Origin of the sequence: Rodentibacter pneumotropicus DSM 21403 (assembly GCF_000379905.1) — a bacterium.
Classification (GTDB): Bacteria; Pseudomonadota; Gammaproteobacteria; order Enterobacterales; family Pasteurellaceae; genus Rodentibacter; species Rodentibacter pneumotropicus.
On the sequence record NZ_KB904041.1, the window covers coordinates 115,343 to 230,685 of the forward strand.

The 115,343-nt window shown below is 40.0% G+C and carries 112 protein-coding genes, 1 other RNA gene and 3 pseudogenes (2 of these 116 running past the window's edge); 49 read left to right on the plus strand and 67 right to left on the minus strand.

The genetic code is table 11. The features are described from left to right. Together A3GE_RS0102040 and A3GE_RS10940 are read right to left on the minus strand one after the other, a co-directional pair. Positions 1 to 412: the 5' portion of a hypothetical protein gene (locus tag A3GE_RS0102040; protein WP_018355618.1), read on the minus strand. 275 nt of this gene lie to the left of the window's left edge; only the first 412 of its 687 coding nucleotides appear in the window; it begins with the start codon at positions 410 to 412; the stop codon falls past the left edge of the window. An 8-nt stretch (positions 413 to 420) separates the two neighbouring features. Beyond that, complete coding sequence (locus A3GE_RS10940; protein ID WP_033259633.1) at positions 421 to 1,848, minus strand: basic amino acid/polyamine antiporter; 1,428 nt, start codon at positions 1,846 to 1,848, stop codon at positions 421 to 423. 97 nt (positions 1,849 to 1,945) lie between these two features. On the opposite strand from A3GE_RS10940, the gene yfaE reads away from it, so the two are divergent. Then, positions 1,946 to 2,194 (plus strand): class I ribonucleotide reductase maintenance protein YfaE, encoded by a 249-nt coding sequence (gene yfaE, locus A3GE_RS0102050; RefSeq protein ID WP_026215349.1) that lies wholly within the window; start codon positions 1,946 to 1,948, stop codon positions 2,192 to 2,194. Here yfaE and dapB read toward each other — a convergent pair. The 7 genes from dapB to A3GE_RS0102085 all read right to left on the minus strand — a co-directional run bounded on the left by dapB (position 2,189) and on the right by A3GE_RS0102085 (position 6,678). Continuing rightward, entirely contained in the window at positions 2,189 to 3,001 is an 813-nt protein-coding gene (gene dapB, locus A3GE_RS0102055) for a 4-hydroxy-tetrahydrodipicolinate reductase (protein ID WP_018355621.1), read from the minus strand. The two genes, yfaE and dapB, sit on opposite strands and share 6 nt — an antisense overlap. A gap of 15 nt (positions 3,002 to 3,016) precedes the next feature. Next, entirely contained in the window at positions 3,017 to 3,646 is a 630-nt protein-coding gene (locus tag A3GE_RS0102060) for a homoserine/threonine efflux transporter (RefSeq protein ID WP_018355622.1), read from the minus strand. 3 nt (positions 3,647 to 3,649) lie between these two features. Next, the gene (locus A3GE_RS0102065) at positions 3,650 to 4,138 is read right to left on the minus strand and encodes a phosphatidylglycerophosphatase A family protein (protein ID WP_018355623.1); all 489 of its coding nucleotides are present in this window, start codon (positions 4,136 to 4,138) and stop codon (positions 3,650 to 3,652) included. A gap of 2 nt (positions 4,139 to 4,140) precedes the next feature. After that, the gene (gene thiL, locus A3GE_RS0102070; protein WP_018355624.1) at positions 4,141 to 5,139 is read right to left on the minus strand and encodes a thiamine-phosphate kinase; all 999 of its coding nucleotides are present in this window, start codon (positions 5,137 to 5,139) and stop codon (positions 4,141 to 4,143) included. A 66-nt stretch (positions 5,140 to 5,205) separates the two neighbouring features. Then, complete coding sequence (gene nusB, locus A3GE_RS0102075; protein ID WP_018355625.1) at positions 5,206 to 5,640, minus strand: transcription antitermination factor NusB; 435 nt, start codon at positions 5,638 to 5,640, stop codon at positions 5,206 to 5,208. 3 nt (positions 5,641 to 5,643) lie between these two features. After that, complete coding sequence (ribH, locus tag A3GE_RS0102080) at positions 5,644 to 6,117, minus strand: 6,7-dimethyl-8-ribityllumazine synthase (RefSeq protein WP_018355626.1); 474 nt, start codon at positions 6,115 to 6,117, stop codon at positions 5,644 to 5,646. A gap of 120 nt (positions 6,118 to 6,237) precedes the next feature. Continuing rightward, positions 6,238 to 6,678: a YcgN family cysteine cluster protein gene (locus A3GE_RS0102085; protein WP_026215350.1), complete on the minus strand. Its 441-nt coding sequence runs from the start codon at positions 6,676 to 6,678 to the stop codon at positions 6,238 to 6,240. Positions 6,679 to 6,942: 264 nt separating this feature from the next. Here A3GE_RS0102085 and pxpB point away from each other — a divergent pair, with 264 nt between their 5' ends. From pxpB to A3GE_RS0102105, 4 genes are read left to right on the plus strand one after another with little or no spacing between them, the layout of a single operon-like run. Then, the gene (gene pxpB, locus A3GE_RS0102090) at positions 6,943 to 7,593 is read left to right on the plus strand and encodes a 5-oxoprolinase subunit PxpB (RefSeq protein WP_018355628.1); all 651 of its coding nucleotides are present in this window, start codon (positions 6,943 to 6,945) and stop codon (positions 7,591 to 7,593) included. Next, entirely contained in the window at positions 7,590 to 8,522 is a 933-nt protein-coding gene (locus A3GE_RS0102095; protein WP_018355629.1) for a 5-oxoprolinase subunit C family protein, read from the plus strand. The genes pxpB and A3GE_RS0102095 overlap by 4 nt, the downstream gene beginning before the upstream one ends. Beyond that, a complete protein-coding gene (gene pxpA / locus A3GE_RS0102100; protein WP_018355630.1) occupies positions 8,509 to 9,261 on the plus strand; it encodes a 5-oxoprolinase subunit PxpA in 753 nt (250 codons plus the stop codon). The genes A3GE_RS0102095 and pxpA overlap by 14 nt, the downstream gene beginning before the upstream one ends. Before the next feature lie 21 nt (positions 9,262 to 9,282). Continuing rightward, positions 9,283 to 10,470, plus strand: a complete 1,188-nt coding sequence (locus A3GE_RS0102105; protein ID WP_018355631.1) for an NRAMP family divalent metal transporter — start codon at positions 9,283 to 9,285, stop codon at positions 10,468 to 10,470. Between the two features lie 89 nt (positions 10,471 to 10,559). Here the strand turns inward: A3GE_RS0102105 and glnS are convergent, their stop codons facing one another. Then, positions 10,560 to 12,233 (minus strand): glutamine--tRNA ligase, encoded by a 1,674-nt coding sequence (gene glnS, locus A3GE_RS0102110; RefSeq protein ID WP_018355632.1) that lies wholly within the window; start codon positions 12,231 to 12,233, stop codon positions 10,560 to 10,562. Between the two features lie 248 nt (positions 12,234 to 12,481). Between glnS and A3GE_RS0102115 the strand changes: the two genes are divergently transcribed. The 4 genes from A3GE_RS0102115 (at position 12,482) to A3GE_RS0102130 (ending at position 17,729) form a co-directional block, all read left to right on the plus strand. Beyond that, positions 12,482 to 13,657 carry an efflux RND transporter periplasmic adaptor subunit gene (locus A3GE_RS0102115; RefSeq protein ID WP_018355633.1) on the plus strand — a complete coding sequence of 392 codons (1,176 nt, stop codon included), beginning with the start codon at positions 12,482 to 12,484 and terminating at the stop codon, positions 13,655 to 13,657. A gap of 16 nt (positions 13,658 to 13,673) precedes the next feature. Further along, on the plus strand, positions 13,674 to 15,605 hold the full coding sequence (locus A3GE_RS0102120; RefSeq protein WP_018355634.1) for a MacB family efflux pump subunit: 1,932 nt from the start codon (positions 13,674 to 13,676) through the stop codon (positions 15,603 to 15,605). Between the two features lie 70 nt (positions 15,606 to 15,675). Beyond that, complete coding sequence (gene tdeA / locus A3GE_RS0102125; protein WP_018355635.1) at positions 15,676 to 17,043, plus strand: toxin/drug exporter TdeA; 1,368 nt, start codon at positions 15,676 to 15,678, stop codon at positions 17,041 to 17,043. A gap of 56 nt (positions 17,044 to 17,099) precedes the next feature. Continuing rightward, on the plus strand, positions 17,100 to 17,729 hold the full coding sequence (locus tag A3GE_RS0102130; protein ID WP_018355636.1) for a histidine phosphatase family protein: 630 nt from the start codon (positions 17,100 to 17,102) through the stop codon (positions 17,727 to 17,729). Positions 17,730 to 17,888: 159 nt separating this feature from the next. Here A3GE_RS0102130 and A3GE_RS0102135 read toward each other — a convergent pair whose 3' ends face one another. Further along, positions 17,889 to 18,713, minus strand: a complete 825-nt coding sequence (locus A3GE_RS0102135; RefSeq protein WP_018355637.1) for a PHP domain-containing protein — start codon at positions 18,711 to 18,713, stop codon at positions 17,889 to 17,891. Then, a complete protein-coding gene (pyrD, locus tag A3GE_RS0102140) occupies positions 18,713 to 19,732 on the minus strand; it encodes a quinone-dependent dihydroorotate dehydrogenase (RefSeq protein WP_018355638.1) in 1,020 nt (339 codons plus the stop codon). The genes A3GE_RS0102135 and pyrD overlap by 1 nt, the downstream gene beginning before the upstream one ends. A 389-nt stretch (positions 19,733 to 20,121) precedes the next feature. Here pyrD and A3GE_RS0102145 point away from each other — a divergent pair, with 389 nt between their 5' ends. From A3GE_RS0102145 to A3GE_RS0102165, 5 genes are all read left to right on the plus strand, one after another. Beyond that, on the plus strand, positions 20,122 to 21,789 hold the full coding sequence (locus A3GE_RS0102145; RefSeq protein ID WP_026215351.1) for a class I SAM-dependent DNA methyltransferase: 1,668 nt from the start codon (positions 20,122 to 20,124) through the stop codon (positions 21,787 to 21,789). Then, on the plus strand, positions 21,782 to 23,191 hold the full coding sequence (locus A3GE_RS0102150; protein WP_018355639.1) for a restriction endonuclease subunit S: 1,410 nt from the start codon (positions 21,782 to 21,784) through the stop codon (positions 23,189 to 23,191). The genes A3GE_RS0102145 and A3GE_RS0102150 overlap by 8 nt, the downstream gene beginning before the upstream one ends. After that, positions 23,188 to 23,787 (plus strand): hypothetical protein, encoded by a 600-nt coding sequence (locus A3GE_RS0102155; RefSeq protein ID WP_018355640.1) that lies wholly within the window; start codon positions 23,188 to 23,190, stop codon positions 23,785 to 23,787. The genes A3GE_RS0102150 and A3GE_RS0102155 overlap by 4 nt, the downstream gene beginning before the upstream one ends. 275 nt (positions 23,788 to 24,062) lie before the next feature. Beyond that, positions 24,063 to 25,163: a Fic family protein gene (locus tag A3GE_RS0102160; protein ID WP_026215352.1), complete on the plus strand. Its 1,101-nt coding sequence runs from the start codon at positions 24,063 to 24,065 to the stop codon at positions 25,161 to 25,163. A 13-nt stretch (positions 25,164 to 25,176) separates the two neighbouring features. After that, positions 25,177 to 28,341 carry a type I restriction endonuclease subunit R gene (locus A3GE_RS0102165; protein ID WP_018355642.1) on the plus strand — a complete coding sequence of 1,055 codons (3,165 nt, stop codon included), beginning with the start codon at positions 25,177 to 25,179 and terminating at the stop codon, positions 28,339 to 28,341. A gap of 46 nt (positions 28,342 to 28,387) precedes the next feature. On the opposite strand, the gene aroG is transcribed toward A3GE_RS0102165, so the two are convergent. The 18 genes from aroG to A3GE_RS0102255 form a co-directional block, all read right to left on the minus strand. Continuing rightward, positions 28,388 to 29,473, minus strand: coding sequence for a 3-deoxy-7-phosphoheptulonate synthase AroG (gene aroG / locus A3GE_RS0102170; protein ID WP_018355643.1), 1,086 nt, complete (start codon positions 29,471 to 29,473; stop codon positions 28,388 to 28,390). A 108-nt stretch (positions 29,474 to 29,581) separates the two neighbouring features. Further along, complete coding sequence (gene lolE, locus A3GE_RS0102175) at positions 29,582 to 30,832, minus strand: lipoprotein-releasing ABC transporter permease subunit LolE (protein WP_018355644.1); 1,251 nt, start codon at positions 30,830 to 30,832, stop codon at positions 29,582 to 29,584. Beyond that, on the minus strand, positions 30,833 to 31,516 hold the full coding sequence (lolD, locus tag A3GE_RS0102180; RefSeq protein ID WP_018355645.1) for a lipoprotein-releasing ABC transporter ATP-binding protein LolD: 684 nt from the start codon (positions 31,514 to 31,516) through the stop codon (positions 30,833 to 30,835). Positions 31,517 to 31,613: 97 nt separating this feature from the next. Beyond that, the gene (bioD, locus tag A3GE_RS0102185) at positions 31,614 to 32,255 is read right to left on the minus strand and encodes a dethiobiotin synthase (protein ID WP_018355646.1); all 642 of its coding nucleotides are present in this window, start codon (positions 32,253 to 32,255) and stop codon (positions 31,614 to 31,616) included. Between the two features lie 11 nt (positions 32,256 to 32,266). After that, positions 32,267 to 33,040, minus strand: a complete 774-nt coding sequence (bioC, locus tag A3GE_RS0102190; protein WP_018355647.1) for a malonyl-ACP O-methyltransferase BioC — start codon at positions 33,038 to 33,040, stop codon at positions 32,267 to 32,269. Next, positions 33,031 to 33,675 (minus strand): pimeloyl-ACP methyl esterase BioG family protein, encoded by a 645-nt coding sequence (locus tag A3GE_RS0102195; protein ID WP_018355648.1) that lies wholly within the window; start codon positions 33,673 to 33,675, stop codon positions 33,031 to 33,033. The genes bioC and A3GE_RS0102195 overlap by 10 nt, the downstream gene beginning before the upstream one ends. 6 nt (positions 33,676 to 33,681) lie before the next feature. Further along, on the minus strand, positions 33,682 to 34,824 hold the full coding sequence (gene bioF, locus A3GE_RS0102200) for an 8-amino-7-oxononanoate synthase (protein WP_018355649.1): 1,143 nt from the start codon (positions 34,822 to 34,824) through the stop codon (positions 33,682 to 33,684). An 8-nt stretch (positions 34,825 to 34,832) separates the two neighbouring features. Next, positions 34,833 to 36,122, minus strand: a complete 1,290-nt coding sequence (gene bioA, locus A3GE_RS0102205; RefSeq protein ID WP_018355650.1) for an adenosylmethionine--8-amino-7-oxononanoate transaminase — start codon at positions 36,120 to 36,122, stop codon at positions 34,833 to 34,835. A gap of 33 nt (positions 36,123 to 36,155) precedes the next feature. Beyond that, positions 36,156 to 37,337: a lipoprotein-releasing ABC transporter permease subunit gene (locus A3GE_RS0102210; RefSeq protein WP_018355651.1), complete on the minus strand. Its 1,182-nt coding sequence runs from the start codon at positions 37,335 to 37,337 to the stop codon at positions 36,156 to 36,158. Between the two features lies 1 nt (position 37,338). Further along, positions 37,339 to 38,286 carry a 2-hydroxyacid dehydrogenase gene (locus A3GE_RS0102215; RefSeq protein ID WP_018355652.1) on the minus strand — a complete coding sequence of 316 codons (948 nt, stop codon included), beginning with the start codon at positions 38,284 to 38,286 and terminating at the stop codon, positions 37,339 to 37,341. Positions 38,287 to 38,353: 67 nt separating this feature from the next. After that, positions 38,354 to 39,208: a 3-deoxy-8-phosphooctulonate synthase gene (kdsA, locus tag A3GE_RS0102220; protein ID WP_018355653.1), complete on the minus strand. Its 855-nt coding sequence runs from the start codon at positions 39,206 to 39,208 to the stop codon at positions 38,354 to 38,356. 13 nt (positions 39,209 to 39,221) lie between these two features. Next, positions 39,222 to 40,025 carry a SirB1 family protein gene (locus A3GE_RS0102225; protein WP_018355654.1) on the minus strand — a complete coding sequence of 268 codons (804 nt, stop codon included), beginning with the start codon at positions 40,023 to 40,025 and terminating at the stop codon, positions 39,222 to 39,224. Beyond that, a complete protein-coding gene (gene prmC / locus A3GE_RS0102230; RefSeq protein ID WP_018355655.1) occupies positions 40,015 to 40,902 on the minus strand; it encodes a peptide chain release factor N(5)-glutamine methyltransferase in 888 nt (295 codons plus the stop codon). The genes A3GE_RS0102225 and prmC overlap by 11 nt, the downstream gene beginning before the upstream one ends. Next, positions 40,902 to 41,342, minus strand: coding sequence for an RDD family protein (locus tag A3GE_RS0102235; RefSeq protein ID WP_018355656.1), 441 nt, complete (start codon positions 41,340 to 41,342; stop codon positions 40,902 to 40,904). The genes prmC and A3GE_RS0102235 overlap by 1 nt, the downstream gene beginning before the upstream one ends. Positions 41,343 to 41,395: 53 nt before the next feature. Next, positions 41,396 to 42,478: a peptide chain release factor 1 gene (prfA, locus tag A3GE_RS0102240; protein ID WP_018355657.1), complete on the minus strand. Its 1,083-nt coding sequence runs from the start codon at positions 42,476 to 42,478 to the stop codon at positions 41,396 to 41,398. 177 nt (positions 42,479 to 42,655) lie between these two features. Next, entirely contained in the window at positions 42,656 to 43,192 is a 537-nt protein-coding gene (locus A3GE_RS0102245; protein WP_018355658.1) for an elongation factor P hydroxylase, read from the minus strand. A gap of 41 nt (positions 43,193 to 43,233) precedes the next feature. Continuing rightward, positions 43,234 to 44,301 carry a DNA polymerase IV gene (gene dinB, locus A3GE_RS0102250; protein WP_018355659.1) on the minus strand — a complete coding sequence of 356 codons (1,068 nt, stop codon included), beginning with the start codon at positions 44,299 to 44,301 and terminating at the stop codon, positions 43,234 to 43,236. A gap of 174 nt (positions 44,302 to 44,475) precedes the next feature. Continuing rightward, positions 44,476 to 44,967 (minus strand): hypothetical protein, encoded by a 492-nt coding sequence (locus A3GE_RS0102255; protein ID WP_018355660.1) that lies wholly within the window; start codon positions 44,965 to 44,967, stop codon positions 44,476 to 44,478. 107 nt (positions 44,968 to 45,074) lie between these two features. Between A3GE_RS0102255 and ssrA the strand changes: the two genes are divergently transcribed. The 5 genes from ssrA (at position 45,075) to A3GE_RS0102275 (ending at position 49,081) form a co-directional block, all read left to right on the plus strand. After that, positions 45,075 to 45,439, plus strand: a transfer-messenger RNA (tmRNA) gene (gene ssrA, locus A3GE_RS11660). Positions 45,440 to 45,789: 350 nt separating this feature from the next. Beyond that, a complete protein-coding gene (locus A3GE_RS0102260) occupies positions 45,790 to 47,040 on the plus strand; it encodes an integrase arm-type DNA-binding domain-containing protein (protein WP_018355661.1) in 1,251 nt (416 codons plus the stop codon). A 216-nt stretch (positions 47,041 to 47,256) separates the two neighbouring features. Further along, a complete protein-coding gene (locus tag A3GE_RS11520) occupies positions 47,257 to 48,414 on the plus strand; it encodes a hypothetical protein (RefSeq protein WP_018355662.1) in 1,158 nt (385 codons plus the stop codon). A gap of 151 nt (positions 48,415 to 48,565) precedes the next feature. Next, on the plus strand, positions 48,566 to 48,805 hold the full coding sequence (locus A3GE_RS0102270; protein WP_018355663.1) for a helix-turn-helix transcriptional regulator: 240 nt from the start codon (positions 48,566 to 48,568) through the stop codon (positions 48,803 to 48,805). A 9-nt stretch (positions 48,806 to 48,814) separates the two neighbouring features. After that, complete coding sequence (locus A3GE_RS0102275) at positions 48,815 to 49,081, plus strand: helix-turn-helix domain-containing protein (protein ID WP_018355664.1); 267 nt, start codon at positions 48,815 to 48,817, stop codon at positions 49,079 to 49,081. Positions 49,082 to 49,269: 188 nt separating this feature from the next. On the opposite strand, the gene istB is transcribed toward A3GE_RS0102275, so the two are convergent. Both istB and istA read right to left on the minus strand, forming a co-directional pair. Further along, the gene (istB, locus tag A3GE_RS0102280; RefSeq protein WP_018355665.1) at positions 49,270 to 49,995 is read right to left on the minus strand and encodes an IS21-like element helper ATPase IstB; all 726 of its coding nucleotides are present in this window, start codon (positions 49,993 to 49,995) and stop codon (positions 49,270 to 49,272) included. Between the two features lie 19 nt (positions 49,996 to 50,014). Beyond that, a complete protein-coding gene (istA, locus tag A3GE_RS0102285) occupies positions 50,015 to 51,529 on the minus strand; it encodes an IS21 family transposase (protein WP_018355666.1) in 1,515 nt (504 codons plus the stop codon). A gap of 97 nt (positions 51,530 to 51,626) precedes the next feature. On the opposite strand from istA, the gene A3GE_RS0102290 reads away from it, so the two are divergent. The 5 genes from A3GE_RS0102290 (at position 51,627) to A3GE_RS12255 (ending at position 54,270) form a co-directional block, all read left to right on the plus strand. After that, the gene (locus A3GE_RS0102290; RefSeq protein WP_018355667.1) at positions 51,627 to 52,292 is read left to right on the plus strand and encodes a MuF-C-terminal domain-containing protein; all 666 of its coding nucleotides are present in this window, start codon (positions 51,627 to 51,629) and stop codon (positions 52,290 to 52,292) included. Positions 52,293 to 52,334: 42 nt separating this feature from the next. Continuing rightward, positions 52,335 to 52,550 carry a hypothetical protein gene (locus tag A3GE_RS0102295; protein ID WP_018355668.1) on the plus strand — a complete coding sequence of 72 codons (216 nt, stop codon included), beginning with the start codon at positions 52,335 to 52,337 and terminating at the stop codon, positions 52,548 to 52,550. A 2-nt stretch (positions 52,551 to 52,552) separates the two neighbouring features. Next, positions 52,553 to 53,434 carry a hypothetical protein gene (locus A3GE_RS0102300; RefSeq protein WP_018355669.1) on the plus strand — a complete coding sequence of 294 codons (882 nt, stop codon included), beginning with the start codon at positions 52,553 to 52,555 and terminating at the stop codon, positions 53,432 to 53,434. A gap of 101 nt (positions 53,435 to 53,535) precedes the next feature. Continuing rightward, a complete protein-coding gene (locus tag A3GE_RS12005) occupies positions 53,536 to 53,907 on the plus strand; it encodes a hypothetical protein (protein ID WP_136122831.1) in 372 nt (123 codons plus the stop codon). Positions 53,908 to 53,919: 12 nt separating this feature from the next. After that, the gene (locus tag A3GE_RS12255; protein WP_018355670.1) at positions 53,920 to 54,270 is read left to right on the plus strand and encodes a hypothetical protein; all 351 of its coding nucleotides are present in this window, start codon (positions 53,920 to 53,922) and stop codon (positions 54,268 to 54,270) included. Positions 54,271 to 54,342: 72 nt separating this feature from the next. Here A3GE_RS12255 and A3GE_RS12260 read toward each other — a convergent pair whose 3' ends face one another. From A3GE_RS12260 to A3GE_RS0102320, 3 genes are read right to left on the minus strand one after another with little or no spacing between them, the layout of a single operon-like run. Next, complete coding sequence (locus tag A3GE_RS12260; protein ID WP_078060896.1) at positions 54,343 to 54,606, minus strand: helix-turn-helix domain-containing protein; 264 nt, start codon at positions 54,604 to 54,606, stop codon at positions 54,343 to 54,345. Positions 54,607 to 54,616: 10 nt separating this feature from the next. Beyond that, positions 54,617 to 54,928 (minus strand): helix-turn-helix domain-containing protein, encoded by a 312-nt coding sequence (locus A3GE_RS0102315; RefSeq protein ID WP_018355671.1) that lies wholly within the window; start codon positions 54,926 to 54,928, stop codon positions 54,617 to 54,619. A gap of 2 nt (positions 54,929 to 54,930) precedes the next feature. Next, the gene (locus A3GE_RS0102320) at positions 54,931 to 55,290 is read right to left on the minus strand and encodes a type II toxin-antitoxin system RelE/ParE family toxin (RefSeq protein ID WP_018355672.1); all 360 of its coding nucleotides are present in this window, start codon (positions 55,288 to 55,290) and stop codon (positions 54,931 to 54,933) included. 80 nt (positions 55,291 to 55,370) lie between these two features. Between A3GE_RS0102320 and A3GE_RS12505 the strand changes: the two are divergent. From A3GE_RS12505 to A3GE_RS0102335, 3 genes and pseudogenes are all read left to right on the plus strand, one after another. Beyond that, positions 55,371 to 55,532, plus strand: a pseudogene (locus A3GE_RS12505) (phage antirepressor N-terminal domain-containing protein); the annotation flags it as partial. 208 nt (positions 55,533 to 55,740) lie between these two features. Continuing rightward, entirely contained in the window at positions 55,741 to 56,067 is a 327-nt protein-coding gene (locus A3GE_RS0102330; RefSeq protein WP_018355674.1) for a hypothetical protein, read from the plus strand. Continuing rightward, positions 56,067 to 56,399: a hypothetical protein gene (locus A3GE_RS0102335; protein ID WP_018355675.1), complete on the plus strand. Its 333-nt coding sequence runs from the start codon at positions 56,067 to 56,069 to the stop codon at positions 56,397 to 56,399. Before A3GE_RS0102330 ends, A3GE_RS0102335 begins: the two co-directional genes overlap by 1 nt. Before the next feature lie 386 nt (positions 56,400 to 56,785). Here the strand turns inward: A3GE_RS0102335 and sfsA are convergent, their stop codons facing one another. The 3 genes from sfsA to yedE form a co-directional block, all read right to left on the minus strand. Next, positions 56,786 to 57,502: a DNA/RNA nuclease SfsA gene (sfsA, locus tag A3GE_RS0102340; RefSeq protein ID WP_018355676.1), complete on the minus strand. Its 717-nt coding sequence runs from the start codon at positions 57,500 to 57,502 to the stop codon at positions 56,786 to 56,788. Between the two features lie 178 nt (positions 57,503 to 57,680). Next, positions 57,681 to 57,950, minus strand: coding sequence for a sulfurtransferase-like selenium metabolism protein YedF (yedF, locus tag A3GE_RS0102345; protein ID WP_018355677.1), 270 nt, complete (start codon positions 57,948 to 57,950; stop codon positions 57,681 to 57,683). 33 nt (positions 57,951 to 57,983) lie between these two features. After that, on the minus strand, positions 57,984 to 59,207 hold the full coding sequence (yedE, locus tag A3GE_RS0102350; protein ID WP_018355678.1) for a selenium metabolism membrane protein YedE/FdhT: 1,224 nt from the start codon (positions 59,205 to 59,207) through the stop codon (positions 57,984 to 57,986). Between the two features lie 260 nt (positions 59,208 to 59,467). Between yedE and ppk1 the strand changes: the two genes are divergently transcribed. Beyond that, entirely contained in the window at positions 59,468 to 61,534 is a 2,067-nt protein-coding gene (ppk1, locus tag A3GE_RS0102355; protein WP_018355679.1) for a polyphosphate kinase 1, read from the plus strand. A gap of 100 nt (positions 61,535 to 61,634) precedes the next feature. Here ppk1 and A3GE_RS0102360 read toward each other — a convergent pair whose 3' ends face one another. Further along, positions 61,635 to 62,468 carry an FkbM family methyltransferase gene (locus A3GE_RS0102360; protein WP_018355680.1) on the minus strand — a complete coding sequence of 278 codons (834 nt, stop codon included), beginning with the start codon at positions 62,466 to 62,468 and terminating at the stop codon, positions 61,635 to 61,637. A gap of 342 nt (positions 62,469 to 62,810) precedes the next feature. Here A3GE_RS0102360 and A3GE_RS11385 point away from each other — a divergent pair. The 5 genes and pseudogenes from A3GE_RS11385 to A3GE_RS0102390 all read left to right on the plus strand — a co-directional run bounded on the left by A3GE_RS11385 (position 62,811) and on the right by A3GE_RS0102390 (position 67,285). Continuing rightward, a pseudogene (locus A3GE_RS11385) lies at positions 62,811 to 63,622 on the plus strand (D-hexose-6-phosphate mutarotase). A gap of 177 nt (positions 63,623 to 63,799) precedes the next feature. Next, positions 63,800 to 64,297 carry a translation initiation factor IF-3 gene (gene infC / locus A3GE_RS0102370; protein ID WP_026215354.1) on the plus strand — a complete coding sequence of 166 codons (498 nt, stop codon included), beginning with the start codon at positions 63,800 to 63,802 and terminating at the stop codon, positions 64,295 to 64,297. Between the two features lie 221 nt (positions 64,298 to 64,518). Then, positions 64,519 to 64,716: a 50S ribosomal protein L35 gene (rpmI, locus tag A3GE_RS0102375; protein WP_005596065.1), complete on the plus strand. Its 198-nt coding sequence runs from the start codon at positions 64,519 to 64,521 to the stop codon at positions 64,714 to 64,716. A gap of 65 nt (positions 64,717 to 64,781) precedes the next feature. Further along, positions 64,782 to 65,135: a 50S ribosomal protein L20 gene (gene rplT / locus A3GE_RS0102380; protein ID WP_005596075.1), complete on the plus strand. Its 354-nt coding sequence runs from the start codon at positions 64,782 to 64,784 to the stop codon at positions 65,133 to 65,135. Between the two features lie 215 nt (positions 65,136 to 65,350). Continuing rightward, positions 65,351 to 67,285, plus strand: a complete 1,935-nt coding sequence (locus tag A3GE_RS0102390) for an ABC transporter ATP-binding protein (RefSeq protein WP_026215355.1) — start codon at positions 65,351 to 65,353, stop codon at positions 67,283 to 67,285. Positions 67,286 to 67,320: 35 nt separating this feature from the next. On the opposite strand, the gene A3GE_RS0102395 is transcribed toward A3GE_RS0102390, so the two are convergent. From A3GE_RS0102395 to malQ, 13 genes are all read right to left on the minus strand, one after another. After that, positions 67,321 to 68,694, minus strand: a complete 1,374-nt coding sequence (locus A3GE_RS0102395) for a sodium-dependent transporter (RefSeq protein ID WP_018355684.1) — start codon at positions 68,692 to 68,694, stop codon at positions 67,321 to 67,323. A gap of 44 nt (positions 68,695 to 68,738) precedes the next feature. Continuing rightward, the gene (gene nth / locus A3GE_RS0102400; RefSeq protein WP_018355685.1) at positions 68,739 to 69,374 is read right to left on the minus strand and encodes an endonuclease III; all 636 of its coding nucleotides are present in this window, start codon (positions 69,372 to 69,374) and stop codon (positions 68,739 to 68,741) included. 1 nt (position 69,375) lies between these two features. Beyond that, a complete protein-coding gene (locus A3GE_RS0102405) occupies positions 69,376 to 70,089 on the minus strand; it encodes an electron transport complex subunit E (protein ID WP_018355686.1) in 714 nt (237 codons plus the stop codon). A gap of 10 nt (positions 70,090 to 70,099) precedes the next feature. Beyond that, on the minus strand, positions 70,100 to 70,717 hold the full coding sequence (gene rsxG, locus A3GE_RS0102410) for an electron transport complex subunit RsxG (protein ID WP_018355687.1): 618 nt from the start codon (positions 70,715 to 70,717) through the stop codon (positions 70,100 to 70,102). Further along, a complete protein-coding gene (gene rsxD / locus A3GE_RS0102415; protein ID WP_018355688.1) occupies positions 70,717 to 71,793 on the minus strand; it encodes an electron transport complex subunit RsxD in 1,077 nt (358 codons plus the stop codon). The genes rsxG and rsxD overlap by 1 nt, the downstream gene beginning before the upstream one ends. A 3-nt stretch (positions 71,794 to 71,796) precedes the next feature. Continuing rightward, positions 71,797 to 73,989 carry an electron transport complex subunit RsxC gene (rsxC, locus tag A3GE_RS0102420; RefSeq protein WP_018355689.1) on the minus strand — a complete coding sequence of 731 codons (2,193 nt, stop codon included), beginning with the start codon at positions 73,987 to 73,989 and terminating at the stop codon, positions 71,797 to 71,799. Then, positions 73,990 to 74,571 carry an electron transport complex subunit RsxB gene (rsxB, locus tag A3GE_RS0102425; protein ID WP_018355690.1) on the minus strand — a complete coding sequence of 194 codons (582 nt, stop codon included), beginning with the start codon at positions 74,569 to 74,571 and terminating at the stop codon, positions 73,990 to 73,992. A gap of 98 nt (positions 74,572 to 74,669) precedes the next feature. Next, the gene (gene rsxA, locus A3GE_RS0102430; RefSeq protein ID WP_018355691.1) at positions 74,670 to 75,248 is read right to left on the minus strand and encodes an electron transport complex subunit RsxA; all 579 of its coding nucleotides are present in this window, start codon (positions 75,246 to 75,248) and stop codon (positions 74,670 to 74,672) included. A 108-nt stretch (positions 75,249 to 75,356) separates the two neighbouring features. Further along, positions 75,357 to 77,510 (minus strand): YccS family putative transporter, encoded by a 2,154-nt coding sequence (yccS, locus tag A3GE_RS0102435; protein WP_018355692.1) that lies wholly within the window; start codon positions 77,508 to 77,510, stop codon positions 75,357 to 75,359. 65 nt (positions 77,511 to 77,575) lie between these two features. Beyond that, positions 77,576 to 78,241, minus strand: coding sequence for a curli polymerization inhibitor CsgI-related protein (locus A3GE_RS0102440; RefSeq protein ID WP_018355693.1), 666 nt, complete (start codon positions 78,239 to 78,241; stop codon positions 77,576 to 77,578). 377 nt (positions 78,242 to 78,618) lie between these two features. After that, complete coding sequence (locus A3GE_RS0102445; protein ID WP_018355694.1) at positions 78,619 to 80,283, minus strand: PTS transporter subunit IIBC; 1,665 nt, start codon at positions 80,281 to 80,283, stop codon at positions 78,619 to 78,621. 10 nt (positions 80,284 to 80,293) lie between these two features. After that, on the minus strand, positions 80,294 to 81,085 hold the full coding sequence (locus A3GE_RS0102450) for an endonuclease/exonuclease/phosphatase family protein (protein ID WP_018355695.1): 792 nt from the start codon (positions 81,083 to 81,085) through the stop codon (positions 80,294 to 80,296). A 12-nt stretch (positions 81,086 to 81,097) separates the two neighbouring features. Then, the gene (gene malQ / locus A3GE_RS11675) at positions 81,098 to 84,871 is read right to left on the minus strand and encodes a 4-alpha-glucanotransferase (RefSeq protein ID WP_018355696.1); all 3,774 of its coding nucleotides are present in this window, start codon (positions 84,869 to 84,871) and stop codon (positions 81,098 to 81,100) included. Between the two features lie 181 nt (positions 84,872 to 85,052). On the opposite strand from malQ, the gene A3GE_RS0102460 reads away from it, so the two are divergent. The 6 genes from A3GE_RS0102460 to cspD all read left to right on the plus strand — a co-directional run bounded on the left by A3GE_RS0102460 (position 85,053) and on the right by cspD (position 87,841). Then, a complete protein-coding gene (locus tag A3GE_RS0102460; RefSeq protein WP_018355697.1) occupies positions 85,053 to 85,784 on the plus strand; it encodes a UTRA domain-containing protein in 732 nt (243 codons plus the stop codon). A 149-nt stretch (positions 85,785 to 85,933) separates the two neighbouring features. Continuing rightward, positions 85,934 to 86,203: an acylphosphatase gene (locus A3GE_RS0102465; protein ID WP_018355698.1), complete on the plus strand. Its 270-nt coding sequence runs from the start codon at positions 85,934 to 85,936 to the stop codon at positions 86,201 to 86,203. Positions 86,204 to 86,292: 89 nt separating this feature from the next. Next, positions 86,293 to 86,607 carry a YqcC family protein gene (locus A3GE_RS0102470; protein WP_018355699.1) on the plus strand — a complete coding sequence of 105 codons (315 nt, stop codon included), beginning with the start codon at positions 86,293 to 86,295 and terminating at the stop codon, positions 86,605 to 86,607. Then, positions 86,607 to 87,317: a tRNA pseudouridine(65) synthase TruC gene (truC, locus tag A3GE_RS0102475; protein ID WP_026215357.1), complete on the plus strand. Its 711-nt coding sequence runs from the start codon at positions 86,607 to 86,609 to the stop codon at positions 87,315 to 87,317. Before A3GE_RS0102470 ends, truC begins: the two co-directional genes overlap by 1 nt. A 4-nt stretch (positions 87,318 to 87,321) precedes the next feature. Continuing rightward, complete coding sequence (locus A3GE_RS11680; RefSeq protein WP_018355701.1) at positions 87,322 to 87,480, plus strand: YoaH family protein; 159 nt, start codon at positions 87,322 to 87,324, stop codon at positions 87,478 to 87,480. Between the two features lie 151 nt (positions 87,481 to 87,631). Beyond that, positions 87,632 to 87,841, plus strand: coding sequence for a cold shock domain-containing protein CspD (gene cspD / locus A3GE_RS0102485; RefSeq protein ID WP_018355702.1), 210 nt, complete (start codon positions 87,632 to 87,634; stop codon positions 87,839 to 87,841). Between the two features lie 85 nt (positions 87,842 to 87,926). Here cspD and matP read toward each other — a convergent pair whose 3' ends face one another. Further along, positions 87,927 to 88,373: a macrodomain Ter protein MatP gene (gene matP / locus A3GE_RS0102490; RefSeq protein ID WP_018355703.1), complete on the minus strand. Its 447-nt coding sequence runs from the start codon at positions 88,371 to 88,373 to the stop codon at positions 87,927 to 87,929. A gap of 128 nt (positions 88,374 to 88,501) precedes the next feature. Here matP and A3GE_RS0102495 point away from each other — a divergent pair, with 128 nt between their 5' ends. Then, on the plus strand, positions 88,502 to 90,265 hold the full coding sequence (locus tag A3GE_RS0102495; protein ID WP_018355704.1) for an AAA family ATPase: 1,764 nt from the start codon (positions 88,502 to 88,504) through the stop codon (positions 90,263 to 90,265). A gap of 185 nt (positions 90,266 to 90,450) precedes the next feature. After that, positions 90,451 to 90,984: a bifunctional 3-hydroxydecanoyl-ACP dehydratase/trans-2-decenoyl-ACP isomerase gene (fabA, locus tag A3GE_RS0102500; protein WP_018355705.1), complete on the plus strand. Its 534-nt coding sequence runs from the start codon at positions 90,451 to 90,453 to the stop codon at positions 90,982 to 90,984. A 103-nt stretch (positions 90,985 to 91,087) separates the two neighbouring features. Here fabA and ybaK read toward each other — a convergent pair whose 3' ends face one another. Then, a complete protein-coding gene (gene ybaK, locus A3GE_RS0102505) occupies positions 91,088 to 91,567 on the minus strand; it encodes a Cys-tRNA(Pro) deacylase (RefSeq protein ID WP_018355706.1) in 480 nt (159 codons plus the stop codon). A 57-nt stretch (positions 91,568 to 91,624) separates the two neighbouring features. On the opposite strand from ybaK, the gene A3GE_RS0102510 reads away from it, so the two are divergent. Genes A3GE_RS0102510 through A3GE_RS0102520 form a run of 3 tightly spaced genes read left to right on the plus strand, consistent with a single transcriptional unit; the run spans position 91,625 to position 94,306 of the window. Then, positions 91,625 to 92,578 carry an oxidoreductase gene (locus tag A3GE_RS0102510; RefSeq protein WP_018355707.1) on the plus strand — a complete coding sequence of 318 codons (954 nt, stop codon included), beginning with the start codon at positions 91,625 to 91,627 and terminating at the stop codon, positions 92,576 to 92,578. A 15-nt stretch (positions 92,579 to 92,593) separates the two neighbouring features. After that, positions 92,594 to 93,889, plus strand: coding sequence for an NCS2 family permease (locus A3GE_RS0102515; protein WP_018355708.1), 1,296 nt, complete (start codon positions 92,594 to 92,596; stop codon positions 93,887 to 93,889). A 60-nt stretch (positions 93,890 to 93,949) separates the two neighbouring features. Continuing rightward, complete coding sequence (locus tag A3GE_RS0102520) at positions 93,950 to 94,306, plus strand: DsrE/DsrF/TusD sulfur relay family protein (protein ID WP_018355709.1); 357 nt, start codon at positions 93,950 to 93,952, stop codon at positions 94,304 to 94,306. Between the two features lie 28 nt (positions 94,307 to 94,334). On the opposite strand, the gene A3GE_RS0102525 is transcribed toward A3GE_RS0102520, so the two are convergent. After that, positions 94,335 to 94,538 (minus strand): YnbE family lipoprotein, encoded by a 204-nt coding sequence (locus A3GE_RS0102525; protein ID WP_018355710.1) that lies wholly within the window; start codon positions 94,536 to 94,538, stop codon positions 94,335 to 94,337. Beyond that, positions 94,522 to 97,243, minus strand: a pseudogene (locus A3GE_RS11390) (YdbH family protein). The gene A3GE_RS0102525 and the pseudogene A3GE_RS11390 overlap by 17 nt, the downstream one beginning before the upstream one ends. A gap of 134 nt (positions 97,244 to 97,377) precedes the next feature. Between A3GE_RS11390 and recB the strand changes: the two are divergent. From recB to grxB, 3 genes are read left to right on the plus strand one after another with little or no spacing between them, the layout of a single operon-like run. Next, positions 97,378 to 100,992 carry an exodeoxyribonuclease V subunit beta gene (gene recB / locus A3GE_RS0102535; protein ID WP_018355711.1) on the plus strand — a complete coding sequence of 1,205 codons (3,615 nt, stop codon included), beginning with the start codon at positions 97,378 to 97,380 and terminating at the stop codon, positions 100,990 to 100,992. Continuing rightward, a complete protein-coding gene (gene recD / locus A3GE_RS0102540) occupies positions 100,992 to 102,932 on the plus strand; it encodes an exodeoxyribonuclease V subunit alpha (RefSeq protein WP_018355712.1) in 1,941 nt (646 codons plus the stop codon). The genes recB and recD overlap by 1 nt, the downstream gene beginning before the upstream one ends. 1 nt (position 102,933) lies before the next feature. Then, positions 102,934 to 103,581, plus strand: a complete 648-nt coding sequence (grxB, locus tag A3GE_RS0102545) for a glutaredoxin 2 (RefSeq protein ID WP_018355713.1) — start codon at positions 102,934 to 102,936, stop codon at positions 103,579 to 103,581. Between the two features lie 47 nt (positions 103,582 to 103,628). On the opposite strand, the gene A3GE_RS0102550 is transcribed toward grxB, so the two are convergent. Further along, positions 103,629 to 104,111: a Dps family protein gene (locus A3GE_RS0102550; RefSeq protein WP_018355714.1), complete on the minus strand. Its 483-nt coding sequence runs from the start codon at positions 104,109 to 104,111 to the stop codon at positions 103,629 to 103,631. Between the two features lie 294 nt (positions 104,112 to 104,405). On the opposite strand from A3GE_RS0102550, the gene cdd reads away from it, so the two are divergent. Continuing rightward, positions 104,406 to 105,284 (plus strand): cytidine deaminase, encoded by an 879-nt coding sequence (cdd, locus tag A3GE_RS0102555; protein ID WP_018355715.1) that lies wholly within the window; start codon positions 104,406 to 104,408, stop codon positions 105,282 to 105,284. 26 nt (positions 105,285 to 105,310) lie between these two features. Here the strand turns inward: cdd and A3GE_RS0102560 are convergent, their stop codons facing one another. The 10 genes from A3GE_RS0102560 to purE form a co-directional block, all read right to left on the minus strand. Further along, complete coding sequence (locus tag A3GE_RS0102560; protein ID WP_018355716.1) at positions 105,311 to 106,132, minus strand: urease accessory protein UreD; 822 nt, start codon at positions 106,130 to 106,132, stop codon at positions 105,311 to 105,313. Positions 106,133 to 106,227: 95 nt separating this feature from the next. After that, entirely contained in the window at positions 106,228 to 106,863 is a 636-nt protein-coding gene (gene ureG, locus A3GE_RS0102565) for an urease accessory protein UreG (protein ID WP_018355717.1), read from the minus strand. Between the two features lie 154 nt (positions 106,864 to 107,017). Then, the gene (locus tag A3GE_RS0102570) at positions 107,018 to 107,725 is read right to left on the minus strand and encodes an urease accessory protein UreF (RefSeq protein ID WP_018355718.1); all 708 of its coding nucleotides are present in this window, start codon (positions 107,723 to 107,725) and stop codon (positions 107,018 to 107,020) included. Continuing rightward, positions 107,710 to 108,273, minus strand: coding sequence for an urease accessory protein UreE (gene ureE / locus A3GE_RS0102575; protein ID WP_026215358.1), 564 nt, complete (start codon positions 108,271 to 108,273; stop codon positions 107,710 to 107,712). Before ureE ends, A3GE_RS0102570 begins: the two co-directional genes overlap by 16 nt. Before the next feature lie 217 nt (positions 108,274 to 108,490). Then, a complete protein-coding gene (gene ureC, locus A3GE_RS0102580) occupies positions 108,491 to 110,209 on the minus strand; it encodes an urease subunit alpha (protein WP_018355720.1) in 1,719 nt (572 codons plus the stop codon). A 10-nt stretch (positions 110,210 to 110,219) separates the two neighbouring features. Then, a complete protein-coding gene (ureB, locus tag A3GE_RS0102585) occupies positions 110,220 to 110,525 on the minus strand; it encodes an urease subunit beta (RefSeq protein WP_018355721.1) in 306 nt (101 codons plus the stop codon). 124 nt (positions 110,526 to 110,649) lie between these two features. After that, complete coding sequence (gene ureA, locus A3GE_RS0102590) at positions 110,650 to 110,952, minus strand: urease subunit gamma (RefSeq protein WP_018355722.1); 303 nt, start codon at positions 110,950 to 110,952, stop codon at positions 110,650 to 110,652. A gap of 233 nt (positions 110,953 to 111,185) precedes the next feature. Further along, on the minus strand, positions 111,186 to 112,376 hold the full coding sequence (locus A3GE_RS0102595; protein WP_018355723.1) for an amino acid aminotransferase: 1,191 nt from the start codon (positions 112,374 to 112,376) through the stop codon (positions 111,186 to 111,188). A gap of 139 nt (positions 112,377 to 112,515) precedes the next feature. Next, a complete protein-coding gene (gene purK, locus A3GE_RS0102600; protein WP_018355724.1) occupies positions 112,516 to 113,604 on the minus strand; it encodes a 5-(carboxyamino)imidazole ribonucleotide synthase in 1,089 nt (362 codons plus the stop codon). Positions 113,605 to 113,676: 72 nt separating this feature from the next. Next, positions 113,677 to 114,174 carry a 5-(carboxyamino)imidazole ribonucleotide mutase gene (gene purE / locus A3GE_RS0102605; protein ID WP_018355725.1) on the minus strand — a complete coding sequence of 166 codons (498 nt, stop codon included), beginning with the start codon at positions 114,172 to 114,174 and terminating at the stop codon, positions 113,677 to 113,679. 160 nt (positions 114,175 to 114,334) lie between these two features. On the opposite strand from purE, the gene pepN reads away from it, so the two are divergent. Continuing rightward, positions 114,335 to 115,343, plus strand: partial view of an aminopeptidase N gene (pepN, locus tag A3GE_RS0102610; RefSeq protein WP_018355726.1) — the 5' portion only. Its footprint extends 1,601 nt past the window's final position; only the first 1,009 of its 2,610 coding nucleotides appear in the window; it begins with the start codon at positions 114,335 to 114,337; its stop codon lies beyond the right edge, outside the window.

The window sequence follows — 115,343 nt, forward strand, 5'->3', positions numbered from 1 at the left end:
GCCCTATTACTTGACTAAATCCGGTATTTTCCGCCACTGTCGCCTTTGGCAAATTCAATACATACAGTGCGGTAATTAAACGATTTTGTCCACGATAAAACCATTTCACCGCCTCATCACGTAATCCAAAATCATAAGCACGGGCCGCCAAAGTAAACATTGTCATAGGCGAAATACGTGCCGGATTTTCTTGCACAAATTTAACCGCACTTTGATACCCGTTTATGCTATTTTCCCGCAACATCGGATCAAGCTGCTTATGTACAAATACATTTTTCGTCTTACCTTTTTCTGCGGAATAATAAGGTTTTACATAAATATCAATGGATTTCACTGGATCTCTGCTCACAGAGGTACAAGCTGCACAGCAAAGTGCGGTAAATATCACAACAATTTTTACAGAAAATTTCACGATTCCCCCTAAATGGAAAGCAAACCTTGAGACAGCTCCCAACACGCTATTAAAAATACACCTATTAATATTATTAATAACGCCCATTCTTTTTTACTCAGATCAAACTTGCCTTTTTGCTGATATTGGGAATATAAGTAAACCGTTACCCCGGGAACATATAACACAACGGATAAAAACAAATAATCCATACCGGCAGCATAAACAATCCACAACCCATAAAGGGTTGCCATTAAACCGGTAAGTTGAATATACCATTTTGCCTTGCTTTGTAGGGCTAATTTAAATAAATACGCACCAATAAGAATGTAAGGAACCAAAATCATCGAAGTGGCAAGAGAAATTAATTTTGTGTAACTTTGACTGGTAAATAGCACCAAAATTAAACAAAGCTGAATGACAATATTGGTAAACCAAAGGGAATTAATGGGCGTGTTATTTTTATTGAGTTTACTCAACATACGTGGAAATGCCCCACTCTCTACACCTCGATAAGGCACTTCGGTACAGTACATTGTCCAGCTGATATATGAACCGAGCACAGAAACAATTAAACAGAAAGTAATGATAATTTTCCCCGTCTTTCCAATCATTGATTCTAAAATCGGCGCCATAGAGGGATTTGACATGGTGCTAATGGTTTCACGTGGCAGCACGCCAAGTGCCAATACGGTAATCGCCACATAAAGTACCAAGGTAATACCAATGCCGAGCACAGTTGCCGTACCAATATCACGCTGTCTCCTTGCATGTCCTGATAAAATTGACGCACCTTCCACTCCAACAAAGACCCAAAGAGTTATCAACATCGTATTTTTCACTTGTGTGATCAAATCCACCGATTGATTTTGATTCATCACACTTTCACCGTTAAAATCAGTAAAAAACTGTGTTGGTGAGAAATAAAGTGCGGCTAAAATAATGAATAAAATTAATGGAAAAACTTTAACGACCGTTGCCAGCATATTCACAAATGCCGCTTCTCTGACACCACGGGCAATAAGCCAATGCACGAGCCAAACCACAAGTGAAGCACCCAAAATAGAATAGAGGGTGCTGCCCGTGCCAAAAATGATCTGCTCTTGCATATCCACAAAAGTGCCGATGCCTTCAAAAGCCACAACGAGATAGCTCACACTGCCGATGCCGGAACAAAGCCAATATCCCCAAGCGGAAAAAAAGCCGACTAACCCGCCAAATCCCTCTTTAGCATAAGTATAGACTCCGCCATTGAGATCAGGGCGAAGACGGGATAAAAAGAAAAAAGACAGACCTAGAAAAATAATCCCAACACCGGTGATCGACCAACCTATCAATAACGCCTTCGCACCGGCTACTTCAGCCATATTTTGCGGTAAACTAAAAATCCCCGAACCAATCATGGAACTGAGTACCAGTGCAGTTAACGCAAACAATCCTATTTGTTTATTGGACATACACACCACATTACAACCAAAAAGAGCGGTGAATTTTAACAGAGTTTTCGCTTTTTCCTATATAATTATGCAACAAATCAAATATTATATGCAAAATATGAAAATCCACTTAATTCGTAGCCAAACCACTCTTGATTTCAATAATGAAACGAGCCTACTCGACCATCTCGAACGCCATAATATTCACCACGAATACCAATGTCGTAACGGTTATTGCGGTTCGTGTCGGGTGAAGATCAAAAAAGGCAAGGTGTCCTATCCGGAAACGCCCCTTGCCTTTGTTCAGCCTAATGAAATTTTATTATGTTGTTGTCGTGTGGAAACAGATCTTGAATTGGAATTATAAATTATTCAAATCCAATACATCCGTCATATCAAATAAACCATAGGGCTTATTTTCCAACCATTTTCCTGCCCGCACTGCACCGTTTGCAAAGGTCATTCGGCTTGAGGCTTTGTGGGAAATTTCCACCCGCTCGCCAATGTCCGCAAACCATACGGTATGCTCGCCCACCACATCAGAGGCTCGGATTGTGGAAAAACCGATTTCATCCGGTTTACGTTCGCCTGTAATGCCTTCACGGCAAAATACACCATGGGTTTTCAAATCACGTCCTAAGGTTTTCGCAATATGTTCTCCCATTGAGAGCGCTGTGCCTGAAGGAGCATCCACTTTATGGCGATGGTGTGCTTCAATAATTTCAATATCGCAATAATCCCCCATCACTTTGGCAGCTTTTTCCAAAAGTTTGAACACCAAATTCACTCCAACACTGAAATTAGAGGCAAAAACAATGGCGATTTTTTCAGCGGCAGATTGAATGGCAGCTTTACCTGCGTCATCAAATCCTGTTGTACCAATCACCATTTTTTTATTATTTGCTACACAAAATGCGATGTGTTCAAGCGTACCTTCCGGACGAGTGAAATCGATCAATAAATCAAACTTGTCTTTTTGAACGACTAGATCCTCAGATACTGTAACCCCAAGATTCCCAATCCCCGCAAGTTCCCCAGCATCCGCTCCCACTAATGATGAACCTTTGCGTTCAAAAGCCGCCCCCAATTCAACGCCTTCCGTAGAATGAACCGCTTGAATTAATTGACGCCCCATTCTTCCACCGGCACCGACAATCGCAATTTTCAATGTCATAGTTACTTCCTTCTTTTAATGAATCATTTCCATGATGCCGCTGTAAATTAACACGCCACCAAAGAACAAAAATACCACGCCTGCCATATTATCAATATAACGGCTATATCGGCTATAAAACTGTTTCGCAATACTACGCGAAAAAATAAAAGAAATCAGGTAAAAGTAAAAAAATGTCACTAATACAATTAAACCGAATGCCACACCCATTTCCCATATTTCCGTCATTTTGGCTAACACAAAAGACATCACACTGGAAAAATAAACCACGGCTTTGGCATTGGATAAATTAACCAACAAACCTTTTAAAATTTCTTTTTTCGCATTGGTTTGTTGGTTTAACTCCTCGGCTAAAAGCGGTTTAAATTCGGCATTTTGTTTGCTGCGAACCAATAAAAAACCGAGATACGCCAAATAGCTCCCGCCCAATATCATTATCACACCGTGCAATGCCGGCATGGTGGCAAATAGTACCGTCAGTCCGAGCATTGAAACCGCCGCCCAAAATGCCACGCCCAATGTAATACCAATAATGCCATAAACCGTGTTTCGACGAGAATTACTTGCCGCCATTCGGCTCACATAAAAGAAATCCGGCCCCGGTGTCATTAAACCAAATAAATGAACGATTAATAAATTTAGCACGCTTTATCTCCAGATCTGAATCAAGAAAATCACCACTACCGCATAAATCGCTGCCAATACATCGTCCACCATAATACCAAAACCGCTTTCTAATTTTTTATCAAAAAATCGGATCGGGAAAGGTTTGAGAATATCAAAAAAGCGAAAAAGCACAAATGCCGTTACGATCCACAGCAAAGATAAAGTCGGAATAGCGGCAAGCACAATAAATACGCCGACAAATTCATCCCACACAATCGCACCATGATCGTGCACGCCCATATCATCTGCTGTTTTTTGACATAAATAACAGCCTAAAACAAAACAAAGTGCGGTCAAAATTAAGAAAGTTTTTGTGCCTAAAAGCACGAGTAAAATCACGCCTAATAGGGTACCAAGGGCACTGCCCCAAGTGCCCGGTGCGGGACGAAGTAACCCCGAGCCCAAGCCCACGGCAAGCAAATGAACGGGATTTTTTAAAGAAATTCGTTTTAACGGATTATTTTCTATCATATTTATTCCTTGAAATGATCAAAGCCGATATTTGGTGAATATTCCATCGGCTGACCGTCACGCAAAAAACGGATGGAAAACCGACCGCACTTTTCCTTCTCAAATGCCGGAACAACCCGCCCAATACAGGTGCAAGGCACATCAAGATTTTTTAGCCGTGCCTCAAGTATGGTTTGATTTTCGGGGGGAAGGGTAAAACATAATTCGTAGTCTTCCCCACCGCTTAGCGCAAATTGCTCTGCTTGTGTGCGCTCATAAAGGTTTAATAAGGACGAGGAAAGCGGCAAGCTGGAAAGCTCAATTTCTGCCGCACATTGACTTCGTTTAAGAATATGCCCGAGATCGGAATTTAACCCATCAGAAAGATCAATGGCCGCATGAGCAATATCCACTAATGCTTGTCCAAGGGCGATTCGTGGCGTTGGGCGAAAATGGCGTTGCTGTAAAAATTCTTCGTCAAAACCCACCGCACGTTTGCCCGATAAAATTTGTTGCAAACCGGCGGCACTATCCCCCAAAGTACCGGAAACATAAATCAAATCCCCCACTTTTGCTTGATGTCGGCATAATGCTTTTCCTTTCTCCACAATGCCCTGTGCGGTAATAGTAACGGATAGCGTGCCTTTTGTCGTATCGCCGCCAATCAATGTGACGTTGTAGTTTTTTAATGTTTGTAACAAACTTTGACTGAACCGCTCAAGCCAACTTTCATCGACTTTCGGTAAGGTTAAGGCAAGGGAAATCCACTTGGATTGTGCCCCCATTGAAGCTAAATCACTTAAATTGGTCGCAACTGCTTTATAAGCCAAATCTTCCGGTGAAATGGAAGGCAGAAAATGGGTATGTTCCACCATGCTGTCGGTGGTAATGGCAAGCCAGCTATCATCCGGTACAGAAACTAGTGCACAATCATCACCAATTGATAAAGAAACGGAATCATCCCCTTGAATTTGTGGCTGCTCAAAATAGCGTTTGATTAAATCAAATTCACCCATTGCCATTGGTTATCCTTACACAAAAATAAAAAAGCACGCGTAAACACGCGCGCCATTTCTACAACACTAAATTTATTTACGCCCTAATGCAGGGGCAATTTTGTCTAACACACCATTAATATATTTATGGCTATCGTCCGAACCGAACACTTTTGCCACTTCAATGGCTTCATTGATCACCACTTTATATGGCACATCAAGCTCAAAACGTAATTCATATACCGCTAAACGTAAAATAGCTTTTTCGACAGGATCAAGTTCCTCAAAGGCACGATCAATATAAGGCGTAATAGAAAAATCAACGGTTTCCATATTTTCCACAGCTTGACTGAATAATTTACGAAAATAAGGTTTATCCACACCGTTCATATCTTGATCAAGCATAAAGGCGAGTTCCACCTGTTCCGCCGAATTGCCGGAAACAGCCCAAGAATACAAGGCTTGCACAGCACATTCACGAGCCCGACGACGGGCTGATGGTTTTTTCACTTGTTTTTGTTCTACCATTATTTATGCCGCATCAATTTGTTGAAGGAGATTGATCATTTCAAGTGCTGTTAAAGCGGCTTCCGATCCCTTATTGCCTGCTTTTGTACCTGCACGTTCAATGGCTTGGTCAATATTTTCAGTGGTTAAGACACCAAATGCCACCGGAATTTCCGATTCCATCGCCACTTTACTTAAACCGCTACTTGCCTCACCCGCTACATACTCAAAATGTGCTGTACCACCACGGATAACCGTTCCCAATGCCACAATCGCATCAAACTTTTTGCTTTCCGTTAAACGACGAGCAACAAGTGGAAGCTCATAGGCACCCGGTGCGCGAACAAGAGTAATATTTTCGTCTTTTACTTGACCGATACGCTTTAACGTATCTACCGCACCTTCTAATAAACTTTCATTAATAAAACTATTAAAACGGGCAATGACCACTGCCACTTTGGCATTAGGTGCAGCAACGACGCCTTCTAAAACTTTCATATATTTTCCTATGTTATTCGTCCTAATAAATCGGTGGCAGATTCTAGCATAAAAATTACCGTCTATCAGCATTTATGTTGGGGCGGTGTAAAAGTAAGTGCGGTCATTTTTCTGTGAGTTTTATTCCTCATCAATGACAAATTCAAACCAATCTATCACTTCATTTTCGTGCACACCATTAGCAATGAAAATACCGGCATTTTTCACCGATTGTTCATCACCTGAAATTAACGGATGCCAGTCAGGCAAGGATTTACCTTCATAAAGAAGCCGATAAGCACAGGTGTCCGGCAACCAATGAAAATCGGGCAAATTCTTTTTAGTGAGTTTTGTGCAATCCTTTTCAATACTAAAACGTTCCGCATAATGACCGCACTTTCCGGTTTCTAGGTTCAACAAATTGCAGGCTATACGGGTGTAATAAAGTTTCTGCCGTTTCCCGCGCCCTTGAATATACTTGCGATAACAGCATTTTCCACAACTATCACACAACGCCTCCCATTCAGAATCAGTCATTTCAAGAAGGGATTTGGTTTGCCAAAAATTAGGAGATAAATTCATCATTTTAATACTTTCAAACATAAAAAATCTAACGTCATTCATCAAGAACCATTCTATTATATTCAATGATTTTGATAGAACAATGTTACCATCATCCCCCTAAAAACCTAAATATCCCGACCTTATTCCCACCAAATACAGTAAAAAACCTTGATATTGCTCACAATTTTGAAAATATTCCATCATTTTCATAAGCCTTTTTATTGACTAGACAAAAAAATAGGAGTAAAAATTTTTAACAAAAAAGCAACGTAAGGACAACATATGCTCACTATCCATCATACTAGCGAATATTCCTTGATTTGCTCACTTCCTCCCCCTGCAGAGTTATCAAAACAGCAGTCTCTTTGGCAATTAGCCGAACTGGCACAAAATCTCTCAAACGTTGTTGAAAGTGTCGTAGGAATGAATAATCTCACGCTCTTTTATCATCTTCATACCGATCCCCTAGCACTTATCAATGAAGTACATCAACTTTGGGAAAATGTTCAAACACAGAAAACGCATTTTCAAGGAAAATTAGTTGAGATTCCCGTTCATTACGGTGGGGAATTTGGCGAAGATTTATATGATGTAGCGAAATTCCACCACACCACCGCACAAGAAATTATTCATCGTCACACTGCCCCTACTTACACGGTTTTTATGATGGGCTTCCAACCCGGTTTCCCTTATTTAGGCGGATTGCCAGAATCACTTCATACCCCACGCCGCGATGCACCAAGAACAAGAGTTCCTGCGGGTTCTGTCGGAATCGGAGGAAGCCAAACTGGAATTTATCCGTTTACTTCCCCCGGCGGATGGCAATTATTAGGTAAAACTGACATTCAACTTTTTGATGTAAATCAAAACCAGCCTGTTTTACTAAAAGCAGGCGATCAAGTCCGTTTTGTTGTGAAGGAGATGACTTTATGATCTATATTCAACACCTTCAAGCCTTTGCTCATCTACAAGACTTAGGCCGCTTTGGCTTGCGCAGCCTTGGAATTGGACATTCCGGTGCAATGGACAGTCTTGCCTTACAAGCAGGAAATTTATTGTTGCAAAATGCCAATGATTTGCCCGCACTTGAAATTGCCTTAGGAAGTCTAACAGTAACCTTTGATTGCAACACGCCGTTTTGCCTAACGGGCGCATTATGTGAGGCAGAACTCGATGGACTCCCTATTTTCCCTTACTGGCGTTATACGGCAAAAGCACGTCAAACCTTAAAAATCAAAAGAATTATCCAAGGAAATTATGTCTATCTTTGCGTTGCCGGAGGATTTAGTGTGCCGAAAGTATTAGGCTCTTGTAGCACTAACTTACAAGCAGGCTTTGGAGGATTTCAAGGGCGCTTACTCAAATCAGGTGATCATCTTGCAACTGGACGAAGAGACACCGAAATGAGCCCATTGGGTATTGAACCTATTCCCTTTACAAGAAAAATCTATGCCACTGCATCATCAGAATATGAAGCATTTAGCCCAGAATCCCAAAGATTATTTTGGCAACAAAGCTGGACATTGCAACGAAATAGCAACCGCATAGGCTATCGCTTTTCCGGCTCTCAAAAATTAACACTCAATTCCCCTCTTGAAATGCTCTCTCATGCAGTTCCAATCGGCACAGTACAAGTTCCCCCGGATGGTCAGCCCATTGTATTAATGGCAGATTCGCAAACAACAGGGGGGTATCCTAAAATCGCCTGTATTATTCAAACAGATATTGGTAGATTGGCACAAATCCCTTTTGGAGAAGCTGTTTGTTTTGAACTGGTTAGCCATCAACAAGCGAGAGAATTATACCAACGAGATCAAGATTATTTGACATACGTAAGGAGAAAAGCAAATGAAGTGCGTTGATTTAAATGTTGATTTGGCTGAAGGTTGCGTTAACGATGAAGCATTATTGCAATTAATCAGCTCCGCCAATATTGCTTGTGGCTTGCACGCCGGAGATTACAATGAAATGCGTAAAGCCATTTTATGGGCGAAAGAAAATAACGTAACGGTTGGTGCCCATCCCGGCTATCCCGACCGAGAGAATTTCGGTCGCCTGAATATGGATTTAATCGATGAAGAACTCAAAGCCAGTTTACTTTATCAGCTCGGCGCAATTAAAGCCCTATGTGAAGCAGAGGATGTCGCATTAAGTTACGTTAAACCTCATGGGGCATTATATAACCAAGCTGCAAAAGATCCTGCCCTCGCTCGTTTAATCGTACAAACCATTAAAAAATTTGATCCTGATTTAGCCCTAATGGGTTTATCGGGAAGTGTAATGCTTCTGACTGCCCAAGAAGAGGGAGTTAAAATCATTTCTGAAGTTTTTGCTGATCGGCATTATCTCACCGATGGGTCATTGGTACCGCGCAGCCGTGATGATGCGTTAGTCGAAAATGATCAAGAAGCCGTTGCGCAAGTGCTACAGATGGTACTGGAGGGAAGCGTTCCTTCTGTCGAGGGAATCAATGTTCCCATTCAAGCCGACAGTATTTGCTTACATGGTGATGGTAACCACGCCATTGAATTTGCGAAAAAAATTCGTGCCGCATTACAAGCTGAACAGATCACCATTTCTGCAAAATATTCATCATTTTAGTGACAAACTATAGAGGTCAATATGGCAAATAATAACCGCAATGCTTTACTCGGGGCAGCATTTTTAATGGCAACATCCGCCATTGGACCGGGATTTCTCACCCAAACCGCAACTTTTACTCAGTCTTTACTCGCTAGTTTTGGCTTTGTGATTTTACTCTCTATTTTGCTTGATATAGGAGCTCAATTAAACATTTGGCGGATTATTGCCGTTTCAGAAAAAAAAGCCCAAGATATTGCAAATGTGATCCTCCCCGGCACAGGATATTTTCTCTCATTACTTATTGTTATGGGCGGATTGGCCTTTAATATCGGGAATGTGGGCGGCGCAGGATTAGGCTTGAATATTCTCACAGGCGTATCACCTGAAATTGGGGCAATAATTAGCGGATCAATTGCCGTATGTATCTTCCTTGTAAAAGAAGCAGGTAAAACCATGGATCGTTTTGCTCAAATAATGGGATTCGTGATGATAGCTTTAACCATTTACGTTGCAGCCCAAACAAATCCGCCCATTGGTGAAGCCGTATTCAGAACATTCATACCGGAGAAATTAGATGTGATCGCAATCGTTACCCTTGTGGGGGGAACTGTAGGTGGTTATATCACCTTTGCTGGAGCACATCGTTTATTAGATGCGGGCATCAAAGGCAAAACTTCTCTAAAAGAAGTCAGCAAAAGCTCCGTGTCAGCAATTTTAATTTCCTCCGTAATGAGGATTGTACTTTTTTTAGCCGTTTTAGGCGTAGTCTCACAGGGTATTACTCTCGATCCAAAAAATCCTGCCGCTACCCCATTTTCATACGCTGCCGGTAATATTGGATTAATGATTTTCGGTATTGTTATCTGGGCTGCGTCTATTACCTCGGTTATCGGTGCAGCTTATACTTCAGTTTCCTTTATTACCAGTTTTTCACCGAAAATAGAAAAACACAAAAATTGTTGGATAGTAGCTTTTATTGTTATCTCGACAGCCGTTCTTGCGACTATTGGACGTCCCGCCCAAGTATTGGTCTTTGTCGGAACATTAAATGGTTTAATTTTACCGATTTCTCTCGGTTTAATTTTGCTCGCAGCCTATAACACGAAAATTATTGGCGATTATAAACACCCGATGTGGATGACTATTTCAGGTGCTATTGTTGTGGTTTCCATGGCAATATTAAGCTTAATCACGCTTGTGAAATATGTTGGTAATTTATTGGCTTAGAACCTAATTAAACATTGCCTAAGAGCGATTAAAGAAAAAAGTGCGGTCAAAATCAGAATTGTTTTTGACCGCACTTACATTGATGAAAACTAAAAGCTTTCTTTTAGGCTGACAGTAAGATTAAACACCAGATGTTCAGAGTGGCTGTCTTTACTGTCTGCACAAAAATAACCCTCACGCTCAAATTGATACCCTTTTTCCGCTTCCGCATTGCCAAGGCTTTGTTCTACAAAGCCGTGTTTTAGCACAAGGGAATTTGGATTAACGACCGAGCAAATATCTTCCTCAGCCCCCGGGTTGGCAACCGTAAAGAGTTTGTCGTAAAGACGGAATTCTGCCGGATGGTTATGCACAGCGGAAACCCAATGGATCACCCCTTTCACTTTACGGCCGTCCGCCGGATTTTTGCCTAATGTGTCGGGATCATAGGTACAAAAGACAGTGGTGATTTCACCGTTTGCATCTTTTTCCACACGCTCTGCTTTGATCACATAAGCATTACGTAAACGCACTTCTTTGCCTAGCACAAGACGTTTATATTGCTTGTTCGCTTCTTCACGGAAATCCGCACGATCAATATAAATTTCTTTGCTGAAAGGTAATTGACGCTCACCTAATTCCGGACGATTCGGGTGACTTGGTGCTATCAACATTTCTTCACCTTCAAAGTTTTCAATCACCACTTTTACCGGATCAATTACCGCCATTGCACGGCAAGCATTTTGGTTGAGATCATCACGAATACAGGCTTCTAACGCACTATATTCCACTACGTTATCTTGTTTGGTGACCCCAATACGGCGGCAAAATTCACGAATTGATGCCGGCGTATAACCACGACGACGTAAACCAGAAATAGTCGGCATACGGGGATCATTCCAACCGTCCACAATGCCGTCTTCCACTAATTTCAATAACTTACGTTTAGAAGTTAGCGTACCTTCTAAATTTAAGCGTGAAAATTCATATTGGTGCGGTAATGGACGTTCAATCGAAATATTATCCAATACCCAGTCATATAAACGGCGGTTATCTTGGAACTCTAATGTACATAACGAGTGTGTAATACGTTCAATCGCATCGGAAATACAGTGGGTGAAATCATACATCGGATAGATACACCATTTATCACCGGTTTGGTGGTGCTTGGCAAATTTAATCCGATAAAGCACCGGATCACGCATCACCATAAAAGGCGAAGCCATATCAATTTTCGCCCGTAAACTGGCTTTTCCTTCGGCAAATCCGCCATTTTTCATTTTTTCAAATAAAGCCAAGTTTTCTTCTACACTACGATCACGATAAGGGCTGTTTTTACCCGGCTCCGTTAAGGTGCCACGATATTCACGCATTTCTTCCGGTGAGAGCTCGTCCACATAAGCCAAGCCTTTTTTAATTAATTCAATGGCATAGTCATGGAGCGTATCAAAATAATCCGAGGCATAATGCACCTCTCCTGCCCATTTGAAACCCAGCCATTCTACATCTTGTTTAATGGAATCTACGTATTCCACATCTTCTTTCAAAGGATTGGTATCATCAAAGCGTAAATTACATAAACCGTTATAATCTTTCGCAATGCCAAAGTTTAAGCAAATGGATTTCGCATGTCCGATATGCAAATAACCATTGGGTTCAGGTGGAAAACGGGTGTAAACCTCTTTATGTTTGCCACTTGCTAAATCTTCATCAATAATTTGGGTAATAAAATTGTGCGGACGTGTATTTTCCGCATTTTCTAAACTATGCTCTGTATTGCTCATAACTTTCTCAAATCAATAGAAAAATAATCCCGTTATTCTATACGTTTTGCGGTCAAAAAGCGAGATATGAGAAATTGAGTCAATTCCCTTTCTAATTTTCAGCTAATTTTGTTATGTGAAAATTCACAATCAAGGAAAACCTATTGAAAGATAGCTTGTCTCATACCCAAATTTTTCGTGCAAAACACGAGATTTATCATTAGAATACGCAAACTGAACAAACGTTCATTAATTGGAATTTAATCTCAATGAAGAAAATTTTCGTTACACTCGGACTCTTAATCGTAGGCGGGCTCGCCTACTATTTTTTTGTAGGCAATAACAATCAACAATCCACTTATCTGACTGAAAAAGTCACTCGTGGAAATATTGAAAAGACCGTTGTTGCCTCCGGTTCTATCAGCAGTATTAATGAAGTGGATGTCGGTGCACAGGTTTCCGGTAAAATCACTAGACTTTACGTCATTCTTGGGCAAGAAGTGAAAAAAGGCGATTTAATTGCGGATATTGATTCCACCACACAAATTAACGCCCTGAATACCAAAAAAGCTGCCCTTGCCAGCTATCAGGCACAATTAAAAGCAAAAGAGACCGCACTTAGCGTGGCACAATCGGCGTATTCCCGTTATTCAAAACTATACGGACAAAAAGCCACCTCTCTTGATGAGTTAAATAATGCGAAAAACACCTTTGATGCGGCAAAATCCGAAGTAGATGCATTAAAAGAATCCATTAAACAAGCAGAAATTGAAGTGAATACAGCGGAAACCAACGTAGGATATACACAAATTACTTCGCCTATTGACGGGACAATCATTTCCACGCCTATTTCAGAGGGGCAAACCGTCAACTCGGCACAAACAACTCCGACTATCGTCACTGTAGCTGATTTAAACAAAATGTTGGTGAAACCTGAAATTTCAGAGGGCGACATTACCAAAGTAAAAGCCGGTCAAGCGGTGAGTTTTACGATTTTGTCCGATCCCAACACCCATTATAAATCGGTGATTTCTTCCGTTGATCCGGCAACCACTACAAAAAGTGATAACACCTCTACTTCATCAAGTAATTCCAGCACATCGAGTAGCACAAGTGCGGTCTATTATTACGCCAATTTAATCGTGGATAATCCCGACCGCACTTTGCGTATTGGAATGACAACAGAAAACAATATCAAAATTGCCGATGCGCAAAATGTGTTGTTGGTTTCCAATATGGCGATTCAAAAAAGAGAGGGAAAAACCTTCGTCAATGTGTTGAATGAAAACAATCAACCTGAAATGCGTGAAGTGGAAATCGGCGTGCAAAATGATTTTCAAACGGAAATTAAATCCGGTTTAGTCGAAGGTGATAAAGTGATCGTGTCACAAGTCGCCGTTGGCGAGCAAGTCGGCAATAGTGGTCGTGGGCCGAGAATGTTCTAAAGTGCGGTAAAATTTGATGAATATTATTGAAATTAATCAGCTTAATCGCTACTTTGGCGAGGGCGAGAATTCAGTTCACATTCTCAAAAATATTTCCCTTAATATTGAGAAAGGTGATTTTGTGGCGATTATCGGGCAATCCGGTTCGGGAAAATCCACACTGATGAATATCATTGGTTGTTTGGATACGGCAACCAGCGGTTCTTACAAAATTGACGGCAAAGAAACAAATCAACTTTCAGCGGATCAACTTTCTGATTTACGAAGCCAAAAATTCGGTTTTATTTTCCAGCGTTATAATTTACTTTCCAGCCTCACCGCAGCAGAAAATGTAGCACTGCCCGCAATTTATGCAGGCATACCCCAGAGTCAGCGCCTTGATCGGGCAAAACAATTACTCAAAAAATTGGGCTTGGGCGATAAATGGCAAAATAAACCTAATCAACTTTCTGGCGGTCAGCAACAGCGTGTGAGTATTGCTCGAGCCTTGATGAATGGCGGTGAAATTATTCTTGCCGATGAACCCACCGGGGCATTAGATTCCCACAGTGGGCAAAATGTGATGGAAATTTTACGTCATCTCCACCATGAGGGGCATACCATTATTATGGTCACTCATGACCATACCATTGCCGCCAGTGCAAACCGAGTCATTGAAATTAAAGATGGCGAAATCATTGCAGATTCTCAAAAAGAAGGGGTAAAAAGTGCGGTTGAAAATCAAGCCAAAATTAAACCGCACTTTGGCTTTAGCAAGGATCAACTCCTTGAGGCTTTTCGGATGTCCGTCAGTGCGATTGTGGCACATAAAATGCGTTCTTTGCTCACTATGCTCGGAATCATTATCGGGATCACCTCGGTGGTTTCCGTGGTGGCATTAGGAAATGGTTCACAGCAGAAAATTCTTGAAAATATTAAAGGTATCGGCACCAGCACTATGACGATTTTCAATGGCACAGGCTTTGGCGATCGCCGTGCCGAGCAAATGCAAAATCTCACTGTCAATGATGCCAATGCGTTAAATCAACAGAGCTATGTGCAAAGCGTAACGCCAAATAGTTCCTCCAGTGGTACGCTGGTGTATGGCAATCAAACCTTCTCCTCCACCAGCCTGAAAGGGGTGGGCGAGCAATATTTCGATGTGGAAGGGCTTACCCTCAAACAAGGCAATTTATTCTCTGCACAGGATGTATTGGAAAATAATCAAGTCGCCTTAATTGATGAAAGTGCCAAAAAAGCTATTTTTCCAAACGAATCCGCTCTGGGCAAAGTGGTGATGTTTAATAAACGCCCATTGCGGATTATTGGTATGGTATCCGACCGACAAATGGGCGGTGCAAGCAGTTCTTTGAATGTTTATGCACCTTACACCACGGTGATGAATCGCATTTCCGGCAGTAAAAAAATCAGCTCTATCACGGTGAAAATTGCCGATGATGTTGATTCTACTGTAGCGGAAAAAGGCATCACCGAATTACTCAGCCTACGCCACGGCAAAAAAGATTTTTTTGTGATGAATAGCGATACCATTAAACAAACTATTGAAAGCACCACCGGCACAATGAAATTATTAATTTCTTCCATTGCCTTTATTTCTCTTATTGTAGGGGGGATTGGGGTGATGAATATTATGCTGGTCTCCGTCACGGAGCGTACCAAAGAAATCGGTGTGCGAATGGCAATTGGAGCCCGTCAAACCAATATTTTGCAACAATTTTTAATTGAAGCCGTATTGATTTGTTTAATCGGTGGTATCACCGGAATTTTGCTTTCAGGCTTAATCGGATTGATGTTTAACCTATTTATGAGCAACTTTACCATGTCATTTTCCACCGTCTCCATTATCACAGCCGTGTTATTTTCAACGCTCATTGGTGTGGTATTTGGCTATATGCCGGCAAAACGGGCTGCACAGCTGAACCCGATTACCGCCCTCGCCCGAGAATAGATTTTGTAAAACCCTAAAATGCGGTTAAAATCAGCCGCACTTTTTTCACGATTTAATGAAGGAAAAAACAATGTTAAAAATGAAAAAACTGCCTTTTGCCATTGTAATGGCGACTACCCTTGTCAGCTGCGCCAATATTGACGATTCTTATCAAGCCAGCCAAGCGGACTATCAAAAATATGAAGAAATCACGAAACAGTTTAATGTAAAAGAAAACTGGTGGGCGCTTTATAATGATGCTCAGCTTAATCGCGTGGTAGAGCAAGCACTACTAAACAATAAAGATCTTGCCAAAGCTGCCGTTGCCGTTAATCGTGCACTTTATAATGCGAATTTAGTAGGGGCAAATTTAGTGCCAACCTTTAGCGGTTCTACTTCATCAGGCGCACAACGACGCATTGATACCTCTGCAAGTTCAACCATTTCACACAGCGGTTCATTAAACGTAGCTTATACCCTTGATTTATGGCGTCGTTTAGCGGATTCCGCCGATGCGGCAGAATGGACACACAAAGCCACCGCACAAGATTTAGAAGCGACAAAATTGTCTTTAATCAACTCTGTGGTAACAACCTATTATCAAATCGCCTATTTAAACGATGCCCTCAGCACCACTGAAGAAAGCATCAAATATTACAATGACATCAGCAATATTATGCAACGCCGTCTAAGTCAAGGTGTTGCCGATGCGGCAAGTGTTGATCAAGCCCAACAATCGGTTTTAACGGCTCGTAATAGCCTGATCAATTACCAAACCCAACGCAAAACCGCAGAACAAATGCTCCGTAATTTACTGAATTTAAAACCGGAAGACGCACTCAATATCACTTTCCCACATATTCTTAATGTGAAAAATACTGGTGTGAATTTGAATGTGCCGGTTTCAGTAATCGCCAATCGTCCTGATATCAAAGGCAATCAATACCGTTTGAGCAGTGCATTTAAAAATGCCAAAGCCACAGAAAAAGGTTGGTTCCCGGAAATCACTTTAGGCGGTAGTTTAAGTTCAGCAGGAAACAAAGTTGGTAACGCCCTTCATAGCCCAATTGCAGGCGGGACACTGGGAATTAGTTTGCCGTTCTTAAATTGGAACACGGTGAAATGGAACGTGAAGATCTCTGAAGCCGATTACGAAACCGCACGTTTAAATTATGAACAAAGTATCACCAAGGCATTAAATGATGTGGATACCAACTATTTTGCCTTCACCCAAGCCCAAAGTGCCTTTGCGAACCAGCAAAAAACCTTTAACTATAACAAACGCATCACTCAATATTATCGTAATCGCTATAACGCCGGCGTATCCGAATTGCGTGAATGGTTAAGTGCAGCCAACACCGAAAAAGCCTCTCAGCTTGCTATTTTGCAAGCGAAATATAGCCTTATTCAGGCAGAAAACGCTGTATATAGCTCAATGGCGGGTTATTATTCCCGTTAATTACTTTCTATAAGGGAGTTTCGGCTTCCTTATTTTTTAACTCGGTTTAACAAAAAATGAAAAAACAACTGACTTTCTACTTTATCCGCCATGGCAGAACGGTCTGGAACGAACAAGGTTTAATGCAGGGGCACGGCGATTCGCCCCTCACTGAACAAGGCATTTTAGGGGCACAAAAAGCCGGTGTGGCATTACAACAAATTCCCTTTTTGGCGGCCTATTCCAGCATTTTAAAACGCACGATTGATACGGCTGAACACATTATTGGTGAACGCAATATTCCGCTTTTTCAACATAAAGGGTTAAACGAACAATTTTTTGGAAAGTGGGAAGGTCAATGGGTTGAATCTTTGCGTGAACAAGCCGAATTTAAACAAATGCTCAGTGATCCGGCAAATTACAAGGCCAAAAAAAATGGCGGAGAAACCTACGAACAACTTGCTGACCGAGCAATGAAAGCGATAGAAGATATTATTCAAATCCACCATAAAGGTAATATTTTGGTTGTTTCTCACGGTCATACATTACGCTTACTCCTCGCCCTATTCGACGGTGCTACTTGGCAAAACCACAGAGAAGAAGGACAATCCGTTTCTTTACTCAACACCGCAATCGGCGTTGTGCATTATGACAGCGAAAAAGGCTTTAGCGTTGAAAAAGTCAATGATGTGGGGCATTTGGGGTAAAAGAGCGGTCATTTTTTATCTTGTTTTTCGGTATTATACGATTGCTGAACAAAAGCAGAGATTTCAACAAGTAGGGACACACTGCGTGTATCCATTTGCAGCATATTGCAATAATTTGAATTTATAACGGACACACGCAGTGTGTCCCTACGCTAAAACCTAAAACCGTGTCCAAATCGGCTCCACACCCTCAGGAAGATCGAGATTTCTCCCTAACTCTACCCAACCACAAGGAAAATGAAAATCCGATCCTACCGACCCCAATAAACCAAACTCATTTGCCCAACGAGCTAACATTTGACGTTGGTCTTTGGTTTGTCCATATCCGGAAATTTCCATAGCATCGCCGCCCCAACTTTTAAAGTCTGCCATTAATTGGCGAATCCGTTTTCCTGTTAAGTTATAGCGTAACGGATGAGCGATTACCGCCATTCCTCCTGCTGCCTGAATGGTCTCAATCGCTGTGGGAATATCCACCCATTCCGCTTTAACAAAAGCGGATTTACCCTGCCCTAAATAGCGTCTGAAAGCCTGCCCGTCATTCGACACTTTACCTATTTGTACCAAATATCGTCCGTAATGGGCACGTGTTACTTCCCCATTCGCCAAGGCTTTTGCTCCTTCATAGGCATTGGGGATTCCCGCTTTTTCCAATTTAGCCCCAATTTCCACTGCTCTTTTTTCACGCAGCGCTTTTTGATTTGCCAAAAGTGCGGTCATTTTGGGATGAGTTTGATCAAAATTCAGTCCGACAATATGAATGCCCCGCCCTTCCCAAGTGGTGGAAATTTCTACGCCGGTAATCAATTCGATCCCCACCTCTTTTGCCGCCAAGCGAGCCTCATCAATGCCGCAAACCGTATCATGATCGCATAATGCCAACACATTTACGCCTTGCTCTGCTGCCCGTTGTACCACTTCAGTGGGGCTTAACACCCCATCCGATGCGGTGCTATGACAATGTAAATCGTATATTTTGGTCATTATTTAATCGTTTTTACTAGTTCTTTCACTAATTTCGGCCCGTGATAAATCAATCCGGAATACACTTGCAACAATTCGGCACCGGCTGCCATTTTCTCTTGGGCATTTTGCACACCGTCAATCCCACCACTGCCAATAATCGGAATTTGCCCTTTCAATTCTTCATTTAATCGTTTAATAATCGTTGTGCTTTTCTGCTGCAACGGTTTACCGCTTAATCCGCCCTGCTCGTCGGCATTTTTCAAACCGGCGACATTTTCACGGGAAACGGTGGTATTGGTGGCAATCACCCCATCCATTTTATGACGAACCAATGTATCGGCAATTTGCACCAATTCCGCCTCTGATAAATCCGGCGCAATTTTCACCGCAATCGGCACATATTTATTATATTGATCCGCCAAAATTGCCTGACGAGCCTTAATGCTTTGCAACAAATCATCAAAATAATCACCGTATTGCAACTGGCGCAAATCCGGCGTATTCGGCGATGAAATATTCACGGTAATATAACCGGCATAGTTATAGGCTTTGTTCAAACAGAAAATATAGTCGTCTTTGCCGTGTTCTAACGGAGTTTGCTTATTTTTACCGATATTGATGCCAATCACCCCACGATAACGTGCTTTTTTCACATTTTCGATCAAATAATCAATGCCGTTATTGTTAAAACCATTGCGATTAATAATGCCTTCCGCTTCAATCAAACGAAACTGGCGAGGTTTTGCATTGCCGTCTTGGGCGAGAGGGGTCACCGTGCCCACTTCCACAAAACCGAATCCCAACGCCCCAAAACCATCAATGGCATCACCATTTTTATCTGCCCCCGCTGCCAAGCCAATCGGGTTTGGAAAACGCACCCCCATCACGGTTTTCTCCGAACCTTTTGGTGTAGCAATAACGGATTTCAGTAGTGGCTGCAACAACGGATGACCGGCAAGTTTTAAACATTGAAGGGTAAAATTATGGGCGGTTTCCGCATCCATTTGAAAAATACATTGACGGAATAATTTATACATACTCGTTTATCTCTCGGGATAGTTGACTGTAAAAAAAGTGCGGTCAAAATCAACCGCACTTTGAAGATGGGGCTGTATTACGTCGTATTGCATTTATTTTCATTGTAGGGACACTCTGCCTGTGTCCGTTATAAAATCATTTCAATAGGTTAAAATCGGACACACGCAGTGTGTCCCTACATTTTGTTGAAATTCCTGCTCTGCGCATTTGCAACACAATATTAAAAGCGTTTGTGTATTCTACGAGGAAAGGGGGAAATGTGCAATGAAATACAAAATCAAAAAAGCGCATTGAAACGCTTAAAATCAAATTGTTCAGACTTCAACTTTTCTATAAAATAACTGCACTTTTTTCAGAAATATCAACATATTCACTTTACAAAGGACGAATTTTATGCAGAAGCCACCAAGATTGTGTCAATGAAACGCTAACACAGCAAGCCTTTCTTAATGATTTAGATGAAAAACTTTGGTCTGCCGCAGACCGTCTCCGCCAACAACTTGATGCCGCCAATTACAAACACATCGTTTTAGGCTTAATTTTCTTAAAGTACATCTCCGACAGTTTCACTGCCCAGCAAGAAAAAATCCGAGCGGAACTCACCGATTCCGAAAATCCCCTTTATCTTGACAGCACTTTTTACGATTCCGACGAAGATTATCAAGAAGCCCTCAGTGCCGAATTAGAAAATCGTGATTACTATATCGCCGATAATGTCTTCTGGGTGCCCCCTTCCGCCCGTTGGCAAGCCCTACAATCTGTCGCCCTTTTTAATACCGGCACGGAATTACCTTGGGGTGGCAAATTCGCCGGTGTCGCCCGTTTAATTGACGATGCCTTTGATTCCATTGAAAAAGACAACGCCAAACTCAAAGGCGTATTGCAACGCATTAGTGGCTATGGGGTGAATGAAGATACCCTACGGGGCTTAATTAATCTTTTTTCCGATACCAATTTTACTCAGCCTACTTACAACGGCACACAAATTCATTTAGGGGCAAAAGACATTCTTGGGCATGTTTATGAATATTTCCTCGGGCGATTCGCCCAAGCGGAAGGGAAACGGGGCGGACAATATTTCACCCCGAAATCTATCGTTTCTCTCATTGTTGAAATGCTCAAACCTTATTCAGGTCGGGTTTACGACCCCGCAATGGGCAGTGGCGGCTTTTTCGTGCAAACGGAACGCTTTATCACCGCCCACCAAGGCAATATCAACCAAGTGTCCATCTACGGGCAAGAATTCAACCCTACCACATGGAAACTTGCCGCCATGAATATGGCGATCCGTGGCATTGATTACAACTTTGGCAAACACAATGCCGACAGTTTCGCCCAGCCACAACATCTCGATCAAAAAATGGATTTCATTATGGCGAACCCACCGTTTAACATCAGCGATTGGTGGAGCGAAAGCCTCGCTGACGATCCACGTTGGGCATACGGCATACCGCCAAAAGGCAACGCCAATTTTGCTTGGCTACAACATATGATTTACCATCTCTCACCGAAAGGCAAAATGGCACTTTTACTCGCCAACGGTTCAATGAGCAGCCAAACCAACAACGAAGGGGAAATTCGCAAAGCCATCGTTCAAGCAGATCTTGTGGAAGCCATGGTCGCCCTACCCGGACAACTGTTCACCAACACCCAAATCCCCGCCTGTATTTGGTTTTTAAACCGCAACAAAGCCCGCAAAGGTGAAGTGTTATTTATTGATGCCCGCCAAATTGGCTATATGAAAGATCGGGTATTGCGTGATTTCACCCTTGAAGACATCGCCAAAATCGCCGATACCTTCCACGCTTGGCAAAAATCACAAGACTATGAAGATCAACCTGCCTTCTGTAAATCCGCCACTTTAGAGGACATTGAAAAGAACGATTATGTCCTCACGCCGGGACGCTATGTCGGCACCGCAGAACAAGAAGACGACGGCATCCCCTTTGCAGAAAAAATGCAAAAACTGACCGCACTTTTAAAGGAACAATTTAAACAAAGTGCAGAATTGGAAGCGGAGATTAAGAAAAATTTGGGAGGGTTGGGGTATGAGTAAACATCAATATGAATATTTAGGAAATTTATTAGAACCTAGAGGGTATATTCGAGGTCCTTTTGGATCTGCATTAAAAAGGAATGAGTTATCGGATTCTGGAATTCCAGTTTATGAACAACAGCACGCTATTACTGGAACTAGGATTTTTAGATATTTTATAAATAACGATAAGTTTAATGAGTTAAAACGTTTTATTGTTAGAGATAATGACTTAATTATCAGTTGCTCAGGAACTGTTGGAAAAATATCTCTCATTAAAGGAAATGATCCTAAAGGAATTATCAGCCAAGCATTACTAATACTAAGATTTGATATAAAGAAAGTATTACCATTGTATATGTATTATTTCCTTATCTCTAAAGATGGACAACAGAAAATTCTAAACGCATCACAAGGGGCTGTTCAATTAAATATTGCTCCTAAAAATATTGTAGAGCAAATTAATGTCCCGATTTACAGTTTAGAAGTACAACAAAAAATTGTTTATAAATTACAAGTATTAGATAAAAAAATCCAACTCAACACCCAAATCAACCAAACCTTAGAACAAATCGCCCAAGAGATTTTTAAAAGCTGGTTTGTGAATTTTGACCCCGTGCATGCCAAAACCGATGCCCTCGCACAAGGCAAAACCCAAGCGGAAGCCGAACTTGCCGCCATGCAAATCATCAGCGGAAAAACACCGGAAGAATTAACCGCCCTTTCCCAAAGCCACCCCGACCGCTATGCGGAATTAGCGGAAATTGCTAGAGCGTTTCCGAGTGAGTTTGAGGAGATTGAAGGGTTTGGGGAAGTACCGAGGGGGTGGGAGGTCAAAAGAGTTGATGAAATTGCGACCATTATTAAGGGTAAATCTTATAAAAGTAGTGAGCTTGCAGAATCAACAACCGCATTAGTTACCTTAAAATCATTTAACCGTGGTGGCGGATACCGTTTAGATGGATTGAAAGAGTACATAGGAAAATACAAATATGAACAAGAAGTTTTTTCTGGTGAACTGATTATTGCTTATACCGATGTAACCCAAGCAGCAGATGTAATCGGTAAACCTGCAATGGTAATGTCGGATTCTCGTTATGAACATTTAGTAATTTCTCTCGATGTTGGTGTGGTTAGACCGTTTGATGATGTCTACAAATATTTCCTTTACTGCCTAGCAATGACTGATTCATTTCAAGCATATACAAAATCATTTTGTACAGGTACAACCGTTCTACATTTAGGAAAAGATGCTGTACCAAGTTTTGAATTTGTAAATCCAAATTATGAATTATTAAAGGTATTTTGGAAACAAACATCACCTATTTTTGAAAAAATTAATTTAAATATAGAAGAAAATAAATCTCTTGAAAAAAGCAGAGATTTGTTGTTGCCTAGATTGTTGAATGGGGAAATTATATGAAAAGTCAAGAAAGAGGCGTAGATTATTGGACTATGGGACAACGTTTTCTAAAAATGGCTAATGCTACATCTGGAATGTTAGTAGCAACCAAAAATCAATGGGCTGTTCTATCTGATACAGAGATCACAACAGAAGAATATAATGAAAAAACTAAATGGTCTGATCATAACATTGCAATCCCTACTCTTTTTAACTTTTATCATGGGTTAGAACTAATGTTAAAAGGATTCTTACTATTTAATGAAGAAACTGAAAATATTAAAACCCATAAATTTACTATTTTAATTAATTTATTAAAGAAATATTTATCTCATGATGATCCGTTTATAAAAAGAATAGAGTTTTATACTATAAATTTACAACAAGACTCTATTTTTAAAAAATTTTTAGAAAAAAATAGTAACTCTATTGATAATTGGTATGAATCATTAAAGTACCCAGAACAAAATGAGGATAACCCTTTTATTCATATTGATTTAATGTATGGTTCAGAAAAAACTTTAAACTTCTGGGAAAAACTATCAGAAGATAGTTTAGAAATAATAAAACTGAGTAGACAATATCATTTAAATAGTACTGATAGCGAGCGTGAATAATAAATTTCAACTATATCAAATCTATTTCCCATGGGTATAAATACCCACGGTTAAACATGACCGTTCCCCCTTGGGGAACATAAAATATACAATCCCAACGGGGTTGAATTATGCTTAACCTAGGGTATTTTCACCCTAGGTATATCCCGTGGGAAAATACCTTCCACGGTTAACCTAGAGTGTTTACAGCATGGGGACATTCTCGACAAATACGGCAAATAGCATTATTATTTGCCTTATATTTTAAGGCAAATAATAGAGGAAATTGCCGTATGATGATAAAACAATATATTTGGCAGTATGAAAATTGGACTGATTGGAAATATGATTTAAATCGATTACTGCCCTTACTTAATCAAGCCCATTACCAACAAGGTCTGCTATTAGGGCGGCTGTTTGATATTGGCTTTGAACAATTGGAACAAATTAATCTGCAATCCTTGACACAAAACGTTATTAAAAGTAGTGAGATTGAGGGAGAAGTGTTGAATGTGCAATCGGTGCGCTCTTCCCTTGCCCGCCGATTAGGGGTGGAAATAGGTGGATTGTTACCTATTGATCGTGGTATTGAGGGCATTGTGGAAATGACATTAGATGCTACCACCAATTTTCACCCTCTCACGCTTGAGCGATTGTTTGCGTGGCACGCCGCCCTTTTTCCAACCGGCTATAGCGGAATAAGTAAAATTGAGGTTGGGGCTTTGCGTTCCGATAAACAAGGGGCGATGCAGGTCGTATCGGGCAAAATAGGCAAACAAAAAGTCCATTTTGAAGCACCGCCGGCTGAAAAACTCAAAGACGAAATATCGCTATTTTTAGATTGGCTTAATGGGGAAGAACAAATTGATCCTTTTATTAAATCTGCAGTTGCCCATTTATGGTTTTTAACCCTGCATCCTTTTGAAGATGGCAATGGCCGTATTGCCCGAGCGATAGCCGATTACCTCCTCGCTAAAGCTGAAAACAACCGGCTACGCTTTTATAGCCTTTCAGCTCAAATTCAAAAAGTGCGGTCAAATTATTATGAGATTTTGGAAAATACACAAAAAGGTGTCAGTGACATTACAATCTGGATTACTTGGTTTATACAAAATATTATTGAAGCAATTAATACCGCTCAAAAAACCTTAGATCAAGTTTTACTCAAAAATCACTATTGGCAAAAATGGCGGGATTGGAACTTAAACGACCGTCAACGCAAGGTGCTAAATCGACTATTAGATGGATTTGAAGGCAATTTAACCAATAAAAAATATGCAACATTAACCAAAGTTTCTCGTGATACCGCTCTGCGAGATTTAACGGATTTGGTTAATAAACAGATTTTACAAGTCAAAGGGGGCGGGCGAAGTATCTATTATGAAATAGCCCCATAAACAGGAAGAGACAATGATTAACGAAAACGACATCGAACAATTAACCCTATCCCGCCTACAAAACCTCGGCTGGGAATATCGCTTTGGCAAAGATTTACCGGTTCCCGAAGGCGAATTTGCCCGTGGGGATTTAGGCGGTGTGGTGTTTGTGGAAATTCTGCGGGAAGCGGTAAAAAAACTAAATCCCCAATTGCCTGAAAGTGCGGTTGATTTTGTGGTAAAATCGGTCACCAAAGGCGATATTGGCGAATTGGTCGGGCGAAATCAGGCGTTTTATAAAATGCTACGAGATGGCGTGAAGGTGGAATATCAACAAAACGGTGAGCAGAAATTCGATGTAGCACGTCTGGTGGATTTTGAGCATTGGCAAAATAACCGTTTTGTCATGGTGAATCAACTGGACATTCGTAGCCGTAAAGGGGGCAAGCGGATTCCCGATATTATCGGTTTTGTCAATGGTTTGCCGTTGGTGGTGTTTGAGTTGAAAAATCCTTTGCGTGAGTCGGCAGATTTGCTACAAGCCTTTAATCAATTGCAAACCTATGAAGATGAAATTGCTGATCTTTTTGTTTATAACCAAGCCTTGATTATCAGTGATGGCTTGAATGCACGATTAGGATCGCTTTCAGCCGATTTTCAACGTTTTACCCCTTGGAAAGTGGTCGATGAAAAAGCCCAAAGTCAGCGATTAGATTTTGGCGATGAATTGCAAAATTTGCTTAATGGCTTACTCACGCCACAAAAATTGTTGGATTATGTGCGTTATTTTGTGTTATTTGAACGGGCTTCCAATGGTACGTTAATTAAAAAAATTGCCGCTTATCATCAATATTATGGTGTTAATGAGGCGGTGGACTCTACCCTTTTCGCCACCAGCGAATTAGGCGATAAACGCATTGGGGTGATGTGGCACACGCAAGGTTCGGGCAAATCCATTTCTATGTTGTTTTATGCGGGCAAACTGCTTTCCCAACCTGAATTAAAGAACCCAACAATTTTGGTGGTAACGGATCGTAACGATTTAGACGGGCAACTTTTCCAAACCTTTAGCAGCGGTAAAGATTTAATTAAACAAACGCCACAACAGGTGGAAGATCGGGAAGCCCTTCGCCAATTATTAAGCGAACGTGAGTCCGGCGGGGTGTTTTTCACCACCATTCAAAAATTTGGTTTAGAGGAAACGGAAAATCAATTCCCTGTTTTAAATACCCGTTCTAACATTATTGTGATAAGCGATGAGGCACACCGCAGCCAATACGGCTTAACCCAAAAATTACACAACGGCAAATATCAAGCAGGCTATGCCCGCCATTTGCGGGATGCCCTTCCCAACGCCGCTTTTATTGGTTTTACGGGAACGCCCATTAGCCTTGAAGATAAAGATACACAAGAAGTGTTTGGGCGATATGTTTCCATTTATGATTTGCAAGATGCAGTGGAAGATGGGGCAACAGTGCCAATTATTTATGAGGCAAGACAAATTCAGCTTGCAGAGAAAACCGATCACAAGGCTTTATTTGCTGAAATCAATGAATTGTTAGAAAACGAAGACAATCCCAAATTACGGTTGCGAGAAAAATTACTGGGTTCAGAAGCCCGATTACGGGATCTTGCCGGGGATTTTGTCAGCCATTTTAGCAAACGTAATGAACAGCAGGACGGCAAAGCAATGATTGTGGTTTCCAGCCGTCAAATCTGTGTCGATTTATATCATCAAATTACCGCACTTCACCCTGAATGGCATTCTGATGATATTAATCAAGGTGCGATAAAAATTGTAATGACCGGTTCCGCATCGGATGCCCCCGAAATGCAAAAGCACGTTTACAGCAAACAAGAAAAGCAAACCTTAGAACGCCGTTTTAAAGATCCAAATGATCCGCTAAAAATCGTGATTGTGCGTGATATGTGGCTGACAGGGTTTGATGCACCTTGTTGTAATACCATGTATCTCGACAAACCAATGAAAGGACACAATCTGATGCAGGCAATAGCTCGTGTCAATCGTGTATTTGCCAATAAAAGCAGGGAAAATGGTGGGCTGATTGTGGATTATGTGGGATTGGCGGAAGAATTAAAAGAAGCAACCAAACAATATACCAATTCCACCGGCAAAGGGAAATTAGCAGAAAATGTGCAAGAAGTGTTCTTTAAAATGAAAGAACAATTAGAGCGTATCCGCACTTTTTTTGCCGTTCAAATTAATGGTAAGGCTTTTGATGTGCAATCTGCTATCGCCGAAAACGAGCCTGCTCGATTACTCAAAGCAATCGCCCGAGCCGCAGAACATATCGCAGCACTGGATCAACAGCCTGATGACAAAGCACATCATCAACAATGGAAAAATACTGACGATCCTCAACCTCGCAAAAAACTCTTTTTAAAAATCGTCAGTAGCTTGAAAAAAGGCTATGCCCTATGTGGAGCATTAAAAGAGGCAGAACCCTATAATCAAGAAATTGCATTTTATGATGCGGTACGTGCGGTGCTTTCCAAACGTGAACAAAAAGGCACCGGCACGCAAGAACGGCTTATTCAACTTAAAGCCTTAATCAACCAAAGCATTGTTTCTGAAGGCATGATTGATTTGTTCGAATTACTTGGGAAAGAACAAACACAAATTAATTTGCTTTCTGATGAGTTTTTGCAGGCGATAAAAAATAGCGAAACTAAAAGCCTTTGGGTATTGGCAATGGAACGCTACTTGAAGCAAGAAATCAAAGCCAAAGCAGGGCGAAATCTTGCGGCACAGAAAGACTTTGAGCAACGTTTACAAGAAGCATTAAATCAATATCACAACCACAATCTCACGGTAGTTGAAATTCTGGATGCACTGGTGCAAATGGGACGGGATTTCTCCGAGCGTTTGGGGCGTGGAGAAAAACTCGGTTTAAGCGTTGCAGAATTGGCATTTTATGATGCCCTTTCTCAAAACGGGAGTGCAAAGGAATTAATGCAAGATGAAACCCTTTCAGCGTTGGCAAAAGAGATCACCGATATTCTACGAAAATCCGTCAGTATTGATTGGCAACATAAAGAAGCCGTACGAGCAAGAATTCGGCTACTCGTTCGCCGAGCGTTGCAAAAATATAAATATCCACCGGATAAAGCAGAAGAAGCAATAACATTCGTCCTACAACAAGCCGAAGAAATTGCCGATGAATTAACCACAGAATAAGAAAAAGGGGCGAAAATTCGCCCCGTGAACAGAAATGAAACGAAAATTATGGATTGACTTTGCGACGTGCAATCACGGCATCAGATAACTGTTTGAGTAAGATTTCTGTGTCTTCCCAGCCGATACAGGCATCGGTGATGCTTTGTCCGTAAGTGGCGGCTTTGCCATTGACTAGATCTTGACGACCTTCAACTAAGTGGCTTTCGACCATCACCCCAAAGATTTGTTTTGATCCGCTAGCGATTTGTTTGCTTACATCTTCACAAACTTCCATTTGTTTTTTGAATTGTTTATTACTATTGGCATGGCTAAAATCCACCATAACATGCGGAATACGACCGGTTTTTTCAATATCTGCACAAACTTTTGCCACATCTTCGGCACTGTAATTCGCCCCCTTATCTCCACCACGTAAAATAATGTGGCAATCTTCATTTCCTTTGGTAGAAACAATCGCGGAATGACCAAATTTAGTGACCGATAAGAAATAATGAGGAGCCTCTGCAGAACCAATCGCATCTAATGCCACTTTTACTCCACCATTTGTGGCATTTTTGAAGCCGACAGCACAAGATAAACCGGAAGCCAACTCACGGTGAACCTGTGATTCCGTCGTACGCGCACCGATTGCTCCCCAGCTCATAAAATCCGCCACATATTGCGGTGTAATCATATCTAAAAATTCACCGGCGGATGGTATGCCAAGATTATTAATATCAGAGAGCAATTTACGTGCAATACGTAAACCGTCATTCAAACGATAAGTATCATTTAAGTAAGGATCATTGATCAAACCTTTCCAGCCTACGGTGGTACGTGGTTTCTCAAAGTAAACACGCATAATAATTTCTAGGCTATCTTTATATTTTTCACGTAAAGGTTTCAAACGATTGGCATATTCAAGTGCCGCTTTAGGATCATGAATAGAACATGGACCGATAACTACTAATAGTCGATCATCTTTGCCATGAATAATATTATGTGCCTCTTGGCGGGTTTGCTTGACTAACGCGGCAGCTTCTTCACTTGCCGGAAATTTTTCTAATAACGCGATTGGGGGTAAAACCTGATCGACTTTTTCGATACGTGTATCATCATTTGCCACAATGATTTCAATTTTTTCTTTCGTCATATATCACTCTCTTATAATTGTTAAAATGTTGTGCTTGAAAATTGCAAATACTCTACACTCATTTCTTGTACTAGTAAACTAGTTCATTGGAAAATATTCAACGCTTGTTTAATGACTACTCAATACCTGAGCCGGTTGAAGTTTGGCTGCTCGACTTGCCGGGTAAAGGCTCGCCAAGAGACTTAAGACTAACGCCGCCACTAAAACTAACAAAACATCTTGCCAATGAAGCTCGCTAGGAAGAAAATCAACAAAATAGATGCCGTCCGATAGCAATTTCTTTCCAAGTAAATATTCTAAGCCCTGAATAAGCGAAGTTAAATTCAACGCTAAAATTACGCCAAGAACGATGCCTATTAAACACCCTTTCATCCCTGCTTGCAAGCCGTACCATATAAAAATTCGTTTAATAAATCCATTATTTGCACCCAGTGTGCGCATAATAGCAATATCGCCTTGTTTATCTTTTACCGCCATAATCAAAGTGGAAACAATATTGAAACAGGCGACCCCGATCACAAGTACCATGGCAATATACATCACGGTGCGAATAAGCTGAATATCACGATACATATAACCGAATTTGGCAATCCAATTTTGTGCATAAAGCTGCTGTGGATAATCGCTCAACTCGGAATAATTTAGCCCCTGAACGTTAAAAGGATCAGCCACTTTAAGCTCTACACCGGTAATTTGATCTGCCCTATACCCCAATAATTCTTGGGCTTGTGGAAGCGAAAGTAAGGCATAACTATGATCGAGCTGACCGTCTAAACGCAAAATACCGCTCACTTGAACCCGCTCACGATGAGGTTGGGATAGCTGTTCATCCCCATTTGCTTGTGAAATCAGCAAGGAAACCCAATCTCCTTCTTTGACCTCCAGCTCTTTTGCGATACCGAAACCGAGCACTAACCCGCCTTCTTTTTCAAACTGTTGCCAGCCATTCCCCTCGACAAACTTTCCTAGTGAGCTCACCTGATCTTGTGCGCTTTTATCCACTCCTTTTACCTGCACGACTTTCAGTTTACTGCCGTTTTCAACCAATGCGGTAAAACTGACGAAAGGAGAAAGTGCGGTTATTTTTTCATTCGTTTTTAAACGTACCGCGAGATTTTGCCAATGATTAATCGTTTTCTCATGACTATTTTCACTCACAATAATTTCAGCATGAGGAACTACAGCTAAAATGCGTTGATTTAATTCCCGCTCAAAACCGTTCATCGCACTCAAACCGACAATCAACACTGCCACGCCCAAAGCAATACCGATTGCCGAAAATTTGGCAATCAATGCCACCAAAGGATTTTTCTGTTTACCACGCTGATAACGCCAGCTAATAAAAAACGGGGTATTCATTTATGCGCCTTCCCTTAATACCCCATCTTGCATCGTAAGACGGCGGGATAATTTTTCTGCTAACCCCATATCATGGGTGACGAGCAAGAAAGCGATATTTTGTTCCTGATTTAAAGTTTGAATTAACTCGAAAATGCTTTCCGTTGTTTTATGATCCAAATTTCCCGTCGGTTCGTCTGCCAGCACTAAAGCGGGATGATTCACCAACGCACGGGCAATCGCGACACGTTGGCGTTCGCCCCCAGAAAGGGCAGACGGGCGATGAGAAATGCGATGGCTTAATCCTACTGCATTGAGCATTTTTTCTGCACGATCTTTCGCTTCCGTTTTATTTTGGCGACCAATTAACATCGGCATCATCACATTCTCAAGGGCTGAAAAATCCGCCATTAAATGATGGAATTGATACACAAAACCTAAATTCTGATTTCGCAATTTTGCCAATTCCGATTCAGAGACCTTTTGGAGTGATTGCCCTTTGATGAAAACTTCCCCACTACTTGGCTGATCTAAGCCGCCTAGGGTATGCAATAGCGTACTCTTTCCAGAACCGGAACTACCGACAATCGCCACCAATTCATTCGACTGCATGGCAAAAGAAATGCCTTTTAGCACTTGAGTTTGGTTATCACCTTCTTGGTAGAATTTGTTGATGTTTTTACATTCTAATAAATACTGATTCATTTTTTACTCATATTTTGGCTATATTTGAGAATACATTAATTGAAACAAACAGTGGCAACGTGAGCCGGTTTCTCTATTAAATTTTAATTATCCCTAATTAAATCGCTACTTTTCCAAAAGATTCAAATTGTGTGTTAGGAAAAAATTGCGCAAGGTAATGTTTTAAATATCGCTGTGTTTCTCCCGAAATAATCGGATCATATTCCGGATAAAGATTATATAACACGCGCAGTACATTAATATTTCGAGTTTTGCAGGCTTCCAAGCTTAACAATGTATGATTAATACTTCCGAGTTTTCCCGATGTGACCAGTACCAATGGATAACCGTGAGTTTGAATATAATCTAACGTAGTTTCCCACTTACGATAAGGAACCATCAATCCGCCGGCCCCTTCAAGCAATACATAGTCATATTTTTCTGCCAAAAGTGCGGTCGATTTTTCAATCTTTTTTACGTCAATGATCCGTCCCTCTTTTTCCGCCGCTAAATGTGGTGAACAAGGGTATTCAAAAAGGTAAGGGCAAGTCGTACCATCGAAATCATCTTCCGTCAGATCGATTTTCTGAATTTTACGATGCACTAATAAATCATCAGCAATCCCTCTACAACCGGTCTGAATCATTTTTTGTGTAATGACAGAAAATCCTTGCTCCATAAGTTCTCTGGCATAAAGCCCCGTTGCAATGGTTTTCCCCACCTCGGTATCAATACCGGAAATAAATATCACCTTGCCCATAATTTCCCTCTTTATCGTTTATATCGTGCAACGATCCATAATGGTTGATAAGTCAGCCGAACTTGGTGGTCGGATAAGGAAAAACACTGTTGGTATTGGTCAATAAATGTTTGTAATTTTTGTTTTGTCCAAGTGCCTTGTCCTGTTGCTGTCACGCCAGTTTGCTTAAGGTGTTTTAGCACATCAAGAGGAGTGGGAAAACACAATTCTTCTATTGCAGTTTCTGTGTGCAGCAATTCAAAATCCTCTTGCAGCCACTTTTTCCAATCTGACAGCTTCGGATAAGCCAATCCGATGTTTGTTAAAGAGCGAATTTCATACAAATTTTCCTGACCAAACGTTGCTATCGCCAGCAGACCATTTCGCTTTAATCCTTTTTTACAATGTTCAATAAATAATGACTGATGATGAAACCATTGTACGGCAGAGGCACTCACAATCAAATCATAGGTTCGTTTAAACGAAAAATGCTCCGCATCACCACAATAAAATGCAAAGGGTTGAGATAACTTTTCCTTTAATCGATCTTTAACATCACAAAGATCGTTAAGCATCCAGTAATTGGCACGAATATGTTGCTGTAACAGTTCGCTTAATTGCCCCGTGCCACAGCCAAGTTCTAACACATTTTCAAGTGAAGAGGTGGGTAAACCAGCCATTATGTAAGAAAGCAGCTTTTGATTAATTTTTTGCTGTATCCAAGCATGGTCATCATAGCAATCAAGGGCTTTATAAAAATGTTGCTGAATACGTTGTTTTTCAATTGGTTTTAACGCTAATTCCATAGCTGCGCCCAATGTGTTAAATGGGAAAATAAATAATGTTCCCCCTCTATCTCATTAATCTTACAGCGCATTTGCCAGTAACGTTGCTGATTTTCAGCAGAAAAAATTTTATCCTTACGCCCAATAATCGCCTTTGTCCACAAAATTAAATCCGTGCATTGATCTTGCTCAATCGCATGAAAAAGTGCGGTCAATTCTTGCTGAATTTCTTGAAATCCCCGTGCAGGTGCAGAATGATAAAATGCCAGATTAGTCTTATCACCACAAATTCTACGATCAAACTTTGCCCTTGTGGTTTCATTTAAATTATCTAGCGTGCCTTTAAAAATGCTAAAAGGAATACCAACTTGATCATCACAAGGTAAACCGGTTCCATTGACTGCCGTAGCTGATTCAAGCGGAATGCCTTGTAATGCCCTTTCTGCCACCCACACGCCCATCGACCAAGCCACAACACGAATTTTCTGATAGCGTGAAAAGTCAAAATCTAAGGAAAGATCTTGATAATCATAGCAAATCAATAAATCGTAATTTTCAGGCATCGCTAAATGAGAAACCGCAGAAATTGGCGTTCCCCAACCGGCAAAATAAACCAGCAAATTCTCAGCCTGATGATCTTCAAATTTTATTTTCATTTTTGCTTATAAATAGGTGATAAATTCTATGATTTCTTCTTTTGTCATATCTGCCGTAAGTGATAAACGTATCCGAGATGTTCCTTTTGGTACAGTCGGCGGTCGGATTGGCAAACAATAATAGCCTTGTTGTTGAAGTCTGTATGCTCTCGCCAGTGTTTCTTCATTATCACCCAAAATATAAGGCACTATACAAGTCGAACTTGGCATATTCCCCGTTCGATGTGCGACTTCATTACGCAAAAAAGCACTTAATTCATTTAGGTGTTGTCTTTTTTGCTGAAATTGTGGCAATTTTTCAAAGAGAAAATAAGTCCACGCCACATTAAGTGGAGGTAACGCTGTCGAAAAAATCAATGGGCGCATTTGGTTAATTAAGATCTCTTTTATCACTTGATCACAGATCACATAAGCGCCCATTGAAGCCAATGCTTTGCCAAAAGTCCCAACCAATAAATCAATATCGGCAATCACTCCGGCTTGTTCTGCAATACCTAAACCCTTTTCGCCATAAACACCAATGGCGTGTGCTTCATCCACATAGAGATAAACATTAGGAAATTGTTTTTTCAATTTGACTAATTCCACTAAATCTGCCACATCGCCATCCATACTAAAAACAGACTCAGTAACGATAAAAGTGCGGTCAAATTTATCGGCGTTTTTTTCTAAAAGTTGTCGTAGATGATCATAATCATGATGACGATAACGAAAAAATTTGCACTGACTTAATCGGATTCCATCAATAATGCTGGCATGTATCAGTTTATCCGCCAAGATTAAACTTTTAGAGGTGGTTAATGCCGGTAAAATACCCAGATTAGCATGATAGCCACTGTTAAATAATAGACAGCTTTCTCGTTGAAACTGGCGGGCAATAAGCTGTTCAAGATCGTTATAAATGGGAAAATTCCCCGTTAATAAACGGGATGATGAGCTGGTTAGCGCAGGCAAGTCCTTACCATATTGCTGAAAAAAAACACGCTGTAAGCTTTCATTTGATGCCAATCCGAGATAATCATTAGAAGACATATTCAACATACGTTGATTGTCCCGTTCAATATAGCGTCCATGATGTGTTAAGTAAGGAATTGAACGATATTGATTCATGCTTTTTAGATAGGCTAATTGCTTTTGGAAATATTCCATTTTCTTCCTTATTTCTCATATTCCTGCATTAAGGCATTAATCATCCCTTGTGTAAGCTGGGTTAATTCTTCATCTTGAATAATAAAAGGCGGCATCATATAAACCAATTTCCCAAAAGGGCGAATCCACACGCCATTTTCCACAAAACGTGGAACAAGGGTTTTCATATTCACCTCATCGTGCATTTCGACGACACCGATTGCACCCAATACTCTTACATTTTTAACGTAATGTTTCTCTGCTAATGGCGAAAGCTGTTGATGTAATATTTTTTCAATATGCTGAATTCTCGATTGCCATGGGCTTTCCAACAATAAACGAATGGATTCGGCAGCAATCGCGCAAGCCAAAGGATTTGCCATAAAAGTCGGACCATGCATAAAACATTTTGCTTCGCCACTGCATATTACCCTAGCAATGGTTTCTGTTGTTATGGCTGCCGATAAGGTTAAATAACCTCCTGTCAACGCTTTGCCAATACACATAATATCAGGGGAAATCCCCGCATGCTCTGCGGCAAATAATTTACCGGTACGTCCAAAACCGGTTGCAATTTCATCGAAAATCAACAGGACACCGTATTCACGACATAACTCCTGCGCTTTGACAAGGTATTCCGGTGAATAAAAATACATTCCCCCCGCCCCTTGCACTACCGGCTCTAAAATTAAGGCGGCAATTTCTTGATGATGTGTTTGTAGTAAATTGGCAAGAGGGGCAATGGCACGATCATCCCACGGCTCATAAAATGTGACGGAAGGTTGAGGCAAAAAATATTGAACAGGCAAACTGTGATGAAATAAATGATGCATACCGGTTATTGGATCACAAACCGACATCGCATTCCAAGTATCTCCATGATAACCGGAACGAATTGTGGCAAATTTTTGTCGCTGTGGCTCACCCTTCGCATATTGATATTGAATAGCCATTTTCATTGCCACTTCAACGGCTACCGAACCACTATCGGCGAAAAAGATTTTATCCAGTCCCGCCGGTAATATCTTTACCAATAGTTGCGCCAATTCTACCGCCGGTGCATGGGTAAAACCACCAAACATAATATGGCTCATCTGGGCTAATTGATTTTTTGCGGCGGCATTTAAACGCGGGTGATTATAACCGTGTAATGCAGCCCACCAAGAGGACATTCCATCGATTAAGGTTTGCCCGTTCTTGAGTGTAATCTTCACACCATTAGCACAATCTACCGCATACAGGGGCATATCCGAATAAATTGAAGAATACGGGTGCCAAATATGCTGATGATCAAAAGCCAAAAGTTGTTGTTCGTTCATCATTTCATCCTTTATCTATCATTATGAAGATTGCTATTCATATCTCAAGGCTTCCGCCGGCTCGGTTTTTGCCGCACGATAAGCCGGATAAATAGTTGATAATAAAGATAATAAAAGGGAGAACGCAATGACAAGGCAAATTTGCCAAGGCTCTAGAGCTGTGGGTAAAAAAACAGCGTTCGGATTGACCGCACTTATGATCTCTGTCAGATTTAATGTGATCGATATGCCCAATATCGCCCCAATCAACGTGCCGACCAATCCCACCAATAACCCTTGGTAAATGAATACCGAACGCACTTTCGATTTCGTTAATCCTTGAGTTTGCAAAATGGCGATTTCCCCTTGTTTATCCACCACCATTAGGCTCAAAGAGGTAACAATATTGGAAATTGCCACCACAATGATCAGGCTAATCAATAACCCCATCATATTTTTTTCCATACGCACGGCTTGAAAAAATTCGCCTTTTTGCACACGCCAATCGGTGATTTGTTGCTGAGGAAAATAAGCGGGCAATTCAGTAATTAAAAAAGGATCGGACAAGAATAAGCGATAGCCCTGTGCTTGTTCCGGTTGAATACGCATTAATCGCCCAATATCCGATAAATTGGCAAAGGCTTGGTAACCGGATGCTTCGCTATAATCAAAATAAATTTCACTTACTGTAAATAGACGCTGCATTGGCACGCGTCCAAAGGGAGTGTATTGGCTATTTTCCGTAATCATTAAACGAATTTTATCGCCAATATTCACACCCAGCTTTTGTGCCAACTGATGACCAATCACCAGTTTAAATTCACCTGCCGGCAATAACGTTTCAAAAGGAACGCGATCTTGCGTTTCCAATAAAGGATCATCGGAAAAGGACTGTACGCCTATTACCTGCCCTGCACTCACCCCTTTGGAAGTTTGATAAATCACTTTTGTGGTGTTAATCGGCACCGCTTTTTGCACAAAGTGCGGTAGATTTTCTAACGGTTTTTTTGTGGAAATCGGTTGTTCTTGACTGATAATCGCATGCGGAATGGAGGAAAGCACTTGTTGCTTTTGATACCCCTCCAGTCCATTCATCACCGAAAGTACGATAATCAGTGCCATCACACCTAAAACAATGCCCAAACTGGCGAGGCTCGTCACTAATCGCCCAAAGCGATCCGCACTTTTCGCCCGCCAATAACGTAAGGCAATATAAAGAGAAATGGGTAAATTCATATTACTTTTGGTTCAATTGCACCACAAAATCTTCCATATTTTGCGTTACTTTTTTCACTAATGTCGTCACCGCACTATCACTTGCCCATGCAATATGAGGAGTAATAATTAAGTTTGGCATGGTTTTTGCTGCAAGAATCAACGGATTGTCTTTTTCCGGTGGTTCTTTAATCATCACATCTAACGCAGCACCGCCCAGATGTCCGCTTGTTAATGCATTCAATAAAGCGGTTTCATCCACTAAAGGTCCACGTCCTGTGTTGATTAAAAATGCCCCTTTTTTCATTTGTGACAGGGTTTCCGCATTGATTAAATTTTCTGTTGTTTTAGTCAATGGACAATGTAAAGTGACGATATCTGCTTGCTTTAACACTTCATAAAAAGGTGCGTACCCCTCACGGCAGGTTGTGGCATCTTTATGTTCCGCATAAAGCACATTCATTCCCAATGCTTGTGCCAAACGCCCTACTTCCGAACCTAAACAACCTTTTCCAAACACACCAAGGGTAGAACCCCGTACATCGGTAATCGGATAATCAAAGTAACAAAACTGTTGGCTTTCCCCCCATTTTGCAGATGTTTGATCACGCAACCAACCGGCAAGACTATGTTTCAAGGAGAAAATCAGCCCCATCACGTGTTCCGGCACGGTTACGCTTGAATAGCCTGTCACATTTTTGACTTCAATCCCTAATTCTTTTGCTGCAATTAAGTCAATGTTATTGGTACCTGTTGCGGTAATCGCAATGAGTTTAAGTTTTGGTAATTGCTCGAGTGTTTTGCGATCAAAAATCACTTTACTGGTAATGACAATATCTGCATTTTTCGCCCGTTCGATGGTTTGATCTGCAGAGGTGTGAGGGTATTCAATCCATTTATGCTCAAAATTTGGGCGAGGAATAGGAATGTGTTTTGGAATAGCAGTACTGTCTAAAAATACGATTTGCATAATGTTCTCCTTTTTTGCTTAAAAAAGCGCGGTCAAAAATATTCGTGTTTTTAACCGCACCTGACCATTAAATTGACGTATCCAATTCAGGGAAAGATTTGACTAAATCGTCAATGGCTTTCATTTGTGAGACAAAACCTTCCAAAGCAGACAACGGTAAGGCTGATGGACCATCACATTTTGCTTGATTCGGATTCGGATGCGCTTCTAAAAATAAACCGGCAAGCCCCACCGCTAAACCTGAACGAGCAAGCTCCGTCACTTGCTCACGGCGACCGCCCGATGCCGCACCAAACGGATCACGACATTGTAGTGAATGGGTTACATCAAAAATCACAGGATTACCTTTTGATACTTTTTTCATCACGCCGAAACCAAGCATATCAACGATTAAATTATCATAGCCAAAATTTGTCCCGCGATCGCAAAGAATAACTTTATCATTACCACATTCTTCGATTTTTTCCACAATATTTCCCATTTGACCCGGACTTAAAAACTGTGGTTTTTTCACATTAATCACCGCTCCTGTACGCGCCATGGCTTCCACCAGATCCGTTTGACGGGCTAAAAATGCAGGGAGCTGGATCACATCTACCACGTCCGCCACCGGCTGGCATTGATAAATTTCATGAACATCTGTGATGATTCTCACCCCAAATGTAGTTTTTAATTCTTGGAAAATTTTTAAGCCTTCTTCCATACCCGGTCCACGGTATGAGTGAATAGATGAACGATTGGCTTTGTCAAAAGAGGCTTTAAATACATAAGGTACATTGAGTTTTTCGGTTACTTTCACATAGGCTTCACACACTTGCATTGCCATATCACGACTTTCAAGTACATTCATTCCGCCAAAAAGTACAAAAGGTTTGTCATTTGCCACCTCAATGTGACCAATTTTTACAAGTTTATTTTGCATAGGTTTTCCTTTATTAATGAATAGCGTGAGGAGCTTGCTCAAGCTCATTTTTAAGTTCTGAAAGTTGTGTGCGAATTAATGTTGAGGTTGGATCTTGAGGACATTTATCAACAAAATATTCTAAATCTTTCAACGCTACAGGATATGCGCCCATTTGCGCTAATACCAAACCACGATCACGGATATTGTATGGATCATTAGAGCGATGAACCAGTGATTCAATATAACGAAATGCCATATCATTGTGTTCTTCTCGAATTAAAGCGTTTTTGGCAAGCTGTTCAAAGCGAGAAAAAAGAAGTGGAAGATCTGCCCGCTCAAGTTCTTCGGGCTGAATTTTTGCCCCAAAGCCAAATGCGCCCTCATAAAACTGCTGTAATTTTTCTAGAGAAATATAGCTCCCATTCCAAGGATCGATAAATGCCACCCTAGTATCAACTTCAGCACGTAAAATCAGTTGGGTTGGAAAATTGACAGGATAAATCGGTAAATCTAAGGCTTCCGCAAGGTATAAAATAATTGCACCGAGACTTACCGGCATCCCTTCCCGATATTCTAAGACATAAGGCAAATATAGATTTCTTGAGCGAAAATAACTATTTGGATCGCAACGAAAGCCCCACTCCCGATAAACCATCTGTAATAAACGATTAATACGATCTTCTACTGACCAATCCGGTGAAATTTCACAGCGCGCCCTACGTACGAGAGCCCCCATTTTTCCTCGAATGCTAATCTTTGATTCCTCATAATCATCAGAAATAATATGATAAAAACTGACAAATTGATCGTATAACGCTCGTTTATTATATTTCATGACTTTTCCAAAAACCGTATGTAACGCGCTCATTGTCGCCATAATCACGCACAGTTGCAATCTTTTCCCAATGATTTTCCGCAAAAATTGACCGCACTTTTTCGCCTTGTTGCCAGCCATGTTCCAACAACAATGCGCCGCCCTCATTTAAATAAGTGGGAGTTTGTTCGATAATATGGCGTAAGTCACCATAACCTTGTTCAGTTGCCACTAAAGCAGAAAGGGGTTCAAAACGCACATCGCCTTGGCTTAAATGTTTATCTTTTTCGTCAATATAAGGCGGATTGCTCACAATCAAATCAAACTTTCCTTCTACATTTTCAAACCATTGACTTTGAAAAAATACAACATTGAGCTGATTTTTCTCCGCATTGAATTTTGCCAATTCTACCGCATTGGGTATCAAATCTACTCCGCTAATGCTTAATGCGATATGCTGTTTTTTACAAATTGGCGTTAATTCTGATGCCAAGGCTAAAGCGATTGCTCCAGTCCCAGTACCAAGATCCAGTACTCTAAAGTGCGGTGGATTTTTTTGTAGTTTTCCCCTTGCAATCACCAAGGCTTTTTCCACTAAAATTTCCGTATCAGGGCGGGGGATTAAGGTACTTTCAGCAACATTTAGTGATAATGACCAAAATTCTTTTTCACCCAAAATGTAGGCGATGGGTTCACCTTTTAAACGACGAGCCAAAAGTGCGGTTAAATTTGACCGCACTTTTTCATCAATCTCCGTTTCATCAAAAGCTAAAATTTGTGTTCTAGATTTGCCTGTAGCAAATTGTAATAACACCAAGGCATCAGTTTTGCCATTCTCTTGCGGGTTGGCTTGATTTAAGGCTTTCGCTGCCCGTACCAGCCATTGTCTATAATTCATTATTTTTTATCTTGAACAACCTGAGTACCAATGATTAAATCCGTTAAAGAACGGCGATCATCACGCACGAGTGCCACAATCCCACTGATAAAAATTAAAAAGCTCATCCATGTCAGTAAAAGATCGATGAGTTCACGCCCAATATATTTGCCAAACACGACCGGTTGTTGGGTTTGATAATCAAAAACACGTAAACCTAGCCAACGTTTCGCAATAGTTTGTCCATAAGTTTTCATAAAATAGATTTGTAAACCCAGATAAAGCAGAATAGACAACAAGCCGGTAAAATCCCCAAACATTAAACCGACTACTGACATAATCCATAAAAGTACGCCATTAATCATACTTGCAAGCCAACGTTTAAAACGGCTGGCAGGCTGTGGAGACAAGAATTGAAAGCCTTGCGAAAACTCGCTTTCTTTTGGATTTTCAACGAACATTTTATTTCTCCCTTAAAGTAAAAAAGAGCATCTGAGATCAGATGCCCTAATCGTTAATTCGTTTCAGATAATGCCGCCAACTGATCCGCTTGATATTCGGTGATAATCGGCTGAATCAGTTCATCGATTTTACCGTTCATCACTTCGTCTAAACGATAAATGGTTAAATTGATACGATGATCGGTAACCCGCCCTTGCGGATAATTATAGGTACGGATTTTATCCGAGCGATCGCCCGAACCTAATAGGTTACGGCGCATATCCGTTTGCTCTGCGGCTTGGCGTTCTTGTTCCGCTTGCACAATGCGTGATGCCAACACCGACATCGCTTTAGCTTTATTTTTATGCTGTGAGCGTTCATCCTGACATTCCACCACTATCCCCGTTGGAATGTGGGTGATTCGTACCGCAGAATCAGTGGTATTGACGTGCTGCCCCCCTGCTCCCGATGAACGATAGGTATCAATACGCAAATCTGCAGGATTGATTTCCGGCATTTCCGATTCCGGCAATTCCGGCATTACCGCAACGGTACAAGCAGAAGTATGAATACGGCCTTGAGATTCGGTTTTCGGTACACGTTGTACACGATGACCGCCCGATTCAAATTTTAACTGACCGTACACGCCATCACCGCTGACTTTTACAATCACTTCTTTATAGCCACCTTGCTCACTTTCGTTAGCACTTAAAATCTCGACACGCCAACGTTTACTCTCGGCATAGCGACTATACATCCGGAATAAATCGCCTGCAAAAATTCCCGCTTCATCGCCACCTGTTCCGGCACGAATTTCCAAATAGCAGTTATATTCATCATTCGGATCTTTTGGCAACAAGAGGATTTGAAGTTGTTGTTCCACTTCTTCAATTTCTGCTTTGGATTCTTCAATTTCCATTTGTGCCATTTCTTTCATTTCAGGATCATCTAACAACATTTCCGCTTCTTCAATGTTGCTATTAAGCTGCGTCCAACGGTGAAAACATTTCACTACATCTTCAAGCTGTGCATATTCTTTGGAATAGGCACGAAATTTATCCTGATCACTAATGACTGAAGCATCGCCCAGCAACGCTTCCAATTCTTCATAACGTTCTTTTAAACTTTCAAGTTTTACAATAATCGATTCTTTCATTTTCTTTTATATTTCAAACCGCTAATAAAATCAGCGTATTCTAGCTGATTTTAGGAAAAATTTACAGTGTGGAAAGTGCGGTCACAAAAAACAAAGTTTTTTAAACGTTGGCTTTGCCAACGGTGGAGAAACCATAAATAATCACATCAGTGATTATGCATAAAATCAACCGCACTTTTAAATTAGGCTCACATCAAATTTACTCAAGTCAATGCGATCTTCCGTACCATAAAATTTGGCTAAGGCTTTGCGCAATGTTTCCGCCCGTTTTGGTAACCCTTTTTGTGCATAGATTTTTACTTGCTCATAGACGGCTTGTTTGAAAGGTTGGGTATCACCGGGATTACCGTTAAGATTATCTGCGCTGGCAAAATAACGAAAACCTGCTGCGGTGGCAAGAATCCACTCTAAGGCTTGAGGTTTGACTTCCACTTTCTCAAAATCACGTTGGCGCTCCTCTGAGCGACCATCCGGCTCATACCAATAACCAAAATCTTCCAATTTACGGCGTTCTTTGCCGGCAACCAACCAATGGGCGATTTCGTGTAATGCACTGCTATAAAAACCACGTGCAAAATAAATCGCATGGTACGGCACATTTTCATTTGCCGGAATGTAAATAGGTTCTTCGCCCCCTTTAACAAGACGGGTATTATATTCTTGTTCAAAACATTGATTAAAAATTGCGATGATATCATCAAGTTGATGTTCCATTACTTCTCCAGCATATATCCCATAAAAGGGGGCGAATTATATCACCAAAGGCTCATTTGCTCATGTTTATTTTCTTCGGGTAAATTAACGTGTAAGCCAATTAATCGCACCGATCTTCTCTTGCTACGTTGCCAAATTTGCCTTAGTAGATGCTGAAATCCTGATAACGATAATGGCAAGCCTGTTTTTTCTAAAGTGGTCACTTGAAAGTCCTCAAATTTAAGTTTTACCCCTATTTTACGAAAAGCAGATAACGGCGTATTTGGCACGCTACGTTCAAGACGCTGAATGAGTTCAGCATAAAGCTTATCCAGCAAGACTATTCCTTGTTCCAGATGATGAATATTTTCCACCAAGGTACGTTCTACGCCTACAGATTTACGTTCACGATGAGGCTGTACTTCCCGTTCATCAATGCCATGGCTAAAATCCCAAATTCGTTTGCCTATTTTGCCAAATTGATTGAGTAATATTGTTTGATCTAATTTCTGCACATCCCCACAGTGTTCCAATCCCATCTCTAATAAACGTTGTGATGTTACCTTTCCCACCCCAGGAATTTTTTTCAAAGGTAGGGCTTTCACAAATTCATCCACATCACTCGGCTTTATCACAAATTGCCCATTGGGTTTATTCATATCAGAGGCAACTTTAGCAAGAAATTTAAGCGGTGCAATACCGGCTGAAGCGGTTAATTTCAATTCATCAAAAATCGCGTGGCGTATTTCTTTTGCAATCAAAGTCGCTGATCCTGAACATTTTTTGCAATCAGTCACATCCAGATAGGCTTCATCTAAGGAAAGAGGCTCAATAATATCGGTATAACGGCGAAAAATCTGATGAATTTGCGCTGAAACCTGTTTATACAAAGGCATATTCACCGGCACGAGAATGAGATTTGGGCATTTCTTCACCGCCTGTGCGGTTGGCATTGCACTATGTAAACCAAATTTTCTCGCTTCATAATTGCATGTTGTTAAAACCCCACGCTGGCGGGAACTTCCCCCCACGGCAACAGGTTTTCCTTGTAAAGAGGGATTATCACGAATCTCTACCGAAGCATAAAAACAATCCATATCAATATGAATAATTTTGCGGGCGAAAAACATAAATCAAAGTGCGGTTAAAAATACAGGTGTTTAGTATAGCGATAACAAAACCACTGTTCAACTATACATATAAAATAAAAAATAAGCCTGCATATCGGCAGGCTTAAATTAAGAGAGAAATTATTGAGGTATATGGTAATTCTCGGCAACTCAGCTAAAAAAGCGCCACAAATCTTAACGTTCGTGAAGTTCCTTTTTATCATTAAATCGAACAACACGATCGATTGAATAAACATCAATTTTAGATTGTGAATCTGTAAAAATAGGTCTAAATTTTTCTTCAATTTGTACGAACGGAATTTGTAAATTAATTGTGATTGATTTACTCGGCATTAAAGTCGTCTCTAATTCCAGCTGCATATTTTGGCTATAAATAATCTCACGTTTACTCACATAAGCGCTTATCCACTGAATATTTGAAATGGGCTTATTTCCGGTATTTGTCACCACATATTTAAACACCACCAACGCTTGGCCATTGTTATCTATCATTAATTGACGATCTTCAACGTCAATCGAAACAGCTTGTGCAATAGCATTCACCTCAGCGGCAGTCTCTTTTTTACTCATTATTTTTGATGCCGCCTTTGTGGGCGCAGCAAATGTATTCATAGCAAAAAATAGCGATGCCATTGAAACAGCGATGAAAGGTTTTAAATTTTTCATTTTGTTTTTCCTTTAATAAAAAATGGTCGAATTCTAACCTAATACAGAGGGTTAATAAATAGATTCTTTTATTCGGTTCTTTTTTTTGCTACACTTGCTGACGTTTTGGGGCTGATTCTGGATTCGACGGGATTAGCAAAGCCCAAGGTGCACGTCGAGGTGCGGTAGGCCTCGTAAATAAACCGCAAAAAAATAGTCGCAAACGACGAACAATACGCTTTAGCAGCTTAATAACCTGCATTTAGCCTTCGCGCCCCAGCTTCCGCTCGTAAGACGGGGATAACGCGGAGTCAAACCAAAACGAGATCGTGTGGAAGCCGCTGTTTGAGGATCGAAGCATTAAATTAAACCAAACTAATTTAAGTTTAGCGTGTCCGTCCGCATGCTTAAGTGAAACTAAAGACCGACTAAACGTGTAGTACTGAAGGTAGAGTAATTTCGGACGCGGGTTCAACTCCCGCCAGCTCCACCAAATTGAAATCTAACACAATCCAATAAAAACCGATAAAGCCTTGAAATTACTTACTTCAAGGCTTTTTTATTGTCCAATGCGAGCCAATGAGATATTACTAAATCCTTGAGTTTTAGTAGTACGTTTAGTAGGATCTTACTACCAAGGCAAAAAAAGCGTACTACTAAAAACGCTGAAAGCCTTATAAATACTGGCTTTATCTTAGTTTTAATCGTATTACTAAGAAGTAACTAAGAAATGACTAATTACGACTAAATACAGGCAAGAACCCAATAAATAAAGGCTTGAGCTTGTTTTAAGGCGTACTACTAAAAAGTCGGTTCGTACTACTAAAAAATAAGCGTACTACTATGGCACGTACTACTAAACCACTCTCAAACACTCAAATAGAAAAGGCAAAGCCGAAAGAGAAAGACTACACCCTATCAGATGGGCAAGGGCTTTATTTATTGATTAAGCCCACTGGGGCGAAACTATGGCGGTTTAATTATTACAAGCCTATCACCAAGAAACGCACTGAAATTAGTTTAGGTGCATTCCCGACCGTTCAATTAGCAGAGGTACGGGCAATTCGTGAAGAATATCGGGCATTGTTGGCGCAAGGTATCGACCCACAGATCCACCATCAACAGAAACTACAAGCCAAGCTAGATGATTTTAATAATACCTATGAATCTATCGCTTGGGCATGGTTCGAGTATCGCAAAACCAAAAAGAACTTTTCGCTTGATTATCAAAAAGACGTAGAAAGCCTCATTAAACGCAATCTACTCCCCCACTTTGGGAGCTTGCCTATTTCTCAAATTACCGCCCCTTTAGCCTTAAAAGCCTTTAAGCAATATCAAGACGAAGGCAAATTAGAGAAACTCAAACGCACGATTCAAAAACACAACGAGATAATGACCTACGCCCTACACCGTGATATTATATCGGTGAACCCTACTGCCAATATTTCAAAAGAGTTTGATAGCCCCACAGTCGAACATTTCAAAACCATCAAGCCGGAAGACTTAAGCGAATTTATTTACACCCTAAATCACGCTCAAATTCACTTACAGACACGTTATTTAATCCTATGGCAACTTCTCACCATGACACGTCCAAATGAGGCGGCAACGGCACGCTATGAGGACATAGACGAAACCACAAAACTATGGACGATTTACATTCAAAAAGGCATCAAAGAAAGCGATAAGGGGCGCATTCATAAAATAACCCTGTCACGCCAAGCCCTCGCCTTACTGCGAGAAATCAAGAAATTGAGCGGTGGGAAAACCTATCTATTCCCCAGTGTGAAAAATCCCCAAACCCACGTAAACACACAAACCGCAAATGCGGCAATTAAGCGAATGGGCTATGCCGGCAAGCTGGTGGCGCACGGTTTACGCAGCATTGCCAGCACTTACCTTAATGAGCAAGGCTACGATAGCGAATTAATCGAGGTGGCGTTATCGCATATGAAATCAGACCGGATAAAAGCCGCTTATGACCGTGGCGAACGATTAGAGCAACGATTCAAATTACTGCAGGTATGGGGCGATTTTATTGAGGAATGTTCTCAAGGTGCATTGCCTAAACATCATTTACAAATGGTTGTTTAAATCTGAAATAAAGTGCGGTCAAATTTCACCGCACTTTTTCTTTTGACTGGATATAATAACAGGTTATAATCTATTCCAATCTGATATTATACAGACCAACGAAACACAACCCAATTTGCACGGCTAGGCGTGGCCTAATTACCCACTCCGAAAGAGAATAACCCTATTTATTCTTTGCCGTGTTCTCACTGAATAGGGCACGCATAGGGGCGTTTTATGTTGAGAAATTTAGATAAGTCTAAGTTTACTATCCCAAACAGAACTGATTACTCATTGTTAGAAGTTAGGCAATTTCTTGATCTATCCCTAGATGATGTTACAGATTTTATTTATTCTGGAGTCCTTAAGGTGAAAGCTTCAGTTTTAATAAAGGATAATCAAATACAAAAAATAGGAATGCGAGAAGAAGCTATTGATCTCAATTTAGATAAATCATTGGCAAAATTTTCAACATCAACAGAAAAAAAGAATTTATTACTGACCAGAAATAAGCTAACTGTCAAATCATACAAAAGCGGTAAAGAGAAACTTATTTCTTGTATTATGGCGACACCTAGAAAGTTTCGTTTATATAATTCTTCCCTAGAACACTTAAAAATTAATGGCTCTGAAATGTTTTATATAAGAGGTTTTAATTTCGATAAAACTTCTATTTTTGAACAAAGTTTTAGCTATAGAACTAGTAGTTTTTGTGAGTTTGAATTTATATCAGACGATATAAAACTATACTTAAGAACACTAAATCCTATAGAAATTCATGAGAAAAATTTAAGGGTAACTCACGATGATTTATTGTTATTTTTAAATCATAATGAAGATTTTATTTTAAAGAAAAAAGAAATTGCTCAAACATTCAAAGAATTAAGAACCGTATCTAAGGATTTGAAGTGTCTAATAACAGGATCATTTGATGATGAAATTAATCTAGAAGACAAATCAAAAAGGCGTAATTTAAGAAATCATATTTCTGACAGGTATGACGAAGTTAAACGTAACTATGGTAGCTTAGGGATAAGATTCCTTTTACTTTCTAGCAAGTTAGAAAAAGATTTTTGTAATCTACCGATCTATACTTCTCTAGAAGACCAGATAGATCATAGCATTGATGACAACGAAAAAAATAAAATCATAGAAGAACTACAAGCCAAAATCACTGAGCTTGAAAACGATAAGTCAGAAAAGGAAATTTCTGGAAAATCTGAAACTTCATATCTAAATATTATTCAGGCACTAAAAAATGAATTACTAAAAACAGGAAAATTTGAAAATCAAGCAATATTAATCGACTACTTGCATAATAACTATAGCGGTTATGCCGGGTTAAGTGAAACTAACCTGAGAGAAAAATTCAGCAGAGCTAATAAAATAAAATAAAATCAAAACATTTCTCAAAAATCCAGATAGATCCAAATGGACTTATCTGGATTTTTTCTTTTCTGTGCTTTTCCCATAATCCCCACCGACACAACGAAAGCCAAAACAGGCTTATCAATTCTTAATCACTATCATTTATGGAGAAAACACAATGCCAATGAAAACCGCAACAGCACAAAACGCCCACCAGCAAGACAGCATTATTAGACGATATGACGCTATTAGTCGTTTTGGGGTGAGTAAATCCACCTTTTCCGACTGGCAGAACCCGAAATCTAAACGTTATCGCCCAGACTTCCCGAAGAAAATCCAGTTAGGCGTAAATTCCGTTGGCTACCTTGAAAGCGAGATTAACGCTTACATTGCAAAGCTGGCCGAGAATCGACCATAAGGCGGCATTATGGAAACCATCAACACCACCAGCACTTATGAACAGCAGATGTTTATTTTGCGGAGCTTAGAGGAACGACCGCATAGCACCCACGAATTAAGAGCTAAGGGGATTTATTACCCACCGGCACGAATCAAGGAACTACGGGATAAAGGCTATTTGATTGATACCTTTTATCGAGATGAAACCGACAGCACAGGATTAACTCACCGGGTGGGAGTTTATGTATTACACCAAAATGAAGTGAGTCCAAAAGAGGGAAAATTTCACGAATGAGACAAAACAAAAAGCCCCGAATCACACCAATCCAAGATTCAGGGCTAATCACACCGCCAAGAGCGGAACAACAACGAAATTCTATCAGATTTCCATTTGTGAGCAATCTATTTACACAAATCAATGTCAATGATCTTCCAAAATTGAACCACAAAGATCCTTTAAAAGTGATCCACTTTTATTATTTCTTAATTACGATGTTTAAATCGATAAGATTCATTACCCGTTTCTAAAATATGGCAATGGTGAATTAACCTATCTAAAAGTGCATTTGTCATTTTTGCCTCAGTAAATAGGGTGCCCCACTCTGAAAACTCAAGGTTTGTCGTAATGATAACACTGGTATTTTCATGAAGTTGACTCATTAAATGAAACAGTAATGCCCCACCTTTTTGACTAAAGGGTAAGTAGCCTAGCTCATCCAAAATGATGACATCTTGGCGGACCATCTGAGGGACAAGCTTAAATTGTTTCATTTGATTATCCAGCTCAAGCTGATTCACCAAATCCAATACGTTCCAAAATCGTACTTTATAGCCTTGTTCTGCAGCTTGGATGCCAAATGCCGTCGCTAAGTGCGTTTTTCCTGTACCTGGACCACCCACTAAAATAATATTACGCTTGGCTTTAATATATTCACCATCCAGCAAAAGTTGAAAGCGGGCTTCATCTAAAAGGCTTTGCTTAAAATCAAATTCGGCAAAGGTTCTTTGTTGGGGAAACTTAGCACGTTTAATCCTCCCTAAAGTTTGGTTAATGCTTCGTTGTGTGATTTCAACATTTAGTAAACGTGCGAGAATATCGAGCGTCGGGCGTTTGCGTCGAACACCTTCAATCACGATATCGTCAAATTCATTTGCCATTGTTGTTAATTTAAGCTGTTGTAGTAATGCAATATAGTCTTGTCTTTCCATTATTATCTCCTTGTCTGTTTTATTTTAGTGAAGGAAAGGTAGTGGTTCTTCGATATTGAAGGAGTTGGTCAAATTGACTGAGATTTGCTTTAGGCGGACAACGCAGCGCAACGTGTCGACTCTCTATTTTAGGGACTGTTGGTTCAGTCAATCTTAAGATAATATTCAGTACGGCTTCAACAGTAGGTAATCCTTGTTCTAATGCGAGCTCTGCGGCAGTCACGCCGACTTCTTCGCCAAAATCCGCAATTAAACTCAGAAGCTTAACCATCGCCTTATCACCACGAGGTTGTTTGAGTAAGTGATGTTGAAGGGTTTTAATAGCAGGAGGAAGTACCCAGCCTTGAAAGGGCTCACCATGTCGTAATGCCCCCGGTTTTTTCTTTAAGGCGGACAAATAATGAAGGGGATTATAACTGGTTCCTCCTTTGATAAATTGTCTCGGGTGGCGAGCAACAATTTGGTTCTGATAAACAAGCACTATCTCTTGTGCACCTATTTGAGCTATCACTTCCTTTCCACATAAATGGCAGGGTACACTATATCGGTGGGTATCAAAGAGAATCAACGCAGAGGTATTAACAAGTAAGCGAGTGGTGCGATAACCTAAATAGGGTTTAAAAGGAGAGAGTTTTTCACGTTCTTTTTCCAACCGTTGAGCCACCGTCTGTTGTTTATCTTCAACCCAGGATTGAGTTTGAATCTGCCTTATGCACCAATCTCTTAAATAATCATTTAACGGCTCAAGGGAAGAGAAAGCTAATAAAGGGCGGAAAAGCCGCTTACGGAGTGTTTGAACTTGTCGCTCGACTTGACCTTTCTCCCAACCTGAGGCCGGTGTACAAGCAACAGGCTCAATGAGAAAATGGTTCATCATTGCCAAAAATCCCTCATTAAATGACCGCTCTTTGCCTCGTTTTATCTGTTTGACAATGGTTTTAGGGTTATCATAAATTCCCCGAGAGGGGACACCTCCAAAATAAGTAAAGGCGTGATTATGTGCATCGATAAGNATTTCTAAGGTTTGTCTAAAATAAGCTCGGACATAATAAGCACGAGAATGACAAAGACGAAAATGCGCGATATTTACCGTCGTTTCAACCCCATTTAACACCACTTTCTCAATACTCCAATCAAATTGATAAGACTCACCGAGTGGAAATTTTTGAGGAATAAAAATAGCCGTAGTGGGTGGGGAAAAAGACGATTTATAACGCTTAATAAAACGAGAAACACAAGGGTATTGCCCTTCAAAACCAAGGCTTTGCAAATACTCAAAATGACGTACTGCGGTTAAACGTTGAGAAGGTGGCTTATCCATCTCCTCTTTGAGTCGTTCAATTAATAGTGCTTTATAAGGCCCTAATTTAGGTGAATCGGTGTGTTGACGTTGATAGTTGGGAATCTCAATCATATTGAGATATTTTTTGACGGTACGACGGCTGAGTCGAAGTTTTTCAGCGATTTTACGCTGAGAAAGCCCCTCTTTATGATAAAGGCGACGTATTTTTAAGATGGTTTCCATGCAAAGCATACCAGGTTATTCCCTGTTTAAATAACAAGGAGTTTATCAAAAGATGCAGTGGATCACTTTTCGATGATCTTACTGCATCAGCCTGGCGCATTTTTGCATGATCATTAACACGCTTGCCGATTCTCAGCAAGAGAAGTCAATTCAAGATGATGTTCGTTACAGCTTGAACGAAAATTCAGATTCTGACTTTGCGAAAGCGGTGGATACCGTAGCAAATGGAGGAAATGTTAATGGTTATGTCAATGTTGGCACAACGCCAGATGTGTTGAAAATGCTTGGTTTGCCTGATGTTAATGTCACTATTCACGGCTCAACCTTTAAAAAAGTAATGCAAGACAAGCATAATGTTACGCCTGAAACCTTAAAGCAGTTACCAAAGCAGATTAATAATCCTGTTGCGGTAATGAAATCTGCACCACAGTCAACACAACAAGGCTATGTTGTTTTAACAGAGTTAGTGGAGCAGGAAAATGATTGGGATAAACCAGTCATTGCTGCACTTCATTTAAAGCAAGACACCACAAATGGACTAGAGTTAATCAACATTGCAAGTGTTTATGGCAGAAGTAAATCACAGGTTCAGCGTGGTTTGAATGATGATTTGCTTTATTGGAACAATAAAAAAGGGACTGAATTTGTAAATACCTTTGGGCTTCAATTGCCCGCATATGTATCTCAAGAACAGTCCACAGGCTCTAATGTTAAAACAGAAACCGATCTAAGTCAATATCAATCTGAAAATGCAGAAGAGATATTGAGGTAAGTTCAGAGAGGCGGTTTTTTCTTACCCACAAACAGGAGAACTATGGCAAATCAATTTGAGCCTATCATCAACGAATTAAAAGACAAGTCGGATAAAGACGGTAGTAAAAAGCTACTTTATCAAGAATACAAAAAATACACAGCACCACAACTTACCGCACTTAGGGATAAGTTTGTGGAAGAATTGATTCACCAAATGATGGAATATAAAGAAAAAGCGGAATATCTTTACTTACATTACTACAATGAGGAGGCTTAATTATGCCGGATACCCCACTTACACACGATAAAATAATGGAAATCTTTGATACGAAAGAAAGTGATTGTGACAAAGTTAAGAGTGATATAAAAGCACTTCCCGATGATAATAAATTAACAAATGCTTCGGCTAAAGCAAGAGCGTTAGCAATGGCAGATTATGCTTGTAAGTATTTTGAAGCAGTTCAACAAAATGCCCGAGCCAATATGATTATCGCCCTGATTCAACAAGCGGCATCATTTTATTTTGCCGACAAACAACACGATGTCGCAAAACAGGCACAAAATCGTTTTGATGAAATCTGGAACGATCAGAAAGACAAATCGGATAAGTTTTTCAATCATTGGTACGACAATTCACGACTGATTGAAATCCGAATGTTGAACGACGCATCAGCACGTGAGCAGGCAGGGTATCAAGTCGATTATGAAACGGCAAAAAATAGAGCAGTGACCCAAGCTCGTAGTGAGTTTTCACGGGCAAGAGATAAGGTTCAACGGGAAAGTAATATTCACTGCGTTGGCGCAACTCGCACCGCATTACGCCAACTTCAAGTGGCAGAGGCAAAGGCTGTGGTACTAGCCACTAACCAAGCCATTCGTTTTGAAGAAGAACGCAAACATCAACGTGAAAGCCAGTATCGAGAAGAAATGTACAAATGGAATGCGATGTTCCAAGGTCGAATTGCGGATAGTCTTCGCTCGTTAAGCACTGCCCAACAAGCCGCTGCCGCCGCAAGTCAAATCAAACCATATGAGGGTTGGACACACGCCGTAGGGCAGTTAAGCCATATTGGTAGACATCTTGGCACAATGAACACGGCAGAATTTGGATTATTAAATTCCCATAGAGTACCGGCATTTGCGAATAATTTGTGGGGGTAAACCGCTTGCTTTGCCAAGCGGTTTATTTTTATTGCTAATCTTAGGGATCATGTCAAATCTTAGTGTAGAATAGTGATGGGTTTATTTTATGGAGATTGGTTGTGAAAAAGTTAGTTGTAGGATTAGCTATTATTTTGTTGTCTGGTGTTGCTAATGCAAAATGTTATGGAACAAAATCTAATAAGGTTTGTTATAGTAACAATGGAAATACCCACCATGTTAGTAAAAGTGGTAACTATACAAATGTAAGTAGCTATAATAGTAGAACAGGAGCTAGATGGTCATCTAACTATTCTAGCTACGGCAATACCACATATGCTACGGGTAGATCAAAAAAAGGTAGCCCTTGGAACGAAACGATGGTTAGACATCGTAATTCTACGCATTACTATGGAACAAACTCTAGGGGTAAAAAATTTGATTCTTATGGGATAAGTTCAAAGCCTTGTCGTAAGAAAAATGATTGCTATTAGTTGAGGTTAATTATGAAGAAGTTTGTATTTGGATTGTTTACCCTATTTTTATCTATGTATGTAAATGCGTATGAAGTAAAAGATGTTTGTATTAAATATCAAGTAAAAGGAAACGCTGATACAATACCTCATTGGTCGCAAGGTTATAAAGTACAAGCGAATATTATAGATGGTCAAGAATTATCTCAGAGGACAAGGTGTTATACTTGCTATGATCCATTGGATAAATACGTCGTTGTATTTTGGGGAGATGGGCAATCGACTGTAATTGATACAGATTCACCTTTCTTGAGTTTATATACAGAGGGGAGAGATCAGCAAGGTCGTATTTGGGAAGTATCTGATTCACCAGTATGTATGTAAACTCATAAACCCTATTGACAACCAATAGGGTTTTACTTTCCACATTACTTGGAACATACTGAAAAGAGCCGTCTAAGGCTTGGGCGTAGCGAATGAGAGTATCGGTTTTAGGGACAAGCCACGCTCAATACGACTAATATTTTGTGTCTTAATACCGGTACGCTGTGCAATATCCTGTTGAGAGAGTTTTTTAGCAATGCGATCGGCTTTTAACTGTCTTACCATAGCTTGCTGAATCTTGTGTGCTGTTAGGCGATCTGCAAAAGTAGGATCTTGGTCGATTAAATCTTGTTTTAATTCATCGAGTGAAACAAATTCAAGTCTTTCGGTTTTCATTCATTATTATCTAAATTTTAAAGATACGGCTATTTCCCGTTGGCATTTCGACCGCGAGGCTTAATTTACCACCCATTGTCTCGACATAGCGTTTTAGAGTAGAGAGCCGAATATCATTGCCTCTTTGCTCAATTTGTGCGACAGCCGGTTGAGAAATACCTAACGAGGCTGCTAAATCTTTTTGTGAAAGCTCTAAGTCCTCACGTAATTTAGAAAGACCGGCTTCTAGAATAAGCTCTTCTGCCATTTCTTGTATTTTAGTTTGTCTGTCCCGTGGCAACTCTGCAAGAAAGTCATCAAGGTTTGTGAGTTTTTTTGCCATTATTATTTCTCCAGATTATCTAAGTAGAGCGTAAATTCTTCGTCAGCCAGGCGAATCATTCTTTCATAAAATTTTTTATCGTTACTTTTATCGCCAGCACATAGAACAATAGCCTGCCGAAGCGGATCAAATGCAAAAAATGCACGCAATGGTTTCCGTTGATGTTGAATGCGTAATTCTTTCATATTGGCATATTTCGATCCTTGAATGGTATCCGCATAAGGACGAGATAATTGCGGACCACCTATTTTTAAACGTTGTAAAGCCGCTAATATAGAATCTTGAGCTTCTTCATCTTGCTCAAGCAACCAATTGTGAAAGCAATCAGTAAAAAGCACCGTCCATTGAGTTATTTTCGTCATATTGTTCTTAATAAGTTTTGACTTATATTCTATAAGTTATCGATTATTTGTCAATACCTGACGAAAGGTTAATTTAAGGTAAGAAAGGATTAATCTATTCAGAGGCTTATTCACTCATTCATCAGCGTTTTAATGTTGAACATATTGACGAACTCACACCGGAACAAATCGGAATGGCGGTGGAATATATGCATAAAATCGTACTTGAGGGGGAGTTGATTACAGAAGTGAAAGAAAATGAAAGTTTAGATGCAGGGTTGACCGAACAAGCGCTTCAAGCGTCAAACTTACTCAGCATATCCAAACCGACAAATTAAATAGCAATGGGTGGAGCAGTGTTCTCCATGAGTTATGCAAAGGCAAAACCAATATGCTGTATTAAAATTTAACTAAAAAACCGACCGCACTTTCGCAAGATTGTGCGGTTTTTTCATTTAATAAGGAGCAAAAATGCGACCAATACATATTAACAAAAAAGTGGCAAAAACCACCTTTCAAATTGACAACTGCGGTAATGTAACCGAAGCCACGATTGAAATTACCCGTGTAGGCGGTAGCGATACCATTGTTTATCCGTCTTTAGAAATGACGGCAGACAAGGTAACTTTTATGTGGGACGATGCACTTTATAAAGCACGTTCAGGGCGTTATCAAGGGATTATCCGTATTGAAGGCTGTCAGCCTTTCTGCGTGCCGTTACATCTTGGCTGCAAGTGTAATATCGGCAGCAGTGAAAACGGTTATTTTACTTCTTCAGAATGTTTGGGGTGCAAATAATGGCAACAAAATACAAATGGCTCAACGGCTATACAACGAGCTTAAACGCAAAACTATCATCAACTGATGGGATTTTACCGATTGATGATGCAGCATTATTGGCAAGTAAATTAGATACCGATCATAGTTACTTGGTGATCAATGATGGAAACGGTGCTGAAATTGTCAAAGCCATTGCGTTTGGCAATCAGGTGAAAATTGAGCGGGGCAAAGATGGAACAGAAGCCAAAGCATTCCCTGCCGGTTCCTGTGTGAAATGGGAATTTACCGAATCTGCATTTAACGATCTGGGTTGTCCAAGTGAAGAAAAAAGTGATTGTTGCTGTGAATAAAAGAAGGGAGGTATAGGATAAAAGTGCGGTAGTTTTGCCGTGCTTTTTTCTTTGATAATTCAACCTTGTCACTTTGGCTAAAAATAGCAAATTAGCTTCAAAAAACGTTCCGAAACTAAATTGTTGAATATTGATTTATAAAGGAAAATGTATATCAAAATCGCAGTAATTTCGGAACGGAAAACAGCCATCAAGCCTTGAAAAGGCTGAAAGTATTAGTTTTGTGAATAAAAAAACGCCTATTTGTGGGGAAATAGGCGGGAATGTTGGAGTGATTATTGCTGAGAGTTTTTAATTGAAAATCAGCTTGTTATTGGAATATCTAGATGATAATTGTTATCAAAAATGTTGTCAATAAATAAATGAAAATAATTATCAAAATTTTATTATTTAATATAAGGTACAGATTTCGTCAATGAAAGTGCGGTAGGAATTCCCTGTAAAATTTCAAATTCACCGGCATAGGCATAAGCTTCCACGCTTTGTTCTATCGCGTCTTTTAACAATCTATCATACTCAGGATCGATATATTCGGCGATTTTAAAACGATCAAATCCATTGTGCAGACCGGCAAACAACACGACAGCGCGATGACCTTGTTTTTTCATCGCCAATAATTCCCTCACGTGTTTTTGCCCGCGTGTGGTGACGGCATCAGGAAACATACCGAGATTGCCTTTCACTAAAGTAATAGATTTCACTTCTACATAGCAATCCGGCAGTCCTTCGCCTTTAAGTAAAAAATCAATACGGCTATTTTCTTCACCATATTTGACTTCAGGATATATTTCATCATACATCGCTAGTTCTTTAATTTGTTTGTTTTGTAATGCTTCAAACACAAGTTGATTAGAACGATGGGTATTAATACAGCAAAGTTGTCCGTTAGCCAGTTGGGTGAGTTCCCATGAATGGGGATATTTTCGAGTTTGGCTACCGGAATGAGAATACCAGACGATATCCCCTTTCTCGCCACAACCCGTCATCGCTCCTGTGTTGGCACAGTGAATCGTCATCACTTCACCGTTCGGTAATTCAATATCAGCGAGAAAACGTTTGTAGCGGCGAATTAATTTTGCAGATTGAAGAGTGGGAAGTTGCATACTATTCCTTATTAAAGTGCGATCGATATATTATGAGTTTTTAGGTGAGCATTATATACTTTTTTTTCATGAATATTTCACGCCGCCTTTATGAAAGAACACATTGCATGTATCCCTACAAATAAACCCCAAATTAGGTTTGTACAACGGCTACATAATGTTGTATTTCGAGAGCCTATTACCGTTGAATCAAATATCTCAGCTTTGTTCCGTCTTGTTCAACGCTAAGTAGCGTATAGCCATGGTTTTTTGTATCTACCGGAATGTTATTGATGGATTGGGCACAATCACTTAATAATTCCAAAATTTCACCTTTTTGTAATTGTGGCATGGTTTCAAGCATGGCAATCGCCGGATAAGGGCAAGGTTCGCCTAGTGTGTCTAAGGTATAATCCGGGGCGATATCTTTCGGCTCTTTATCTAATTTTTGAACAACGGTAAATGCCATAATGATTTCCTTTTTTTGATGAATGAATAAGGATTAACAACCGCAAGATTGTTGTGAGCTTGCTGCAATTTTTGCTTTGGCTCTTGCGATGAAACGACCTTCCCACCAAATCACCGCAATTAAGCAGAGAATTAATAAACTGTAGTTTACTAATAAGCCCCCCACAGGGCCGAAAGCCTTAAGTAGGTTGAGTTTTTCATAATCTAAGGCGAGTGCTGGGGCGATATCGTCCCAAACGTAAGCTAAATAGGTTGAGCCGATAACATTACCTAATCCCACCCACATAAAGTGAACCTGACCTTCCATTGAACGATACATCCAACCGGTTTCACAGCCTCCTGCCAGTACGATACCAAAACCGAATAATAATCCGCCGACAATTGCATTTGGACCAGCCCACATGATTTTTGGTGAAACGCCTAATTGGATATAAGAGAAAATACCGATTGTTCCCACCATAATTCCGAAAATAATCGCTTTTGCCATATAGGCACGACCGGTTACCCATAAATCGCGGAAAGCAGAGGTAAAGCAAATTTGCGCGCGTTCGATTAATAACCCGAAAGTTAAACCGCAAAACATGGCAAAACCCAATTTAATAGAGTAGGTCATCACATAAAATGATGAGATGAGATAGGCACAGAAAATGATCATTCCAATCCAAAAACGGCGGAAGGCTTGTTTAGGATTGGTTTCTTCTAATTTTGCCGCCCCTTTTTTGAGTTCCAATTTAATGCGGAACATCGGAAGTAGGGTAAATTTCACGCCAAAATAAGTACCGATTGCCGTAGCAATAGTAAAAAACCACGCATGAACAGAGAATTGTGGAATGCCGGTAAAAAGGGAGGCGAGGTTACACCCCATAGCAAGACGAGCGCCAAATCCGGCTAAAGCTCCACCAATTAAGGCTTGAATAATGCGACGTTTATATGGTTGGTTACGCCACTTCACGTTATTTGCCCATAAAGCGGCAGAAATACAGCCGGCGAACATCCCCAAAATCATCACACCATCAATGCGGGTAAAAATGATTCCTTCCATTCCGATAATTTTATAATAGCGCCACTCGCTCACATCCACCCCTAGGATTTGTAAGGCGTGTCCGCCCCAACGGGTGAATTCGCCCGTTACTGCCCAGTAGGTGCCGGTTACACCGAAATAATAAGCAGAAAGCAAACCTGCTGCGATTACTGTGGCGACAGGGTTCCAATATTTAATGAGATAGTTTTGTTTGAATTGTTGCCAAATCTCTAACATAGGTTCTTAAATCCTTAAGAAAGTTAATGATTTGCAAGCGGAGGTATATGATGAAAAATAGAATTGAGGATCCAATCAGATTTGTTCATTTCCTATACACAAACTTGCGATATATGAATGAATATGCTGTTAAAGCGCTGAGAGTATAAACAAAAATATGAGGGAAAACAAAGAGGATTAATATTTCTGTCACGTTCCTGTCATTTTTATCGGTTATTTTTTCCATTCGAAATGTAATAGTAAAAATAGGGATAATTACAATGACTGATAATAATCGTTTTCTTTGTCGAGAAATGAGCCTACTGGCTTTTAACCGTCGGGTTTTAGCTCAAGCACAAGATCCGAATACCCCTTTGTTAGAACGCCTACGTTTTGTCTGTATTGTTTCATCAAATTTAGATGAATTTTTTGAGGTTCGTGTTGCGGGTCTGAAACGTGAAAGTAAACTATATCCTTATGCCTTGTTAGACTGTGGTAAAACTGCAGAGGAGATTATTGCTGTTGTTTCAAAGGAAGCCCATAATTTAATTAATGAACAATATGCTTTATTTAATGATGTACTTCAGCCGGAATTAGCAAAAGAAGGCATTCATTTTTATCGTCGTCGAAATTGGACGGAGGCACAACGTGAGTGGGTGAGTCAGTATTTTGATCGTGAATTACTCCCTATATTAACGCCAATAGGGCTTGATCCTTCTCATCCTTTTCCACGTCTATTGAATAAATCGCTTAATTTTGCGGTGGAACTTGATGGCAATGATGCCTTTGGCAGACCCTCCAGTATGGCAATCGTACAGGCTCCGCGTATTTTGCCTCGTGTAGTAAAAATGCCGCCGGATCTTTGCCAAGGAGAAAATGGCTTTGTTTTTCTCTCTTCTATTTTACATTCCAATGTACATAAATTATTTTTAGGTATGACAGTGAAAGGCTGCCATCAATTTCGTCTTACTCGAGACAGTGATCTTAGTGTGGAATCGGATAGAGAACAGTTGGATAATTTACGAACGGCAATACAGAGTGAATTACATGATCGTGAATATGGTGACGGAGTACGTTTAGAAGTTGCTGATCTTTGCCCTGCACATATTTATGATTTTTTACTGGCGCAATTTAAGCTCAGTTCCCATGAACTTTATCGTGTGAAAGGTCCGGTAAATCTTATCCGTTTGAATGCTATTCCTGATTTAGTTGAGCGACCTGATTTAAAATTTCCTTCAGTTACGCCTAGTCCTTTATCCAAGCAAACAAAGATTAATTCGATTTTGAACTATGTCAGGCAAACACCTCTCTTGTTGCATCACCCTTATCAGTCGTTTGAACCGGTGGTTCAAATGATCAGTGAAGCTGCCAGTGATCCTTCGGTATTAGCTATCAAAATGACGATTTATCGCACAGGAAGCCGCTCAGAACTGGTCAATGCATTGATGCAAGCTGCATTATCAGGTAAGCAAGTGACCGTTGTCGTTGAGTTAATGGCTCGTTTTGATGAGGCTAATAATGTCAACTGGGCACAACAGCTTGAAGATGCCGGGGCCCACGTCGTTTATGGTGTCTTTGGTTATAAAGTACACGCCAAAATGGTGCTGATTATCCGTCGTGAACAAGGAGTACTTAAACGTTACGCCCATTTAGGCACAGGGAATTATCATCAAGGAACGTCCCGCATTTATACGGACTTTGGCTTAATTACCTCCGATGAACAGATTACCTATGATGTGAATACTTTATTTATGGAAATTACAGGGTTAGGAAGACCGGTAAAATTAAACAAGCTCTATCAAAGCCCCTTCACTTTACATCAATCAGTTCTGGCTCACATCAAGCAAGAAACTCGAAATGCACATGCGGGTAGGATGGGAAGAATTATTGCAAAAATGAATTCTTTGGTCGATACCGGTGTTATTGAGGCTTTATACGAAGCCAGTCAAGCCGGCGTACAAATTGATTTAATTGTTCGGGGAATGTGTACTTTGCGTCCTGGTGTAGAAGGGCTTTCCGAGAATATCCGTGTGCGTTCTATTGTTGGGCGTCAACTTGAACACGCTCGAGTTTATTATTTCTATAATAATGGTGCAGAAAATACCTATATTTCTAGTGCAGATTGGATGGGACGTAATTTTTTCCGCCGAATTGAAACTGCCACACCGATTGAATCCCCTGAGCTCAAAGCCCGTGTGATTGAAGAAAGTCTCACAATGGCATTAAAAGATAATACGAAAGCATGGGAAATGCTGCCTGATGGCAGCTATAAAAAAATTGTTCCTGCAGAAAATGAAGTACCTTTTAGCTTACAAAATGCTTTATGGGAAAAGTACGGGCATTTATAGTTCAATAAGGGGAAATATCCTCTTATTCATTTCACACATATCTTCTTAGATAAATAGAAAAAGCATTTTGAATTCAAAATGCTTTTTAAATATTCTTTATTTAATTTTGATATGTTAGTCGTGGTACTTGAGATAAATCCATTTCAGGTTTGGCTAATGTTTCTATAGGTAAAGTTGAGGTTTTTGTGCGATGAAAACAGGCTAGGTTATAGTCTAAACCGGAAATGGTTTTTTCCTGATTGAAATAATTATTAGGCTGATAGCGATCAGAAATAAACCAGAAACATTGATAATCAAGTTGATTTAAATAATTCAATATTGCCTCGGATTTATGGGGATGGGCTTCAATAAAAATAACAGGTTTGTATTGGTTAATAATATTGGTCGCTCCTTTTAATACATTGAGATCAAATCCTTCCGCATCAATTTTCAGTAAGGATAGCTCCGTTAATTTTTGAATCTCGGGATGTTTATCCAAAGTAACAACTTGAACCCATTCGTTATGCGTAGATCCTTGAAAATTCCCTTCCGTATCAAATCCTTTATCCAAAGAAAAGCTGCCATAATTCCAAACCGTATCATAATTTGATGAGGGGATTTCAATCTCTTCTTTTTGATTACTTACGCCTTGGTGATAAGCGTAAACATTAGTGAGATGATTTAATGAAATATTGGCACAGAGAGTTTGGAAAATAATACGTTGGGGCTCAAAGCAAAATAATTTACCTTGTGGCGCAAATTTTGCAAGTGGGACGGAGTGTATCCCGATATTTGCTCCCACTTCAATAATATTACTGTGGCTAGACAAAATGCTCCGGAAAAATTGCACTTCAACTTCCGACCATTCACCATAAGCTTTGACAAATTGACTAATAAAATCACCTTCAATGAGATTAAATAGTCCCCATTTTGTTTGTTGTAATGAAGTACGCATAAATTGAACCTATGCTCATGAAATTAGTATGAGGTATTATAAATCGTTTTTTTGGAGGGGAGAGCAATTTTTGCGTATTTTTTATTCTTGATGCTTATAAAGTGCGGTTAATTTTATGCGAATTTTTATTTTTATCCGTCAATGTTGAATTGATAAGATATTGTATGTACTTTGAAAACGATATTCTCGAAATGGAGAAAGATATTGATTCAAAATGAGATGCCTGAATAGACTAATGATGGGGACCGAGATTATTGACGGAGTTTTATCAACCCGCTTTAATTGAGGTTTAGATGTACCCACGTTTAGTTTAGCTTGTGGCAATTATAACAAGGAGAAAAAATGAAAATGAACCTACTCAAAACTTTAACGCCCGAACTTAGTGTAGTTTTGCAAAATGATATTCCCGTACTGTATTTAAAGCATCAAATTGGCACAGCAAAGATTGCATTACAGGGAGCGCAATTGTTAAGTTGGCAACCAGGAGGGCAAAGCAAGACGTATTATGGTTGAGCGAAATTGAGCCTTTTCAAATGGCGACGGCAATCCGTGGCGGCATACCGATTTGTTATCCATGGTTTGGTAGCGTGAAACAACCTGCGCATGGTACGGCTCGAATTCGTCTCTGGCAGTTAAGCCATTATGCTTTGACTAAAGACAAAGTGCGGTTGGAATTTTCGTTATTTTCCGATTTAAATGTTATTGAAGCAAAAATGGCGATGGTTTTTACGGATAAGTGCCATATCAGTTTTACCCATTATGGTGAACAACCGGCACAAGTGGCATTACACAGTTATTTTAATGTGGGCGATATTGCTCAAGTTGAAATCGTGAACTTGCCCGAAACCTGTTTTAACAGTTTGACTCAGCAACAAGAAAATGTACCCTCACCACGTTCCATCACGGAAAATGTAGATTGTATTTATTCAGCGGAGAAAAAACAAAACCAAATTGTTGATAAAGTATTAAATCGTACTATTCAATTACATCATCATGATGCAAGCCAACTTGTCCTTTGGAATCCGTGGCATAAATCCACCAGTGCGATGAGTGAGAAGGCTTATCAACATATGGTTTGCTTGGAAACTGCAAGAATCGATCATTTGCTAGAATTTGGCGAAAGTGTCAGTGTAGAAATTTGTGTGAATGGCTAAATTTTGTTGCATAAAATTGGTGGATACTATAAAATCCGCGCGTTTTGCTCATTTTTATAAATAAGTGAGAGAATTTGGAATCTTTTGCGTGTTGTGAAAGTTTTTGCATAAACCAATAGAAGGAATACGATTATTAAAACCGTAAAAAAAGCGCCGGCAGTAAATCGCCCGAATCGCATTAATGATGAAATTCGTGTAAAAGAAGTTCGTTTAATAGACCAAGATGGTGAACAATTAGGGATTGTTTCCATTCAACAAGCATTAGAAATGGCGGAGCAAGCGGAGCTCGATCTTGTTGAAATTAGTCCAAATGCAGAGCCTCCGGTTTGTCGCATTATGAATTACGGTAAATTCCTCTACGAGAAAAGCAAAACCGCAAAAGAGCAGAAGAAAAAACAAAAAGTCGTACAAGTGAAGGAAATTAAATTCCGTCCGGGTACAGACGAGGGTGATTACCAAGTTAAGTTACGCAGTCTTATCCGTTTCTTGGAAGACGGTGATAAAGCAAAGATTACTGTGCGTTTCCGTGGTCGTGAGATGGCACACCAAGACATTGGTTTAGAAGTGTTGGAACGTGTGAAAAACGATTTGGCTGAAATTTCAGTGGTTGAATCCGCACCGGGTAAGTTAGAAGGTCGTCAAGCCGTAATGGTATTAGCGCCGAAGAAAAAATAAGAATTTTTTGTTGAGATTTTAGGGTATAACCTCTGGTCTCAATGAAAATCTTTTCACTTAGGTGAAAAGTCATTGTAAGTTGGGCAGACTACGCAGCCTAACTACTTTGAGAAAAGGCAAATAAATTTGCCTTATGATGGAAATGATCAGCGCCTCCAAGTAACTTTTTTAGTTCGCCTGATTATGTTGTTTTAAACGAAAAATGCGGAGTTATTTTAACAATGCCTAAAATCAAAACAGTACGCGGCGCAGCTAAGCGTTTCAAAAAAACTGCTTCCGGCGGTTTCAAGCGTAAACAATCTCACTTACGTCATATTTTGACTAAAAAAACAACTAAGCGTAAACGTCATTTACGTCATAAATCCATGGTTGCGAAAGCAGACCAAGTTTTAGTCGTAGCTTGCTTACCGTACGCATAAGCCGTTATTTAAGCGAAACGTACGATTAGTTCATTTAGTAGAAAATAGACATAGGAGATTAAATAATGGCTCGTGTAAAACGTGGTGTTATTGCAAGAGCACGCCATAAGAAAGTTCTTAAGGCTGCTAAAGGTTATTATGGTGCACGTTCACGCGTGTATCGTGTTGCTTTCCAAGCGGTGATCAAAGCCGGTCAATACGCATATCGTGACCGTCGTCAGCGCAAACGTCAATTCCGTCAATTATGGATTGCACGTATCAACGCGGCGGCTCGCCAAAACGGTTTGTCTTACAGCAAATTCATCAATGGCTTGAAAAAAGCCTCTGTTGAAATCGATCGTAAGATCCTTGCTGATATCGCTGTCTTCGACAAAGTGGCATTTGCTGCGTTAGTTGAAAAAGCAAAATCTGCACTTTAATTTTTAAAGTTTAGAGAATGGGGACGCTGAAAGGCGTCCTTTTTTCTTATATTCATTTTCATCTTTTCGCTTTTATTTCCAAACCGTATAAAATAGTGCGGTCACAAAAAAAGCAAGGTTTTTTGAATATTGGCTTTTCCAACGGCTCCAAAGGAGTGAATAAATCACTTTAGTGATTTATGAATAATTTTAGTGAAATTTTTTACGAGGTTACAGTGGCATTAATCAGCTTAACAAATGGCTATCTTTCTTTTAGTGACGCACCATTATTAGATCATAGCGAACTTCATATTGAACCTAACGAACGTGTTTGTTTGGTTGGGCGAAATGGCGCAGGCAAATCAACATTACTCAAAATTATTGCCGGTGATATATTGTTAGACGACGGTAAGATCCAATATGAAAAAGATTTGGTTGTATCCAGACTTGAACAGGATCCACCACGCAATACGGAAGGTAATGTATTTGATTATGTGGCAGAAGGAATTGGTCATTTAACGGATTTATTAAAAGAATATCATCGAATTTCCGTTGAGCTTGAAGAAAATTATACGGAGCAAATTCTAAGCCGGCTAGAACAAATTCAAACGAAGCTAGAACACGCAGACGGTTGGCGATTTGAAAATAAAATTAATGAAGTGCTACTCAAGTTAGGCTTAAATCCTAATACAAAACTGACCGCACTTTCCGGTGGCTGGTTGCGTAAAGCGGCATTAGCACGTGCCTTAGTTAGCGATCCTGATGTGCTATTACTTGATGAGCCGACCAACCATTTGGATGTGGAGGCGATTGAATGGCTGGAAAATTTTCTCTTAGAATTTAGCGGTAGCATTGTATTTATTTCCCATGATCGTTCTTTCATCCGAAAAATGGCGACACGTATTGTGGATTTAGATCGCGGAAAACTGGTTTCTTATCCGGGGAATTATGATTTATATCTCACTACAAAAGAAGAAAATCTCCGTGTTGAAGCCCTTCAAAATGAATTGTTTGATAAGCGGTTGGCTCAGGAAGAAGTATGGATTCGCCAAGGTATAAAAGCACGTCGTACCCGTAATGAAGGGCGTGTTCGCGCATTAAAGGCAATGCGTGAGGAACGCCGCCAACGTCGTGATGTGATGGGAACGGCAAAATTACAACTTGATACTTCAAGCCGTTCCGGAAAGATCGTGTTTGAAATGGAAAATGTGAGTTATGAGGTGGCGGGTAAGCAATTATTAAAAGATTTCAGTACCACCATTTTACGAGGGGATAAGATTGCTTTAGTCGGGCCAAATGGCTGTGGAAAAACCACCTTTATTAAATTATTACTCGGTGAAATTCAACCGACAGGTGGAAAAATTCATACCGGAACAAAATTAGAAATCGCCTATTTTGACCAATACCGAGCGGATCTTGATCCGGAAAAAAGCGTAATGGATAATGTTGCCGATGGTAAGCAAGATATCGAAGTGAACGGCGTAAAACGCCATGTATTGGGCTATTTGCAAGATTTCTTATTTCCGCCTAAACGGGCAATGATCCCGGTGAAAGCCTTATCAGGTGGGGAACGTAACCGCTTGTTATTAGCAAAACTATTACTTAAACCGAATAATTTACTGATTCTTGATGAACCTACGAATGATTTAGATGTGGAAACTTTAGAGCTGTTAGAAGAAATTCTGACGGACTATCAAGGCACTTTATTGATCGTGAGCCATGACCGCCAATTTATTGATAATACTGCCACAGAGTGTTATTTGTTTGAGGGAAATGGAATTGTCAATAAGTATGTAGGCGGTTTCTTTGATGCTAAACAGCAGCAAGCAAACTTTTGGGCAAGCAAAGCTGTGCAAGAAAACATGAAAAAATCACCGGCTAAACCGCAAGAAAATACGGTAAAAACCGACCGCACTTCTAGGCCCAAATCCGTTAAATTATCCTATAAAGAGCAGCGAGAATTGGAACAGCTCCCACAGCAATTGGAAGAATTAGAGGAAAAATTGACGGTACTTCAAGCGGAGGTCAGTGAATCTGGCTTTTTCCAACAATCCCATGAAATAACCGATGCGAAACTAAAAGAATTGGCGGATACGGAATCGCTTCTTGAACAAATATTCTTGCGTTGGGAAGAATTGGAAGAGAAAAAAAGTATTGCAGAAAGTAAGTGATAAAAAAACCGAGCATGGGCTCGGTTTTTTATAGATTAAAATAAGTTACTGATGAAAATAACGATAATAATCACAGGCACAACAAATTTTACATAATTAAACCAAATTTTGGTGAAAGTCGAATCCGGTGTCGGAGAGAGTTCTTTTTTCGCTTCATCTTTTAGGATAAAACCCACGAAAATTGCACAACCTAATGCGGTGAGCATAAATAAAATATTGCCGCTTGCATAATCATAAAAATCAAAAATACTTTTACCGAAAATGGTGAAGTTTTTCCAAAGATTATCCCCTAAAATGGCCGGAATATTACCGAGTAAGAAGATCCCCCCTAAAACGAAAGCAATCGCTTTTCCACGACGCATACGAAGTTTTTCTTGCAATGCCGTGATGAGGACTTCATAAATAGTAATAGATGTGGTGAGAGCGGCAATTAATAATAAACTAAAGAAAACAATTGCAAAGAACTTGCCTGCCCATAAATGGGAAAATACGATGGGCAAACTTTGGAAAACTAATGTTGGACCTGCATTCGGTTCGATGCCGAAAGTAAATAAAGAAGGGAAAATCATAAAGCCGGCAAGTACAGCAATGATAGTATTGGTAAAACCGGTAATCACCGCTGTTTGAATAAGATTTTCTTCTTTATTAAGATAGCTTGAAAGGGTGATTAGAACCCCAAAGCCAAGGCTTAAGGCGAAAAACACTTGCCCTAATACAAAAATGAAAAGTTGGGGCGTGATTTTGCTGAAATCCGGTTTTAAATAGAAGGTAATTCCTTCCATTGCGCCCGGCAAGGTGATATTACGGATCACCATACCGATGAGGAAAATAAAGAGCAGTGGCATTAAATATTTAACTGAACGCTCAATGCCGCCAATAATGCCTTTTGCCAAAATAATATAATTCACCACGACAAAGAGAAAGGTGTAGAACATGATTTCATAAGGGCTATTGCCGATATGAAGATCGTAGAAGTTTTTGGCGACATCCTTTGTAATCGGCGTTGAAATATCAAGCGTGCCGCTGATTAAACTTACGATATAGGAAATAACCCAGCCACCCAGCACCATATAATAAGCCATAATACCAAATGCACCGAGCAATCCCGTATAACCGATGATCTTCCAATATTTTGAAATATGTTTGCCTTTATCAAGAATTTTATCGCCAAAAGCATCAATCGAATTGACACGTAAACGGCGACCAATCACATTTTCTACTAAAATCATGGGAATGCCGATTACCATCATGGCAAGACAAAAAAGCAGTACATAAGCACCGCCGCCATTTTCACCCACCAGATAGGGGAATCGCCAAGTTGCCCCGAAACCCACGGTTGCACCGGCAACCGTCATCACATAAGTTAATCGGCTCGACCAAGTTTGACGTTGTTGTTTATTCGTTGTCATTGTTTTTCCTATTAATAAAAGTGCGGTCAAAAATTTAATTATTTTTAATATTCGGTTTTTTCTTTATATTCGCAGAGATCTTCGATAATGCAGGAACCGCAGCGGGGCTTTCTTGCCACACAAGTATAGCGACCATGTAAAATGAGCCAATGGTGCACATCCACTTTAAATTCATCAGGCACTACTTTTAAGAGTTTTTCTTCCACTTTTACAACATCTTTACCGGGGGCAAAATTAGTGCGATTGCATACCCGAAATATATGGGTATCGACAGCAATAGTGGGATGACCAAAGGCGGTATTTAGCACTACGTTAGCCGTTTTCCGCCCAACACCGGCAAGGGCTTCTAAGGCTTCACGATTTTCAGGTACTTCACCGTTGTGTTTTTCGATGAGATCGCGGCAGGTTTTGATGATATTTTCAGCCTTACTATTATAGAGTCCGATGGTTTTGATATAGCTTTTTAGACCATCTAAGCCTAAATCCAAAATCGCTTGCGGCGTATTGGCAACAGGAAAAAGTTTTTCTGTCGCTTTATTTACCCCTTTATCCGTGGCTTGTGCCGATAAAATCACGGCGATTAATAATTCAAAAGGCGAATTATACTGTAATTCGGTGGTAGGGTGGGGATTTTGATCCCGCAATCGGGTCAATATTTCAACTCTTTTCTTTTTATTCATGTTATTTTTTCCGATTATCAATTCTGTTTTTTAGTGCAAGGAGTAATCCCAATCCAATAAACGCACCCGGAGGCAGGATGAAGAGTAAAAAGCTGCTATCCGTTTGGTAAATATGGAAGGTGAGAAATTTTGCTTGTTCACCAAAAAGATTTTCAATCCCTTCAAAAATCGTACCCTGTCCGAGAATCTCACGGATAGCGCCAAGCACAACAAGACTCAATGCCATACCACATCCCATAGAAAAACCATCCCATATAGAATGTAAGAGGTTGTTTTTTGAGGCAAAGGCTTCCGCACGACCAATGACAATACAGTTTGTCACAATGAGAGGGATAAAAATCCCTAAGGATTGATAAAGCGCATAGGTGTAAGCATTCATCAATAATTGCACAACGGTTACTGTCGTTGCGATAATCATCACATAAATTGGAATACGAATTTCATGGGGAATTTGTTTCCGAAATAAAGAAATGACCGTGTTGGTACAAGTTAAAACCAACATCGTAGCAAGTCCTAAACCGAGCGCATTTGTGGCGGTACTGGAAACAGCCAACAAGGGGCAAAGACCGAGTAGTTGAACAATAGCAGGGTTATTTTTCCAAATACCTTGAGTGAAAATGGGTTTCCACTCGGATGGTTTTATTTGCGTTTTAACCTCCTGTTGAGAAGGTGCATCTTCAAGAAGTGCGGTCGTTTTTTCGGTTAAATTTGTCATATCACACTCCTTATTGGATAGCGAGTTGTTGTAGTGTTGCTTGATTGTTAAGCATCACTAAAGCAGAGCGTTTTACTTGATTAACGATGGCACGAGGCGTAATGGTTGCACCGGAAAATTGATCAAATTTCCCGCCGTCTTTTTTTACTGCCCAATCATTTAGGTTTGTTTCATTAATTAATTTATGGTTGAAACTTAAAATCCAATTGGAAATACGTAATTCTATTTTATCGCCCAATCCCGGTGTTTCATGGTGTTCAATAACACGCACACCGAGTACTTCACCTTCCGGCGTTAAGCCCACAAGTAATCGGATATCGCCGGAATAGCCATCCGGTGCGGTGGTTTCATAGGCATAAGCGGAAATTTTTTGTCCTTTTTTAGCGAAATAAATTTTTTGAATTCCCTTTAAATTTTCATTCTTTGGAACGATCGCACTTTCCACAAGATTATTATCAAAATAGTCATGGGGGATTACTTCTAATAGGCGTTCACGTTGTTGTGCCGCCATAGTTTCGTCAATTTTCTCTTTTGTGAGGAAAAAGATACCCGAGGAAATAGCGGTGCAGATTAAGGCGACTAATCCTAAAATAACCGCATAGCGTGAGGTGATTTTAAAAATGCCCATTATTTTCTTCCTTTTATGCCATAACCAGCAACACGAGGACGTGTGTAATGATCGATGAGTGGGACGCAAATGTTACTTAATAAAATAGCAAATGCCACGCCATCAGGGAAATTGCCATGATATCGAATGAGATAGACAAAAAGCCCGACCAATACTCCAAAAACAATTTTTCCACGTGGCGTGATTGAAGCAGTGACAGGGTCGGTAGCAATGAAAAATGCACCGAACATCATCGCACCACTCACCATTTGGCTTATCACACTTAAATGTGTTCCGCCGGCAAGTGCAGTGACGGTTGCTAAACAGAAAAACGTCAGGAGCATGGCTATGGGAATATGCCAGTGAATAGTCCGTTTTACAATTAAAAATAGTCCACCCAGTAGAAATGCAACATTCACTTGCCACCAACCCTGTGCGAAATCTGTACCGTTACCCATAAAAATTGGCATTTTAACGAGCTCATAGAAATCTGTTAATTCTTTGTGACCTGAATAAAAGATTTTTGCACTATCTAATGGTGTAGCTTGTGCAATACCGTCAATACTGTGAGTAAGTTGTGACAGGGTAAATCCATCGGTGGTTAAACCGGAAAAAATTAGTGTGATAGCATCAGAGAATGTGGGCGGTTCTTGCAATAAATGAATTGGAGGAAGCCATGTTGTCATTTGTAATGGGAAAGAAATGAGCAATACGACATAGCCAATCATTGCCGGATTAAATAAATTTTGCCCTAGACCGCCATAAACATGTTTACCTAGCAATACGGCACAAAGTGTACCGATAATAATGATCCAATAAGGCGCATAGGGTGGAATTGCCGTGGCTAAAATTAAGGCAGTTAATACCACGCTAAAATCAGAAAGCGCAGATAATGGTTTTTTACCACGTAATTTCATTGCTAAAAATTCAGCAAGTAATGCAACGATGATTGCCAATGCGGACTGAATCAGTACACCGAAACCAAAATAATAAATTTGTGTAAACAAAGCCGGTATCATGGCTAAGATAACCCAAAGCATAATACGTGCTGTTAATTTCCCCGAATGTGTGTGAGGAGAACTGACCATTTTAAACATCATTTATTCCTGAGAGTTGCCTGATTGTTGTTGAGTTTGTGCTAATTTCTTTGCTTTTGCCCGAGCGATAGCCGCAGCCACCGCCGCTTTTTTCGGATCAAGTGCGGTCGGATTTTCCTCTGTTTTTCCTACTGCATTTTCGCTTTCGGTGGTTACCGTATCTGTAACTTGAGCAAGCTTTTTGGCTTTTGCCCGAGCGATAGCCGAAGCCACCGCCGCTTTTTTCGGATCAAGTGCGGTCGGATTTTCCTCTGTTTTTCCTACTGCATTTTCGCTTTCGGTGGTTGCCGTATCTTTGACTTGAGCAAGCTTTTTAGCTTTTGCCCGAGCAATCGCTGCAGCTACCGCCGCTTTTTTCGGATCAAGTGCGGTCGGATTTTCCTTTGTTTTTTCCACTGTGCTTTCGCTTTCGGTGGTTACCGCATCTTTGACTTGAGCAAGCCTTTTAGCTTTTGCTCGAGCAATCGCGGCAGCTACGGCAGACTTTTGAGGTTCTGCTGTCGGTGCTTCTTCTATACGATTTTCAAGATTTTCTGTTTTCACCTCATTTTGTTGGCGAGCCAAGCGACGTGCTTTACGCAACGCCATCATATCGCTATTGTCCGGTAAAACTTCACCTTTTTCTGTTGTTAATGTTTTCTGTTGATTGGTTTCTTCTGTGCCGATTTTCTTTGCCTTGAGACGCGCTAATGCTGCTTTTACCGGATCTTCACCTTTTGTTTTAGCTAATTCCTCACGGCGAGCTTCCGCAGCGCGTTGAGAACGGGCTTTACGTTCCTGTTCTTCGCGTTCCATACGGGCTTGTTTCGCTTCAAAGCGAATTTTTGCTTCATCCGATTTCTTCTGTTTCTCTTTTATTTGCCAAATTTTTGCTTTTTCTTGGCGGAAATATTGAATAAGTGGGATATGGCTTGGACAAACATAAGCACATATGCCACATTCAATACAATCTTTTAAAGCATATTCTTCCGATTTTTTGTGATCCTCACTGCGGGCGAACCAGTAGAGTTGCTGTGGCATTAAATTCACCGGACAGGCATCCGAACAGCTTGAGCAACGAATACAGGCTTGCTCCGGTTCAGGTTCGGTATATTCAAAATGATCCGGTGCAAGTAAGCAGTTGACGATTTTGGTTATCGGTGCATTTAAATTCGGGAGTTCCAATCCCATCATTGGACCGCCGGCAAATACAGGAAAGCGTTCATCAAATTGATAACCTGTATAGGTTAAGGCATGGTAAATTGGCGTGCCGAGGCGTATCAGGTAATTGCCTTTTTCTTGAATTTTATCGCCGGTTAATGTGACTATGCGTTCGATTAAAGGCTCGTCATTTATAACCGCTCTTTTTATGGCAAAAGCCGTTCCCACGTTATGCATCAAAACGCCAATGCTGGAGGAGCGGGCACCGCTCGGCACTTCCATTCCGGTGAGTAAATAAATCAGCTGTTTCGCCGCTCCGGAAGGGTATTTGGTTGGGATTACACGTACATCAATATCATTTGCCCCATGTAGTGCGGCGTTGATCGCTTCAATAGCTTTAGGTTTGTTATCTTCAATGGCGATCACCACTTTTTCAGGGCGTAGGATATAGCGTAAAATACGCACACCTTCAATAATTTCATCGGCACGTTCACGCATCAGACGGTCATCACAAGTGATGTAAGGTTCACACTCCGCACCATTAATAATTAGTAATTTGACTTTTTTATCTGCAGACTGAATTTTAGCGGCGGTAGGGAAGACTGCACCTCCCAAACCTGCAATACCGGCAAGATAAATTTTTTCGATAAGTTGTTCGGCTGTAAGACTAAGAAAATCCTCAATAGGGTGCTGTGCAATGCTTTGATCCAACCCATCCGCTTGCAAATGAATAGTCATTTCATCAAGCCCTGAAGGATGAGCTGCGACATAAGGTGCAATATTTTTAATTGTACCGGATGTTGGCGCATGAACAGGCAGTACGCGTAAACCATCTCCTTGTGTTAAAGGTTGCCCTTTTAAAACATAATCGCCAACTTTTACTAAAACCTCACCCGCCAAACCTGAGTGCTGTTTGAGCGGAATATAAAAATCCTCGCTTAGCGGAAGAGTTTTGATTGGTTGATGGTTAGATTGATCTTTCATTTCCGGAGGATGAATTCCTCCTTTGAAATCCCATAGTTTATCGGAATTAAAACGAGATAATATGTCCGCCATTTATTTCCCCACAACCAATTTTTTTTCGCTACCGTTTACATTCACCACTGGAATGACTAATTTCGCATCAAATTTCCAATCCCAACTCTCAATATTTTTTTTAACCGGAATCATTGAAATGCAGTCTGTCGGGCAAGGTGCTACACAAAGTTCACAGCCGGTGCAAAGATCAGGAATAATCGTATGCATGACTTTATTTGTTCCGATAATGGCATCTACCGGACAGGCCTGAATACATTTTGTGCAACCGATACACATATTTTCATCAATAAATGCGACCATTTCGACAGGTTCTTCCATACCATCGACAGACGGTATATCAACGCCTAGAATTTCAGAAATTTTCACAACGGTTTCTCGTCCACCCGGAACACATTTTGTGATCTCATCACCGTTACAAATGGCTTCCGCATAGGGTTTACAGCCGGGATAACCGCATTGACCACATTGACTTTGTGGCAATATGGCATCGATTTTTTCTACAATGGGATCGGCTTCCACTTTGAGTTTTAAGGACGCAAACCCTAAAATCGCACCAAAAATGAGTGCGAGTAGAGTAATAACAGTGAGTAAAATAGTCATTATTTCTTTGTTTTTCCTGAAAATCTTTGATAGAGCCCAATTAATAAAACTAACAGGGTAATTGCCATTAAAAAGTAGATCATAATTGACGATTTGTGTTATTTAATGAGTCCGGCAAATCCCATAAAAGCAAGCGACATTAAACCGGCTGTAATTAAAGCAATGGAGGCACCCTGAAATGTATTGGGGACATCTGCGGCAACCAAGCGTTCACGCAATGCGGCAAATAAAACCAATACTAAGGAAAAGCCCAGAGAGGCACCAAAGCCATAAATAACGGATTCCGTTAAGTTATGGGCAAGATTGACATTGAGTAATGCTACACCAAGAACGGCACAGTTTGTCGTGATCAGTGGTAGAAATATACCAAGCAGGCGGTAAAGAGTTGGGCTGGTTTTATTGATCGCCATTTCAGTAAATTGAACGACAACGGCAATCACCAGAATAAATACAAGAGTACGCAAAAAAGTGGCATTTAAAGGCAATAAAATATAGTATTCGACCAAATAGGCAGAAAGGGAGGCAACAGTTAAAACAAACATAGTAGCCAAGCCCATACCGATTGCGGTTTCAATTTTTTTTGATACGCCCATGAAAGGACAAAGTCCAAGAAACTTCACTAATACGAAGTTGTTAATTAATGCGGTACCAATAATTAATAAAATATAATGTGTCATCACTGCCTGCCTTTTGAATAGGGGCGTTATTATCGCTATTTATGGGCGGAAGAACAATAGGAAATTTGGGGTAAGGCATTACCCCAAAATAAGTGCGGTCAAAAAATCCTATTTTTTCTCAATCAGCATATTTAAATCATTATTGAGAGTTTTATGAAAATAACCATAAATTTGTGGCAATAGCTGAGCAATTAAATTTAATTGCTGATAGGGGAGAATAAATGCCGTATTTTCAGAGACTTGAATCTCTTTCAAACTGAATTCAATGTTCTCAAATAATTTATTGAAAACTTCCGGAGTAAGTTTTTCGATGTTTTCAAGAGCGTAAATAATTTTTTTGGCGGTTGGGTAGAAGCCTGATAAAAACCCCGTGGTTTGCTGTAATTCACGCATTTTATAGCGGTATGAACCCAATGCTGAAATATAGCTCAGTAAAGAATAATTGATTTTGAGTAAATCAAAGCCTTCTTGTAGATGTGCTTGATATTTCATCGGTTCGCTGTTCATATTTGAAATAGTCGTACTGAGTGCAGCGTTGTATTCGTGTGCATTACGGCGGGCAATACGATATTTGAGATCATCGCTTTTGCTAAATTGTAGCTGGCTGGTGATATGTAACAAATACCGGGCATCACTTTTAATAGCCAGCCGGCTGACTTTATCAAGTTGTAAATATTTCCAATCCGGCCATAAATAAGAGACGCCAAACCAAGCGATAGCTGAACCTAGAAGTGTGTCGAGTATACGGGGAATAAGTGCTGATTCCGTGCTAAACCCCATAACGTCAAAGCTTAATAATACTTGTAGGGTAATGAAAAAAGTTGAAAAACTGTAATTATTACTGCGAAAGAAGAAAAATAATGTACTAGTCAGGACTATTAGACCGAGTTTTAATTCAAGGGTTGGATTTAAATAAGGTAATAATAACCCTACAACTACACCTAAAATTGTGCCGATAATACGTTGGCGTAATCTTGTCTTCGTCGCAGAGTAATTAGGCTGACAAACAAAAATTGCCGTGAGTAAGATCCAATAACCTAAATTGAATTGGAAGAAATCCACGATGGTACAGCAAAGAAAAACTATGATAGATAATCGTACAGCGTGACGGAATAATTGGGATTCAAAGGTGAAATGTCCAACAATGGTGGAAAGAATGTTTTTCAATCCTGTTACTTGAACAGTATGGATCTGAGCAAGTGGTTCATTGATATTTGATTCTTGTTCTAATTGATTCATTTGCCAGTTGATATTTTGCAAGTTATCCAATAAACCTTGGATGTCGATAATCAAATCTTTATCATCGGGCGATTTTTGACGATATAACTCGAAAGATTGCAATGTGCCTAGGAGCGCTTTTTCTACCCGTTTATTATAATGGTAAGGGCGGTTATGGCGTAAACTTTCTTTAATTTCTTGACAGGATTGTGCCTGTAATTCTAATAGCCGCTGAATACGAAAAATCAGATCTGTATTTTTAAGTTTTTCAGAAATTTGTTGATAGTCAAAATGGGTAGAATTGGCACGTTCGTGGATTTCTTGAGCGGCAAAATAATAGCGCACCATTTTTTGTGTGCGGATATGGCGATGTTGCCCTCTAATACGGTAGAAAAGAGCCGTTCGGGCAAGGTTAAAAGCATTAATGACGTTGGCATTTTTAAGGGCGAAATTGAGGTGTTTTTTCTCGATTTCATCAATTTCATCGGGATCAAAAAACACGGATTTGGCATCTAAATATTCTCCTAATGCACAAAAGGCTTTGGCAATACTTTCCTGCACTGGGCGATTAGGAAAAAAGAGATGAACAATTAGGGTTACCACACTATAAATTAGCGTACCGAACAAAATCATTGTTGGGTTAATAAACCAACTTCCTGTGGAATTTTGATCATAAGTGAGGGTTGTATAGAGTGCGACGACAAGTGAACCGAAAGCAATGGTGCTATAACGTTGTCCAACCGCACCTATCATTGTAAAGATGAAGGTAAGCGAGGTCATTAACGCAATGTATTGAATCGGTTTACCGATATTAAGTTGCACGACAAAAGAAGAAATGGTAAAAGCAATTAATGTGTAAAAAATATTTTTTAAACGACCGGTTAAACGGTTATCTAAGTCCACTAACCCTCCAGCCATAATCCCTAAAATTAATGGTATGGATTGGCTGGAAATATCAAAGAACCAAACACCGAAAGCAGCGAGATTAACGCTAATAAATATTGGAATGGCTGCGATGACTTTTGCGTTTAACCAGTTATTCATTTTGAATCCTTATCAAAATAGAAAAGTGAGCTTGGATAGCTCACTCTTCGTTATAAGTGCGGTTATTATTTATGGGATTTTGCCCAGTTTAAGAAACGGGTTTGGGTTTCTTTATCCGCCTGTTGGAACCAATACTGTAATTGCTGTTCTGCGATATTTTCGCCTTGAATGACGACTTTACCTTTGGTTGCTTTGCCATTTGCCACAGGAATCATCCCCATCATTGGTTGCACGGTCGCCGTAGCTAATGCCGGAACGGCTGCAGTTGCGCCTGAAGCGTTATAGTTCGCTAAATCACTAACAATATTTGCGGACGGAAATAGACCTTCTTGCTTTAACGTATCTATTTTTGCCGGAATTTCCTGACCGGAGGCTGTTTTTACGCTAATGGCTGTGCTATTGAATTTTTCTGCCTCGGTTTTTGTGCGAATAGTAGGGGAGGAAATCACAATATCTTCAGCCGAACCTTGGAATGTAACAATAATTGGATCTGATTCAAAAAGAGATTGGCTTGAACCGCTACCAACGATTTCGCCCACTCGCACTACCACTTGGTGGGTATTGCTATCATTTATGTTGAATGAATTGTTTTTCTTTAGAAGGGATTTACTTGCTTTTTGACCATCAATCGCTAAAAAATCAATATTTGATGAGCTGGAAACCATACCTGCAAAACTTGCAGTGCTGACAAATAGTGTTGCGATACCGAAGACAGCTGTACGTAATTTCATGATTACTCCTTTTATTATGATTGAAATAAGATTCGTTGCCTATGCTATGATAATTTCCACAAAATGAAAATAGAAAAGTGCGGTTAAAACTGAAAAAGTTTTTCAGTGTTATGTAGTTGATGCAAAATAGTGAGTAAGGTTTCGTGTGCAAGCATACCCATAATTAATCACTGTTGAATAAAATGAATAGGGAGATTTTACCGCATGAAAGATAAATTTAAGGAATGGGCGAGGTTATATAGCAAATGCACAAGATAGTTATATCAACGAAAGATGAGGGGATTGTCACTAAATAAACGAATTCAGATTTGTGTGACTGCTACATAATACCGGGAATAATAAAAAGTGCGGTCAAATTAACCGCACTTTTATATAACTTAGACTTTCGGAATTTCAGCACCGGAACCAAGCAGATCTTGAATATCGGATTTCAGTACATCGGCTTTAGGTCCGTAAATGGCTTGAATGCCTGTCCCTTTGATAATAATCCCCATTGCACCTGCTTGTTTCCAACCTGCCTCATCACCGACTAAATCAGCGTTATGAACGGTAATACGTAGGCGTGTCATACAGGCATCCACATCGGCGATATTATTGCGTCCGCCAAGTAAATTCACAATTTGTACTACTTGAGAGCTGGCATTGGCGACTTTGGGCTCATTAGATGTACTTTCATCGGCACTTTTCGCATCATAGTTACCATTCCGTCCTGCTGTTGCGAGATTGAATTTTTTAATCATGAAGTTTGCAATAAAGAACATTGCTACTGCAAAGAGAATGGAAACCCAAATAAAGTTGATCACATCCATACCAATACCGGCTTTAATTGCCATTGGTGTACGGGTTAAAAATTCAATATTACCGAAGGAATGCATTCGTAAATTAACAATATCCGCCATGGAGAACGCTGCGCCTTGAACCAAAGCATATACAATATAAAGTGGCATTGCCGCAAACATAAACATATATTCAATCGGTTCTGTTACACCGGTTAGGAAAACCGCAAGGGCAGAAGAGAGGAAAATCCCTTTGTAGAGTTTTTTCTTATCTGCATCGACATTGACATACATGGCAAGCGTGATACCCATCAAGATACCGCTTGAACCAATCATTTGTCCAACTTTGAAACGAGCCGGTGTCACTGTTGAAAGCAATTCATTATATTGTGTTAAATTACCCGCATCTTTTAAGTTAATTAAGTCGGAGATCCAGGCTAACCACAGCGGATCTTGTCCAAAGACTTGCACACCTTTTTGAGCTCCGGTTAAGAACTCATAAGTTCCGCCTAATGATGTATAGTTCATTGGAATAGTGAGCATATGGTGCAAACCGAAAGGTAATAAAAGACGTTCTAATGTACCGTAGATGAATGGGGCAAGAATTGGGGCGCTATTTTGTGAACTGGCAATCCACTGACCGAAATGGTTGATTCCCGATTGTACTAAAGGCCAGAATAAGGCAAGGAGCAATGCCACTAATACGGAGCGATAAATTACCACAAAGGGGACGAAGCGTTTACCGTTAAAAAAGGTGAGAACTTCAGGTAATTTGCGGAAGTTGTAGTAGCGGTTGAAGGTTGTTGCACCAACAAAACCGGCAATGATCCCCACGAATACGCCCATATTTAATGCCGGCTGCCCAAGTATATTGACAAAGTAGTTCGCCACAGGAATTTCACCGGCAAATAATGTACTAACATGAGCATTTGGATCTGCCAACATTTCAATTTTTACACCGAAAAAATGTCCGGTAATTAAGTTGATCAAAATAAAAGCTAACCCTGCTGCAAATGCACCGCCTGCACGTTCATTAGCCCAGCTGCCGCCAATGGCTAAGGCGAATAAGAGATGGAGGTTACCGATGATCCCCCAACCAATTTGGGCAATAATGTTACCAATGCGAACGACCCATTCGGCGTCACTAAGCAAAGGTAACGAGTTACCGATACTGACCATTAATCCGGCAGCCGGCATGACAGCAATTACCACCATAAGGCACTTGCCAAATTTTTGCCAAAATTCAAAACTTAGCAATTTTTTCATTTGTTTTCTCCTACAGTATGACATCCACTTCCAAGCCAAAATGGTCGGAAACCACAGGTTTATTTTTACCGTTAAAAATCACCTGACTGGATAACACCCTTTTTGCTTGATTTAAAAAAATATAATCCAAACGCTTTTCTTCGCTATGACCACGCCAACCGTCAATGGCTTTTTCCACCGTAATACCTGAGTCTCTTTGCTCGGCAAGTTCGTAGCTATCAAGCAAACCTAATGATTTGATTTGCTGATAGGCTTGCGGATTACTGATTGCATCGGTATTAAAATCACCCATTAAGATTTTTAAATTTCCACTTCGGTTACGTTTAACGATATTCCGAATATTGTCGAGTTGATCTTCGCCTTCGCAATCGGGCAAATTAATATGGCAGGAATAACAATCGATAAGCTGATTCTGATATTCTACGGTTAAACCCAATATTTTACGTGAAAGAATGGAATCAAGGCGCTGATGTTGGCTACAGTAAAAAGGATCGACTTCATAAACAGGTAAGCGGGTTAAAAACGCGATACCTTCATCATATTTATCATAGCCAATATGTGAATTGCTCCAAAATAACGAATATTTTTGCTCAACTTGCCGGTTAATTTGGCGTAATAAGATTACGCCATAATTATCCTGTTTTAAGGATTGAGCGATTGTCGGAGCTGTCATGAGTTGATTTACTTCCTGTAACGCAATAATGTCGTAACCCTTTTCCACTATCGTTTGAGCAAGAATTGCGATTTTTTCTGCTTGGTTATCTTCTAACCAAGCGTGTACGTTTAGGGTAAGTAGCTTCATTTTGCTCTTTCCTTAGCTCTCACAATGCCAAATATCTGCGTTGTATTGCGCAATAGTTCGGTCTGAGGAGAAGAAGCCTGCTTTGGCGATATTGTGAATCACTTTTTTATTCCAGCTATCTTGATCTTCATAATCCGCTAAAATTTGTTCCTTCGCTTTTACGTAAGTGTTGAAGTCAATCAAGGTCATAAACCAGTCTTTATTCAATAATTCATTATAGAGACGTTTCAAACGTACTGAATTACCGAGTTTTACTAATGCCGGATTAATAATAAAATCTACCGCACGTTTAATGTATTGATCATTATCGTAGTAATCTTTTGAAACATAGCCTGCCGTTTCATAAAGTTTAATGATACTTTGTGAATCTTTACCAAAGGTGTAAATATTTTCTGCGCCAGCAAGCTCTGCGATCTCAACATTTGCGCCATCCATTGTACCCAGTGTTAATGCACCATTAAGCATAAATTTCATATTGCCTGTACCGGAGGCTTCTTTGGATGCAAGGGAGATTTGTTCCGAAATATCCGTCGCAGGAATTAATTTCTCAGCCACACTCACGTTATAGTTTTCCACTAAATAAACATTTAAATATTGATTGACTTCCGGATCGTTATTGATAAGTTCGGATAAACAAAGAATTAAATGAATAATATCTTGTGCAATCACATAAGCAGGCGCTGCTTTACCGCCAAAGATAACGGTGATTTTACGTTGAGGTAATTTACCGGCTTTAATCTCAAGATATTTATGAATCACATAAAGTGCGTTCATTTGCTGACGCTTGTATTCATGGAAACGTTTAATTTGCGTATCAATAATTGAATTTTCATCTAATTCAATGCCTTTATTTTCTTTAAGATAGGTTTTTAACGCTAACTTATTGTTAAATTTAATTTCGGCAAGTTTTTGATGAACTTGTTTGTCATCGGCGAAAGCGAGTAATTTCTCTAACTGTGTGGCATCTTGTAAATAATTATCCCCAATGAGTTGTTTTAGATAAGCCGCCAACTCTTGATTGGAAAATTCTAACCAACGACGGAAGGTGATACCGTTTGTTTTATTATTAAATTTTTCAGGATAGAGGGCATAAAATGCTTTGAGTTCCGCATTTTTCAAAATTTCTGTGTGCAGTGCCGCAACACCGTTCACTGAGTTTGAAAAATGGATATCCATATTAGCCATATGTACACAATTACGTTCATCAATAATTTGTACCGTAGGATCTTTATATTCGCTACGTACTAATTCATCTAATTTTTTAATGATAACGACTAAATGTGGTACGACTTGCTGTAAATAATCAAGCGGCCATTTTTCCAAGGCTTCGGCAAGAATAGTGTGGTTGGTATAGCCCACCATATTACGTACGATTTCTACTGCTTCCAAAAATTTAAGATGATGTTTTTCGGTAAGTAAGCGAATTAATTCAGGGATCACCATTGAGGGGTGAGTGTCATTAATTTGTACGTAAGCATAGTCAGCGAGGTCATGTATGTTACTCCCGCGTTCAATAGCTTCATCAATTAATAATTGTGTCGCATTGGATACCATAAAATATTGTTGATAAATGCGTAATAATTCCCCATTTTTATCAGAATCATCAGGATAAAGAAATAAAGTTAAATTTTCTTTAATATTTGTTTTATCGAACTCAATTCCGTCTTTAATTAAGTGATAATTCACCGATTTAATATCAAATAAATTGAGATAATTTTTTGTTGATTTTTTATAACCTAAAATATCAATACGATCTAATTTTGAGGTTAAAGTAAAGGATTTAAATGGCACTTCATAGCTAACTTTTGTTGGGATTAGCCAAGAATTTTCTTCGATCCAATAATTCGGTTCAGCTTTTTGTTCGTTTTGTTTAAACACTTGTTTAAACAAACCACAATGATAATTTAAGCCCACGCCTTCGGCATTTAAGCCAAGGGTCGCCATTGAATCAATAAAACAAGAGGCTAAACGCCCTAAGCCGCCGTTTCCTAAAGAGGGTTCAGGCTCAATATCTTCAATATGACTTAATGATTTTCCGGCACGTGCCAATTCATCTTTAACTTCTTGATATACCCCAAGGTTAATGAGGTTGTTAGATAATAATTTACCAATCAAAAATTCGGCAGAAATATAATAAACTTTCCGTTTTCCGGTATTTTTTGATTTATCCGCAGAAAGGGTTTTTACATAGTTTAGCAACTGTGCATAAATAGCCTGATCGTTTAATTCTTCAAGAGACTTGTTTGTACTTGCTTGTACAAAATTACTAAATTTAATCATTGCTTTTTCCTTATTTGCTCTTTGATATAACGTGGTTATTTTCGTTAAGAAATCTTTTTTATCTTGGGTTAAATCGGTTTTTAGCATTCGCCATTGCCAGTTTCCACCAATGGTAGAAGGGATATTCATTCTTGAATAGGTTGGCAAATCTAAAATATCTTGCATGGTTGCAATCGCCGTATTACTTACCGTCGCGAATAATTGACGAATCACTGCCTGACAAACAGACTCATCTACGCCACGATGCGTATAATCATTGACATATTGCTGCTGTTCCGCTGCCAAATTGTTATACCAACCATTGATAACATCATTATCGTGTGTACCAGTGTAGGCGATACAATGAGGTATGCAATGGTGCGGGCTATCAAAACTTTCTCCTGTGGTATCTTCAAAACCGAATTGTAAAATTTTCATACCGGGATAACCGCAATCAGCTAACAATTTTTTCGCTTTATCATCAATATTGCCTAGATCTTCAGCGATAATCGGTAAGTCGCCTAATTTTTGTTTTACGGCTTCAAATAGTTCATAACCTGGACCCGGTTGCCAGCTCCCGTACTTTGCAATTTCCGCTTTGCCGTCAACTTGCCAATAATCTGAGAACCCTTTGAAATGGTCGATACGAAGTACATCGTAAATTTTAAAGCTTTCTGCTATACGATAAATCCACCAAGCATAGCCTTGTTTTTTATGTTCATTCCAATCATAAAGCGGATTGCCCCAAAGTTGTCCGGTAGCACTGAATTGATCAGCTGGCACACCGGCGACAAAAAGGGGATTACGTTCAGCATCAAGTTGGAAGAGCTCCGGTTTGGTCCATACTTCAACGCTATCAGCGGAAACATAAATAGGCATATCACCGATAATTTTAATGCCTTTTTGGTTGGCATAATCTTTCAAGGCTTGCCATTGTTTAAAGAAAAAATATTGTGTGACTTTAAAATATTGAATCTGCTGTGCCAGCATTGTGCGGTATTTTTTTAAGGTTTGGGGGTCACGTGCAATGATTTGTTTATCATCCCATTCTTGTAAAGCGTGATTACCAAAATGCTCTTTAATTGCCATAAATTCCGCATAATCAGATAACCAAGTGCGGTTGTTTTTTTCAAAGTTTTCAAATGCGGGGTGGAATTCGTTATTTTCCACAAAATTTTTTACTGCAATTTCCAAAATTGGGCGTCTTGCGTAAAAAATACGCTCATAATCAACTTGTGTTGGGTCATCGCCAAAATTGGTAGAAAGATAATCTTCTTCTTTTAAAAGCCCCATTTGTGCCAATAGATCAAAATCAATCAAATGCGGGTTGCCGGCAATGGCTGAAAAAGACTGATAGGGTGAGTCGCCGTAACTTGTTGTAGTTAATGGAAGGATTTGCCAATAAGTTTGTTTAGTTTCAACCAAAAAATCCACAAAATCATAGGCGGATTGTCCAAAACTACCGATACCAAATGAATTAGGTAATGAGGTGATGTGCATTAAAACGCCGCTTGAACGAGTAAGCATAATTTTTCCTTATGGAAACCAGAACTGTCACCAATTTTAGCTAAAATTTCTCGTTACGCAATATCTTTTACGTAAAAGTGATATCATTAACGTAAAAGTGTGATTTAAATCACAGTTTATAAGTATAGCTTTAGGTGATTTATGCTATCCTATTCACTAAGTAGGCAAGGTGGAATGAAGAATGAGTAAATATAAAAAAGTCTATAACGATATAAAAACTAAAATCAGCAAGGGTGTTTTAACGAAAAATCAGGAATTACCCAGTGAAAATGAACTCATGCAACATTATGGTTTTTCTAAAGATACTATTCGTAAGGCACTTCTATTACTCGAAATGGATGGCTATATTCAAAAGCAACAGGGAAGAAATTCTATTGTTTTAGAACAGAATCTATTAAAACCTCAGCAGCTTTCTGAAATTAAAACACAGAGAGAATTGGATTATTCTTCAACCCATCAAGTGAAAACAACGTTAACGAGTCTATATATTGTGCAAGGGGAAGAAAAATTAATGGATATCTTTAACGTAAATGAGCAAATTGATTTTTACCGTATCGGTCGGGTACGTGAAATTGATGGAGAAAATGTTGAGTACGAACTCTCTTATTTTGACCGTCGTATTGTGCCTTTTATTAGTCGTGACATTGCGGAGCAATCTATTTACCACTATTTAGAAAACGAATTAGGTTTGAAAATTAGTCATTCACAACGGAAAATTACCTTTCGTTATGCTAATGAAGAAGAAAAAAATGTCTTGGATCTTGGCGGGTACGAGATGGTTGTTAGTGTAACCAGTACAACTTATTTAGCGGATGGGCGCCCGTTTCAGTACGGGAGTATTAGTTATCGTCCTGATAAAATTATCTTTGCCACTACGGCGAAACGGGAGATAAAACATTCATCATCAGAGTAGCGATTATGGTGACGTTTTATCTGAGTTTCATTGATTTTGATGGAATGGGTGGTTTAACCGATTATGGAATCAAATTTTTGCCATAAAAAACTACTATGGTGATCAAAATCAAGGAAAATACCGAGTAAGAGTTGGTTTGGGAGGGTTATATGACAAAACAATTTTTCATTTATGGGCTAGTACAAGGTGTTGGGTTTCGCTATTTTACTTGGAAAGAAGCGAAAAAATTAGGTATTAAAGGCTCGGTCAGAAATCGGACTGATGGTTCGGTGGAAGCTACTGCTCAGGGGAGTGAAGAGCAGTTGGAGGCTTTTGAGCAATGGCTAAAGTTAGGCCCTAGAACGGCAAAAGTTGAGAGAGTGATGATAAATATTCATAAAGAAATCTCAGTTGAAGATTTTTCCATAATTCATGGTTAAAAATGACCGCACTTTTTGCGTAGCCACTCGGTTTTACGTAGAATACAGCACTTTTCTAAGTAGTTGCAAATTTCATAATAGGGAGGATTATGCGTAACCAAACTAAACTTCATCTTGAGCAGCTTCAGCAAACCATGCAAAGTTTGAATGTGTGGCAATCAGTACCACCGGCACAGGAAGCATTTTTAAGTGAAGAACCTTTTTCGCTTGATACGATGACACCGGAAGAATGGCTACAATGGGTTTTTATTCCGCGTATGTACGCTTTGCTAGAAAGTGGTGCGCCGCTACCAAACCAAATTGCTATTTCGCCTTACATTGAAGAAGCGCTAAAAGAATTTGATGGGCTTACGTTATTACTTGCTCCCTTATTGGAATTAGAAAAATTATTACATAATCAATGATCCTAGAGATTTTATATCAAGATAAATGGCTGGTTGCCGTGAATAAGCCTGCCGGAATGTTAGTGCATCGTAGTTGGTTAGATCCACATGAAACACAATTTGTCATGCAAAGGTTACGGGATCAAATCGGGCAGCATGTCTTTCCTATTCATCGTTTAGATCGTCCTACATCCGGTGTGTTGCTGTTTGCCTTAAGTAGTGAAATTGCAAATTTGATGTGTCAGCAATTTGAGCAAAAAAAGGTGAAAAAATTCTATTTAGCGGTATTGCGTGGTTATTTAGAAGGGGCGAATAGAATTGATTATCCGTTGAAAATTCAGCTTGATAAAATTGCTGATAAATTTGCAAAAGAAGACAATATCGCTCAAGAGGCGGTAACGGATTATGAATGCCTAAAAATTATAGAAATGCCTTATCCGGCAGGACGTTATGAGACTTCTCGTTATTCTTTGGTGCGTTTAATTCCACATACGGGGAGAAAACATCAATTACGCCGCCATTGCAAACATATTTTTCATCCTATTTTAGGTGACACGCAATATGGGGATTTGCATCAAAATCGGGCTTTAACGGAAAATATAGGCTGTAAACGTTTATTGTTGCATGCGGAAACGTTATGTTTTATCCATCCTATTTCACAGGCAACAATCACAATTCACGCGCCATTGGATGAGCAATGGCAAGATTTAATGACAAAATTCGGCTGGTAAATTTATGTTAGATATACAATTAACGCACGAAGAACAACAAAGAGCGGTTGAAAAAATTCAAGAATTAATGGCAAAAGGCATAAATAGTGGTGAAGCAATTCAAATTGTGGCAAGAGAATTGCGTGAATTATATGAAAAATCAGCAAAAAATACTGAAAAATAAAAATATTTTGTGATCTCTATAACATTTTTAAATATTGCTTGTTGCATAAAAAAACAAAATATTTAAATATAGCGACCAATTAAGGTGATAAGGCATATGCCTTGTTTGTTTTATGGTTGTATAGGCGAAGCCTATATATAAGAGGTCAATAATGGAAATCGGTATTGTTAAGTGGTTTAATAACGCAAAAGGATTTGGTTTTATTTCCGCAGAAGGCGTGGAAGCTGACATCTTCGCACATTACTCTGTGATTGAGATGGATGGTTATCGTTCATTAAAAGCAGGGCAAAAAGTGCAATTTGAAGTGATTCACGGTGATAAAGGATCTCATGCCACAAAAATTATTCCAATTGTGGAATAAGATAAGAGCGTGAATTAAACTGCGCTCTTAAAATTTCTCTATTTAGTTTAATTAAAAGACAAGGTTTGCAGCCTTGTCTTTTTTATTATTTTAATAAATTTTTGAGGCTATCTTTCATTGCTGACATTTGGCTTTCATATAGCGCTTTGCTTTCTCGTTCATCAATCATATAAGTGATTGTTTCTGAAAGAGTCATATTCATTTTGCGTGAATATTTTGAAAGTCGTAGCCAAACCGCATATTCCAAATCAATGGATTTCTTTTTTGTGGATTGTTTTTCGGCATTGAAAAAACGTTTTCTTCTTGCTCGAATAGCTTGATCCAGTTTAATAGGTAATACCGTAGAAAGGTGTTGCTTAATCCAATTTTCAATCTTTTGCGGATAATTCTGACTTTCTAATAGCTCTGCTACAACTGATTCTTGTAAGCTTTTTTCCTCGTAGCGGGTGATATTTTCACCTTCACGATATTTTCGAATTAGGTAAATCCATTTCCAATTAGCTTCTTGGTTTTCTAACTTTTGATATTTCATGACATATAATATTTAGTGACGTGGTAACTCGTTTAATATACGTGTTTTAAATTAATTTTTCCAGCTGATTTTTACAATATACATAAATATGAGATAATGCGGTCAATTTTACTAATGAGAAATCGCCAGTGAGTTCATCTTTTTTTCAAGAACAATTCCTTAATTGGGAATCGCTACAACCCCAATTAGGCTATACTGAACAACCCACTCAACCCCTTGATTTTTGGGCATTACAGCCGAATGCTAAAAATGCCCTTTCTTTGTTTTTGCGTAACCCACATCGTTCCCTCATGGTGCTAAAAGCAGATGATCAGATCGATTATGCTGTCTTGCTTATGCCGCTAGTACGAAAAATGCTACCCCAAGTGCGGTTGATTTTTGGGGTAAATTATATTGTGGAACAGGGGGATTCTTTTTCATTTCCTCGGATAGTGGTTGAGCCGGCACAATCTTTAGAAGATAATTTCTCTGCTTCAGGCGAGGTGGTAACTGCATTATATTGCGATCAATTTCAGCTCTTTGGTAGTGTGAAAGTGCACCCGGGTTCGCAAGATATTCAACTTCATCCGGGATTAATTCACCGTGCTAATGGAGGCGTATTGATTTTGAGCGCTTCAACATTATTGGCACAATTTGATTTGTGGCAGCGTTTAAAACATATTTTACAAACCAAACGATTCGATTGGTATTCTGCACATCCCTTTAAAACATTACCTTGTGAAATCCCAAGCTATCCGCTTGATACCAAAGTGATTGTATTAGGCAATCGTACGGAACTTGCTACCTTAGGTGAGTTGGAAGAAAATTTGTACAATTTTGCAGATTATGCCGAAATTGAAAGTTATCTTTCAGTGGCCGATATCAATGAACAAAAAAATTGGGTAGGTTATGTCCATGGTTTAGCAGAAGAAAATCACTTAGCTTTAGATTTTTCTGCATTGCATAAATTGTATCAATTTCTTGTGAGAGAAAGTGAGAATCGATTTTTAATTAATACTTCACCTACGATATTGAAGAATATATTGCTTAATACTGCAACACTTGCACAAAAAACATCACTAAGTGCGGTTGATTTTGAAGCATTTTTTCAACAGCAAAGAACACAACACGGTTTTTTAAAAGAACAAACCTATGCCGATATTCTCAATGAACAGGTGTATGTAGAAACAGCAGGTGAAATTGTCGGGCAGATTAATGGCTTATCGGTGATTGAATACCCCGGTACACCGGTAGTATTTGGTGAACCTTCACGCATTAGTTGTGTGGTGCAATTTGGTGAAGGGGAAGTGGTGGACGTAGAACGTAAAAATGAGCTTGCCGGAAATTTACACGGTAAAGGAATGATGATTGCGCAAGCCTGCCTATCGAATATTTTAGAATTACCTTCACAACTACCATTCTCCGCCTCTCTTGTTTTTGAACAATCTTATGGTGAAATTGATGGAGACAGTGCATCGCTGGCAATTTTTTGCGTACTTGTCAGTGCATTGGCTGAATTACCTTTACCGCAGCATATTGCAGTAACCGGTTCGATTGATCAATTTGGGCTTGTTCATGCGGTAGGCGGTGTAAACGATAAAATTGAGGGATTTTTCACCATTTGCCAACGGCGAGGGCTTACCGGAAAGCAAGGGGTAATTATTCCGGCAACAACCATTCAGCAGTTGAGTCTTTCCGATGAAGTAGTAAGTGCGGTCAAAAATGGCGAGTTTTTTATTTTTCCGGTAGAAGATATTTATCAAACCTGTGAATTGATTTTCCAACGTGATCTATTGGAAGAAGAAAATAAAATTTACGAAGATCGCAAAATGCCGATTTCCCGCCTAATCCAACGGAGAATTGATTTTCGTGCAGAACCACCGAAAAAAGGTCTGTTGAATTTTTTCAGATAGTTACAGGTTAAAGAGCGAACAAATGTTCGCTCTTCTTTTTTATATAATGCTCCATAGTTCAGTTATTAGGAAACTGATCGGACAAGTTCAGCTAACAAGTGTTTTCTATTTACAGTCTTTCTTATTCCTTTTAGAATGCTTAGCCTCAGTGATTTACTGGAATAAAATAAATTAAGGGAAGAAAAATGCAAAACACTTGTACACCAAATAAAAAAGAAAGTTACAGTTATGAAGATTTGCTGGCATCCGGTCGTGGTGAGCTATTTGGTGTTGAGGGGCCACAACTCCCCGCCCCAACAATGTTAATGATGGATCGTATTGTGAAAATGACGGAAGACGGCGGCACTTTCGGAAAAGGCTATATTGAGGCAGAATTGGATATTCATCCGGATTTACCTTTTTTTAGCTGCCATTTTATTGGCGATCCGGTGATGCCGGGATGTTTAGGTTTAGATGCTATGTGGCAGTTGGTCGGCTTTTTTCTAGGCTGGATCGGCGGTAAAGGAAAAGGTCGTGCATTAGGTGTAGGGGAAGTCAAATTTACCGGTCAGGTTTTACCCACAGCAAAAAAAGTGATTTACCGGATTAATATGAAGCGGGTGATTAATCGTAAATTAGTCATGGGAATGGCAGACGGTGAAGTCGAAGTCGATGGACGGATTATTTATACCGCAACGGATTTGAAAGTCGGATTGTTTCAAGACACTTCTGCTTTTTAATGATGAGTAGCCGACAAAAATATTAGTCGTAGCAGTTTAAAAAACGGGATATGCGTAATTAATTTTTAGGGACAGGTTGATTGCTTGTCCCTTTTTATTGTTCTTATTCTTCATCAATGATATCCACGAACTTGGCATTCAATAAATTTGCCAAATCTTTGGGAGCAAGTTCTACACTTAATCCTCGCTTTCCTCCCGAAACATAAATGGTGTCAAATTCAAGTGCGGTTGAATTTATCACTGTTTTTAGCCGTTTCTTTTGCCCAAGAGGGCTAATTCCTCCTACTAAATATCCACTGCTTTTTTGAGCAAAATCTTTGTCTGCCATTTCTACTTTTTTGACATCAACTGCTTTGGCGGCTTTTTTTAAATTCAACATATTAGATGTAGGTAAAACAAAGCAGGCGAGCTTTTTTTGATCGCCATTTTCGGCGACAAGTAAGGTTTTGAAGGAACGATGGGGATCGATACCTAATTTTTCTGCAGCCTCATCACCAAAATGGATATTATTTGGGTCATGCTCATAAGTATGAAGGGTAAAAGGAATTTTCTGTTTTTTGAGTAAATCGATTGCAGGTGTCATTTTATTTCTAGCCCTTTTTTTGTAGAATAGACCGCTTATTTTATAGCGGAGAAAAAAATGGATGCAAGCCTAAATATTGCCATTGCGGCAGAATTTGAATTATGTGAGAAAATTGCTGAAGCCCTTGAGGAAAGTAGATTTGCAATCGGTAAATTGTCAATTGTAGAAATTTATCCTTTTGATGAGGAACAAGGCGTTCGTTTTAACAATAAAAGTGTTGTGCAATGTTCGCCGGAAAAAGTGGATTGGTCCGAGATTAATTATCTTTTTTTTGCAGGTGATGTTGAACAATTAACCTCCGTTGCGATTGCCGCTGAAAGTGGCTGTGTCATTATTGATATGAAAGGCATATGCGCTGCACTTTCCGATGTGCCGGTTGTTGTACCCACAATTAATGAGGGCGATTTAGTTGAATTAAGACAACGTAACATTGTCAGCTTGCCGGATCCTCAAGTTAGTCAGCTTGCTTTGGCGATTTCTCCGTTACTACAAACAACCAATATCACACAAATTTTCACGACATCTTTGCTTCCTGCTTCTTATCAAAACGGTGAAACTGTCAATAAACTTGCGGGACAAACGGCACGTTTATTGAATGGTATTCCGTTAGATGAAGAGGAAAAACGTTTAGCATTTGACGTTTATCCACAAAAAACAATGGCACTGTCAGCACAATTTCAAAAGATTTTTCCTCAATGTAACTCGGTGATCTTTCATGTCGTGCAAGTGCCGGTATTTTACGGAATGGCGCAAAAAGTGACCGCACTTTGGGATTATGAGACGGATTTTCAACAGCAAGATAATGAACTTATACAATATCATGATATGAATATCACACCGGTAATAAATGGTGAACAAGAAAGTGGTGAAACACAGGTAAAATTACATATCAATCCGTTAAGTGCGGTTGAAAACGGTATTGAATTTTGGACGGTTGCAGACGAGCAGCGTTTTAATCTCGCTCATCTTTCAGTGAAATTACTCGAAGCGATTTATCATCAAGGTTATTAATTTTAAGGAACAATTATGTTAGAACGACTTTTCAAATTGCGTGAAAAAGGCTCGAATACGAAAACCGAAATTATCGCTGGTATCACTACCTTTTTTACCATGGTTTATATTGTATTTGTGAACCCGTCAATTTTGGGAGATGCGGGGATGGATAAACAGGTTGTGTTTGTCACCACCTGTTTAATTGCCGGCATTGGTACGATGGCGATGGGGCTATTCAGTAACCTGCCTATCGCTCTTGCACCTGCAATGGGATTGAATGCCTTCTTTGCTTATGTAGTCGTTGGAAAATTGGGCTATTCTTGGGAAATCGGAATGGGAACAATTTTTTGGGGTTCTGTTGGTTTATTCGTGCTGACGCTTTTTCAAATTCGTTATTGGTTAATGGCGTCCATTCCGTTAAGTATTCGCGTGGGAATTGGTGCAGGGATTGGTTTTTTCATTGCTTTGATTGGTTTTAAAAATATGGGGCTTGTGGTGGCGAACCCCGCTACATTAGTAGCACTGGGGGATCTGCATGATCCTAAAGTTCTACTTGGTGTACTGGGTTTTTTCATTATTGTTGTATTGGCTGCCCGTAATATTTTTTCCGGTGTATTGATTTCCATTGCAGTTGTAACGGGGCTTACCCTTTGGTTGGATGAAACGGTGATGTTCCAAGGGATTATTTCTATGCCACCGGCATTAGACACCGTGGTTGGTAAAGTCGATATTGCGGGCGCATTAGATACCGCATTGCTCGGCATTATTTTTTCATTTTTATTAGTCAATTTATTTGATTCTTCCGGAACATTATTAGGTGTGACGGATAAAGCCGGCATTAGTGATGAAAAAGGGCGTTTCCCAAAAATGAAACAAGCTTTATTGGTTGATAGTATCAGTGCGGTAGGTGGCTCTTATATTGGTACTTCTGCAATTAGTACTTATATTGAAAGCGGTGCGGGTGTTTCTGTAGGGGGACGTACGGGATTGACTGCTGTGACAGTCGGCCTGTTATTTTTACTGACGATTTTTTTCTCGCCGCTCACCGCCGTCGTGCCAACTTATGCTACCGCCGGTGCATTGGTTTATGTGGGGATTTTAATGGCATCCAGCTTAATTCGTGTATCTTGGGATGATTTAACGGAGGCCACACCGGCATTTATTACCGCAGCCATGATGCCTTTCACATATTCCATCACGGAAGGGATCGCCTTTGGTTTTATCAGCTACTGTATTATGAAAACCTGTACCGGTCGTATTAAGGAAATCAATGCACCGGTTTGGGTGGTTTCCCTTTTATTTATTGCGAAATTTGTTTGGGTGGGATAATTTTATGGGCGAGCGAAAGTTCGCCCTTTTTGTATTTGAAAGAAAACTAAGAGAGTTATTATGCAGAATATTCTTTTCATTATTCATTCTTCGCCTTATGGGGATGAACATTTTTTTAGTGCATTACGCCTTGCTTTGCAGTTACAAGAAAAGCATAAAAGTGCGGTCAATTTGAAATTATTTTTAATGTCCGATGCGGTGAGCGGGGCATTGGCAAAACAAAATCCGGCGGAAGGGTATCATTTACAACAAATGTTAGAAATTTTAACCTCACAGGGGGCGACCGTAAAACTTTGCAAAACCTGTACCAATGCAAGGGGTATAACGGATTTATCTTTGACGGAAGGGGTAGAAATCGGCACATTGGCAGAGCTTGCCGATTGGACGATAGAAGCGGATAAAGTGCTAAATTTTTAAGAAATGAAATGGCTTACGAGGTAAGCCATTATTTTTTTCCATGTTCTCCTACCACAGTCCTCGTTTTTTCATCCATTGTGACATTAATATTATGATCCACCACCACATTCATATTAATTGTGATGCCTTCTTTTGGTGTATCAAGCTGAATGGTGGGGGTACAGCTTGTCAGCAAGCTAAACGCAGCTAAAAGAAATAAAAAGTGCGGTCGATTTTTAAGGTGTTTTTTCATGTTCTAAATTTTGGTAAAGCCGATATTGTAAATTTTGTTCAAACTGAGCGCCGTAGTCAATCATATTCCATAATTCAAACATATTTTCTTGGTGATTATAGTTCAATGTAATAGGGTTATGCGTCGGGTTATTTACGTTGAAGCCTTTAATTGTAGCACGTAAATTCATTTGCCCGTTCGGGGTGAGATTAATACTCGCATGGGTGTTTTGTAGTTCCATTTCTTTTAATAAATCAACCAGAATGCTTTCGGTCAAACCGCCTTTTTTTAGCCCTTTAGCTACCTCATCATTCAATTTAATTCGCATTTTATCGGCTTGTTGTAATGTCCCGCCACAAATTAAACAGGCGGAATGATTGAGCCAAAAAGGCAAGGCTGCATTGACACGTCCTTCCAAATGAACTTGATTATATTGCGCCATTTCCATCACGCGTCGGAGATCAATATTATGAAATTTTAGCGTCGCAATTTTATGTTGCGGCAAATTCAGTTTGTCTATGGTTAATTCACCGTCAAATAAACCGATTCTCACATTACTCAGGGTGAGCGGTTTTGCCCTAGAATTAGGATAAGTGCCGGATAAATTAAATACGGCATCATTCAGGAATAATGCCCCTTTACGCATATTACGAACAGAAACCTTAATCGGATTTTTAGTGGAATTTTGTAAAGCATTATTTTGATAATTAAGTGGGAAACGAATGTCTAAATCTTCAATTTCACCATCAGGAAAGGAAAGACCGACATGATAAAGTTGTAGATTCCCTTTCATCGTAATCCCTTTTTGATCAATATTGAAATTGCCGATGCCTTTAATATGTCCATTATGGATTAACCAGCCCCATTGTTGAGGAAAAAGCGATTGGAATATGCTTGCCGATTGTTTTTTCCAACTGATTTTTCCTATTAACTTTTGATTTTCATAACGGGCGAGCAGATCAATCGGACCTAATGTACCCGCCTTTAAATCACCGGCAATATTAAAACGTTCAATACTTTCCCCATCAATACCAACAGCAAAAACAGGTTGAGTGAAACCGCCGCCGTAATCAAAGGCAATCTGATCGCTCTTGATTTGCAACAAACCTCGAATATGGGATTTTTCATAATCCCAACGTAAACGATCTTTTAATTCTAACGAGAGAGGCGCTATGGTTATGCCGTTTGTTTGAATCTTATCAGAATGGGCAGTGAGTTGATTTAATTCAATATGATCCCCTTGCCAAAATCCGATACCTTGTAGTTTGATCGGTGTTTTTAAGGTATTCGAATAGGCGTTACCATTAATTGTCCAATCCCAACGGTTATCAGCATTCAGTTCGGCATCGCGTAATTTTTGTTGTGGATCACGTAATTCAAAGACGGTTTTGATCCCTGCAATAAATTCGTCCGCTTGTCCGTCCAGTTTTAAATCAATGCCGGAAAATTGTGGCGTAAAACCTTGTAATGTTGCCTGTAATCGCCCATTTAAGCCGTATTTACCAATTTGAATATGATCTAATGGCAAACGAACGTGAATATTGGTGTCTTGTTGTTGATTATCCATTTTGAAAATAGAGCCTTCGTTAAAACGAAGTAAGGGGTTATCAAACGAACCGCTGAGATGATAACTTAAATTCGTGTGTGCAACCGTATTGTTCACCGCGCGTTTTTAAATTAAAATGGATCTGATCTTGTTTTTCTCCCCCTCCAATTTCGCCATTTTCGCCGGAAATTACAATCTCGCCTTTACCATACTCACCAAAGGTTTGTACGATTATGTTGGTATCAATACCAAAGGGAAGCCAGCCTTTTTGTGGTGTGCGTAACGACAAGCCTAAAAATCCTTTAATAGGTTGATAACCGTCAAACGTCCAATAAAATGTTCCCCAAGAAATTTCCAGACCGTTCTGAGTAAAAATAAACGGCACGTCCAATAATGGTGATTTTCGTGCAAGATCTTGTGCCTTAATCACGCCATTTTCTCCTTCCCAAGACAATCTTGCTTCTCCGTTATTGACGGAAAAATGAGGGTTTTGCCATGTTAAGATAATTTCTCCTTTTGGCTGTATCCGGAGAATTTCATCATTTAATTGAAGGTTAAAATGTGACTGATAAGATTGTTTTTCTTCCGGTTGATAATCGATTTTCCCCCGCCAAATAAAGTGATTATCCTGAGAGGAAAGGGTGGATTGGTGCTGTAATATTAATCCTTTGTCATTTTGGGCGGATAAATTCAGCTGAAATTGATCGTGGTTACCATTTGCCGTTGCGGAAATATCGGCATTGAGAATATCCTGAAAAACAGGCGGAACAAGATTGTTAGCATTTGAGAGTTGAAGTTGCTTAATATTAATTTCAAAGGTCGGCATTGTCGCAAAAAGTGCGGTCAATTTTATCGATGTTTTGTCATAACGGCTTGGCATAGTTTGAATACAGGCGTAATCGACCACTGCATTTTCAACCGCTAAATGGGGAGAAAACCAACCATTAAGTTGAATATCATGTAGCTCTGCCAGCGTGCATTTTTCTGAATTTACTTGCAAAGTAGGGAGTTTTAATCCTTCACTATTTATCGTCCAATCGGATAATTGCACGGAATAATCCGGCGCCAAGAAATAATTGACCGTACGCTCGATTTGTTTTGGTGAAATCCACCATGGCAAAGAAATCATTCCGATTAAAAGCATCAATGCCAACAAGGCACAACCACGACCCTTTCGCATATTTCCTCAATTATCCTGTTTTTTAGCGGCTTATTGTAACCGAAATAATCGTCATTAAAAAATTACTTAATACATAGCCAAAGCGATAATTCCCCCCTAAAATAGTGTCTATTTAATCCCTCATTTGCGAAACTATGACAAAATCAACGCCGCTTAATCCCGTCGAATTACCCTTAAATCAAGTGAGTTTGATTGAGGCATCAGCCGGAACAGGGAAAACTTACACCATTGGTTCCCTTTATCTTCGCCTTTTGTTGCAAGCAGGAGAGCAAAATTTTTCACGTCCGTTGAATGTTGAAGAAATTTTGGTGGTCACCTTTACGGAAATGGCGACGGAAGAATTAAAGCAAAAAATTCGTGAACGCATTACAGATGCCATTCAGAAATTGTCTACTTATGTGGAAACACAATCGAAAAGCGCTTTTAAAAATGATGAATTTCTGACCGCACTTTCTCACACTATTAATGATTTTCCTCTTGCTATTCAGCGATTAAAATTGGCAGAGCAAAATACAGATCTTGCCGCTATTTTTACCATTCATGGTTTTTGTCGCCGAATGTTGATGCAATATGCCTTTCATTCCGGTGTACATTTCAATTTGGAATTAGTAAAAGACCCGTCGGATTTGCTCAAACAATTTGCGAATGAATTTTGGCGCGAGCATTTTTATCCCCAACCTTTTGAGATAGCGAGTTTTATTGCACAAGAATTGAAATCACCGGATAACGTGTTAGCAGTGCTTAAAAATGATATTGGCAAAAACTTCGATGCTGAATTGGAAAATAGGGATCTTCTCAGCTTACCCCTTGAAACACTTTTAGAGAAAGTGGCGGCGCAACGCAATATCATTGATAAATTAAAACAAACATGGCAAGAAAATGAGGCTGAAATTAAGCATTTCATCGCACAGGAACTTCAAAATAAACGATTAAACGGTAATAAATATCGCTCCAACCATTTACCCGGTTATTATAAGCGTGTAGCCTCTTGGACGAAGAATGTTACACAACATTCATTAAGCGAAGATATTATCAAATATTTCACACAATCTGCGGTGAATAGCAATGCGGCAAAGGACAAAAAGCCAAATCACTCCACTGTTTTAGAAGAATTGGATCGCTTGGTTGAAGAATTTCAACAAACGATTTCTCCCGATTTACTTCGAAAACTTATCTTTTTCCATTACCGTCAAGGCATTCAACAAAAACTCCTTGAGTATAAACGTAATCATCAAGAAAAATCTTTTGACGATTTATTGCAATTACTTTGCGAAGCCTTACAAAATGAGCAGGGCGATCAACTCGCCGAAATGATCCGTTTTCAATATCCTTTTGCCATGATCGATGAATTTCAGGATACGGATGCGCAACAGTATGGGATTTTTTCCAAAATTTACCGAGAAAATCAATCAAACAATACCGGTTTTATTATGATTGGCGATCCTAAACAGGCGATTTATCGTTTCCGTGGTGCGGATATCTTTACTTATCTAAAGGCGGCGGATCAGGCGGATAAACGTTTTAATTTAATGAAAAACTATCGTTCCGAACAACGGGTGGTGGAGGGCGTAAATCAATTATTCGATTTTCCTAAATCGCCATTTATTTATGACAATATTGAATTTACTCCGGTTAGTGCAAGAAAGGATCATCGCCAATTTTATTTAAATGGTGAACAGGAACCTGCTTATCGGTTTTATTTGACAGAAGAAAAGGGCGGAAAATTAGATAAAACCGAGCTTGCCCAGACTTGTGCGGTTTCAATTCAACATTGGCTAAAAAGTGCGGCTGAAAATCAGGCTGTTTTTAAGGGCGATAAGGATAGTCAAACTTTGCAGGCTGCTAGTATCGCCGTGTTAGTGCGTGACAGACATGAAGCGGCATTTGTGAAAACGGCATTACAGCAACGGGGCATTGCTTCGGTGTTTCTTTCAGATCAAAGCAGTGTGTTTGACAGTCGGATTGCGAAAGAATTGGTGCTGGTTTTGAAAGCCTGCTTGAATGTGGCGGAACGCCCTATTTTAAATGCCATTGCTACTGCACTTCTCGGTTTGACGGCAGCAGAAATTCACCAAATCCATCATAATGAACAAGATTGGCAACGTTGGGCGGATAGTTTTGCACAATATCAACAAACTTGGCAACGACAAGGCGTACTGCCCATGTTGCACCGACTTTTACTTGAACAGGGTATCGCAGAGCGTTTATTAGGCGTACCGAGTGGCGAGCGTGATTTAACGGATTTTTTACACCTTGCCGAGATTTTACAACAAGCTTCCACATTAAATAACAGTGAAGCAGCATTACTGAGTTGGTTAGAAAAACAAATTCAAGGCGAGGGCAGACAAGAGGCGCAAATTCGTTTGGAAAGCGAACGTCAGTTAGTCAAAATTGTCACCATTCATAAATCCAAAGGGTTGGAATATGATTTAGTTTGGTTACCGTTTTTAGCCGTGCCAAGCCGTGATCCTAATCAATCCGCTGATATTAATCTCTATTACTCGCAGGATAAAAAGACCGTTTTATGGGATATGGAAAATCGCCATTTAGATGAATTGACAGAAGAGACCTTTGCGGAAGAATTGCGTTTGCTTTATGTGGCATTAACGCGGGCTAAATACCAAATGGCGTTTGCCTTGCCGGAACAATTTGATAAAAAATGGAATCCGCTTCTTTACGTGCTTAGCCGTGGGGAAATTGGTAAAAATTTAGCTTTGCTACAAACCTATTCAACACACTCATTACTTAATGAATTTAAAGCAAATGTGCCGAGCGTAACTATTGAATCGGCAAACCAATTAAATGAATTGCCACCGTTAGCTTTTTCTTTAGTGCAAGATGATCTTTCTGTCTCTTCCTTTCATGGGGAGATCGAACAAAATTGGCATATCACCAGTTTTACCGGCATTGAACAAAAACACCGTAGAATGAACTATTTCAACGAAAGTGCAGTAGAAAAAAAACTTGTTTTTGATGAAGCAAAAGATTATGACACACAACTGTCAGCACAATATTCTCCGGAAATATTGACCGCACTTTCCAATGACAACCTGCCGATCATTGCTGAGCTTCCACGCGGCACACAAGTGGGAACGTTGCTACATCGTTATTTAGAAAAAAATGATTTTAATGCACTGACTAATGACATTGCCCTTGAAAAACTTTGCCAAGAATTGCAGATGGATGTGGAATTTATTACATCATTACAGCAATGGTTTGAGCAAATTGTGCAAACGCCTTTAACCAAAGCATTCCCTTTAAAATTAATTGATTTGGCAAAATCCGATTGTATCAAAGAGATGTCTTTTTATTTATCCATTCGAGAGCATTTTGATGTGGTGGGCTTCAATCAAGCATTACAAGCCCATCATCATTTGCCAAGTGAAATGCTGCAGTTTGAGGATATTCAAGGGATGATACGTGGCACAATTGATTTGGTTTTTCGCTATCAAGGCAAGTATTATTTATTGGATTATAAATCTAATTTTCTTGGTGAAAATTGGGAGGATTATGCGCCTTCTACCTTAGCAAAAGCGATGTTACATCATCACTATGATTGGCAATATTTGCTTTATACCTTAGCGTTACACCGTTATTTAAAAACCGTAGATAGCGATTATGACTATGAACGTGATTTTGGCGGTGTGTTTTACCTTTTCTTAAGGGGAATGAATGGTGAACCGCAATCCGGCGTGTTTTTTGATCGCCCAAGTACACAACTCATCAATGAATTAGAGGAGGTGTTTTAATGCTAATACTCTTACAAACATTGAATGAACAAAATATTATCAGTTTAGGCGACTATTATTTTGCAAAACTTATTGCGGATAAGCAGCAGGAAGATCTCCCCGAACCGACTAAAAATTTAGCCGTTTTACTGGCAGCACTTTGTAGTTGGCACTACGCGCAAGGTAATACCTGCGTTGAGTTGGATAAAGCATTGGAACGGAATTTATTCGGTTTGGCATATCGTGCCACAGAAAAAGATTATCTTGCAGAGATTCAACAAAAAATAGATTTTCTCTCGGTCGAGCAATGGCAATCTCATTTACGAGGGCATCTTGCATTTACGCAAGATCCGATTTCACACATTGCTCCGATAGTTTTTCAATTTAATGCCTTGTATTTTTATCGTATTTGGCAAGATGAATATCGTGTTGCACAATATATTAAAAACACCTTAAAAAATCACCGCACTTTAGCTTTTTCACCTGATGAAATTCGAGAAAATTTAGCGCGTTATTTTCCACAACAAACAGAAGAAATCGACTGGCAAAAGGTCGCGGTTGCGACGGCTATTAAAAATCCGTTCACGGTTATTACAGGTGGTCCCGGCACCGGAAAAACCACCACTGTGACAAGGCTGTTATTAGTATTACAAGAATTATATGAACATAGGTTACACATCAAATTAGTTGCCCCTACGGGTAAAGCGGCGTCACGACTGGAAGAATCCATCCAAAATGCTTTAGTTTTTTTACAACAATCCATGGGATTATCTGAGGTATTAGTACAATCTATTCCGCAAAAAGCCGAAACATTACATCGTTTGCTTGGTGTCAATGCTTTTAATGAGCATACTCACCATAATGAGAGAAATCCATTACAACTTGATGTTTTGGTGGTGGATGAAACTTCAATGATCGATTTACCCTTAATGGCGAAACTCATCAATGCACTAAAACCGGAAAGCCGTTTGATTTTATTAGGTGATCAAGCACAACTTGCTTCTGTGGAGGCAGGAGCGGTACTAGGTGAATTAGCACAATGGGTAGAAGAGCCTTATAGTGAGGAACAAGCAGATTATTTATGCCAAACCACAGGGTATAATGTGCCAAGTGCAGCGGTTGCCAACCCGATGCGTGATAGTTTGTGTCATCTCACCTTCAGCCGCCGCTTTGATAAAGATTCCGGTATTGGCAAACTCGCCGAGCAAATTCAGCGTGGTAATGGGGAAGAAAGCCTTAAGCTATTTTCAGCGTTCCCTCAGGAATTATATTTTAATCGGCTCAATGCCGAACAAAGTGAAAAGGATTGGGTACACCAAGTAGTGGAAAGTGCGGTTGAAAATTATCGTCTTTATTTAACGGAATTACGGGAATTACAAGAGCTGGGTGTGGATTTTAATCAATTAAATGAAGAAGGTAAAACCTATGCGGAGGTGATTCAAGCCCGTTTTAATTCGATCCGATTTTTGACCGCACTTCGTAATAGCCCATTAGGTGTGGAAAATCTGAATAAAGAAATCGCTTTAGCATTGCGTCGAGAACATTTGCTTTGGTTTCGAAATGAGCAAGATTGGTATCTTGGCAAACCGATTATGATCACAGAAAACGATCATAATGTACGTTTGTATAATGGTGATATTGGTTTGTGTTTGGCAAATGGCAAAGTATGGTTTGGGAATCGTGAAGTATTAACCAGCCGTATTCCTGCCCATGAACCGGCATTTATTATGACGATTCATAAATCGCAAGGCTCAGAATTTGATCACACGCTAATGGTACTACCGACGGAGCCTAATCCGGTGCTTTCCCGCGAATTGGTGTTTACCGGTGTAACTCGAGCCAAAAAATCACTCACCGTTTTTGCCGATGAAAAAATCTGGAAAATAGCAGTACGACAGACCGTAAAACGGCAGAGTGGGTTAGGCAAATTATTAGAAAATTTCACTCAAACAGGAGACTAATATGAAATTATATGCTTATGATCATTGTCCGTTTTGTGTCCGTGCAAGAATGATCTTTGGGTTAAAAAATCTGCCTTTTGAACTTGTTATTCTTGCCAATGATGATGAAACGACGCCAATCGGTTTGGTGGGGAAAAAAGTCGTACCGATTTTAATTAAAGAAGATGGCACGGCAATGCCGGAAAGTTTGGATATTGTCCGTTATGTGGATGAAAACTTCGGTGAGAGAATTCTTTCTGAACAAATTCGTCCTGAAATTGAGGAATGGGTAAAAAAGCTCGGTCATTACTATAATCATTTGCTCATTCCACGTTTTGTAAAAATGGATCTGGCGGAATTTAAAACCCAAAGTGCGGTGGATTATTTTACTAAAAAGAAAACCGAATCTATCGGAGATTTTCAACAGAATTTAGATGAAACGGCAAATTATCTTGTTCGCTTACATCAAGATCTTGAAAATCTTGTGCCACTAATTCAATCCGTTGCAACGTTGAATGATGGGCTTTCATTGGAAGATATTATTGTTTTCCCTATGCTGCGTAATTTAACGTGCGTACGTGATATCCAGTTTCCACCGGAAGTGCGGGCATATTTAGAAAAAATGTCTGAACAGAGTGGTGTGGATTTGTATTTTGATAAGGCGATTTAATAACAAAAAACCTGCCAATTGGCAGGTTTTCTTTTCATCATCTTTAATTATGCATGGCAAGTCTGGCAAGCAGCTTGGAACATCCATACCAGTTTTTCTTGCTCTTTGATGTAATCGCTCATTTGAGATGCCGTACCTTCATCATCAGCATCACCTGCAATGGCGAGAATTTCACGTTGTTGCTCAAGCAATACTTTTAAGCCTGATAATGTGCCGGATAAACATTCTTGCGCTCCGCTTACGGCGATGTCTTCTTGAATGCGAGAGACTTTTAAGTATTGGCTGTAAGCATTGTTTGGGGTATGACCTAAAGTGAGGATACGTTCTGCGAGCTCATCAATTTTAGTAATTAAATCTGTATAAATTTCCTCAAATTTTGCATGTAATTCAAAGAAGTTTACGCCTTTAATATTCCAGTGATAACCACGCACATTGGTGTAGAAAATTTGGTAAGTAGCAAGTAAATCGTTTAATTTTTGTGCTAATTCTGCGGATTGTTCTTTATCTAAACCGATAGATGTTTTTGACATAATATTTTCCTCTACGTTGTTGATGGTTTTTTAGAGATAGAAGCTATCTTGCTTCAAGTATGTCTATTATACATAATAAAAGTAGGGAATAAAGCCACTTTATTAGATAAAATTGATAGGTTATTTATATCAAAATCAATTTTTTTGAAAGATTTAACGATTAATTAACAAAATTTCTGTATAGACTAACTTGTGATCTTTTTTACAGATTTTATAAAGTAAGCGACTGGAGTAACCCGATTTTGATCTACAATAAGTGCGGTTAAATTTTAAGATATTTTTTAAGGAGAGAATATGCAAGAATTAATTAAGCATGCACTGCCACTGGATGTGGCATTGAATCAGGCAATTGTAAACGAATTGGAAGAGGGAAATTGGGCTGGCTTTTTGACTGCTCAACAAGTGGAGCGACTTTGTTTGGACTTTAGATTAGAGTCCTTGCAATTAGCCATACATCTACTTCCTATCGCTGCTTGTTATAGTCATACAGCCGTTTCCCACTTTAATGTCGGCGCAGTGGCAATTGGTCAAAAGGGGGATTTTTATTTTGGGGCGAATCAAGAATTTGCGAATGTAGAAATTCAACAGACTATTCATGCCGAACAAAGTGCGATTAGCCACGCGTGGTTGCGCGGTGAAACACAAATTGCTCATCTGGCGGTTAATTACACACCTTGTGGACATTGCCGTCAATTTATGAATGAATTGCAAGGTGCTGAAAAGTTGCAAATTCATCTTCCCCATTGTTTAAATAACCCTTTATATCATTATTTGCCGGATTCTTTCGGACCAAAAGATCTTGATATTACGGCTCATTTATTGGCAAAAGAAGATCATCATTTGATTGCCAATCATTCTGATGAATTGATTAATCAGGCGATCTTAGCGGCGAACCAATCCCATTGCCCCTATTCCGAAAGCCCGCACGGTGTTGCTATGTTGTTCAAAAATGGGGAAATCATTAGCGGGCGATATGCGGAAAATGCAGCGTTTAATCCAAGTTTACCGGCATTACAAACCGCACTGAATTTTTCCTATTTGAATGACAAAATATTAACGGATATTCAGCGTATTGTGATGGTGGAAAAACCGGCAAAATTGAGCCATAAATCAATGACCGGGAAACTTTTGCAGGCATTGAATCTGCCTGTTTTAGAATATGTAGAGGTATAACAATAGGGCAGAGTAATCTGCCCGTTTTATATGCTTTCTCTTTGAAAATATTTGGCAAAAGTTTGAAATAGCTCTTGAATTTGCTCGGCACGATGCCCGAGTACACGTACCATTATTCCGCCACTGTTCAAAAGGGAAGCCCCAACCAGCATGGTTTTTTCCTCTGCAATATGCGTGTGAATGGTTTGTAAAATTACCTTTAATTCGACCGCACTTTTACCTAGGTTTAGATAGATTAATGATCCTTGATGGGAATAGTTTTCCATTTGGCTTAATGCGGTGAGATTCATTGATGAAGGCAACCATTGAATACAATCCGACACAAGCGGACGTTTTTGACCATTATTTTGTAATTCATAAATTTTCAAATGAGATGAAAACTGGCGGAAAGCAAAACGTTCATTATTTAGCACACGCCCAATGGCGACAATCTCACCGTAGATCAGTTCACTGTTCGGCTGCATTTCAATGATTGTTTTCTGTTTGAAAGCAGAATCTTTATGCAGCACCAAGGGATGTGGCAAGTAGAACAAGCGGCTACATTCAGCTAAGTCAATTTTCGTGATTTGTTCTGCACTTTCGCTTTCATTCATTGCTTGTACACGAGTGAATGCTTGCGTATTAAGTGAAAGTGCGGTGGATTTTGCCAGTGAAATTTGAATATCCAGCACATCACCGGCCAGTACACCGGGTGAGGACGACATTTGCATTGCATTTAACCCCTGGTGCCAAATACCCGCATAATGAGGCAAAACCATCACTTTAAAGGGCGATGTGGCAAAATATTCGGCAAGTTGGGTCTTGCCGTTTGGGGAGAGTTTGGTAGAAAGTTTGAGTTTACTGTTCATTGTTCAAGTCTTAACCCTCTCTATTTTGAAAAGTCTGGGAGATTTTACTTCGGTCAAATCTCCCTCGCGCCTCTTTACTAAAGAGGAGAATGGCTTTATCTCACTAACGCTTTGGGCTCTTCTATATTTTGCAGTAACGCATATTTCTCGATCCAACCAATTACACCATCTAAATTTTCTTTTTTCATTAGATCGGTGAAAATAAACGGCTGACCGTTACGCATACGGCGGGCATCACGTTCCATTATGCTTAAATCTGCACCTACGAATGGGGCAAGGTCGGTTTTATTAATCACCAATAAATCCGAACGGGTGATACCCGGCCCGCCTTTGCGTGGAATTTTTTCGCCTTGTGCCACGTCGATGACGAAAATGGTCACATCTGCCAAATCCGGGCTAAAGGTGGCTGAAAGATTGTCACCACCCGATTCGATAAAGATAATTTCCACATCAGGAAAACGGGCTACCATTTCATCTACGGCTTCAAGATTCATTGAGGCATCTTCACGGATTGCGGTATGAGGGCAGCCGCCGGTTTCTACGCCCATAATACGCTCTGGTGGAAGCAGGCTGTTTTTGGTTAAAAATTCTGCATCTTCTTGCGTGTAAATATCATTGGTGATCACCGCCACACTGTATTTGTTGGCGATTTCGCGAGTGAGTTTTTCAATTAATGCGGTTTTACCTGCCCCAACAGGGCCGGCTACGCCGATTTTAATGTAATTACGCATTTTATTTCCTTTTTCTAATTATTCCCCACCTCCTATTTACAGGAGAGGGGATTGTAAAATCTTTGTGAAAAATGACCGCACTTTCCCTCTCTCTGACGAAAATTGCCGAACGCAATTTCCGTCCCTTTCCCTCAAATGGGCGAGAGGATAATTTTTACGACATATAAAGCCTTGTATAGAGTTGTTCGTGTTGCATTGCCCGAATATCGTTGGCGAGTGTAGCTGCACCGAGCCAGTCAGGATTTGGATTGAGGCTTAATTCTACCGCTTGTTGTAAGGGCTGGCGTAAGCTGAATAAAATATCCTGTCCGTCCATTTGGCTTAACGGGATCAGTTTCACCCCATTGGTGATCGCCCCAACTGCCGCATTGTAATAAAAAGCATAGAGCGTATCTGCTTTGTTAAGCCCCATTGCTCGGGCAATCATAGCGAATACGATAGGAAAGTAGCCTTGCACTCGTTTTTCGGTGATAGCTTGCTGATATGCCATGAGAACAGGATGATTTTCATAGCGAATGAAAATTTTGAGCAATCGCACGCCGAGTTTAAAACTTCCTTCACGGCTTTCACGAGCTACTTTCATGGCGGAAAGTTCCCAATCCAATTCGCATAAGCGGTCAAAATTGCAACTTTCCATGGCATTAAAGGCAAGAGAGAGATATGCCCCGTCATTGTAAATCCAGTTTTGTAACAGCTGGGTTTGCACATAGTCTTCAAGTGTGGCTTTACTGTCCACAATGCGTTGTTGGACGAAGGTTTCTAAGCCGTTGGAATGGTTGAAGCCACCAATAGGCAAGGTTGGATCAACCAAGTGTAGCAATGCACCTAAATCAGCCAAACTACGGTTTAATGTTGATGCCAATTCCCGTCTCCGTGGTGATGATAGCTACCGTGTGAGTGGACGTGATCGAGGCTGTGAGAATGATTGTGTCCTTGTGCGGAGTTGGCCCGTAGCGCTTGGCTTAAACGGCGTTCTGCTTTTTGCGGGTTAACGCCTGCCGCTTGTAGCCATTCAAACATCGGTTTGTCGTAAGGTAAGGTGACTTCATCGCCATCTAAAAAGAGCGGTGAATGTTTATTGCCGATTTCATAACAGGCTCGTGCCATTTCCGGTAGTGTTTTTGGCGAAAGGACGATGACTTCACTCGGCAAAATTTCGATTGCTATCACCAGTTCAGCGCTAATAAACACCACATCATCATGTTTTAAACGCTGTCCTTCTTTGAGCAAACGAAATGCCACTTCACGTCCTGTATCGGTAGCTTTTCGTAAAATATTGCGTTCGCTTTCATACCACTGCAAGGACACACGTTCAATGGTTTGCGTGGTGATTTTGCCCTCTGTGCGAAGGTCATCTAAATTGCCCAAGATGCTTTCCATGATGGGCAGGATTGGGTTAAGAATTTTCATTTTTGTTATCGACCTTAGGTAATATTTTGGCTAATTATTTTTCTGTTCCGTTTAGCCTTGTAAATTAGCTTGTTACGTATTCTGATTTGTCATTTCTATCGAAAATTATTTTGGAAGTACTCGTTAAACATAATTGAACCTCTTTGGGTTGTTATTACTGCTTTCCCAAAAGGGAGCAACTATGCCTAACTGAGGGTAAATTCTTACCCTCTAGTCATTAGAACATAAAATAGCGCTGTGCCAGTGGCACTTTTTCTGCCGGTTCACAGGTGATAAGTTCGCCATTAACTCGGACTTCGTAACGTTCAGGATCCACGGTGATTTCAGGTGTGGCATCATTATGAACCAAGTCTTTTTTGCCAATATTACGGCAGCCTTTCACGGCAATAAGTTCTTTTTGTACCCCGTATTGAGCTTGAATATCCGCTTGTTTACTTGCTTCAGATACAAACACTACAGCAGTTTCAGTTGCTGCTTTGCCTTGGTTACCAAACATCGGGCGGTAGAATACCGGCTGTGGTGTTGGAATAGAAGCATTTGGGTCACCCATTTTCGCGTAGCTAATAAAGCCTTTTTTAATGACTGTTTCGGGTTTCACACCGAAAAACATAGGCTTCCATAATACAATATCAGCGATTTTTCCGACTTCCAATGAACCGACGTGATCAGCAATACCGTGTGCAATAGCGGGGTTGATTGTGTATTTGGCAATGTAGCGTTTAATACGGAAGTTATCGTTGCCTTCAGTGCCTAATTCACCTCGTTGTGCCTTCATTTTATCCGCTGTTTGCCAAGTACGGGTGACGACTTCGCCTACACGTCCCATTGCTTGCGAGTCTGAACTCATAATTGAGAACACACCGATATCGTGTAAAATATCTTCTGCCGCAATGGTTTCAGGGCGGATACGGCTGTCAGCGAACTCCACATCTTCCGGTACGCATTTATCCAGATGGTGGCAAACCATCAACATATCTAAATGTTCATCAATAGTATTAATGGTAAATGGACGGGTTGGGTTTGTTGAAGCCGGTAATACATTTGGATACATTGCCGCTTTAATAATATCGGGTGCGTGTCCACCGCCTGCGCCTTCAGTATGGAAAGTGTGGATAACACGTCCGTCAATCGCCTTCATTGTATCTTCCAAGAAACCGCTTTCGTTGAGAGTATCCGTGTGGATCGCCACTTGAACATCCATTTCGTCTGCGACTTTTAAGGCTGCATCAATCACTGCGGGTGTTGCTCCCCAGTCTTCATGGATTTTTAAGCCTAACGCTCCTGCTCGAATCTGCTCTCTTAACGGCTCAAGGGTAGAGCAGTTGCCTTTACCGAAAAAGCCCACATTGACAGGCAATGCCTCTGCGGCTTGGAACATTCGTTGTAGATTCCAGGCGCCAGATGTACAAGTTGTGGCATGCGTACCATCAGCCGGGCCGGTACCGCCACCAATCAATGTCGTTGTTCCGTTTTCAAGGGCGTGTTGAGCTTGTTGTGGGCAGATAAAGTGAATGTGGGTATCAATTCCACCGGCAGTCGCGATTAAGTGAGCAGCATTGTGCACTTCCGTGCTAACGCCAATAATCATATTTGGAGTGACACCATCCATTGTATCAGGATTGCCGGCTTGACCGATGCCGACAATACGTCCGTCACGAATACCAATATCGGCTTTGATAATGCCAAGTTTCGCATCAATAATCATCACGTTAGTAATGACAAAATCCAGTACATTGGGATTGTCGCGCGTTTCTGTGCCGGATTGTGCCATACCGTCACGCACACTTTTTCCTCCACCAAACTTACATTCATCGCCTTTGGTGAGTAAATCTTGTTCAATGGTTGCCCATAAATCGGTGTCGCCTAATCTCACACTATCGCCTACGGTTGGACCATAAGTTGCAACATATTGGGCTCTTGGTATAGTTAATGCCATTGTTTCTTCCTTATAATTTTCCGTCAATTTTGTTATGGAAACCGTAAATAATTTTGTTTCCGCCAAATTCTACTAATTCTACGGTTTTAGCCTCACCCGGTTCAAAACGAACTGCATTGCCTGAAGGAACGTTTAAACGCATTCCACGAGCTAAAGTGCGGTCAAATTCAAGGGCATTATTTGTTTCAAAAAAGTGGTAATGGGAGCCGACTTGGATTGGGCGATCGCCCTTATTCACTACATCAATTTTCACGGTTTTTCGCCCAATATTGGCGTGAATATCACCGTTTGCTAATTTGTATTCGCCTGGGATCATTTGATTTATTTCCTGTATTTTGTAGGGTGTGTGAACAACATTCACGCAGTTTTTTTATGATTTTATATGTTATGAAAAATCAGCTGCTTGCGTGCATGGATTTTTAATTCTTACACTCTGCCGATTATCTAATCGGATTATGCACTGTCACTAACTTAGTGCCATCGGGGAAGGTTGCTTCAATTTGTACTTCATGTACCATTTCGGGGATGCCTTCCATGACATCATCAATAGTTAAAAGTGTTGCGCCATATTCCATCACTTCTGCTACCGTCATACCATCACGGGCGGCTTCTTGCAAATGACTGGCTATGTAGGCAATGGATTCTGGGTAGTTTAATTTTACGCCGCGAGCTTTGCGTTTTGCCGCTAGCTCACCTGCAAGAAAAAGCATGAGCTTTTCTTGTTCTCTTGATGTTAAATGCATTTTTAGTTCCTTCAATTAAAATGACTTGACACTAAGTGAATAGCCAAGTTTTCAGAATTTCGATTGGGATGATTGATTTGATTTTCTATCTAGAATGAAGGTGCGTAGTATAAAGTGCAATGTTAATTTTTGCTATATTAAATTGAATGAAAATTGCATACCTTTGTTTGTGTTTTATTTCGGAATAAAAAGCGCACACATGATGCGCTTTTTACTTAAGTCACGAATGAGGATTAAAGCACTTTCACAATACTTTCACATAAATAACGGATGTTGTCTTCTGTAATGCCCGCTACATTAATGCGACCTGAACGTACTGCATAAATAGCGAATTCTTCTTTTAAGCGATCTACTTGTTCAGGGCTTAAACCACTGAAAGAAAACATGCCGTTTTGTTCAATGATGAAACTAAAATCTTGTTGGGCACCGAATTCTTTCAATAACTGTACAAATAAATGACGCATTTTTTTGATTCGCTCACGCATTTCGGTTAGTTCATCATCCCAAGATTGACGAAGTTGTGGCTCGCTTAGCACTTGTACAACTGTTGCAGCGCCGTGAGATGCCGGGTTAGAGTAAAGTGTGCGGATAATGGATTTTACTTGAGTTAATGCAGTTGAAGCAATATCTGAGTTTTCCGCCACTAAGGTAAATGCACCTACGCGTTCATTATATAAACCGAAGTTTTTCGAGAAAGAGCTGGCAACGAGTAATTCTTTGTGATTTGCAGCAAAGGTGCGTAAACCGAGAGCATCTTCATCTAAGCCGTTTGCTAAACCTTGGTAAGCAAAATCAAATAATGGTAGCCAACCGTTTTTTGCAGAAAGATCAGCAAGTTGTTTCCATTGTTCCACTGTTGGATCAATACCTGTCGGATTGTGGCAGCAACCGTGGAGAAGCACTACATCGCCTTCGTTTGCATTGCTTAAATCGCTGATTAAGTTATCCCAATCTAGCGTTTTATTTTCTGCATCATAATAACGATACTCACGAATTGTCATTCCCACTGCATTAAAAATAGCATTGTGGTTTGGCCAAGTCGGCGTGCTGATCCACACGTTTTGCGCTTTTGTTTGGCGTTTGATAAATTCAGCTGCAATGCGTAATGCACCGGTTCCGCCAAGGCTTTGAACTGTTTTGGCACGTTGTTGTTTAACAATATCATTGTTTGCACCAAAAAGAAGCTCTTGAGTTAAGCGGTTGTACTCTGCGATACCATCTATGGTGAGATAATTTTTGGTATTTTCTTTATCAAGTAAGCGTTTTTCTGCTTCTTTTACGGCACGCATAATGGGGGTGGCACCTTGTGCATCTTTATATACGCCAATGCCAAGGTTGATTTTATTTGCACGGGTTTCGGTTTTGAATGCTTCGCCTAAGCCAAGGATTGGATCGGCAGGTGCGGCTTTGATATTTTCAAACATAGCGTTTTCCTTTTTTTAATGGGATTAGTCGATCGTTTTATACTGCAAGCCTTAATGTTTAGCAAGTAAAAACACTCCTAAAATTAACCGCACTTTTATGTTTTGCGGATTACATCAAAAAGTGCGGTAAAAAATGAATTTATTTTAATTGGTCAACCGTCCAATTTAGTCCGGATTGATAATCCTCCGGCAAGGTATCTTGAAGTTTTCTCAGTTGTTGAATAATAACGGATTTATCAGGGTGAGAAATATTAATATGACCGACTTTCCGTCCCGGGCGTACTTCCTTACCATACCAGTGAAGTTGCGCAAATGCGGTGTTTAACCATTGTGCATTATGCTCTGTACCAATTAAATTCACCATTACGCTAGGCGCAAAGGTTGCTAAATTTGGAGTCGGTAAATCCAGTAAGGCACGTAAATGCAATTCAAATTGGCTAATGGAACAACCAAGCTGTGTCCAGTGGCCGCTGTTGTGTACACGTGGGGCAAGTTCATTGATCAGCAGTTTATTGCCCACCACAAAGCATTCCATCGCCATTACACCCACATAATTGAGCCTATCCATGATTTTACCCAACATCGTTTCAGCTTGTATTTTCTGATGGGGCTGCTGAGGGAAGGCGGTATCCACCACGCTATAACGTAAAATGCCATTTTGTTGAAGATTGTGTGTCACAGGATAAAAGCGTTTTTCACCATTTTTGAAACGTGCGCCGACAAGGGACACCTCATAATCAAAAGGAATAAACTTTTCCGTAATCACTTCACCGAATAAATCATCACTAATCTCACTTTTGTTTTCATTCGTGATAATCCATTGTCCACGTCCGTCGTAACCGCCGGTACGGCGTTTTACCACGACTTTTTCACCTAGGTTTTGGAACACATCTTGCCATTGATCTTTATTTTCCAATAAACACCAAGGCGAGGTGGAAAGCCCAAGTTCATCCAAGAGTGATTTTTGCGTTAAACGATCAGCTAAAAAGCCAAAGATACTTTGATTGACAAAATGAGGATGGTTGCCGAGTAATTCGGTGAGAGGCGTTTTTTCCCAACGTTCGATTTCTGCCGTAATAATCGCATTTTTCGGCAAGTCAAAAACGGGGGCATTAAATGCCAAAGGTTCCACTTGAATATCTAAAGGTGCGCCGGCATAGCGTAGCATTCTGCCTAATTGACCATTGCCAAGCACATAAACCGTAGGGTAGAGGGAGGACTGTTGCATTTTATTTCTCGTCAAAAAAATAATCGAAAAAACAACCGCACTTTAAAAAGTGCGGTGGGATTTTAAGTGGTTTTATACGCGTGGATCAGGATTATTCAATACTGCGTTTGTTTGTTTTTCACGAAAAGCCTGTAAACGTGAGAGCAAATCCTGATCCCAAGCTGCCAGAATTTGTGCTGCAAGCAAGGCGGCATTTGCTGCACCGGCCGGTCCAATCGCCAAAGTGCCAACAGGAATACCTTTTGGCATTTGTACAATGGAATGGAGGCTATCCACACCACTTAATATGGAACTTTTCACGGGTACACCAAGTACGGGAACTAAGGTTTTTGCCGCAATCATACCGGGTAAATGAGCGGCACCGCCTGCGCCGGCAATAATCACTTTATAGCCGTTTTTCTGCGCATCTTCGGCAAAACTAAAAAGTTTATCAGGAGTACGGTGAGCAGAAACAATTTCAACGTGATAAGACACATTGAGCTCATCTAAAATTTGTGTGCTTTCTTGCATGGTTGCCCAATCACTTTTGGAGCCCATTACAATGGCAATTTGTGCTTGTGTTGCAGACATTTTTTGCTCGCAAATAAAATTAAAAACGGTGCGTAGGATAGCATAATTTAACAATCCTAAGCAAACGTTTGCTCGGTTGTTGTGAGAGAAAATTCCATTGCAACTTTTGCCGTAAAATCATATCCTAGTGGGCGATTTTTTCTTAAAAAAAGAGCCGATTATGTTAGCCAAAGCAAAATATCGAAAAGATTATAAAAAACCGGATTTTACTGTTACGGACATTTATTTGGATTTTCAGTTAGATCCGAATCACACCGTGGTGACTGCAACCACAACATTCCAACGGTTAAATGACGAAGCAACCAGTTTGCGTTTAGACGGTCATAGTTTCCAATTTTCTTCCATTAAATTTAACGGCGAGTCTTTCACCGATTATCAGCAGGATGGCGAAGGTTTAACCTTGAATCTGAGCAATAAAAGTGCGGTTGAATTTGAGCTGGAAATTGTCACCATTCTTGTTCCGGCAGAAAATACGTCGTTACAAGGGCTGTATCAATCGGGCGAGGGTATTTGCACACAATGTGAAGCGGAAGGCTTCCGCCAAATTACTTATACGCTGGATCGCCCCGATGTCTTGGCACGTTACACCACAAAAATCACCGCAGATAAAACGAAATATCCTTACTTGCTTTCTAATGGTAATCGTATCGCCGGAGGCGAGTTAGACAAGGGGCGTCATTGGGTTGAGTGGAGTGATCCGTTTCCGAAACCAAGTTATTTGTTTGCTTTAGTAGCAGGGGATTTTGATTTATTACGGGATAAATTCATCACCAAAAGTGGTCGGGAAGTGGCATTAGAACTTTATGTGGATCGTGGTAATCTTGATCGTGCAGATTGGGCGATGGAAAGTCTGAAAAAATCTATGAAATGGGATGAAGATCGCTTTAATCTTGAATACGATTTAGACATTTATATGATTGTCGCGGTGGATTTCTTTAATATGGGGGCGATGGAAAATAAAGGATTGAATATCTTCAATTCTAAATTTGTGTTAGCAAACCCGCAAACGGCGACTGATGAGGATTATCTCGCTATCGAAAGTGTGATTGCTCACGAATATTTCCATAACTGGACAGGTAACCGAGTCACTTGCCGTGATTGGTTTCAATTAAGTCTAAAAGAAGGGTTAACCGTATTCCGTGATCAAGAATTTTCTTCTGATACCGGCT

Coding starts and splice junctions, on each gene's coding strand:
- A3GE_RS0102105 (WP_018355631.1), top strand. CDS start 9,283: ATGGCAAATAATAACCGCAATGCTTTACTCGGGGCAGCATTTTTAATG.
- A3GE_RS0102275 (WP_018355664.1), top strand. CDS start 48,815: ATGGAAACCATCAACACCACCAGCACTTATGAACAGCAGATGTTTATT.
- yccS (WP_018355692.1), bottom strand. CDS start 77,510: ATGAATAACTGGTTAAACGCAAAAGTCATCGCAGCCATTCCAATATTT.
- A3GE_RS0102115 (WP_018355633.1), top strand. CDS start 12,482: ATGAAGAAAATTTTCGTTACACTCGGACTCTTAATCGTAGGCGGGCTC.
- lolD (WP_018355645.1), bottom strand. CDS start 31,516: ATGAATCAGTATTTATTAGAATGTAAAAACATCAACAAATTCTACCAA.
- A3GE_RS0102095 (WP_018355629.1), top strand. CDS start 7,590: ATGATCTATATTCAACACCTTCAAGCCTTTGCTCATCTACAAGACTTA.
- nusB (WP_018355625.1), bottom strand. CDS start 5,640: ATGGTAGAACAAAAACAAGTGAAAAAACCATCAGCCCGTCGTCGGGCT.
- bioD (WP_018355646.1), bottom strand. CDS start 32,255: ATGGGCAAGGTGATATTTATTTCCGGTATTGATACCGAGGTGGGGAAA.
- A3GE_RS0102510 (WP_018355707.1), top strand. CDS start 91,625: ATGGATGCAAGCCTAAATATTGCCATTGCGGCAGAATTTGAATTATGT.
- A3GE_RS0102210 (WP_018355651.1), bottom strand. CDS start 37,337: ATGAATTTACCCATTTCTCTTTATATTGCCTTACGTTATTGGCGGGCG.
- malQ (WP_018355696.1), bottom strand. CDS start 84,871: ATGCTTACTCGTTCAAGCGGCGTTTTAATGCACATCACCTCATTACCT.
- A3GE_RS0102260 (WP_018355661.1), top strand. CDS start 45,790: ATGGCACGTACTACTAAACCACTCTCAAACACTCAAATAGAAAAGGCA.
- A3GE_RS0102195 (WP_018355648.1), bottom strand. CDS start 33,675: ATGAAAATAAAATTTGAAGATCATCAGGCTGAGAATTTGCTGGTTTAT.
- A3GE_RS0102120 (WP_018355634.1), top strand. CDS start 13,674: ATGAATATTATTGAAATTAATCAGCTTAATCGCTACTTTGGCGAGGGC.
- pxpB (WP_018355628.1), top strand. CDS start 6,943: ATGCTCACTATCCATCATACTAGCGAATATTCCTTGATTTGCTCACTT.
- yedF (WP_018355677.1), bottom strand. CDS start 57,950: ATGGCATTTACCGTTGTTCAAAAATTAGATAAAGAGCCGAAAGATATC.
- sfsA (WP_018355676.1), bottom strand. CDS start 57,502: ATGCAACTTCCCACTCTTCAATCTGCAAAATTAATTCGCCGCTACAAA.
- A3GE_RS0102225 (WP_018355654.1), bottom strand. CDS start 40,025: ATGAAATATAATAAACGAGCGTTATACGATCAATTTGTCAGTTTTTAT.
- ureB (WP_018355721.1), bottom strand. CDS start 110,525: ATGATCCCAGGCGAATACAAATTAGCAAACGGTGATATTCACGCCAAT.
- matP (WP_018355703.1), bottom strand. CDS start 88,373: ATGAAATATCAAAAGTTAGAAAACCAAGAAGCTAATTGGAAATGGATT.
- cdd (WP_018355715.1), top strand. CDS start 104,406: ATGCAAGAATTAATTAAGCATGCACTGCCACTGGATGTGGCATTGAAT.
- A3GE_RS11680 (WP_018355701.1), top strand. CDS start 87,322: ATGTTAGATATACAATTAACGCACGAAGAACAACAAAGAGCGGTTGAA.
- A3GE_RS0102405 (WP_018355686.1), bottom strand. CDS start 70,089: ATGACAAATTTAACCGAAAAAACGACCGCACTTCTTGAAGATGCACCT.
- pyrD (WP_018355638.1), bottom strand. CDS start 19,732: ATGTATAAATTATTCCGTCAATGTATTTTTCAAATGGATGCGGAAACC.
- rpmI (WP_005596065.1), top strand. CDS start 64,519: ATGCCTAAAATCAAAACAGTACGCGGCGCAGCTAAGCGTTTCAAAAAA.
- A3GE_RS0102330 (WP_018355674.1), top strand. CDS start 55,741: ATGCGACCAATACATATTAACAAAAAAGTGGCAAAAACCACCTTTCAA.
- A3GE_RS12255 (WP_018355670.1), top strand. CDS start 53,920: ATGAAGAAGTTTGTATTTGGATTGTTTACCCTATTTTTATCTATGTAT.
- A3GE_RS0102440 (WP_018355693.1), bottom strand. CDS start 78,241: ATGAAATTACGTACAGCTGTCTTCGGTATCGCAACACTATTTGTCAGC.
- rsxC (WP_018355689.1), bottom strand. CDS start 73,989: ATGGCGGACATATTATCTCGTTTTAATTCCGATAAACTATGGGATTTC.
- A3GE_RS0102165 (WP_018355642.1), top strand. CDS start 25,177: ATGATTAACGAAAACGACATCGAACAATTAACCCTATCCCGCCTACAA.
- A3GE_RS0102300 (WP_018355669.1), top strand. CDS start 52,553: ATGCCGGATACCCCACTTACACACGATAAAATAATGGAAATCTTTGAT.
- ureE (WP_026215358.1), bottom strand. CDS start 108,273: ATGAAAATTCTTAACCCAATCCTGCCCATCATGGAAAGCATCTTGGGC.
- rplT (WP_005596075.1), top strand. CDS start 64,782: ATGGCTCGTGTAAAACGTGGTGTTATTGCAAGAGCACGCCATAAGAAA.
- A3GE_RS11520 (WP_018355662.1), top strand. CDS start 47,257: ATGTTGAGAAATTTAGATAAGTCTAAGTTTACTATCCCAAACAGAACT.
- prmC (WP_018355655.1), bottom strand. CDS start 40,902: ATGAATTATAGACAATGGCTGGTACGGGCAGCGAAAGCCTTAAATCAA.
- grxB (WP_018355713.1), top strand. CDS start 102,934: ATGAAATTATATGCTTATGATCATTGTCCGTTTTGTGTCCGTGCAAGA.
- A3GE_RS0102470 (WP_018355699.1), top strand. CDS start 86,293: ATGCGTAACCAAACTAAACTTCATCTTGAGCAGCTTCAGCAAACCATG.
- A3GE_RS0102550 (WP_018355714.1), bottom strand. CDS start 104,111: ATGTCAAAAACATCTATCGGTTTAGATAAAGAACAATCCGCAGAATTA.
- A3GE_RS0102450 (WP_018355695.1), bottom strand. CDS start 81,085: ATGAAGCTACTTACCCTAAACGTACACGCTTGGTTAGAAGATAACCAA.
- purK (WP_018355724.1), bottom strand. CDS start 113,604: ATGCAACAGTCCTCCCTCTACCCTACGGTTTATGTGCTTGGCAATGGT.
- ureA (WP_018355722.1), bottom strand. CDS start 110,952: ATGCATTTAACATCAAGAGAACAAGAAAAGCTCATGCTTTTTCTTGCA.
- A3GE_RS0102160 (WP_026215352.1), top strand. CDS start 24,063: ATGATAAAACAATATATTTGGCAGTATGAAAATTGGACTGATTGGAAA.
- A3GE_RS0102215 (WP_018355652.1), bottom strand. CDS start 38,286: ATGCAAATCGTATTTTTAGACAGTACTGCTATTCCAAAACACATTCCT.
- thiL (WP_018355624.1), bottom strand. CDS start 5,139: ATGGCAATGGGTGAATTTGATTTAATCAAACGCTATTTTGAGCAGCCA.
- rsxG (WP_018355687.1), bottom strand. CDS start 70,717: ATGGGCATTTTTAAAATCACCTCACGCTATGCGGTTATTTTAGGATTA.
- lolE (WP_018355644.1), bottom strand. CDS start 30,832: ATGAATACCCCGTTTTTTATTAGCTGGCGTTATCAGCGTGGTAAACAG.
- kdsA (WP_018355653.1), bottom strand. CDS start 39,208: ATGCAAAATAAACTTGTAAAAATTGGTCACATTGAGGTGGCAAATGAC.
- yfaE (WP_026215349.1), top strand. CDS start 1,946: ATGAAAATCCACTTAATTCGTAGCCAAACCACTCTTGATTTCAATAAT.
- A3GE_RS0102395 (WP_018355684.1), bottom strand. CDS start 68,694: ATGACAACGAATAAACAACAACGTCAAACTTGGTCGAGCCGATTAACT.
- A3GE_RS0102295 (WP_018355668.1), top strand. CDS start 52,335: ATGGCAAATCAATTTGAGCCTATCATCAACGAATTAAAAGACAAGTCG.
- A3GE_RS10940 (WP_033259633.1), bottom strand. CDS start 1,848: ATGTCCAATAAACAAATAGGATTGTTTGCGTTAACTGCACTGGTACTC.
- rsxD (WP_018355688.1), bottom strand. CDS start 71,793: ATGTTTAAAATGGTCAGTTCTCCTCACACACATTCGGGGAAATTAACA.
- aroG (WP_018355643.1), bottom strand. CDS start 29,473: ATGACGAAAGAAAAAATTGAAATCATTGTGGCAAATGATGATACACGT.
- A3GE_RS0102525 (WP_018355710.1), bottom strand. CDS start 94,538: ATGAAAAAACACCTTAAAAATCGACCGCACTTTTTATTTCTTTTAGCT.
- tdeA (WP_018355635.1), top strand. CDS start 15,676: ATGTTAAAAATGAAAAAACTGCCTTTTGCCATTGTAATGGCGACTACC.
- bioC (WP_018355647.1), bottom strand. CDS start 33,040: ATGGAATTAGCGTTAAAACCAATTGAAAAACAACGTATTCAGCAACAT.
- A3GE_RS0102460 (WP_018355697.1), top strand. CDS start 85,053: ATGAGTAAATATAAAAAAGTCTATAACGATATAAAAACTAAAATCAGC.
- A3GE_RS0102360 (WP_018355680.1), bottom strand. CDS start 62,468: ATGCGTACTTCATTACAACAAACAAAATGGGGACTATTTAATCTCATT.
- A3GE_RS0102335 (WP_018355675.1), top strand. CDS start 56,067: ATGGCAACAAAATACAAATGGCTCAACGGCTATACAACGAGCTTAAAC.
- bioF (WP_018355649.1), bottom strand. CDS start 34,824: ATGGAATATTTCCAAAAGCAATTAGCCTATCTAAAAAGCATGAATCAA.
- fabA (WP_018355705.1), top strand. CDS start 90,451: ATGCAAAACACTTGTACACCAAATAAAAAAGAAAGTTACAGTTATGAA.
- istB (WP_018355665.1), bottom strand. CDS start 49,995: ATGGAAAGACAAGACTATATTGCATTACTACAACAGCTTAAATTAACA.
- ureG (WP_018355717.1), bottom strand. CDS start 106,863: ATGCGTAATTACATTAAAATCGGCGTAGCCGGCCCTGTTGGGGCAGGT.
- nth (WP_018355685.1), bottom strand. CDS start 69,374: ATGAATAAAAAGAAAAGAGTTGAAATATTGACCCGATTGCGGGATCAA.
- A3GE_RS0102560 (WP_018355716.1), bottom strand. CDS start 106,132: ATGAACAGTAAACTCAAACTTTCTACCAAACTCTCCCCAAACGGCAAG.
- cspD (WP_018355702.1), top strand. CDS start 87,632: ATGGAAATCGGTATTGTTAAGTGGTTTAATAACGCAAAAGGATTTGGT.
- A3GE_RS0102520 (WP_018355709.1), top strand. CDS start 93,950: ATGCAGAATATTCTTTTCATTATTCATTCTTCGCCTTATGGGGATGAA.
- ppk1 (WP_018355679.1), top strand. CDS start 59,468: ATGACTGATAATAATCGTTTTCTTTGTCGAGAAATGAGCCTACTGGCT.
- A3GE_RS0102155 (WP_018355640.1), top strand. CDS start 23,188: ATGAAAAGTCAAGAAAGAGGCGTAGATTATTGGACTATGGGACAACGT.
- glnS (WP_018355632.1), bottom strand. CDS start 12,233: ATGAGCAATACAGAGCATAGTTTAGAAAATGCGGAAAATACACGTCCG.
- A3GE_RS0102315 (WP_018355671.1), bottom strand. CDS start 54,928: ATGGCAAAAAAACTCACAAACCTTGATGACTTTCTTGCAGAGTTGCCA.
- dapB (WP_018355621.1), bottom strand. CDS start 3,001: ATGACATTGAAAATTGCGATTGTCGGTGCCGGTGGAAGAATGGGGCGT.
- A3GE_RS0102135 (WP_018355637.1), bottom strand. CDS start 18,713: ATGACCAAAATATACGATTTACATTGTCATAGCACCGCATCGGATGGG.
- A3GE_RS0102235 (WP_018355656.1), bottom strand. CDS start 41,342: ATGTTCGTTGAAAATCCAAAAGAAAGCGAGTTTTCGCAAGGCTTTCAA.
- bioA (WP_018355650.1), bottom strand. CDS start 36,122: ATGAACGAACAACAACTTTTGGCTTTTGATCATCAGCATATTTGGCAC.
- A3GE_RS0102320 (WP_018355672.1), bottom strand. CDS start 55,290: ATGACGAAAATAACTCAATGGACGGTGCTTTTTACTGATTGCTTTCAC.
- A3GE_RS0102290 (WP_018355667.1), top strand. CDS start 51,627: ATGATCATTAACACGCTTGCCGATTCTCAGCAAGAGAAGTCAATTCAA.
- purE (WP_018355725.1), bottom strand. CDS start 114,174: ATGTCTGCAACACAAGCACAAATTGCCATTGTAATGGGCTCCAAAAGT.
- A3GE_RS0102515 (WP_018355708.1), top strand. CDS start 92,594: ATGTTAGAACGACTTTTCAAATTGCGTGAAAAAGGCTCGAATACGAAA.
- rsxB (WP_018355690.1), bottom strand. CDS start 74,571: ATGACTATTTTACTCACTGTTATTACTCTACTCGCACTCATTTTTGGT.
- A3GE_RS0102065 (WP_018355623.1), bottom strand. CDS start 4,138: ATGATAGAAAATAATCCGTTAAAACGAATTTCTTTAAAAAATCCCGTT.
- A3GE_RS12260 (WP_078060896.1), bottom strand. CDS start 54,606: ATGAAAACCGAAAGACTTGAATTTGTTTCACTCGATGAATTAAAACAA.
- yedE (WP_018355678.1), bottom strand. CDS start 59,207: ATGTTAGAGATTTGGCAACAATTCAAACAAAACTATCTCATTAAATAT.
- ybaK (WP_018355706.1), bottom strand. CDS start 91,567: ATGACACCTGCAATCGATTTACTCAAAAAACAGAAAATTCCTTTTACC.
- pxpA (WP_018355630.1), top strand. CDS start 8,509: ATGAAGTGCGTTGATTTAAATGTTGATTTGGCTGAAGGTTGCGTTAAC.
- ureC (WP_018355720.1), bottom strand. CDS start 110,209: ATGGCATTAACTATACCAAGAGCCCAATATGTTGCAACTTATGGTCCA.
- A3GE_RS0102445 (WP_018355694.1), bottom strand. CDS start 80,283: ATGAAAAAATTGCTAAGTTTTGAATTTTGGCAAAAATTTGGCAAGTGC.
- A3GE_RS0102270 (WP_018355663.1), top strand. CDS start 48,566: ATGCCAATGAAAACCGCAACAGCACAAAACGCCCACCAGCAAGACAGC.
- ribH (WP_018355626.1), bottom strand. CDS start 6,117: ATGAAAGTTTTAGAAGGCGTCGTTGCTGCACCTAATGCCAAAGTGGCA.
- A3GE_RS0102245 (WP_018355658.1), bottom strand. CDS start 43,192: ATGGAACATCAACTTGATGATATCATCGCAATTTTTAATCAATGTTTT.
- A3GE_RS0102150 (WP_018355639.1), top strand. CDS start 21,782: ATGAGTAAACATCAATATGAATATTTAGGAAATTTATTAGAACCTAGA.
- A3GE_RS0102085 (WP_026215350.1), bottom strand. CDS start 6,678: ATGAATTTATCTCCTAATTTTTGGCAAACCAAATCCCTTCTTGAAATG.
- A3GE_RS0102255 (WP_018355660.1), bottom strand. CDS start 44,967: ATGAAAAATTTAAAACCTTTCATCGCTGTTTCAATGGCATCGCTATTT.
- A3GE_RS0102465 (WP_018355698.1), top strand. CDS start 85,934: ATGACAAAACAATTTTTCATTTATGGGCTAGTACAAGGTGTTGGGTTT.
- A3GE_RS0102595 (WP_018355723.1), bottom strand. CDS start 112,376: ATGTTTGAAAATATCAAAGCCGCACCTGCCGATCCAATCCTTGGCTTA.
- dinB (WP_018355659.1), bottom strand. CDS start 44,301: ATGTTTTTCGCCCGCAAAATTATTCATATTGATATGGATTGTTTTTAT.
- A3GE_RS0102130 (WP_018355636.1), top strand. CDS start 17,100: ATGAAAAAACAACTGACTTTCTACTTTATCCGCCATGGCAGAACGGTC.
- recB (WP_018355711.1), top strand. CDS start 97,378: ATGACAAAATCAACGCCGCTTAATCCCGTCGAATTACCCTTAAATCAA.
- rsxA (WP_018355691.1), bottom strand. CDS start 75,248: ATGACACATTATATTTTATTAATTATTGGTACCGCATTAATTAACAAC.
- recD (WP_018355712.1), top strand. CDS start 100,992: ATGCTAATACTCTTACAAACATTGAATGAACAAAATATTATCAGTTTA.
- prfA (WP_018355657.1), bottom strand. CDS start 42,478: ATGAAAGAATCGATTATTGTAAAACTTGAAAGTTTAAAAGAACGTTAT.